Origin of the sequence: Streptomyces sp. NBC_01298, from assembly GCF_035978755.1 — a bacterium.
Lineage (GTDB): Bacteria > Actinomycetota > Actinomycetes > Streptomycetales > Streptomycetaceae > Streptomyces.
Genome location: NZ_CP108414.1, coordinates 966753 through 1079359 on the forward strand (window position 1 = coordinate 966753; position 112607 = coordinate 1079359).

General features: G+C 69.1%; 116 protein-coding genes and 4 pseudogenes (1 of these 120 only partly in view). 71 read left to right on the top strand and 49 right to left on the bottom strand.

The annotated features are described in order from the left end of the window. The first annotated feature begins 10 nt into the window (after positions 1-10). Both OG730_RS04340 and OG730_RS04345 read left to right on the top strand, forming a co-directional pair. Complete coding sequence (locus tag OG730_RS04340) at positions 11-496, top strand: hypothetical protein (protein ID WP_327302902.1); 486 nt, start codon at positions 11-13, stop codon at positions 494-496. Positions 497-596: 100 nt separating this feature from the next. Then, positions 597-1217, top strand: a complete 621-nt coding sequence (locus OG730_RS04345; RefSeq protein WP_327302903.1) for a hypothetical protein — start codon at positions 597-599, stop codon at positions 1215-1217. 52 nt (positions 1218-1269) lie between these two features. Here the strand turns inward: OG730_RS04345 and OG730_RS04350 are convergent, their stop codons facing one another. The 6 genes and pseudogenes from OG730_RS04350 to OG730_RS04375 all read right to left on the bottom strand — a co-directional run. Next, entirely contained in the window at positions 1270-1821 is a 552-nt protein-coding gene (locus tag OG730_RS04350; RefSeq protein ID WP_327302904.1) for a hypothetical protein, read from the bottom strand. A 68-nt stretch (positions 1822-1889) separates the two neighbouring features. After that, positions 1890-3023: an alpha/beta hydrolase gene (locus OG730_RS04355; RefSeq protein WP_327302905.1), complete on the bottom strand. Its 1134-nt coding sequence runs from the start codon at positions 3021-3023 to the stop codon at positions 1890-1892. Positions 3024-3140: 117 nt separating this feature from the next. Then, positions 3141-4604 (bottom strand): oxygenase MpaB family protein, encoded by a 1464-nt coding sequence (locus OG730_RS04360; protein ID WP_327302906.1) that lies wholly within the window; start codon positions 4602-4604, stop codon positions 3141-3143. Further along, complete coding sequence (gene uppS, locus OG730_RS04365) at positions 4601-5287, bottom strand: polyprenyl diphosphate synthase (RefSeq protein WP_442815171.1); 687 nt, start codon at positions 5285-5287, stop codon at positions 4601-4603. The genes OG730_RS04360 and uppS overlap by 4 nt, the downstream gene beginning before the upstream one ends. Before the next feature lie 161 nt (positions 5288-5448). Then, positions 5449-7392 (bottom strand): PAS domain S-box protein, encoded by a 1944-nt coding sequence (locus tag OG730_RS04370; protein WP_327302908.1) that lies wholly within the window; start codon positions 7390-7392, stop codon positions 5449-5451. A 129-nt stretch (positions 7393-7521) separates the two neighbouring features. Further along, positions 7522-7834, bottom strand: a pseudogene (locus OG730_RS04375) (HAD family hydrolase); the annotation flags it as partial. 67 nt (positions 7835-7901) lie between these two features. On the opposite strand from OG730_RS04375, the gene OG730_RS04380 reads away from it, so the two are divergent. From OG730_RS04380 to OG730_RS04390, 3 genes are all read left to right on the top strand, one after another. Continuing rightward, positions 7902-9179: an Nramp family divalent metal transporter gene (locus OG730_RS04380; RefSeq protein ID WP_327302909.1), complete on the top strand. Its 1278-nt coding sequence runs from the start codon at positions 7902-7904 to the stop codon at positions 9177-9179. A gap of 199 nt (positions 9180-9378) precedes the next feature. Further along, on the top strand, positions 9379-10221 hold the full coding sequence (locus OG730_RS04385; RefSeq protein ID WP_327302910.1) for an alpha/beta hydrolase family protein: 843 nt from the start codon (positions 9379-9381) through the stop codon (positions 10219-10221). Between the two features lie 122 nt (positions 10222-10343). Further along, the gene (locus OG730_RS04390) at positions 10344-11744 is read left to right on the top strand and encodes a carboxylesterase/lipase family protein (protein WP_327302911.1); all 1401 of its coding nucleotides are present in this window, start codon (positions 10344-10346) and stop codon (positions 11742-11744) included. Between the two features lie 13 nt (positions 11745-11757). Here OG730_RS04390 and OG730_RS04395 read toward each other — a convergent pair whose 3' ends face one another. Both OG730_RS04395 and OG730_RS04400 read right to left on the bottom strand, forming a co-directional pair. Continuing rightward, positions 11758-12906 carry a PucR family transcriptional regulator gene (locus OG730_RS04395; RefSeq protein ID WP_327302912.1) on the bottom strand — a complete coding sequence of 383 codons (1149 nt, stop codon included), beginning with the start codon at positions 12904-12906 and terminating at the stop codon, positions 11758-11760. A gap of 104 nt (positions 12907-13010) precedes the next feature. Beyond that, a pseudogene (locus OG730_RS04400) lies at positions 13011-14265 on the bottom strand (AMP-binding protein). A 152-nt stretch (positions 14266-14417) separates the two neighbouring features. On the opposite strand from OG730_RS04400, the gene OG730_RS04405 reads away from it, so the two are divergent. After that, a complete protein-coding gene (locus OG730_RS04405) occupies positions 14418-15599 on the top strand; it encodes a PucR family transcriptional regulator (RefSeq protein ID WP_327302913.1) in 1182 nt (393 codons plus the stop codon). Positions 15600-15648: 49 nt separating this feature from the next. On the opposite strand, the gene OG730_RS04410 is transcribed toward OG730_RS04405, so the two are convergent. Next, positions 15649-17079, bottom strand: a complete 1431-nt coding sequence (locus tag OG730_RS04410; protein ID WP_327309147.1) for a dihydrolipoyl dehydrogenase family protein — start codon at positions 17077-17079, stop codon at positions 15649-15651. Between the two features lie 185 nt (positions 17080-17264). On the opposite strand from OG730_RS04410, the gene OG730_RS04415 reads away from it, so the two are divergent. From OG730_RS04415 to OG730_RS04425, 3 genes are read left to right on the top strand one after another with little or no spacing between them, the layout of a single operon-like run. Then, positions 17265-17540 carry a hypothetical protein gene (locus tag OG730_RS04415; protein ID WP_327302914.1) on the top strand — a complete coding sequence of 92 codons (276 nt, stop codon included), beginning with the start codon at positions 17265-17267 and terminating at the stop codon, positions 17538-17540. Beyond that, a complete protein-coding gene (locus tag OG730_RS04420; protein WP_327302915.1) occupies positions 17537-17893 on the top strand; it encodes a DUF6907 domain-containing protein in 357 nt (118 codons plus the stop codon). The genes OG730_RS04415 and OG730_RS04420 overlap by 4 nt, the downstream gene beginning before the upstream one ends. Continuing rightward, positions 17890-18165, top strand: a complete 276-nt coding sequence (locus OG730_RS04425) for a hypothetical protein (RefSeq protein WP_327302916.1) — start codon at positions 17890-17892, stop codon at positions 18163-18165. Before OG730_RS04420 ends, OG730_RS04425 begins: the two co-directional genes overlap by 4 nt. Positions 18166-18910: 745 nt before the next feature. Here OG730_RS04425 and OG730_RS04430 read toward each other — a convergent pair. From OG730_RS04430 to OG730_RS04450, 5 genes are all read right to left on the bottom strand, one after another. Further along, positions 18911-19387 carry a hypothetical protein gene (locus OG730_RS04430; protein ID WP_327302917.1) on the bottom strand — a complete coding sequence of 159 codons (477 nt, stop codon included), beginning with the start codon at positions 19385-19387 and terminating at the stop codon, positions 18911-18913. Between the two features lie 331 nt (positions 19388-19718). Beyond that, the gene (locus OG730_RS04435; RefSeq protein WP_327309148.1) at positions 19719-20039 is read right to left on the bottom strand and encodes a hypothetical protein; all 321 of its coding nucleotides are present in this window, start codon (positions 20037-20039) and stop codon (positions 19719-19721) included. Beyond that, positions 20036-20500: a glycine-rich domain-containing protein gene (locus OG730_RS04440; protein ID WP_327302918.1), complete on the bottom strand. Its 465-nt coding sequence runs from the start codon at positions 20498-20500 to the stop codon at positions 20036-20038. The genes OG730_RS04435 and OG730_RS04440 overlap by 4 nt, the downstream gene beginning before the upstream one ends. A 110-nt stretch (positions 20501-20610) precedes the next feature. Further along, entirely contained in the window at positions 20611-20823 is a 213-nt protein-coding gene (locus OG730_RS04445; protein ID WP_327302919.1) for a hypothetical protein, read from the bottom strand. Beyond that, the gene (locus tag OG730_RS04450) at positions 20816-20986 is read right to left on the bottom strand and encodes a hypothetical protein (protein ID WP_327302920.1); all 171 of its coding nucleotides are present in this window, start codon (positions 20984-20986) and stop codon (positions 20816-20818) included. Before OG730_RS04450 ends, OG730_RS04445 begins: the two co-directional genes overlap by 8 nt. Positions 20987-21179: 193 nt before the next feature. Between OG730_RS04450 and OG730_RS04455 the strand changes: the two genes are divergently transcribed. The 3 genes from OG730_RS04455 to OG730_RS04465 are packed head-to-tail and all read left to right on the top strand — an operon-like array spanning position 21180 to position 22805. Further along, positions 21180-21431 carry a hypothetical protein gene (locus tag OG730_RS04455; protein WP_327302921.1) on the top strand — a complete coding sequence of 84 codons (252 nt, stop codon included), beginning with the start codon at positions 21180-21182 and terminating at the stop codon, positions 21429-21431. Next, positions 21412-21939 (top strand): DUF6879 family protein, encoded by a 528-nt coding sequence (locus OG730_RS04460; RefSeq protein WP_327302922.1) that lies wholly within the window; start codon positions 21412-21414, stop codon positions 21937-21939. Before OG730_RS04455 ends, OG730_RS04460 begins: the two co-directional genes overlap by 20 nt. Before the next feature lie 14 nt (positions 21940-21953). After that, a complete protein-coding gene (locus OG730_RS04465) occupies positions 21954-22805 on the top strand; it encodes a helix-turn-helix domain-containing protein (RefSeq protein ID WP_327302923.1) in 852 nt (283 codons plus the stop codon). A gap of 85 nt (positions 22806-22890) precedes the next feature. Here the strand turns inward: OG730_RS04465 and OG730_RS04470 are convergent, their stop codons facing one another. From OG730_RS04470 to OG730_RS04515, 10 genes are all read right to left on the bottom strand, one after another. Then, entirely contained in the window at positions 22891-23328 is a 438-nt protein-coding gene (locus OG730_RS04470; RefSeq protein WP_327302924.1) for a hypothetical protein, read from the bottom strand. Next, positions 23328-23576 carry a hypothetical protein gene (locus OG730_RS04475; protein WP_327302925.1) on the bottom strand — a complete coding sequence of 83 codons (249 nt, stop codon included), beginning with the start codon at positions 23574-23576 and terminating at the stop codon, positions 23328-23330. Before OG730_RS04475 ends, OG730_RS04470 begins: the two co-directional genes overlap by 1 nt. A 227-nt stretch (positions 23577-23803) precedes the next feature. Then, positions 23804-24148 (bottom strand): Arc family DNA-binding protein, encoded by a 345-nt coding sequence (locus tag OG730_RS04480; protein WP_327302926.1) that lies wholly within the window; start codon positions 24146-24148, stop codon positions 23804-23806. A 202-nt stretch (positions 24149-24350) separates the two neighbouring features. Then, positions 24351-24572 carry a hypothetical protein gene (locus tag OG730_RS04485; protein WP_327302927.1) on the bottom strand — a complete coding sequence of 74 codons (222 nt, stop codon included), beginning with the start codon at positions 24570-24572 and terminating at the stop codon, positions 24351-24353. A gap of 23 nt (positions 24573-24595) precedes the next feature. Further along, positions 24596-24835: a hypothetical protein gene (locus OG730_RS04490; RefSeq protein ID WP_327302928.1), complete on the bottom strand. Its 240-nt coding sequence runs from the start codon at positions 24833-24835 to the stop codon at positions 24596-24598. Continuing rightward, positions 24832-27156 (bottom strand): DUF3987 domain-containing protein, encoded by a 2325-nt coding sequence (locus tag OG730_RS04495; RefSeq protein ID WP_327302929.1) that lies wholly within the window; start codon positions 27154-27156, stop codon positions 24832-24834. The genes OG730_RS04490 and OG730_RS04495 overlap by 4 nt, the downstream gene beginning before the upstream one ends. 55 nt (positions 27157-27211) lie before the next feature. Further along, complete coding sequence (locus OG730_RS04500; protein WP_327302930.1) at positions 27212-27493, bottom strand: hypothetical protein; 282 nt, start codon at positions 27491-27493, stop codon at positions 27212-27214. Next, the gene (locus tag OG730_RS04505) at positions 27490-27930 is read right to left on the bottom strand and encodes a hypothetical protein (protein ID WP_327302931.1); all 441 of its coding nucleotides are present in this window, start codon (positions 27928-27930) and stop codon (positions 27490-27492) included. Before OG730_RS04505 ends, OG730_RS04500 begins: the two co-directional genes overlap by 4 nt. A 126-nt stretch (positions 27931-28056) precedes the next feature. After that, positions 28057-28269: a helix-turn-helix transcriptional regulator gene (locus tag OG730_RS04510; protein ID WP_327302932.1), complete on the bottom strand. Its 213-nt coding sequence runs from the start codon at positions 28267-28269 to the stop codon at positions 28057-28059. Further along, on the bottom strand, positions 28266-28469 hold the full coding sequence (locus tag OG730_RS04515) for a helix-turn-helix transcriptional regulator (protein WP_327302933.1): 204 nt from the start codon (positions 28467-28469) through the stop codon (positions 28266-28268). The genes OG730_RS04510 and OG730_RS04515 overlap by 4 nt, the downstream gene beginning before the upstream one ends. Positions 28470-28601: 132 nt before the next feature. Here OG730_RS04515 and OG730_RS04520 point away from each other — a divergent pair, with 132 nt between their 5' ends. After that, the gene (locus tag OG730_RS04520; RefSeq protein WP_327302934.1) at positions 28602-29156 is read left to right on the top strand and encodes a helix-turn-helix domain-containing protein; all 555 of its coding nucleotides are present in this window, start codon (positions 28602-28604) and stop codon (positions 29154-29156) included. After that, positions 29149-30345 carry a site-specific integrase gene (locus OG730_RS04525; protein ID WP_327302935.1) on the top strand — a complete coding sequence of 399 codons (1197 nt, stop codon included), beginning with the start codon at positions 29149-29151 and terminating at the stop codon, positions 30343-30345. The genes OG730_RS04520 and OG730_RS04525 overlap by 8 nt, the downstream gene beginning before the upstream one ends. A gap of 238 nt (positions 30346-30583) precedes the next feature. On the opposite strand, the gene OG730_RS04530 is transcribed toward OG730_RS04525, so the two are convergent. From OG730_RS04530 to OG730_RS04545, 4 genes are all read right to left on the bottom strand, one after another. After that, a complete protein-coding gene (locus OG730_RS04530; protein WP_327309149.1) occupies positions 30584-31141 on the bottom strand; it encodes a thioredoxin family protein in 558 nt (185 codons plus the stop codon). Positions 31142-31225: 84 nt separating this feature from the next. Further along, positions 31226-32665: an aldehyde dehydrogenase family protein gene (locus tag OG730_RS04535; RefSeq protein WP_327302936.1), complete on the bottom strand. Its 1440-nt coding sequence runs from the start codon at positions 32663-32665 to the stop codon at positions 31226-31228. 154 nt (positions 32666-32819) lie between these two features. Next, on the bottom strand, positions 32820-34019 hold the full coding sequence (locus OG730_RS04540) for a thiolase family protein (protein WP_327302937.1): 1200 nt from the start codon (positions 34017-34019) through the stop codon (positions 32820-32822). Between the two features lie 211 nt (positions 34020-34230). After that, positions 34231-35259, bottom strand: a complete 1029-nt coding sequence (locus OG730_RS04545) for a LacI family DNA-binding transcriptional regulator (RefSeq protein ID WP_327302938.1) — start codon at positions 35257-35259, stop codon at positions 34231-34233. A 349-nt stretch (positions 35260-35608) separates the two neighbouring features. On the opposite strand from OG730_RS04545, the gene OG730_RS04550 reads away from it, so the two are divergent. After that, positions 35609-36853: an MFS transporter gene (locus OG730_RS04550; RefSeq protein ID WP_327302939.1), complete on the top strand. Its 1245-nt coding sequence runs from the start codon at positions 35609-35611 to the stop codon at positions 36851-36853. Positions 36854-37011: 158 nt separating this feature from the next. Next, entirely contained in the window at positions 37012-37707 is a 696-nt protein-coding gene (locus OG730_RS04555) for an alpha/beta fold hydrolase (RefSeq protein ID WP_327309150.1), read from the top strand. A gap of 146 nt (positions 37708-37853) precedes the next feature. Here OG730_RS04555 and OG730_RS04560 read toward each other — a convergent pair whose 3' ends face one another. Then, positions 37854-38261, bottom strand: a complete 408-nt coding sequence (locus OG730_RS04560; RefSeq protein WP_327302940.1) for a RidA family protein — start codon at positions 38259-38261, stop codon at positions 37854-37856. A 74-nt stretch (positions 38262-38335) separates the two neighbouring features. On the opposite strand from OG730_RS04560, the gene OG730_RS04565 reads away from it, so the two are divergent. Continuing rightward, complete coding sequence (locus tag OG730_RS04565; RefSeq protein WP_327302941.1) at positions 38336-38968, top strand: TetR/AcrR family transcriptional regulator; 633 nt, start codon at positions 38336-38338, stop codon at positions 38966-38968. Between the two features lie 99 nt (positions 38969-39067). After that, positions 39068-39256: pseudogene (locus OG730_RS04570) on the top strand (type II toxin-antitoxin system PemK/MazF family toxin); the annotation flags it as partial. Between the two features lie 124 nt (positions 39257-39380). Here the strand turns inward: OG730_RS04570 and OG730_RS04575 are convergent. Further along, positions 39381-40964 carry a tyrosine-type recombinase/integrase gene (locus OG730_RS04575; protein ID WP_327302942.1) on the bottom strand — a complete coding sequence of 528 codons (1584 nt, stop codon included), beginning with the start codon at positions 40962-40964 and terminating at the stop codon, positions 39381-39383. Positions 40965-41089: 125 nt separating this feature from the next. On the opposite strand from OG730_RS04575, the gene OG730_RS04580 reads away from it, so the two are divergent. Beyond that, positions 41090-41344 (top strand): DNA-binding protein, encoded by a 255-nt coding sequence (locus OG730_RS04580; RefSeq protein WP_327302943.1) that lies wholly within the window; start codon positions 41090-41092, stop codon positions 41342-41344. 305 nt (positions 41345-41649) lie between these two features. Continuing rightward, the gene (locus tag OG730_RS04585; RefSeq protein WP_327302944.1) at positions 41650-42591 is read left to right on the top strand and encodes a recombinase family protein; all 942 of its coding nucleotides are present in this window, start codon (positions 41650-41652) and stop codon (positions 42589-42591) included. A gap of 65 nt (positions 42592-42656) precedes the next feature. On the opposite strand, the gene OG730_RS04590 is transcribed toward OG730_RS04585, so the two are convergent. The 4 genes from OG730_RS04590 to OG730_RS04605 all read right to left on the bottom strand — a co-directional run bounded on the left by OG730_RS04590 (position 42657) and on the right by OG730_RS04605 (position 45779). Beyond that, complete coding sequence (locus OG730_RS04590) at positions 42657-43253, bottom strand: hypothetical protein (RefSeq protein ID WP_327302945.1); 597 nt, start codon at positions 43251-43253, stop codon at positions 42657-42659. Beyond that, on the bottom strand, positions 43250-44407 hold the full coding sequence (locus OG730_RS04595; RefSeq protein ID WP_327309151.1) for an MAB_1171c family putative transporter: 1158 nt from the start codon (positions 44405-44407) through the stop codon (positions 43250-43252). Before OG730_RS04595 ends, OG730_RS04590 begins: the two co-directional genes overlap by 4 nt. 13 nt (positions 44408-44420) lie before the next feature. Then, a complete protein-coding gene (locus tag OG730_RS04600) occupies positions 44421-45101 on the bottom strand; it encodes a hypothetical protein (protein WP_327302946.1) in 681 nt (226 codons plus the stop codon). Between the two features lie 171 nt (positions 45102-45272). Beyond that, positions 45273-45779: a helix-turn-helix domain-containing protein gene (locus tag OG730_RS04605; RefSeq protein ID WP_327302947.1), complete on the bottom strand. Its 507-nt coding sequence runs from the start codon at positions 45777-45779 to the stop codon at positions 45273-45275. 563 nt (positions 45780-46342) lie between these two features. Here OG730_RS04605 and OG730_RS04610 point away from each other — a divergent pair. The 13 genes from OG730_RS04610 (at position 46343) to OG730_RS04670 (ending at position 53331) form a co-directional block, all read left to right on the top strand. Beyond that, a complete protein-coding gene (locus OG730_RS04610; RefSeq protein ID WP_327302948.1) occupies positions 46343-46666 on the top strand; it encodes a hypothetical protein in 324 nt (107 codons plus the stop codon). A gap of 191 nt (positions 46667-46857) precedes the next feature. Then, the gene (locus OG730_RS04615; protein ID WP_327302949.1) at positions 46858-47799 is read left to right on the top strand and encodes a ParB/RepB/Spo0J family partition protein; all 942 of its coding nucleotides are present in this window, start codon (positions 46858-46860) and stop codon (positions 47797-47799) included. Positions 47800-47882: 83 nt separating this feature from the next. Beyond that, complete coding sequence (locus OG730_RS04620) at positions 47883-48194, top strand: hypothetical protein (RefSeq protein ID WP_327302950.1); 312 nt, start codon at positions 47883-47885, stop codon at positions 48192-48194. A gap of 50 nt (positions 48195-48244) precedes the next feature. Beyond that, entirely contained in the window at positions 48245-48472 is a 228-nt protein-coding gene (locus OG730_RS04625; RefSeq protein ID WP_327302951.1) for a hypothetical protein, read from the top strand. 173 nt (positions 48473-48645) lie between these two features. After that, the gene (locus tag OG730_RS04630; protein WP_327302952.1) at positions 48646-48885 is read left to right on the top strand and encodes a hypothetical protein; all 240 of its coding nucleotides are present in this window, start codon (positions 48646-48648) and stop codon (positions 48883-48885) included. A gap of 42 nt (positions 48886-48927) precedes the next feature. Next, the gene (locus tag OG730_RS04635) at positions 48928-49194 is read left to right on the top strand and encodes a hypothetical protein (protein WP_327302953.1); all 267 of its coding nucleotides are present in this window, start codon (positions 48928-48930) and stop codon (positions 49192-49194) included. Between the two features lie 5 nt (positions 49195-49199). Further along, positions 49200-49388, top strand: a complete 189-nt coding sequence (locus OG730_RS04640) for a hypothetical protein (protein WP_327302954.1) — start codon at positions 49200-49202, stop codon at positions 49386-49388. 203 nt (positions 49389-49591) lie between these two features. After that, complete coding sequence (locus OG730_RS04645; protein ID WP_327302955.1) at positions 49592-49846, top strand: hypothetical protein; 255 nt, start codon at positions 49592-49594, stop codon at positions 49844-49846. Beyond that, positions 49843-50163: a VRR-NUC domain-containing protein gene (locus tag OG730_RS04650; protein WP_327302956.1), complete on the top strand. Its 321-nt coding sequence runs from the start codon at positions 49843-49845 to the stop codon at positions 50161-50163. The genes OG730_RS04645 and OG730_RS04650 overlap by 4 nt, the downstream gene beginning before the upstream one ends. Positions 50164-50284: 121 nt before the next feature. Continuing rightward, positions 50285-50506: a hypothetical protein gene (locus OG730_RS04655; protein WP_327302957.1), complete on the top strand. Its 222-nt coding sequence runs from the start codon at positions 50285-50287 to the stop codon at positions 50504-50506. Next, positions 50506-50757: a hypothetical protein gene (locus tag OG730_RS04660; protein ID WP_327302958.1), complete on the top strand. Its 252-nt coding sequence runs from the start codon at positions 50506-50508 to the stop codon at positions 50755-50757. The genes OG730_RS04655 and OG730_RS04660 overlap by 1 nt, the downstream gene beginning before the upstream one ends. Positions 50758-51001: 244 nt before the next feature. Then, positions 51002-52957: a WD40 repeat domain-containing serine/threonine protein kinase gene (locus tag OG730_RS04665; protein WP_327302959.1), complete on the top strand. Its 1956-nt coding sequence runs from the start codon at positions 51002-51004 to the stop codon at positions 52955-52957. 143 nt (positions 52958-53100) lie between these two features. Continuing rightward, a complete protein-coding gene (locus OG730_RS04670; RefSeq protein ID WP_327302960.1) occupies positions 53101-53331 on the top strand; it encodes a hypothetical protein in 231 nt (76 codons plus the stop codon). Between the two features lie 46 nt (positions 53332-53377). Here OG730_RS04670 and OG730_RS04675 read toward each other — a convergent pair whose 3' ends face one another. Beyond that, entirely contained in the window at positions 53378-53857 is a 480-nt protein-coding gene (locus OG730_RS04675; RefSeq protein ID WP_327302961.1) for an NUDIX hydrolase, read from the bottom strand. A 281-nt stretch (positions 53858-54138) separates the two neighbouring features. Between OG730_RS04675 and OG730_RS04680 the strand changes: the two genes are divergently transcribed. From OG730_RS04680 to OG730_RS04700, 5 genes are all read left to right on the top strand, one after another. Continuing rightward, positions 54139-54345, top strand: a complete 207-nt coding sequence (locus OG730_RS04680) for a hypothetical protein (RefSeq protein ID WP_327302962.1) — start codon at positions 54139-54141, stop codon at positions 54343-54345. 347 nt (positions 54346-54692) lie between these two features. Then, a complete protein-coding gene (locus OG730_RS04685) occupies positions 54693-55304 on the top strand; it encodes an NPCBM/NEW2 domain-containing protein (RefSeq protein ID WP_327302963.1) in 612 nt (203 codons plus the stop codon). Positions 55305-55394: 90 nt separating this feature from the next. Beyond that, positions 55395-56063, top strand: a complete 669-nt coding sequence (locus tag OG730_RS04690) for a ParB/RepB/Spo0J family partition protein (protein ID WP_327302964.1) — start codon at positions 55395-55397, stop codon at positions 56061-56063. After that, positions 56060-57487 carry a methyltransferase domain-containing protein gene (locus OG730_RS04695; RefSeq protein ID WP_327302965.1) on the top strand — a complete coding sequence of 476 codons (1428 nt, stop codon included), beginning with the start codon at positions 56060-56062 and terminating at the stop codon, positions 57485-57487. The genes OG730_RS04690 and OG730_RS04695 overlap by 4 nt, the downstream gene beginning before the upstream one ends. A 15-nt stretch (positions 57488-57502) precedes the next feature. Next, positions 57503-58033: a hypothetical protein gene (locus OG730_RS04700; protein ID WP_327302966.1), complete on the top strand. Its 531-nt coding sequence runs from the start codon at positions 57503-57505 to the stop codon at positions 58031-58033. An 81-nt stretch (positions 58034-58114) separates the two neighbouring features. Here the strand turns inward: OG730_RS04700 and OG730_RS04705 are convergent, their stop codons facing one another. Continuing rightward, complete coding sequence (locus OG730_RS04705) at positions 58115-58336, bottom strand: hypothetical protein (RefSeq protein ID WP_327302967.1); 222 nt, start codon at positions 58334-58336, stop codon at positions 58115-58117. Positions 58337-58419: 83 nt separating this feature from the next. Between OG730_RS04705 and OG730_RS04710 the strand changes: the two genes are divergently transcribed. The 3 genes from OG730_RS04710 to OG730_RS04720 all read left to right on the top strand — a co-directional run bounded on the left by OG730_RS04710 (position 58420) and on the right by OG730_RS04720 (position 61334). After that, the gene (locus OG730_RS04710; RefSeq protein ID WP_327302968.1) at positions 58420-59181 is read left to right on the top strand and encodes a hypothetical protein; all 762 of its coding nucleotides are present in this window, start codon (positions 58420-58422) and stop codon (positions 59179-59181) included. Between the two features lie 79 nt (positions 59182-59260). Further along, positions 59261-59809: a hypothetical protein gene (locus OG730_RS04715; protein ID WP_327302969.1), complete on the top strand. Its 549-nt coding sequence runs from the start codon at positions 59261-59263 to the stop codon at positions 59807-59809. Continuing rightward, complete coding sequence (locus tag OG730_RS04720; protein WP_327302970.1) at positions 59796-61334, top strand: terminase large subunit domain-containing protein; 1539 nt, start codon at positions 59796-59798, stop codon at positions 61332-61334. Before OG730_RS04715 ends, OG730_RS04720 begins: the two co-directional genes overlap by 14 nt. On the opposite strand, the gene OG730_RS04725 is transcribed toward OG730_RS04720, so the two are convergent. After that, a complete protein-coding gene (locus OG730_RS04725) occupies positions 61320-62186 on the bottom strand; it encodes an abortive infection family protein (RefSeq protein WP_327302971.1) in 867 nt (288 codons plus the stop codon). The two genes, OG730_RS04720 and OG730_RS04725, sit on opposite strands and share 15 nt — an antisense overlap. A gap of 141 nt (positions 62187-62327) precedes the next feature. Between OG730_RS04725 and OG730_RS04730 the strand changes: the two genes are divergently transcribed. Further along, entirely contained in the window at positions 62328-64103 is a 1776-nt protein-coding gene (locus OG730_RS04730; protein WP_327302972.1) for a hypothetical protein, read from the top strand. Here the strand turns inward: OG730_RS04730 and OG730_RS04735 are convergent. Next, a complete protein-coding gene (locus tag OG730_RS04735; protein WP_327302973.1) occupies positions 64081-64629 on the bottom strand; it encodes a hypothetical protein in 549 nt (182 codons plus the stop codon). The two genes, OG730_RS04730 and OG730_RS04735, sit on opposite strands and share 23 nt — an antisense overlap. Before the next feature lie 103 nt (positions 64630-64732). Between OG730_RS04735 and OG730_RS04740 the strand changes: the two genes are divergently transcribed. From OG730_RS04740 to OG730_RS04765, 6 genes are all read left to right on the top strand, one after another. After that, positions 64733-65404, top strand: coding sequence for a hypothetical protein (locus OG730_RS04740; protein ID WP_327302974.1), 672 nt, complete (start codon positions 64733-64735; stop codon positions 65402-65404). A 139-nt stretch (positions 65405-65543) separates the two neighbouring features. Then, complete coding sequence (locus OG730_RS04745; RefSeq protein WP_327302975.1) at positions 65544-65942, top strand: head decoration protein; 399 nt, start codon at positions 65544-65546, stop codon at positions 65940-65942. Then, entirely contained in the window at positions 65942-66991 is a 1050-nt protein-coding gene (locus OG730_RS04750) for a major capsid protein (RefSeq protein WP_327302976.1), read from the top strand. Before OG730_RS04745 ends, OG730_RS04750 begins: the two co-directional genes overlap by 1 nt. Next, a complete protein-coding gene (locus OG730_RS04755; RefSeq protein ID WP_327302977.1) occupies positions 66988-67179 on the top strand; it encodes a hypothetical protein in 192 nt (63 codons plus the stop codon). Before OG730_RS04750 ends, OG730_RS04755 begins: the two co-directional genes overlap by 4 nt. Before the next feature lie 57 nt (positions 67180-67236). Beyond that, the gene (locus OG730_RS04760; RefSeq protein ID WP_327302978.1) at positions 67237-67557 is read left to right on the top strand and encodes a hypothetical protein; all 321 of its coding nucleotides are present in this window, start codon (positions 67237-67239) and stop codon (positions 67555-67557) included. A 78-nt stretch (positions 67558-67635) separates the two neighbouring features. Then, the gene (locus OG730_RS04765; RefSeq protein ID WP_327302979.1) at positions 67636-68316 is read left to right on the top strand and encodes a class I SAM-dependent methyltransferase; all 681 of its coding nucleotides are present in this window, start codon (positions 67636-67638) and stop codon (positions 68314-68316) included. Here the strand turns inward: OG730_RS04765 and OG730_RS04770 are convergent. Together OG730_RS04770 and OG730_RS04775 are read right to left on the bottom strand one after the other, a co-directional pair. Beyond that, positions 68297-69457 (bottom strand): hypothetical protein, encoded by a 1161-nt coding sequence (locus OG730_RS04770; RefSeq protein ID WP_327302980.1) that lies wholly within the window; start codon positions 69455-69457, stop codon positions 68297-68299. The two genes, OG730_RS04765 and OG730_RS04770, sit on opposite strands and share 20 nt — an antisense overlap. A 735-nt stretch (positions 69458-70192) precedes the next feature. Then, positions 70193-70804 carry a hypothetical protein gene (locus OG730_RS04775; protein WP_327302981.1) on the bottom strand — a complete coding sequence of 204 codons (612 nt, stop codon included), beginning with the start codon at positions 70802-70804 and terminating at the stop codon, positions 70193-70195. Between the two features lie 14 nt (positions 70805-70818). Here OG730_RS04775 and OG730_RS04780 point away from each other — a divergent pair, with 14 nt between their 5' ends. The 4 genes from OG730_RS04780 to OG730_RS04795 all read left to right on the top strand — a co-directional run bounded on the left by OG730_RS04780 (position 70819) and on the right by OG730_RS04795 (position 72230). Next, positions 70819-71187 carry a hypothetical protein gene (locus tag OG730_RS04780; RefSeq protein ID WP_327302982.1) on the top strand — a complete coding sequence of 123 codons (369 nt, stop codon included), beginning with the start codon at positions 70819-70821 and terminating at the stop codon, positions 71185-71187. Beyond that, positions 71180-71590: a DUF6093 family protein gene (locus OG730_RS04785; RefSeq protein WP_327302983.1), complete on the top strand. Its 411-nt coding sequence runs from the start codon at positions 71180-71182 to the stop codon at positions 71588-71590. The genes OG730_RS04780 and OG730_RS04785 overlap by 8 nt, the downstream gene beginning before the upstream one ends. Before the next feature lie 116 nt (positions 71591-71706). Continuing rightward, the gene (locus OG730_RS44220; RefSeq protein ID WP_442815172.1) at positions 71707-71994 is read left to right on the top strand and encodes a hypothetical protein; all 288 of its coding nucleotides are present in this window, start codon (positions 71707-71709) and stop codon (positions 71992-71994) included. Further along, entirely contained in the window at positions 71991-72230 is a 240-nt protein-coding gene (locus OG730_RS04795; protein ID WP_254387884.1) for a hypothetical protein, read from the top strand. Before OG730_RS44220 ends, OG730_RS04795 begins: the two co-directional genes overlap by 4 nt. Before the next feature lie 1183 nt (positions 72231-73413). Here OG730_RS04795 and OG730_RS04800 read toward each other — a convergent pair. Continuing rightward, complete coding sequence (locus OG730_RS04800) at positions 73414-83280, bottom strand: LamG-like jellyroll fold domain-containing protein (RefSeq protein ID WP_327302985.1); 9867 nt, start codon at positions 83278-83280, stop codon at positions 73414-73416. 1193 nt (positions 83281-84473) lie between these two features. On the opposite strand from OG730_RS04800, the gene OG730_RS04805 reads away from it, so the two are divergent. Continuing rightward, complete coding sequence (locus tag OG730_RS04805; RefSeq protein WP_327302986.1) at positions 84474-84758, top strand: hypothetical protein; 285 nt, start codon at positions 84474-84476, stop codon at positions 84756-84758. 52 nt (positions 84759-84810) lie between these two features. Here the strand turns inward: OG730_RS04805 and OG730_RS04810 are convergent, their stop codons facing one another. Both OG730_RS04810 and OG730_RS04815 read right to left on the bottom strand, forming a co-directional pair. Next, a complete protein-coding gene (locus OG730_RS04810; protein WP_327302987.1) occupies positions 84811-85050 on the bottom strand; it encodes a hypothetical protein in 240 nt (79 codons plus the stop codon). A 46-nt stretch (positions 85051-85096) separates the two neighbouring features. Further along, positions 85097-85780 (bottom strand): hypothetical protein, encoded by a 684-nt coding sequence (locus OG730_RS04815; RefSeq protein ID WP_327302988.1) that lies wholly within the window; start codon positions 85778-85780, stop codon positions 85097-85099. Positions 85781-86013: 233 nt separating this feature from the next. On the opposite strand from OG730_RS04815, the gene OG730_RS04820 reads away from it, so the two are divergent. The 8 genes from OG730_RS04820 (at position 86014) to OG730_RS04855 (ending at position 99472) form a co-directional block, all read left to right on the top strand. Further along, positions 86014-86517 carry a phage tail tube protein gene (locus tag OG730_RS04820; RefSeq protein ID WP_327302989.1) on the top strand — a complete coding sequence of 168 codons (504 nt, stop codon included), beginning with the start codon at positions 86014-86016 and terminating at the stop codon, positions 86515-86517. Between the two features lie 107 nt (positions 86518-86624). Beyond that, positions 86625-87203: an efflux RND transporter periplasmic adaptor subunit gene (locus OG730_RS04825; RefSeq protein ID WP_327302990.1), complete on the top strand. Its 579-nt coding sequence runs from the start codon at positions 86625-86627 to the stop codon at positions 87201-87203. A 32-nt stretch (positions 87204-87235) separates the two neighbouring features. Continuing rightward, complete coding sequence (locus OG730_RS04830; RefSeq protein ID WP_327302991.1) at positions 87236-87580, top strand: hypothetical protein; 345 nt, start codon at positions 87236-87238, stop codon at positions 87578-87580. Positions 87581-87672: 92 nt separating this feature from the next. Continuing rightward, the gene (locus OG730_RS04835) at positions 87673-92625 is read left to right on the top strand and encodes a phage tail tape measure protein (RefSeq protein WP_327302992.1); all 4953 of its coding nucleotides are present in this window, start codon (positions 87673-87675) and stop codon (positions 92623-92625) included. After that, positions 92622-93515 carry a phage tail family protein gene (locus OG730_RS04840; protein WP_327302993.1) on the top strand — a complete coding sequence of 298 codons (894 nt, stop codon included), beginning with the start codon at positions 92622-92624 and terminating at the stop codon, positions 93513-93515. Before OG730_RS04835 ends, OG730_RS04840 begins: the two co-directional genes overlap by 4 nt. A 26-nt stretch (positions 93516-93541) precedes the next feature. Beyond that, complete coding sequence (locus OG730_RS04845) at positions 93542-94474, top strand: hypothetical protein (protein ID WP_327302994.1); 933 nt, start codon at positions 93542-93544, stop codon at positions 94472-94474. Between the two features lie 2 nt (positions 94475-94476). Further along, positions 94477-95565, top strand: coding sequence for a hypothetical protein (locus OG730_RS04850; RefSeq protein ID WP_327302995.1), 1089 nt, complete (start codon positions 94477-94479; stop codon positions 95563-95565). 1 nt (position 95566) lies between these two features. After that, positions 95567-99472 (top strand): hypothetical protein, encoded by a 3906-nt coding sequence (locus OG730_RS04855; RefSeq protein ID WP_327302996.1) that lies wholly within the window; start codon positions 95567-95569, stop codon positions 99470-99472. 305 nt (positions 99473-99777) lie between these two features. On the opposite strand, the gene OG730_RS04860 is transcribed toward OG730_RS04855, so the two are convergent. The 4 genes from OG730_RS04860 to OG730_RS04875 form a co-directional block, all read right to left on the bottom strand. Next, a complete protein-coding gene (locus OG730_RS04860) occupies positions 99778-100137 on the bottom strand; it encodes a VOC family protein (RefSeq protein ID WP_327302997.1) in 360 nt (119 codons plus the stop codon). Between the two features lie 12 nt (positions 100138-100149). Then, positions 100150-102018 carry a hypothetical protein gene (locus OG730_RS04865; RefSeq protein WP_327302998.1) on the bottom strand — a complete coding sequence of 623 codons (1869 nt, stop codon included), beginning with the start codon at positions 102016-102018 and terminating at the stop codon, positions 100150-100152. A gap of 765 nt (positions 102019-102783) precedes the next feature. Further along, a complete protein-coding gene (locus tag OG730_RS04870; protein ID WP_327302999.1) occupies positions 102784-104109 on the bottom strand; it encodes a hypothetical protein in 1326 nt (441 codons plus the stop codon). A 340-nt stretch (positions 104110-104449) separates the two neighbouring features. Beyond that, a complete protein-coding gene (locus OG730_RS04875) occupies positions 104450-104635 on the bottom strand; it encodes a hypothetical protein (RefSeq protein WP_327309626.1) in 186 nt (61 codons plus the stop codon). On the opposite strand from OG730_RS04875, the pseudogene OG730_RS04880 reads away from it, so the two are divergent. The 5 genes and pseudogenes from OG730_RS04880 to cutA all read left to right on the top strand — a co-directional run. Next, positions 104606-104716, top strand: a pseudogene (locus OG730_RS04880) (sensor histidine kinase); the annotation flags it as partial. The gene OG730_RS04875 and the pseudogene OG730_RS04880 overlap by 30 nt on opposite strands. A 279-nt stretch (positions 104717-104995) precedes the next feature. Then, entirely contained in the window at positions 104996-105355 is a 360-nt protein-coding gene (locus tag OG730_RS04885) for a hypothetical protein (protein WP_327303000.1), read from the top strand. Between the two features lie 56 nt (positions 105356-105411). Continuing rightward, positions 105412-106164: an N-acetylmuramoyl-L-alanine amidase gene (locus tag OG730_RS04890; RefSeq protein WP_327303001.1), complete on the top strand. Its 753-nt coding sequence runs from the start codon at positions 105412-105414 to the stop codon at positions 106162-106164. 47 nt (positions 106165-106211) lie between these two features. After that, complete coding sequence (locus OG730_RS04895) at positions 106212-106442, top strand: hypothetical protein (protein ID WP_442814825.1); 231 nt, start codon at positions 106212-106214, stop codon at positions 106440-106442. Positions 106443-106932: 490 nt separating this feature from the next. Next, positions 106933-107259 carry a divalent-cation tolerance protein CutA gene (cutA, locus tag OG730_RS04900; RefSeq protein ID WP_327303003.1) on the top strand — a complete coding sequence of 109 codons (327 nt, stop codon included), beginning with the start codon at positions 106933-106935 and terminating at the stop codon, positions 107257-107259. Positions 107260-107292: 33 nt separating this feature from the next. On the opposite strand, the gene OG730_RS04905 is transcribed toward cutA, so the two are convergent. Then, positions 107293-108537, bottom strand: a complete 1245-nt coding sequence (locus OG730_RS04905; RefSeq protein WP_327303004.1) for a helix-turn-helix domain-containing protein — start codon at positions 108535-108537, stop codon at positions 107293-107295. A 156-nt stretch (positions 108538-108693) separates the two neighbouring features. Here OG730_RS04905 and OG730_RS04910 point away from each other — a divergent pair, with 156 nt between their 5' ends. The 4 genes from OG730_RS04910 to OG730_RS04925 all read left to right on the top strand — a co-directional run bounded on the left by OG730_RS04910 (position 108694) and on the right by OG730_RS04925 (position 111279). After that, positions 108694-109182: an ATP-binding protein gene (locus OG730_RS04910; RefSeq protein WP_327303005.1), complete on the top strand. Its 489-nt coding sequence runs from the start codon at positions 108694-108696 to the stop codon at positions 109180-109182. Positions 109183-109538: 356 nt separating this feature from the next. Beyond that, positions 109539-109712 (top strand): hypothetical protein, encoded by a 174-nt coding sequence (locus OG730_RS04915; protein ID WP_327303006.1) that lies wholly within the window; start codon positions 109539-109541, stop codon positions 109710-109712. Positions 109713-109735: 23 nt separating this feature from the next. Continuing rightward, positions 109736-110329: a response regulator transcription factor gene (locus OG730_RS04920; RefSeq protein ID WP_327303007.1), complete on the top strand. Its 594-nt coding sequence runs from the start codon at positions 109736-109738 to the stop codon at positions 110327-110329. Between the two features lie 47 nt (positions 110330-110376). Then, entirely contained in the window at positions 110377-111279 is a 903-nt protein-coding gene (locus tag OG730_RS04925; RefSeq protein WP_327303008.1) for a TauD/TfdA family dioxygenase, read from the top strand. Positions 111280-111354: 75 nt separating this feature from the next. On the opposite strand, the gene OG730_RS04930 is transcribed toward OG730_RS04925, so the two are convergent. Beyond that, positions 111355-112128 (bottom strand): glycosyltransferase family 2 protein, encoded by a 774-nt coding sequence (locus OG730_RS04930; protein WP_327303009.1) that lies wholly within the window; start codon positions 112126-112128, stop codon positions 111355-111357. Positions 112129-112195: 67 nt separating this feature from the next. On the opposite strand from OG730_RS04930, the gene OG730_RS04935 reads away from it, so the two are divergent. Continuing rightward, positions 112196-112607 carry the 5' end (the start) of a nucleotide sugar dehydrogenase gene (locus OG730_RS04935; protein WP_327303010.1) on the top strand. Its footprint extends 845 nt past the window's final position, so only the first 412 of its 1257 coding nucleotides appear in the window; it begins with the start codon at positions 112196-112198; its stop codon lies off the right edge, out of view.

Consider the following 112607-nt stretch of genomic DNA (forward strand, 5'->3'; position numbering starts at 1 on the left):
CCATCACCACATGGACCCGTCATCGGAGTTTTCGACCTCGTGGCAGGTGGCCACCGCCATCGCCTCCGCCCTGATCGGCGCACACGACCGGATCCCCGGGCGACAGGACTGGCGCCTGAAGAGGTTCGGGGTCTGGAAGATCAACCCGGCGACCGGTGAAGCGGGAGGGCTCGCGCTGCTCGGCATGGCCCTGCACCTCACCGCCGTCGACGCGGGGGCCGCCGGCCCCCGGGAGGCCCGCCGTGCCGTCGAGTCCACGACCCTCACCGCCGTCGCCTCGCTGCTGGAGAACCGTCCCGCCCACGACCTCCTGGCCGGGCTTCCGGCCACCACCGGTACACCGGGCGCGCCGCTGATCAGGCTCCTGATCCACTCCGCCGAGAGCCCCGCCGTGCTCGCCCTCGACCGTCTCTCGCTCACCACCCGGCGCCTGCTCCTGACCCTCACCGACGGCCGGCCGGCCCGGGCGCAGACCATCGGCGAGGTGCTCGCGTAGCCGCGACGCGGCCAGGAGGCCGGCCTCCTGGCAAGCGCCCCCGGCTCCTGGTCCCTGGTCCCTGGTCCCTGGTCCCCGGTCCCCGGGATCCGGCGGCGGGGTGCGCGCCCTCGACATCCCCCTCGGCGAGGACCGCCTGGTCATCGAGGTGCGCGCCTCCTCCGGAACCCTTGACCACAAGCTGAAGGGGGTCCACGCCTACCGGGTGCCGAAGGGCGACTACACGCGCTCGGTACTCATCGACACCACCAAGGCGGACCACCACCCGGACGCGACCGACCCCGCTCCGGACGCGGACGCCCTCACGGCCGGCTCCGCACTCGTCGACCCGACCGCGAAGGTCGAGGTGAAGGTGCTCGCCACCGACCCGAAGAGCGGAACCGCCCGCGTCTCGGTCTCCCTCGACGGTGTCCCGGCCCCCAGCCAGGCCCCGACGGCCGCTCCCACGAGTGCTCCCACCGCCACCCCCACATCGACGACCACCGCCACCGCGCCGCCCTCCGTGAAGACACCCCGGCCGAGCGCGGACGTCCCCGGATCCCGGTCGCCCCACACCGGCACGGAGTCGGCCGGCACCGGATCGCTCGCCGTCACGGGCGCGGGCGCCACCCTCTGGCCCCTGGCAGCCGCCGGTACCGCACTCGCCGCCCTCGGAGCCGCCTTCCTCCTGCGCGCACGCCGCCGCGCGGCATCAGCGGGTGGCCGTCACGCGGGACGCTGAGGCCGGCCGCGCGCAGGAGCGCCTCGACCGGCGCGTTCAGCCGGTGGAGGCGTCACGATCGGTCGTACGGGCACCGGCCGTCCAGCAGTACGCACGTGAGGCAACGGCCCGTACGGACGCCGTGCTCGTCGGCGGGGAAAGGGCAACGGCGATCCGCCCTCCGCAGCGCCTCCAGGTAGTACGACGGCTTCGGCCCGGGCTCAGAACGGTAGGTGCCGCAAGGGCACGGGCCCACGCTGGGGTAGCCCCTGACGTCCCGGCACTGGAGGAGCATGTAGTGCTCCTCACGACGGTGGTCGCAGGTGGTGCACGGCGGCCAGGCCCGGGTGCGGTACTGATCGCAGTTGCAGTAGGTCTCGTCCCGGTAGCCGACCCAGTCACCGCCGCCGTCGTAGATGTCCCCCGAGGCCGAAACCCTCTCGGAGCAGCGGCCCCGGTGCTCCCCGTGGCCGCAAGTCACGCAGTCCGGCCCTCGCGGTGAGCTGTCACTGGTGCCTGTCAGCTCCGGGAAGGGTGAGCCCGTCCGCCAGATGGCGACCACGGCCACCAACCCGCCTGCCAGGATGACGATTCCGACCAGACCGATGATGCTCTGCGCTGCCATGAGTCCCCCCGCGTGACTGGTATGCCCAGGAAACACGAGCAACCCGGCGAACGTTCCCGATCACGGGATCAGGTAGCCCGCTTCCCCACCCGTACCCACGCGGCGAACTCCTCGATGCCGTCGATGAGCGCCTCGAAACGGAAGGAGTGGAAGAGGTCGAAGGCGTGGTGCCCGCCCGGGAGTTCGACGTACACGACCGGCGAGGTGGAGACGGAGCGCAGGGCCGTGACGAGGGCCTTGGGGTTCTCGATCTCCACCAGCTCGTCCAGGTCGCCGTGCGCGATGAGGAACGGTGGCGCGTCCGCCCGGGCGAGATTCACCGGCGAGGTCGCCGGATCCCCGTCGAAGTACGTTCCGAGATAGCCGTTGAGCGCGATGGCGGCGGTCACCGAGGTGTCCGCCTCTTCGAACCCGGGCTGATAGGCGGGTTCGTTGGGGGTGAGGGCGGCGAGCGCGGCCATGTGCCCGCCCGCGGAACTTCCCGACACGAACACGCCCGCCGCGGGGTCCGCGCCGTACGTCTTGGCGTGCTCGCGCGCCCAGGCGATGACCTTCTTCGAGTCGATCAGATGGTCCGGGTGGGAAAAGGCCGGCCGCAGACGGTAGTTGGCGCTGACGCAGACCCAGCCTTGGCTCGCGAGCCGGTAGAGCAGGGGCAGTGACTGGGTGTTCTTACGGCCTTGGTCGTAGTGGCCACCATGGAAGTGGATCAGTACGGGGCCGCCCTCGGGGCGCGAGCGGTGATGGTAGACGTCGAGGAGGTTGCGGCGGCCCGCGTCCCCGTAACCGAGGTTGCCCACCCGCTTGACGTCGCCGCGGCGGCGGAACACGGGCCTGAGCAGAATGCGTGCCAGGGGCGGCCTGCGGCGCGTGGCGGTTCCGGCGCCGAGGGCCTCGTCCAGGGCGCGCCTGACCACCGGCGCCGTCCGTATCCCGCGGCGGGCGACCACCACGAGCCCGGCGGCCGCGACAGCGGCCAGAGCGACGGCCGCCCAGTCGGCGACCGTGGCGATATCGCCCTCCACGAGGGCCAGCGCCGTCGAGGCCGCCAGCGCGTAGAGGACGACGTGGGGCATCTCGTTGAAGACCAGACCGAGCCGGTAGCTGAAGAAGAAGAGCGGCTTCGGCCCGCGGATGCGCACCAGGCAGAACACCGCGATCAGCGCGGCCAGCACCGCGGTGGACGCATAGCCGACAGCCATCGGAACCACTCCCCCCTTGACGGCTCTGCCGAAGTACCCCATGACTACCCCATAGGGTCCTCCAGCAGCCGCCGTCAAGGACAGACGTAGCCAATGGGCGGTGTGCAACCGTGCTCGTCAGGCGTCGGCGAGGATCGGGTCGTACGGCGTGCCCGTGCGGCGGCCGGCCATGAAGGAGAGGAAGTCGCCGACGAAGGCGCTTTTGCCGTACGCGCCGTCAGCGGTGGTGAGGTCGCGGTGGAAGGCGGTGCGGAAGAGGGTTCGGTACTCGTCCGCGTCGATGCTCCCGTTGCCGTCCTTGTCGGTGGCGTCGAAGAGGATCTCGGCAACGCGGATGAGCGCGGGTCCCGCGAGGGAGGGGACACCCGTGGCGTACTCTTCGGCGCTGACGCGGCCGTCGCCGTCCGTGTCGAGTGCGGCCTGGAGTTCGCGCCACCAGGCGGCGAAGGCATCGTAGAGCCGGGTCTCCTCGGGTTCGTCCAGGTCGAGGCGGGTGGAGAGTTCGCGTGCCATGGCGGCGAGGTCGGGCCAGTCGAGGTGGCCGTCGCCCGTCTGGTCCAGCACCCGGCGGAAGAACTCCTCCGCCGGGCGTCGGCTCTCGTCCGTTCCCCTCGACGGTGCCGGTTCGAAGTCGGCGTCGCCGGTGAGCGGGGTGAGGAGACGGAGCAGCGCCGATGCCCGCTTCATACGGGCGCGCAGGGCGGCTACGGTGCGGGCGCGGGGGTCGTCGCTGTCGGGCGAGAGCGAGAGGGCTTCGATGATGCTCTCGGCGTTGATCCAGCTCGCGGGCAGGAATCGGGTGAGCCCGGCGGCGAGGTAGGCGCCCTGCATGAGGGTCGCGGCCCCCGGCATCTCGGGCAGGCCGGCCCGGCGCCGGTAGGACTCGGGGAGCGAGGCGACGGTGATCGCGCCCAGCAGCGGACCGACCACGGCGCGGCCGGCCGCCCACAGCGTCGGCGCGCCGTCGAGCAGCGCGGGAGCGGGAAGGTGGTCGAAGAGCCGGTAGAGGATGACGCGGACCGCCTCGGTGCTCTCCAGCTCGTTCTCGACGACGCGGTCGAAGTACCGCCAGAAGTCGTTCAGGTCCTCGGGGAGTTCCGCGGCGTCGCCGTCGAGCGCGGCGAGGTACGCACGGTACTCGGCGTACATCCGCTCCATCGTGTCCTGGTCGAGCGGCTGGCCGCTCAGCCGGCACATGGTGACGGCGCTCTCGAAGAGGGTGGCGACCACCCAGGCGCGGGTCGCGCGGTCCATCGCGTCGTAGGCACGGCCACGGGAGTCGGATCCGCTCATGCGGGCGTGCAGCCGGTTGAGCCGGGCGGCCTCCCGTTCGCGTTCCGCCGGGTCGGGGGCGAACATGCGCCGCATGCTGAGGAAGGTGTTGCGCAGTCGGCGCCAGGGGTGGGTGACGAAGGTGGAGTTGTCGGCGAGGGCGGCACCGACCTGCGGGTGAGCGGCCTCCAGGACGGTGGCGCGGATGATGGCTAACGCCCAGCGCGGGTCGTCGAAGAAGGTGCTGAAATGCGAATCCGGCCCGAACAGCGGTGCCTTGCCGGCCGCTCCCGTGGTTTCGGTGGTCATGCTGGGTCTCCGTTCGTTCGGGCGGGCACACCGCCGAAGCGGCGGTCGCGGCGCCGATAGGTGTGCAGGCAGGCCAGGAAGTCGGGGGCCCGGAAATCCGGCCAGAGCGCCTCGGGGAAGATCCACTCGGCGTAGGCGACCTGCCAGAGCATGAAGTTGGAGATGCGCTGCTCACCGGAGGTGCGGATGACCAGATCCACATCAGGGGTGTCGGGGAAGGGCAAGTGGTCCGCGAAGAGCCGCTCGGTCACCTCCTCGGCGGGCGTCCCGCTGAGGATCAGCGACCTCGCGGCCTCGACGATGTCCCGGCGTCCGCCGTGGTCGAAGGCGACGGTCAGCGTCATCCCCCGGTTCTCGGCGGTCAGTACCGCCACGTCCTCGAAGTCCTGGGCCAGTTCACGGGGGATCCTCGGGTCGCCGACCCCGAGGAAGCGGCAGCGGATACCGCGCGCGAGCAACAGCGGCGCGTGCTTGCGCACGACCCGCCGCACCAGACGCATCAGGAACTCGACCTCGGCGCCGGGACGGTTCCAGTTCTCCGTGGAGAACGCGTAGAGGCTGAGCCACTCCACGCCGGCGGCCCGGGCCGCCTCGATGACGTCGATGACCGCGGCCTCCGCCGCCCGGTGACCCGCCGTACGGGGAAGCGAACGCCGCTGCGCCCAGCGCCCGTTGCCGTCCATCACGCAGGCCACGTGCCGCGGCCCCGCCCTATCCGGAGCGGCACGACCAGCCGTACCCTGCTCTTTCACGCCCACTCCGCCTTGCCCAAGTCCCCACCAGCGCGTTCCCTCCCCGGAGTCTGGCAGCGCGAGAGGGCCATGATCGGCCGAACGAGCGACCATCACCTCTGGCTCATGCGTCCGATTCCGTCCGAGTGGTGAAGCGTGGAGGGCTTCTCCCAGCCTCTCGCCGATGCGGGCAGGGGAAGGGAGAACCAGACGGCTTTGCCCTCGGCCGTGGGCAGGGTGCCCCAGGCCTCGGCGAGGGAGTCGACCAACAGCAGTCCCCGTCCGGATTCGGCGTCGTGCGAGGCGAACCGGGCCTGCGGGAGTACGGGGCTTCCGTCGCACACTTCGACGCTGAGTTCGCGCGCCGCCTGGCGGACTCGAAGCCTGACCGGGCCGCAGCTGTGGTTCACCGCGTTGGAGAGGAGTTCCGACGCGAGCAGGCACGCGGTCTCGCACAGCTGGTCGTCGCTCCTCCCCCAGGCCCCGAGGGTGGAACGCAGGAAGCGGCGGCCCGCGCCGACGCTGCTGGGCTGGGCGGGCAGCACCACGCTCTGCGAGGTCACGGGCGAATCGGGGAGGTGGACGAGGAGCAAGGTGACGTCGTCCGCGTAGTGGTCGGCGTCGGCGTCCGGAAGCATCTCGCCGAGGAGCCAGTCGGCCATCACTTCCAGACCTTCGACCTTGGCGCAGGTCTTGGCCAGTGCCAGGGACAGGCGGTCGACTTGTTCCTCGATGTCACTGCCCGGGGTTTCGACCAGTCCGTCGGTGTAGAGGGCGAGGACCGAGCCGGGTTCCACGGTGTGGCGGCTCTCGTGGTGTGGAACTTCGCCGACACCGAGCGGCACGCTGACATCGACATCGAGTCGGCTCACCTGGCCGTCGGGGGCAGCGAGGAGCAAGGGGAGGTGCCCGGCCGAGCAGACGGTCAGCTCTGCCGCGTCCGCGTCGACGACCAGGTAGCAGCAGGTGACGAACTGATCCGGGAGTTCGCTGACCACGGCGTCGAGGGCGCGCATCAGCTGCCAGGGCGGCATGCCGGTCTTGGCCAGCGCGTGTGAGGCCGAGCGGAGCTGACCCATGACGGCGGCGGCCTCCAGCCCGCGGCCCATGACGTCGCCGATCATGACACCGACCCGGCCACCGCCCAGGGGGATCAGGTCGAACCAGTCGCCGCCCACACCCGCCCCCTGGCGAGCCGGAAAGTACCGGCTCGCCGTCGGCATCCCCGGGACCGCCGCCGGTGATCCCATGAGACTGCGCTGCAAGGTGAGGGCGACGTGGCGCTGCTGTTCGTAGAGTTCGGCGAGCTTGTCCTCGGCGGCCTTGCGGTCGCTCACGTCTCGGATGGCCGCCGATACGAGCGTGCCGTCCGGGGTTTCCAGGGGGCTGAGGCTGATCTCGACGGGGAACTCTCGCCCGTCCCGGCACAGGCCGTGCAGTTCCAGTCCGGCGCCCATGGGTCTGACCTGGCGGTCGACGAAGTAGCCCTGCCGGAAGTGGGAGTGGTGACCGCGGAACCTCTCCGGGACGAGGATCTCGACGGGCCGGCCCAGGAGATCTGCCCGAGTGTGGCCGAAGAGCGCTTCTGTCTGGGCGTTGACGAGTTGGATGGTGCCGCGGTCGTCAACGATGACCATCGCGTCGGGGGCGGCTTCCAGGAGTGCCCGGAACAGCTCTTCAGCGGCCTTTCGTTCGCTCACATCGCGTACGGCCGCGGAGATGAGCAGGCCGTCGGCGGTCTGCAAGGGACTGAGGCTGATCTCGACGGGGAACTCGCGCCCGTCCCGGCACAGGCCGTACAGCTCCAGGCCCGCCCCCATGGGCCGGACCTGACGGCTGGCCGCGTACCCGAGCCGGTGGTGCGGGTGGAGCCCCCGGAAACGCTCGGGTACCAGGACGTCGATGGGCCGGCCGAGCAGCTCCTGCCTCGGGTAACCGAACAGCGCCTCCGTCTGGGCGTTCACCAGCCGGATCACACCCGCGTCGTCCACGATCACCATCGCGTCCGGTGCCGCTTCCAGCAGGGCTCGGAAGGGTTCCTCGGTCGTTGTCGTCATGTCGTGCCTCGCACTCGCCGAACACCACCGAAGCCGACATCCGATCACGCCCTCACACGTCACCACGCCCGTTGACTGGAACATGTGCGCAAATGACCGAGTGTGACAACGGGCGGGAGCCGGCCGCGGTCACTGATCCGCGAGGAGGCCGGGCAGTCTGCGCATGTCGTCGAAGACGACGGTGCCGGGGCCTTCGAGTCGGTCCGCGGGAACCATCCCCCCGGCGTAGGCGAACGCTCGCATGCCTGCGGCTCGGGCTGCTTGCAGACCGTACTGGCTGTCCTCGACCACGGCGCATGCCTCAGGCGCGATCCCCATCCGTCGCGCGGCGTGGAGGAACAGATCCGGGGACGGGGGTGAGCCCGGCGGCGAGCGCATCGCGGTAGAGGGGCTTGAACTCCTCTTCCCAGTCGGCCGGCAGGCCGTGCCCGAGGGCCTCTTGCGCGACCGCCGCCGAACCGTTTTGGTGGCTCCCGTCACTCGGGGGGCGAACGGGAAGGCGGCCACAGATGGCGGACACCACGCGGACGGACACCGTGGGGAGCGAAAACCACGCTCCGCGCAAGGCGAGTTGGCGATCCGTCGGCCCCGGAATCGTCGTGGCGGCGACCGGAGTCGGGGCCGGCGACCTCGTGGCCACGCTCCTCGCGGGCAGCAAGTTCGGCTACACACTGCTGTGGGCCGCGGTCATCGGCTGCCTCGTCAAGATCTCGCTCGCCGAGGCGGCCGGCCGCTGGCACCTCGCGACCGGCCGTACCCTCTTCGACGGCTGGCACAGCCTCGGCTCCTGGACCACCGTCTACTTCGCGGGGTACGTCGTCGTCTGGGGCTTCGTCTACGGCGCCGCCGCGATGTCCTCCAGTGCGCTCCCGTTGGCCGCGCTCTTCCCGGACGTCATGGACCTGAAGCTCTGGGCCGTGCTGTGCGGTCTGGCCGGGCTGGTCTTCGTCTGGTTCAACCGGTACGCCGTCTTCGAGAAGGTCATGACCGTCCTGGTCGGCGTGATGTTCCTGGTCACCGTGTATCTCGCGATCCGCGTCACGCCCCGCCTGGACGCGGCCTTCGCCGGCCTCGCGCCCGTGCTGCCGGACGGTTCGCTGGTCTACACGCTCGGGCTGATCGGCGGCGTGGGCGGCACGATCACCCTCGCCGCGTACGGCTACTGGGTGAACGCGAAGGGCTGGACGAACACGAGTTGGATGAAGGTGATGCGGCTCGACAACCGCGTCGCCTACCTCACCACCGGGATCTTCGTGGTGTCCATGCTCATCGTCGGGGCCGAGCTGCTGCACTCGTCCGGCGTGGCCCTGGCCAAGGGTGACAAGGGGCTGCTCGATCTGAGTGCCGTCCTGGAGGAGCACTACGGAAGGGCGACCGCCAAGCTCTTCCTGGTCGGGTTCTTCGCCACGTCCTTCACCTCCCTGATCGGCGTGTGGCACGGAGTGAGCCTGATGTTCGCCGACTTCGCCGCGAAGTTCCGGCCGCCGCTCGTCCCGGCCGGGATGAACCCGGCGAGGTCCCTGCCCTTCCGGGTCTACCTGCTCTGGCTCACCTTCCCGCCCATCAGCCTGCTCTTCCTGGACCAGCCCTTCGGGCTCATCGTGGTGTACGGAGTGATCGGCGCGCTCTTCATGCCCTTCCTCGCCCTGACGCTGCTGTGGCTGCTCAACTCCTCGCGCACACCGGCCCAGTGGCGCAACGGCCCGCTGAGCAACGCGATGCTGGGGGCCGCCGGCCTGTTGTTCGTGGTGCTGTGCGTCCAGCAACTGTGGGAGCTGGTCCGGTAGCGCTCACGAAGCGGCGGCGGAACCGAGCATGACACCCCCTGCACACCCTCGCCTCTCGGCAGGTTGCACGAACTCCGGCCCCGCGGCTTGCCGCGATTGCGCAGAGACGGGCTTCGAACCGTGCTCCAGGATGTGCGATCAAACAAGGTGTGAGCCGGATGTGACATCCGGTTCACCGTGACGACATGGGGAGTCGACCGTGCTCTGGAGAAAACTGCTCGTACCTCTGACCTCGCTCGTGCTCGTGCTGACTGCCTCCGCCGGCGCGGGTGCGGCAGCGGCGCCCACCGGTTCCGCTTCCGAAGCGGTCGTGGCCGACTACGGCGCTCCCGGCCCCTACGCCACCGCGGTGGAAGTCGGGGTCGTGACCACCCTCTACTACCCGCGCGACATCGCGACCAGCGACCGCCGCCACCCCGTCATCGTGTGGGGAAACGGCACCTTCGCCTTCCCCGTCGTCTACCGCGACCTGCTGCTGCACTGGGCCAGCCAGGGCTTCATCGTCGCCGCCGCCAACACCCCCCAGTCGAACCTCGGCCTCTCCATGCGCGCCGGAATCGATCTGCTCACGCACCGGAACGCCGACCCCGCCAGCGCCTTCCACGGCCACGTCGATCTGGAGCACATCGGCGCGTCCGGCCACTCGCAGGGCGGAGCCGCCGCCATCGTCGTCGGCGCGGACCCGCGCATCGACACCATCCTGCCCATCCAGCCCGGGCCCCTCGCCAACATCAACGAGGTGCACGGACCCGCACTCCTCCTGGCCGGGCAGGAGGACAGCATCGTCTTCCCCTTCCTGGTCAAGGCCTTCTACGACGCCGCCGACCACATCCCGGCCGTCTACGGGGAACTCCGCGGCGCCGACCACTTCACGGTCGTGGGCGACCCCGGCCCGTTCGCCGCGCCCACCACCGCCTGGTTCAAGGCGCACCTGATGGGAGATCAGGCCGCGCGTGCCCAGTTCTTCGGGGCCGGCTGCGGGATCTGTACCGACAGCGGCACCTGGTCCGACGTCCGTCGCAACGGCCTCGTCGCCCAGTGACCCGGCCCCGGAGACTTCTTCCGCCCTGACCGGTGACCGACCCGATCCGCACGTCGCCGCCCGCCCCGTCCCCGACGCCGTACGGCCGGGGCGGGCGGCCCTCCTCACACGAAAGGACTGCGATGGATCTCATCGCGACCACCGGGCAGGGCAAGGTCCGGGGCCGTTTCCACAACGGGATCGCCACCTTCCTCGGCATCCCGTACGCCGCTCCGCCCTTCGGTCCCCACCGCTTCCGCGCTCCCGCCCCGGTCGAGCCCTGGGAAGGGGTGCGAGACGCGCTGGAGTACGGGCCCACCGCCCCCAAGCGTCCCTACCGTCCGCCCCTCGACCGGCTGATACCCGACCCCTCCATCGCCGGGGACGACTGTCTCAACCTCAACGTCTGGACGCCGTCCGTCGGCGAGGGCCGGCTGCCGGTCATGGTCTGGATCCACGGTGGTTCCCTGCGCAACGGCTCGGCGAGCCTGCCGCTCTACGACGGGGCCGCCTTCGCCCGCGACGGAGTGGTCCTCGTCTCCGTCAACTACCGGCTCGGCGTCGAGGGGTTCGGGGTCTTCCCCGACGCCCCCGCCAACCGGGGCCTCCTCGACCAGGTCGCGGCCCTGGTCTGGGTCCGCGACAACATCGCCTCCTTCGGCGGGGACCCGGCGAACGTCACCGTGTGCGGGGAGTCCGCCGGGGCGATCAGCATCGCGGCCCTCATGACCAGCCCCGCCGCGTCCGGGCTGCTGCGCCGGGCGATCCTGCAGAGCGGCCCGCCGCACACGGTGTCGCGCCGCGAGGGCGCGAAGGCCGTGCGGGCGATGGCGAGGAGACTGCGGATCCCGGCCACCGCCGAGGCGTTCGCGGGCGTGGACCGTGACCTGCTGCTGGACGCGCAGGCAGCGGTGGTCGACCGGTCGGGCCCCATCGGCGGCGGTCCCGGGTTCCACATCGTGGCCGACGGCGAGCTCGTACCCACCGACCCGCCCCTTCCCCGGGCCGACCTTCTGCTGGGCGGCAACCGGGAGGAGTACCGGCTGTGGTTCGTACCCGGCGGCACCGTGGACCGCGTCAACAGGCTCACCCTGCGGCTCGCCCTGCTCAAGTTCCGTGTCCCGCAGCGGGTGGCACGGCTGTACGGAGCCACCCGGCCGCACGCCAAACCCGGCGAGCTCCTCGGGGAGATGGCCACCGACCTGCTCCTGCGGGGGCCCCTCAACCGCCTGGCCGACTCCCGGCCCGACCGCACCTTCGTCTACGAGTTCGCCTGGCGCTCGCCCGTGATGGGGCTCGGCGCGTGCCACGCGCTGGAACTCGGCTTCGTCTTCGACAACCTGCGCGCCGCGGAGGGCCTGACCGGGCCGGACGCCCCCCAGCCACTGGCGGACGCCATGCACCGCGCCTGGGTCGCCTTCGCCGCCACGGGAGACCCGGGCTGGCCGGGCTGGAACGCGGACCGGCCCGTCATGGTCTTCGACCACCCCGGCTCCGGCCCGGTCCTCGCGCCCCGGCACGAGGAACTCCGCGCCTGGCTGTGACCGCTGACGGGCGTCATCCGGCGATGCCACGATGATCCGCGGGCCCGGCCAGGTCCCTGGCGACGAGCGCTGCCTGGATCAGCCGGGCCTGTGCGGGAACCGCGAGGTCGAGGCCGGTCAGCGTGCTCACTCGCTGCAGCCGGTAGTCAAGGGTGTTGCGGTGCACGCACAGATCCGACGCCGTCCGGCGGCGGTTGAGCCCGTGCTCCACGAACACGCGCAGCGTCCGCAGCAGGAAGGGGTGCTCCTCCAAGGGGTCGAGCTTGGCCGCCAGCCGTACGAGGCCGTCCCCGGGGCGCGCGATCTGGTGCTCCAGCAGCACGTCGTCCAGGCGGTAGCACCCGGGCGGCCGTCCCAGGCGCAGTACGAGGTCCAGTACGCGGCCGGCCTCCTGGGCCGCCGCCGGAACCGCGGCCGGGACGGCGGAGCGGGCGGCGGCGGCGCGCACGCTCTGCCCCACGTCCTTCTCCAGCCGGGCCACCAGGCCGGGCACGTCGGCGCCGCCCGGCAGCAGGGCGGTCCAGGAGACGTGGTCCATCAGCACGGGGATCCCGGTGAAGGCGTCGAGCGAGGACTGCACCAGTCTCGTCGGCGGGTCTGACTCGAACGCGAAGGCGACCACCTCGTGGTCGCCCACCACCGACACCCGTGCCACGTCGGCCAGCTCCTCGTACGGCCGTCCCGCCAGCAGGGCGCCGAGCAGGGCCCGGCGTACCCGCTTGTCCTCGCTGTGGAGGTCCTCCTGGGCGTTCTGGTGGGCGAGGACCACCGCGGGCAGGGCGGCGTGCAGGCAGCCGAGGAGCCTGCCGCCCGCTCCGGCCAGCTCGCCTGGCTCCGCGACCTCGGTCAGCGTCTGCCACCACACCTCGGCGCCGATCAGGTACGCGGTGATCACCGCTTCGAGGGGGACGCGCTCCTCGGCCCGGCGCGCCGACCACTCGATGAGCCGGGTCAGGTCGCCCGGACCCATCGGCCCCCCGCCCCCGTCACGCAGTGCCCTGAGCAGCAGCGCGTGCACCGCCTCGATGGACCGCGCGACCTCGCCCTGGAGGGTGGCGCGGGGCAGCGCCCCGTAGAACGGCGCCTCCGCCGCGCAGCGCGCGACCACGACGGTGGTGAGGTCACCGACGCGTGCGGCCATCCGGGCGTGCAGGTCCGACATCGGCGCATCGTCACACCGCCCCGGCCGCGGCGTCAATCGCGGCTCCCGGTCCGGCGACGGGGGCCGTGCGCGCGGCGTGTCCCCGAACCGTTCGCGGCGCGCGTTCATGCGCGGGCTTCTCGCAGCTCGCGCTTGAGCACCTTGCCGCTGGGGCCCAGGGGCAGCTCGGGGAGGAAGCGTACGATCCGCGGGTACTTGTGCCGGCCCAGGCGTTCCCGGCTCCAGGCCACGAGCTCCTCCTCGGTGACTTCGTCGCGCAGCACCACCACGGCGCAGATCTCCTCGCCCCGGGCCGGATCGGCCAGTCCGATGACGGCGGCCTCGGCGACGGCGGGGTGGCGGGCGAGCACCTCCTCGACCTCGCGGGGGTAGACGTTGTAGCCGCCCCGGATGATGAGGTCCTTCTTGCGGTCGACGATGGTGAGGAAGCCGTCCTCGTCGCGCACGCCCAGGTCGCCGGTGCGGAACCAGCCGTCGATCAGGACCGCGGCGCTCGCCTCGGGGTCGTCGAGGTAGCCGGCGAAGACGTTGTGCCCGCGGATGACCACCTCGCCGACCTCACCGTCCGGCAGGAGCGCTATGTGCCGCTCCCGCTCGGGGTCGGCGATCGCGGCCTCGACGCCCCACACGGGGTGGCCGACGGTCCCGGGACGACGGCCGGTGGTCCGCTGGTTGAAGGTGGCGGCCGGGGAGTCCGTAGCTGTGGAACAGCGGCAGACAGCCCAGCACCGTGTCGTCGGGTGTCAGACCGAGCAGGTCGCCCGCGCAGACAGTGGCGTTCATGACCAGGTTGAGGTGGGTGAGCCGGGCCCCCTTGGGCCGGCCCGTGGTGCCGCTGGTGTAGAGGATGGCCGCGGTCTCCGTCTCCGTCTCTGTCTCTGTCTCTGTCTTCCTCTTCCTCTTCGTCGCCGTCGCCGTCGCCGTCGCCGTCGCCTTCCGCTCGGCCGTGTCGGGCAGCCGCTCCTCTCCGTCACCGACCTCGAGCACCTCGATGCCCGCCGCGACGGCGGCCGTCTGCGCCACCGGCCGAAGGGCCCCTCCGCTGACGAGCGCTCTGGCGCCGCTGTGCCGCAGTACGTACGCCACCTCGTCGGCCACCATCAGTGCGTGCACCGGCACCACGGTCGCACCGGCCGCGAGGACCGCGTAGTAGGCACGGGGGAAGTCCGCGGTGTTCGCCAGCAGCACCGCCACCCGGTCGCCGGGTCCGATCCCGCGGGCCCGCAGGACGGCGGCGAAGACCAGGACCTCGTCCCACAGTCGCGCGTAGGTGAGGCGCAGCTCCCCCTCGACGACGGCAATGCGGTCGGGGTGGCGGCGGGCCGAGTCGGCGAGCAGGGTGGCGACGCTGAGCTGCACGGTGGCTCCTTCACGCGGATGATGGCGGCATCGTCAGAATCGGGGACGCGTCCACCGCACGGCCATGTGCATCCGCACACCGTTCGTACCGTCCGTCTGGGCGTAGGCACCCGGGCTTCCGCGTGGACAGTGCATACGCCTAACCTGCTGCCATGAACGACGAGGAGCGGACGCTGCGTCGGCACCTTGCGACGGCTCTGCTCGCGGACATCGGCCGCCTCACCGATGCCCTGACCGCCGACATCCGCGCGCACAGCCCCTTCTACGCGTCCGGCCGGACCGTCTCCCCTGCGGATCTGCGGGTGACCTGCCGCCGTAACGTGGAACTGGCGCTCAACGACTTCGGCGAGCTGCCGTCCGGCGGCCGCCACATCGAGGCCGCTGCCACCGAGACCGGACGGCTGCGCGCCGAGCAGGGCGTCCCGCTGGCCACCGTGCTCCAGGCGTACCGGCGCGGCGGCCGGGTCATCTGGCAGGGGCTGGCGGACCGGATGCGCGACCGGCCACCGGCGCAGCAGCGGATGCTCGGCGACATCGCCGGCGCCCTCTGGGAGACCATCGACCGGTTCTCGTCGGCCATGGCCGACGCGTACGGGCTCACCACCGTGGAGCTGCAGCACCGGGAGGACTCCCGGCGCGGATCCCTCTTCGAAGCGTTGCTCGACGGGCGCGGCAGCGACCCGGCGGTGGCCGCCGCCGCGGCCACTGCCCTCGGGGTGCCGTCGCACGACCTGTACGCCGTGGTCGTCGTCGCCCAGAACCCGGCGTCTCCGGCCGAGCCGGGGCCCGCGCTGGAAGCCGCTGGGCTGTGGTCGTTCTGGCGGCCGCGTACGGAGGTCCTCGCCGGTCTGGTGCGGCTCGGCTCCACCGCGCCCGAGGAGTTGACGCGGATCCTCCGGGGGGCGGTGCGCTGCGCGGCGGGGATTTCGCCGCCGTTCGAGGAGCTGACCACGGCCGATCGGGGGCTGCGGCTGGCGGGGCGTGCGCTCGCGACCCTCCCGCCGGGCACCGGGCAGGTCGCGGCGCTCGACGACCGGCTGGTGCACGCCGTGCTCTGCGCCGACCCGGAGATCGCTCAGCGAACGGTGGGGCGCTATCTCGACGGTGTGCTGAGCAGCGGTTCCGAGCGGGCGGTGCTGCTGGAGACGCTGCGCGTCTGGCTCGACGAGGGCTGCTCGGCCTCCCGCACCGCCGAGCGGCTCTACTGCCACCGCAATACGGTGCGGGGCCGCATCGGACGCATCGCCGAACTGACCGGCTGGTCGGCGGAATCCGGCGAGGCCCGGCTGGGCTGGGCTCTCGCGCTGCGGGCGCTGGGCGGAGCAGCGGCCTGAGTACGAACTTTCGGGCAACCGAGTACGAGACCGAGCCCGGCGGATCGGTTCAACCGCGGTACCCCTCCAGCAGCCGCAGCCAGATCTCGCTGATCGTCGGGAAGGCCGGGACCGCGTGCCACAGGCGCTCGATGGGGACCTCGCCCGCGACCGCGATCGTCGCCGCGTGCAGGAGCTCGGCCGCGCCCGGGCCGACGAAGGTGACGCCGAGCAGGATCTCGCGGTCCAGGTCCACCACCATGCGGGCCCGGCCCCGGTAGCCGTCGGCGTACAGGCCCGCGCCGGAGACCTTGCCGAGGTCGTGGTCCACGGCCCGGACCCGGTGGCCGGCGCGCTCCGCCTCCGCGAGGGTCAGGCCCACCGATGCGGCCTCCGGGTCGGTGAACACGGCCTGCGGGAGGGCCTGCGTATCGGCGGTCGCCGCGTGTGCGCCCCAACGGCCGGTGTCCAGTGCGGCGTTGCCCGCGGCTCGCGCGGCGATGACGGCGCCCGCGGTCCGGGCCTGGTACTTGCCCTGATGGGTGAGCAGCGCCCGGTGATTGACGTCGCCGACCGCGTACAGCCAGTCGATCCCCGGGACCCGGCAGCTGTCGTCCACCGCGATCCACCCGCCCGGGGTGAGCCCGACGGTGTCCAGTCCGATGTCCTCGGTGCGCGGGGAGCGCCCCGTCGCCACCAGCAGTTCGTCGCCCTCCAGCGTCTCGCCGCCTTCGAGCACCACGGTGACGGGCCCGGTCGAGCCGTCCCTTACGACGGACTCGACGGCCACGCCCGTACGGACCACCGCGCCCGCCCCGCGCAGCGCCTCGGCGACCAGTTCCCCGGCGAAGGGCTCCATGCGCGGCAGCAGCCCGGAGCCCCGTACGAGCAGGGTCACCTGGGAGCCGAGCGCCTGCCAGGCCGTGGCCATCTCCGCGGCCACCACCGATCCGCCGACGATCAGCAGCCGGCCCGGCGCCGCCTGCGCCGACGTGGCCTCGCGGCTGGTCCACGGCCGGGCGTCCTCCATGCCCGGCAGTTCCGGGATCACGGCCCGGGTACCGGTCGCGACGACGACCGCGTGCCGCGCGGAGAGCACGTGGTGCTCCCCCTCCGGGCTGGTGACGGCGACCTTGCGGACTCCGTACAGCCGGCCGTGGCCCCGGTACACGTGGGCGCCGACCGACTCCAGCCAGTCGATCTGGCCGTCGTCCTTCCAGCTCCCGGTCCAGTAGTCGCGATGCGCGAAGACCGCTTCCGCGTCCAGCGGACCGGCCACGGCGCCCGCCAGACCGGGCACCCGCCGCGCGTCCGCCCGGGCCAGCGCCGGGCGGAGCAGCGCCTTGCTGGGGATGCAGGCCCAGTACGAGCACTCGCCGCCCACCAACTCGCTCTCGACCAGCGCCGTGCTCAGCCCGGCGGCGCGGGTCCGGTCGACCACGTTCTCGCCGGCCGGCCCCCCGCCGAGGACCACTACGTCGTATTCCACCGCTTCCGACATAGACACCTTCCAAGGGTTCCAGAGGGTCCACCAGGACCCGCAGGAATCCCGGCCAGGGGCTCATAGCCCGTCACTTTACGTGTGGTCTGTGAGACATACGTGAGATGCGGGCGGCCCCGGCGTGGTGCAGCAACACCCCGCCGGGGCCTTGATCCAGACCCTTCTGTATCAAGGAGCCCAGACCCATGCCAGAACGTACACGCCTGCCCGACGCGGACACCCGCGCCCTGCTCCAGCAGATCGCCGCCCGGTTGACCGCCGAGCGGCCGCAGCACCCCATGCGGCCGAGCATCCGCACCGCCCTGGCCCTCACCTTCGCTGCCCGGCGGCACGGCTACGGCACCGCGCGCGCCGAGCTGGCCGAGGAGCTCCTCCTCGCCTTCGCACCGGCCGTCGAGGTGGGCACCACCCGCAAGCAGTACGCCGCCGAGCTCCGCCAGGCCGCGGGCGGCGACCAGTGACCGCGCTCCGCACCGTCACGGTGCCCACCCTCGACGCCGGACCGGTCACCCTCCCCGAGCCGTCCTGGTGCGCCGGCCACCCGAACGACCCCACCGGCTACCGGGTAGACCTGCACCACTCCGCGCCGGTACCCGTGCCCGAGGGGCTCATCGGCCTGGACGCCGAGCTCGTCGAGTTCCCCTTCGGCCAGCGCCCCGTGCCGCTCAGCGTCTACGTCGAGCTCGTCGCGCCCGGCGCGACGCTGGACCCGGACGGCCTGCGGGACTTCGCCGCGGGCCTGGCCGCGCGGGCGGCGCTGCTCGTCGAGTTCGCCGACCGGCTGGCCACGCTCCGCGCCGGGGGTGCCTGGTGACTACTCCGCCGAAGGCCGGCAAGTCCCTGTCGGTCCGCGTGGACGACACCCTGTCCGACGACCTCGCCGTCGTCATGCGGACCGGTATGACGGCGTCGGACGCGGTCCGCTACGCCGTGGCGTTCCTCGCGCACGGGTACGCCTGGGTGTGGGACTCCGGGCTCTACCCGGACGGCGTCCCACCTCAGCGTATGGCGGTCCGAGTGCCCGCGTATGACGGCGATCCGACGGCCCCGGCCGCGCGTATGACGGACCCGCCCGGAGCGGCGTAGTCGTGCTCTTCGCTGCGGCGACGGCGGTCGGGGTTCGTGGGGCTCGCCCTCACGGCTTGAGGCCGCCGTGACCCCGAAGCCCACTGCGTCGGGCCTGTGGGCGGGTGTAGTCAATCGCCAATGCGATGGCTGCGCAGCCTCCCCAAGTCCCTTTTCCCACCTGTACTGTTCGGGCACCGTGAAGGGGGACCTGTGACGGCATACAGTTTCGGCAACCGATGGGTGGGCATTTCAGCGTTGAAGGAGCCGCCGGAAGCTCCTTCCATGCAGGATCTGGCCAAGCGGCAGGCCGCGAGAATCGAAGCCGGGACGCCTCGAAAGCCGACCAAGAAGAAGAGACGGCGGCAAGGGCAAGAGGCCCACCACCCTTCTATCGACCTGGGCAACGGGGTTCTGGTCAACGCTCCGCGTGTCCGGAGGGCGCTACGCGACATGGCGACCGCGATGAATCGCGCCGGTCGTGGGACTGATGCTTCGCAGCTCCTCGCCGTACACGACAGCCTGCTCGTGCCGAATCCAGTGATTCACTCTGAGGATCTAAAGCGAGCGCTACGAACCGGCTTTGCACCCGGCCGCTGACCGTCCAGGCTGACGGCAGTCTCACCTCTCTCCAGGGCCGCCGCACACTCCCGACTGTCAGAGCCCCGCCGTACCGTGGGGCACATCATCAGACCGGACTGCCGCGGGCTGCGGCGCTACTCGGTCCCGGCCCCGCCCGAAACAGCGCTCGGGCGGGGCCCCTCCGCTACGGCTGGGGCCACCCTTCGTCCTGCATGCACTGCTTGAACGCCTTCTCGCGCTGCGTCGCCGTGTATGCGCTGCCGAGCTGGTCGAGCATCTCGTCTCCGCTGGGCGTCCCATCCGGCCAAGCCTTCACCGACTGCTCGGTGCAGTAGGCGCGCGCCGACAGCTGGGTCATCCCCGAAGCCTGGCCCTGCCCAGTGCCGAGATCGGACGCCGCGGATTTGCCGTCCTGACCATCCCGGCCCGCCTTACCCACTGGGCCGACGGGCCCCTGCGGGCCAGCAGGCCCCTGGACGCCGGCGGGCCCTCGCGGGCCCGGCACGGCAGCCCGAGCACGCAGGTCCGAGATCTGCTGCTGCTGAACCACGAGGGCAGCGGTCTGCCCAGCGAGGACGACGCCCGCCACGATCCCGAGCGCGATCGGAAGGCGCCGGCGGGGCGCGGGCACGGGTATGGCGGGCTGATCGGCGTCGGTCATCGTCTTCCCTGGGCTCGGCGTGACGCGCCAGTGTACGAGCGGCCTCTCAGCCCCATTCACCCGGACCGGTGCCGCGCCATGCCACCAACGGATCCCGAGGTCGCGTCCTCGCCATGCACGCGCACCACGCTCAGTCGGCCACCCTACGGAGCGGGCAGGTGGACGGTGATCCGAGCCTTCCTGGCCTGCCTCTCCGCCGAATGCTGCGAGCCCTGCGGCTGGTGGTCCAAGCCCTACTGCGGGCACTGACCCGCCGTTCTGCAATTAGGTGCACAAGGGCCCCCAATGCGTGTGGATCGCATCGGGGGCCCAGTCATGGGGGCTGGCTGCCCTACACGGGCGGGCGGCCGGGGGTCGGGGTGGGCGGCGGCGACGGCAGGGGCGGACCCTGGTCCGGCGGCGTCTGCGGGCTTCCGGATCCGTGCTTACCCATCTCCAGGGTCATCTTCAGGGTCCTTCCGTTGAGCTTGTAGATGCCGTACGGGGGGAACAGATCGACGCGGGCCGGGTAGCCAGCCTCCGCGCACGGGATGCACAGCAGATCGCGACCGTGAGCGTGCGCGGCGGTACGGGCCGCTTGAACCGGCCCCCGCCAACAGGCCTCGCACGTGGTGACGTCCGTGGCGGACGTGTCGAACTCCACGGTGATCACGTCCACATCTCCGGGTCCTCACTGAAGCCGGCGCGGCGGATCGTGGCGACCGTCCGTTCAAGCCAGCCGGGCGCGATCGGTGCGGAGCTGGGGAGGGTCGGGTAGTGGTGCACGAACACGCCGAGACGGGCGCCCACGGCGTAGTGGATCTCCGTGTTCTCCAAGAGTGCGTGGAGTCCCTTGTCGACGATCGCGGAGGGCGAGAGACGCTCGTCGCTCTGAGCGGCCGCAGCAACGAACTTGAGCGTCTCGACGACGACCTGTTCGGCGTACACCCAACCGAAGGCCGGCTCGTTGCGGGCGAGCGTCGCGGTGACGGTCATGAACTCGTCCGCGTCGAGGAGAGCACGGGGGTTGCGTTCGCCGGGCGCGGCGGTGAGCACGCTGCCTGTAACCGCGGGCGTCGGGGTTTCACTCTTGCCGGCGCTGCACGGCGGCGGGGGCTTGGGGGGCGTAGACATGGCGTCTCCCTTGGTCGTTTCAGGAGTTGCAGGTCAGTTGATGCCAACGACGATCACGGCGAGGGCGCCGAGCAGGACGAAGACGAAGAGCAGCTGTCCTCGCCAGTCGTTCACCGAGCCGCCTCGACGTTGGCCGCGGCCGTGCTCAGCTCGCGGCCGGAGGCCATTTGGATGTAGGCGATCGGCGCGTACACGGCCTCGCCGTAGACACGGCGGACCACCTCCTGGACGACGGCCACGAGTTTGCCCTCCGTCCCGGAGGCGACATCGCGGACCGGCTGCCCGAGGAGCGGATGGTCGAGCTGCTCGACCGGGTCAGCCATCGGACTCGGCTCCGTCCGTGCCGGTGAACCGGGCCCAGCCGGCCTGCGCCCGGTCAAGGAGATCGGCGCTCGGCTCGACCACCTCAGCCATGCCCATGCGGGTGTCGTCCGGGGTGTCGAGGCTCCATACGCCGCGGGCACAGCTGTGGATCGGGCTGGTCACGGGGTCACTCCCTCCGTCGTCAGCGGGTGGTCCTCAGAGCCTGACGAGGGCCCGTACTCGCCCGCCACGAATGTGCACCGATGTTCACGTAGAGACCCGATTCGGACGACCTTCCGGACGTCCTCTTGACCGCTCAACCTGCGTCCATAACTGTGGTGTTCATCCGTGCACAACCCGAGCAACGGAGGACACCATGACGCTACGTTTCGTGGGCATCGACCCGAGCAGCAGCGACGGCGAGAGCCCTACCGTGTGGGTCGACGAGGAGCACCAGGAGCTCGTCTTCCAGGGCTGGCTTCCCAGCCCCGAGCTGGAGGCGGAGTGCGCGGCCCTGGAGCTGCCCGGCCACGGGGCCGGCATCCCGAAGGGAGAGGCCGTGGTGCGGATCCCCGCACGCATGGCGCACATGATCAGGGAGGCCTGCGATGCCCTTGAACGTCCCTAGCTGGCCCGACCTCCTCGGCGCCGCCGAGCACTCGGTCGTCCACCTGGAGACCCGCGATGCCTACGCGGTCGACTACGAGACCGGCCCGTTCGCGGACTGGCGCGCCGGACACCGCCACGACCCTGCCGACCAGGCAGCGTGGTGGCGGCCCTGGCTCGACCTCATCGGCTCCACCGTCGCCCGCGGGGTCACCGTGCGCCGGGCCCGCATCGTCTCCGAGCCGGTCAGCGAGTACACCCGCTTCCTGTACGACGGGACGTTCACGAACGTCACCGCCGGCGAGGACGTGCGGTGGCTTCCACGGCGCCAGGCGAGCGACATCGCGCTCCCGGGCAACGACTTCTGGCTCATCGATGGGCGCCTCGTCCGCTGGAATCACTTTTCCGGCGAAGGGGTGTCCGCTGGCGGCGAGATGAGCGAGGACCCGGCCGCGGCGAAGCTCTGCGCGGACGCCTTCGAGGCCGTATGGGCTAGGGCGATTCCGCACTCCAGCTTCGAGATCAGGTAGGCGGAGCCCAGCTCATGTCCGTGTCCCCGTCATCCGCGGCCCAGGCCGCACGCCGCAGCGTGGCCGATCGGCTGCGTGAGCTACGTGCGGAGGCGGGGCTCAGCGGCGGCGAGCTGGGCGACCGCTGCGGCTGGACGCACTCCAAGTCCTCGCGCATCGAGAACGCCCGTACGCCTCCCACCCCGGACGACATCCGCCGGTGGTGCGAGGCGTGCGGCGCGGTCGGCCAGGCACGCGACATCGTCGCGCAGTCGCAGAACGCCGAGTCCCTGTACACGGAGTGGCGGCGCCGGTCCCGGAGCGGCCTGAAGCAGCTGCAACACAGCTACGTCCCCCTGTTCCGCTCCACCCGCCTGTTCCGCGTGTACTCCGCCACGCTCCTGCCGCACTTCGTGCAGACCGAGGGCTACGCCGCCGGCCTACTCACGGCTATCAGCGAGTTCCGGGAGATCCCCAACGACGTCGCCGAGGCAGTCGCCGCCCGCATGCAGCGGAACCTGATCCTGCGCGAGCCCGGCCGCCGGTACGTCCTCCTCGTCGAGGAGAGCGCACTACGCCACCAACTGGCGGACGCCGACGCTATGGCCGCTCAGCTCGGCTACCTGATGACCGTGGGGGCGATGCCGTCCGTGAGCCTAGGCATCATCCCCATGGCCACCCGCGAGCGCTCCCAATGGCCGCTGGAGACGTTCCACATGTACGACGACACCCTCGTGTCGGTGGAGCTCCTCTCGGCCCGCGTCACGGTCACGCAGCCGAGCGAGATTGCCCTCTACGAGAAGGCGTTCGCGGCGCTCCAGCAGATGGCCGTGTACGGCGCTGATGCCCGCGCACTGATCATGGAAGCCATGGCCGCGCTGCGTTGACCGGCACGCACCTGATTTCTCAGGGCCGTGTAGCACGGAAGTGCCCGGGCCCCGGTGCGGTAGGGGCCGGGCACGGGCGCAGCCGTCAGGCGGCTGCTGGTCCGGGCGGGTTGTCGCGGCTCAACTGGGCCAGCCGTCGGGGATCCGCTGAACAGTCCTCCGCGTGGTGCATCGCGTAGCGCTCGGGGCCGATGCCCTCCATCGAGGCGCCGGACAGGCAGTGGCCATCGGGGGTCACCCCTTCCTGCTCGGGCGTCACGTACAGCAGCGCCACCGTCTTGCGCTGGCCGTTGAACTCCGGCCGCGCAGTGCGGCGCTCGAAGGCCTCGCCGCCCCTCCGCCGCCCGGCGACACGCGCCCCGTACAGCTCGCCGGGGATGAAGACGTTCCGGTCCCTCCGGTACGCCAGTGCCGCGGCGTTGGCCGCGGCCCGGCAGGCGGACGTCCGCGCGTCCTGCCACTCGGTGCACTCCTGCACGTGGGCCCGCCAGGCCTCCGCGGCGTCCACCTCGACGGGCGCCATCACGCGGCCCGCCGACGCAGGAGCTCCACTTGCCGCTGCCGCGCCGACGTCTCGGCCCGCCGGCGCAGCACCGCGGCCGCCTGCCTTCCGGTCAGCCGCTTCGCCCCCGGAGCTCCCTGCCGCTCGCGGTAGCGGCGCACCGCCACCTCCAGGTTTCCGGCCTCGGCCAGCGCCCGGACCTCGTCGAGGTCCATGCCCGCCCCTGCGGCCAGGGTCATGAAGGGGTGACTGCCCATCTCTACGCTCATCGTTCGCTCCTCTGTTGGTGTGCTCGGCGGCGGCTTCACCGGCGCCTCGCTCGGGGGTGCTGCACTGAGGGCCGCACGACGGTCCCTCCGGCACTGCTGGCACGTGCGCTCTCCGGCCGGCAGAGACTTCGTTGCGGTCCAGATCAAGCGCCCACAGGTACCCGCGCACGGGGTGTCCGGCTTCCTCGGCATGAGGCCTCCTTCAAAATCAACCGGCCCGGTGCCGTTCACTCGGGCACCGCCAAGTGCTTCATCCACTCCTCCTCGTCGCCGTCGAGCAGCACCTCCATCAGCTCCCGCAGCGCGCGAACCGCAGCCACACCAGCCGTGCCGCCGGCCTCCGCCGTGCGAGCCAGGTTGAGCGCCATCTCCCGCTCGACGTCCGCGTTGCCGATGTCCGCGTACGCCGCGCGCACCACCCCGACGAGGGGCCCGTCCGTGACCGGCCCGGCGCCGTCGAGGTGGGCGCGGATCGCTGCCACGGCGAGCGAGGACATCGAGGTCCGGTGCTCCGTCGCGACGCGCTCCAGCTGGTCGCGCAACTCCTGAGGGACCCGGAGAGAGATCGTCATCGTGGCCGCCATCACGGGGCCTCCAATCGGTCGGTGTGACATCTGGATTTGGTCCACATGAATTCGAAGAAGCTGGGCGCGGGGCTGGGACAAGATCACCCCCAATAAATCGGGGCCTTCCTCGCGCGCGGAGGGTGGGGAACCGAGTCACGGCCACGGGGCGAGGCCTTCCTTGTGCCTGCCATGTCGACGAGGCCGAGCATCAGGCGGCCTCCGGGGGCTCGGGCGGCGGCTCCTGCTGGGCCAGACACGCGGCCCGACGCTTCAGGCGCTGGAGCACCTTGTGTTCGTTCACCCGCTCCAGGACCCAGGCGGCCCGCTGGTTGCTCAGTGGGGTGCCGGGGGGCGTGCCCCACTCCTCGGGGAAGGACGAGTCACGGGCGGGCGGTTCGGTGCTGCCGTGGCGGTTGAGTTCGTAGAACACGGGATCTCCTCTGTCGGGTGCGGCTAGCTGGGCCGAGGGCGGAAGGTGTCGGGCACGGCGGCGCGGGCGAGGTCGGGGAGCGCGGGCAGGGTGCCGGTGAGGACGGGGCATCCGTCGTCGTGCTCGATGCCGGCGTGAAGGGTTTCGCCCTCGGTCATGAGGTAGGCGACCTCGCCGGTGCAGTGGCCGCACCGGTAGTTGCTGACCATGCGGGCGATGAGGTGCTTGTCGCCCGCGGCGAAGGTGGTGTGGCTGATGGTCATGACGTGGTCCGTCCTCGTGGTCCTTCGGCGATGAGCGGGTGAACGTCGAAGCGGGGGGAGGGCTTGCGGCCGCGCCTGCCGGTCTCCGGTGGCGGGATGAGAGCGAGCCATCCGTACTCCTCCAGCTTCAGCAGCACGTCGTTCATGACGTCCATCTCCGTGGCCCACTCCCGCCCCTTGAGGGCCTGCCAGGCGTCGCGTGCGGAGAAGGAGTCGCCGGGGCTGCTGCGCCCCTTGAGCCAGGCGACGACGTCCCTGAGGGGCTTGACCGCGCCTTCGCGGTTTTTACCCATGAGGTCGAACACTGCGCGAGCGTGGGCGATGAAATACGGGGCCATGGCCAGGACGTCCGTGATCCGCTGGTGGCTGATCTCCCGGGCGCCCGGGTCCTCGTAGAGGGTGAGGCAGGCCGCGATGCGGATGAGCTGGCCGCGGAGCTTGCCGGCCCAGTCGGCCAGGTCGTGCAGGTCGCCGCCGGGCTTCCGGCGCTTGGCGAATGCGTTGTAGAACTCGCCGAACGCCTGGCGGGCCGGGGCTGACAGCTCGATCGTGAGGACATCGGGGCTGGCCCACACCTGCTTGATGAGGTCGCGGATCCGGTGGTCGTAACCGCTGGCGATGTGGGCGGGGATGGGCGGGGAGTCGAAGGTGTCTTCCTCCGTCGGGGCTGGCTTGGCGTACAGGAACCGACCGAGGAGTCCGGACTGACGGAACTCCGGGTTCTGCTTCTCCAGCCCGGAGATGATCCCGGGCTGCACGATCAGGCCGAGGGCGAGGAACGTGTGCGACATCCGCGCGGACGCCCGGCCGGTCCGGTCGATGGTGTACGGGCCGCCCGTGTACGCCTCCAGCAGCAGGTCCGTGTTGGCCTTGCCGTTGTTGCCGTACAGGCCTGCGGCCACCTTGAACAGGCCGCCCTCGGAGGCGAGGGAGCCGATGCGCCCGCCCTGCTCGTACATGCGCTTGGCGAGTGCTTCGAGAGTGATGTCGCGGACCAGGAGCCGTGGCACCTCGGGGGCGTCGCCGAGCTCCAGCAGCTTCACTCGGGCGGCTTCGGCGTCAGCCTCGGCTTCCTGCCGCTTGTCCGCCGGCGCGTTGGCTGCGCCCTGTTCGGCCTTGGTCATGCGGGCCGTGGTGATGCGGATTTCCTGCGCAGTCGCCTCGACGTCGGGGCGTGCCGCTTCGATCAGCTCGTCCTCGACGTCGCGCAGCGGTGCTGCGGCGGCGTTGAGGGCGGGCGTTTTCTTCTCCGAGGAGTCGGCCAGAGCGGCCAGGTAGAGCGCGGTGGACTCCTGCCAGTCGGGCTTGACCCGAACGCGGCGCCGCCCGCCGGTCGCGGTGGAGATAGTGGCCAGCGCAGCGAACGTGACCAGGTCTACAGGCACCTGAAGCGAGCCTGCAGCAGCGGTGACGAACTCGCCGAGGCCACCGAGGAGGTCAACGGGGAACGGGGGCACGGCCGGTGCCGCAAGGGACACCGGGGCATCCCAACCGTCATCCGTGATCTGCGTCCCAGAAATCCCAGAACCCTGATCGGATCCCGGGGTCTGGGACGGGATCGCGATTGTGGGATTTCTGGGATGCGAATCAGGAGTGAGCAGATCGGCGTACCCGAGCCCGGCCGCCAGATGGTCGGACACGTCCTTGCCCCGGGCCGGCTCCAGCACGCGGACGGGAATGCCCGCCCGCCGCGCGGAGTCGGCAACCGTCGCGGCGTGCTTCGCTCCGGGCTCGTCGCGGTCCCGGATGACGATGACCTCCGCGACACCAACAAGGTGGCGGGTGTAATCGTCGCTCCACTTCCCCGCCCCACCCACGTTGCAGGTGACCGTCGCCCCGGTAGCCCGCAGATTGTCCGCGTCCTTCTCGCCCTCGACGACGAAAACCGGGACGCCGGCCCCGGCGGCGGCGATGACCTCGGGCAGCCGGTACAGGACCCGCCGGATGCCGGAGACTCCTGCGGTGCCGTCCGGCTTGAACTGCCGGAACGTCTTCCGTTCCCCGTCGTAGCCCGGCTCGATGCGCCGCACGATGTAGAGCACTTGGCCGTGCTCGTCTACGTACGGGTACTCCGCGACGACCTGGGGGCGCTCCCGCTTTTGCAGCGGCTCGTCGAACAGGTCGGCCATGGTGAGGCCGAGCGCGCTGACGACGTCCTCGCTCGCACATCCGGCGTGGCAGTTGATGACCACGCCCTTGGCGCCGTTGGTGACCGACAGGGACGGTGATCGGTCCTCGTGAGCGACGCACTGCCATGCCGTGCCGCGGCCCTTGCTGCCGTGCGCATTGAGCGCGTCGATGACGCGCGCGTATGCGCTCATGCGGCGACCGTCTTCCCGCGCCGAGGGCGCAGCTCGTACTGAGTGACGTGCGTGGTCAACGTGCTGTCTCCGTCTTGTCCGTCGTGACGTGCTCGGCGAGGGCGAGGACGTCGGCGACCCAGCGGCGGGCGGCGGCGCGGGTACTGGTCGCGCTCGGCTGCTCTTCGAGGCTGGCTCTGATCGATCCGAGGGTGAGCTCCCGGCGGGCACGCTCGCGGCGGGCCCGGATGAGGAGCTCGTCGGTGTACGGGCACTGCGGCCATTCGCCTCCGGGGATCCCGGAGGGCCCCGGCGCCATGGTGGCGCCGGGGGACCGGGTGGAGGTGCGGGAGGTCACCGCGCGCCCTCGGCGTGCGCCGCGCTGAGCAGTGCGGCGACCTCGGCGAGGATGACCTTGGAGTCACCGGCCCGCCAGATGAGGGCGGCGAGGCAGTCGAGGAACTTCACGAGGTTCGCGTCGGCGCCCTCGCCCTTGATCTTGGCGATGTCGACGAGGACGGCGCGGGCCCGCGGGGTGAGCGGGGGGAGGCCTTCCCGGCGGCATGCCTCGACGAGGGAGTCGTTCATCAGGTTGGCGATCTGGTCCCGGCTGATCTTGGCGGCGAGCGTGGGCACCTCGTCGGAGATGCGGTCGGCGATCCGTTCCGCGAGCGACCGTCCGGCCGGGGTGGTTGCGGCGATGCCGGCGACGGCCGCGCTTGTGGTGCGCCTGTCGGCGTTGTAGATGTCGAGATCCGTGCTCGCGAGGACCGGGAGATTGGCGTTACGCTGCATGGCAGAGCTCCTTTCACGGCCGCGCATATGGGACTGCAATCCCGCGCGGCCGTTCGGCTGTCCAAGGTCGGATGGTGCTTCGCGGCCCCCGGCGACAGGTGTTAGCGCACCTGCTGGGGGCCGTTTTCACGCGCTTTCCAGCAGGTGGACGAGGCTGTTCGTGATCACGACGTACCGGCGTCCGAGCGGCAGGATCCTGACCGGCGATTCACCGCGCTTGATCAGCTCGTACAGCTGCGACTTGCTGCACCCCAGGGCAAGGGCCGCTTGCGGAACGGAGACGGTTGCGGACCATCCGCGGACTTCGGCGAGCGTCGGGGGGAGCGTCGGCGTTCTCACGCTGCACTTCCAGCGGGAACGGTCTGAGCGTCAAGCCAGGCCTCAATGGCGGATCCGCGGTAGACGATCCGCCCCGACTTGCTCGACGACGTCTTGATGTAGGCAGGGCCGGTTCCCATCCAGCGCCAGTTGGCAAGCCGTTGCCGCGCCAGGCCGTACCGGGCTTCCACCTGTACGGGGCTTAGCAGCTCTTCAGCCACTCGCCCTCACCTCCACACTTAGACTCATGTGTTGCTAGTTAGCACCAACTGTTGTTAGATGGGGCCATGACCCAGATAGTAGCGGAATGCAGCGGACATACAAGGGCTTCCTTGTTGCTTACGCTGCTACCCATGACTGAACAGCAGCGCGGACGGCGCGCAATCGAGGTTGGTCCCACCGGTACGACCGTCGGGCTCAACCTGGGGCGGCTCCGGAAGCGCCACGGACTGACCACCCGGCAGTTGTCAGGCGCCCTTGAGCGTGCGGGGCGATACATCCCCGCCTCCGGCATCACGCGCATGGAGAAGGGCGAACGCTCCGTCACCGTGGACGACCTCGCCGCGCTGTGCCGAGTCCTCGGCGTGTCACCGTCCGCGCTACTCCTCCCACTGACCAGTCAGCCCACTGATTCCGTCGAGGTGACCGGGGCGGGGAGCGTGTCGGCAGTTGACGCGTGGCAGTGGGCGAACGGCGAGCGCCCCCTCTCTCTGACCTCCGGGAAGGAACGTGAGGAACTCGTCGAGCACCGTCTCTACGGACTGCCGCTGTGGCTCTGGCCGCAGTCCGGAAACGAGGACGCGTCGATGATGCGCGCGCGCCTTCTGGCCGCGGGTCTGCCAGTCGACGACCTGTACGGCGACATGGGCATGATCGAACGACCCCGAGCGGGCGGGGACGATGGCTGAGATCAAGAAGATCACGCTCGGCAACGGCAAGACGCGGTACCGGTTCGTCATCGACATCGGGCGCGACGAGGACGGCCGGCGCAAGCAGCTCACCGTCACGAAGGACACGGCGAAGGAGGCCAAGAACGAGTTGGCCCGGCTCCAGCACGAGCGGAGTACCGGCCAGCTCATCATGCCGAGCAAGGTCACCGTGTCCGAGCTGCTCGACCTGTACATGGCCAGCAAGGCCGACGACCTTGAAGAGACAACGCTCTTCGCCTACAGGAGCGCACTGGTCCACGTGCATGCCTACCTCGGGCACATCCGGCTACAGGAGCTGACCGAGGACCACGTCGAATCCATGGTGGCCTGGCTCCTCGTCAACGCCCGTCGGCGCGGAGGGAAGCCCGGAACAGGTCTGAGGACCACCACAGCGAGCGGCATCCTCGGACGCCTCCGCTCGGCGCTCAACCTCGGCATCCGGCGCCGGTTCGTGGCCCGGAACGTCGCGGAGCACATCACCATCCCGAGGAAGGCACGCAAGGTCGAGAAGCGGGACAGCCCCCGCGAAAAACCATGGAACGTCGTCGAGGTCAAGGAGTTCATCCTCGGCATGCGCGACGACCGCCTGTTCGCCCCGCTGCTCCTCAGCCTGATGGGCCTGCGGCCGGCGGAGGTGTCAGGCCTGCGGTGGACTGACCTCGATTTCGAGGCCGGGACGCTGAACATCGCCAACACCCGGACCCTGATCGGCAACAGGCGTGTGATCGAGAAGGACACGAAGAGCGAGGCCGGGGAGCGCACGCTCCCGCTGCCGGATCCCGTCCGGCTGGGCTTGTTGAACTTCAAGGTGTTGCAGGCGGCCGAGTCGGCTACGGCTGGCGAGGGCTACACGAACAGCGGCTACGTGTTCGTGGACTCGCTCGGCATGGCGATGAACGGGAGGCTCCTGCGGGAGCACGCGTACACGCTCATGACGACGCTCCGGCTCCGCAAGGTCCGCCTGTACGACGCGCGGCACTCGTGCCTGACGTTCCTGGCGGTGAACGGGGTGCCGGACACGATCCTCGCCGCGTGGGCCGGCCACACGAACGCCAACTTCACGAAGAGGGTGTACGTCCACCCGACGGCGGCCGACATGCACGAAGCGGTCGTCCACCTGAACGCACTGCTGGGGGTCGGAAGCAACGACTCCGACCCCCCTGTGTGAGATTTTGTGAGATTTCCGCTCTCCAGCGGATCAACAAACAGCCCCTGATCTGGGAAGCAGTCGGAAGCGGTAGAACACCGCTTCGCTCATCGGACCAGTCTCACCGCACGGCGGGAGCCCGTCACGTACTCGGCCGTCCGGCGTGCCGGGATCGGATGCCCGGCGCGCGCGGACCGGGCGCCGGCACGCGCGGACCAGCCATCCGACGCGCGCGGACCAGGCGTCCGACTCCCGGGGATCAGGCGTCCGGCGTGCCGGGCTCCTCGGCCGTGGCTCCGGCCGCGCCCGCCTGCTCGGCGGCGATCTTCGTCCGCACCTCGTCCATGTCCAGGGCCCGGGCCTGGGTGATGAGGTCCGTCAGCGCCGCCTCGGGCAGCGCGCCGGGCTGCGAGAAGATCGCGACCTGGTCCCGGACGATCATCAGGGTCGGGATGGAGCTGATCTGGAAGGCGGCGGCGAGCTCCTGCTGCGCCTCGGTGTCCACCTTGGCGAAGAGCAGGTCGGGATTGGCCTCGGCGGCCTTCTCGTAGACCGGGGCGAACTGCAGGCAGGGGCGGCACCAGCCCGCCCAGAAGTCGATCAGGACGAACGAGTTCTCGCTCACCGTCCGGTCGAAGTTCTCCTTGGTGAGTTCGACAGTAGCCACGGTATTCCAGACCTCCAGAGTGCTGTGCTGCTTGTTTTCCCTGAACGAACGACCGGCTCGAAGCATTCCTGACCGCGGACAAGCCCGGATAACCTCGGATGACCACTGATAACGCCGATACGCACGGACAACCGCACACAATGGCCCCATGACGCACACCGTGCGATTCCTCCGCCGGCTGCACCCCGGCGACGCCCTCTCCGAGGACACGGGCGGGGCCTCCGGGGAGACGCCCTAGAACGGATGCCCGCCCGGGGTGGCGCGGAGCGTGGTCCAGCGCAGCTCGGTGAAGGCGTCGAGGTTCGCCTCGCCGCCGAAGCGCGCGCCGGTCCCGGACGCGCCGACCCCGCCGAAGGGGGCCACGGCCTCGTCGTTCACCGTCTGGTCGTTGACGTGCGCGATCCCGACCGGGATCCGCCCCGCCAGGTCCAGCCCGCGCGCCGCGTCGCCGGTCACGATCCCGAGGGAGAGCCCGTAGGGGCCGGCCGAGGCCAGCTCCACGGCCTCGTCCTCCGTCGCGAAGGAGCGTACGGGCGCCACCGGCCCGAAGACCTCCTCCGCGTAGGCGGGGCTGTCGTCTCCGGCGCCCGCCAGCACCGTCGGCCGGTAGAAGAGGTCCTGGTAGGCGCCGCCGGTGACGAGTTTGGCGCCCTGTGCGGCGCTGGCTTCCACCAGGCCGTGGACCCGGTCCAGCTGGGAGCGGTCGATGAGCGGCCCCAGGTGCACCTGCTCCCGGTACGGGTCCCCGACCGCGAGCTCCTCCGCGCGCGCGGCGAGCCGCTCGACGTACTCGTCGTAGAGCGAGGCGTGCACGAGGTGCCTCCCGGCCGTCATGCAGATCTGGCCCTGGTGGAAGAAGGAGCCCCAGGAGGCCTGCGCGACGGCCGCCGCCACGTCGGCGTCACGGAGTACGACGAGCGCCGAGTTCCCGCCCAACTCCAGGTGGGCGCGCTTGAGGTGACGTCCCGCCATCTCTCCGACGATCCGGCCGCTCGCGGTGGAGCCGGTGAACGACACCACCCTGACCAGCGGATCGCTGACCACGGCCGCGCCCGTTTCCGCGCCGCCGGGGAGCACATGCAGCAGTCCGCCCGGCAGGCCGGCCGCCGCGAAGACGGCGGCGAGGGCGAGCCCGCCGCTGACCGCGGTACGGCGGTCCGGCTTGAGGAGCACCGCGTTGCCGAGGGCGAGCGCGGGGGCGACCGAGCGGATCGAGAGGATCAGCGGTGCGTTGAAGGGAGCCACCACCCCTACGACACCGACCGGTTCGCGTCGGGTGAAGGACAGCCGCGGCGCCTCGCTGGGCAGCACCTGACCGGCGGGACGCGAGGCCAGGGCCGCGGCCTCGTAGCACTCCTGCGCGGCGACGTGCAGCTCGAAGGCGGCCTTGCCGGGGATGGACCCGGACTCCCGGACCAGCCACTCCCGCAGCTCGTCGGCGTGGGCGGTGAACAGGTCCCCGGCCCGGCGCAGCACGGCGGCCCGCTCCAGGTGGGTGGCCCGCGCCCAGTCCCGCTGGGCCGCGTGGGCCCGTACGGCGACCTCCGCCACATCGGCCGGCGCGGCCAGGTCGAGGGTCGCGAGGGTCTGGCCGGTGGCGGGTTCGAGGACCGGGGCGGTACCCCCGGTGAGGGTGGGACCGTCCTGCCAGAGCGTCGGATCGAGGAGCGGCATGGCGCGGGGCCTCCGGATGCGGGGGAGCGTGGCGCGGGGGGCGGCAGCACGCGCCATCGTGCCACTCCACCGCACCGGAGGCATCAATTCGCTTCGGTTACCGGGCAGTTGACACCCGACTATGACCGGAAACGATCGACCGACCGGAGTCGCGTCAGCGCTCCAGGACGAGCGCGATGCCCTGCCCCACGCCAATGCAGAGGGCCGCGATCCCGGTACCGGATCCGGCCGCCGCGAGCTGGTGCGCCACCGAACCGGCCAGCCGGGCGCCCGAAGCGCCGAGCGGATGCCCGATCGCGATGGCCCCGCCGCGCGGGTTGACCACGGCCGGATCCAGCTCGGGCCAGGCCGCCAGGCATCCCAACGCCTGCGCGGCGAAAGCCTCGTTGAGCTCGAAAGCGGCGAGATCCGCCAGCCCGCGGCCCGCCTTGGCGAGTGCGCGCTCCACGGCGTCCACCGGACCGAGTCCGAAGAGCTGGGGCTCGATCCCGGTGACGGCCGACGCGCTGATCCGGGCCAACGGCTCCCGCCCGGTGGCGGCGAGCCCCTCCTCGTCCGTCAACAGCAGTGCGGCGGCGCCGTCGTTGAGCGGCGAGGCGTTGCCCGCCGTGACCGTGCCGGTGCCGTCGCTCCGGAAGGCGGGCTTCAGCCGGGCGAGCGCCTCCGGGCCGGAACCCTCGCGGATGCACTCGTCGCGCAGCAGGTCCACACCCGCGTACGGAACCACTTCGGCGTCGTACTGCCCGGCCGCCCAGGCGGCGGCCGCCTTGCGGTGGCTCTCCAGCGCGAAGGCGTCCTGCGCCTCGCGGGTGATGCCGTGCTTGTCGGCGACGAGCTCGGCGCCCTCACCGAGGGAACCGGCCCACTCCGCGGGCATCCGGGGGTTGGTCATCCGCCAGCCGAGCGTGGTGGACCACATCTGCTGGTGCCCCACGGGGAAGGCGCGCTCCGGCTTCTGCACCACCCAGGGGGCCCGGCTCATGGACTCGACACCGCCGGCGATGGCGACGGAGGCGTCCCCGAGCGCGATGGCGCGGGCCGCCTGGACGACGGCTTCGAGCCCGGAGCCGCAGAGCCGGTTGACGGTCACCCCGGGCACCGTCACGGGGAGTCCGGCGAGCAGCACCGCCATGCGGGCCACGTCGCGGTTGTCCTCGCCCGCGCCGTTGGCGTCCCCGAAGACGACGTCGTCGATGCGGGACGGGTCCAGTGCGGGCGTACGGTCCACGAGCGCGCGCACCACGTGGGCGGCCAGGTCGTCGGGGCGGATCCCGGCCAGGGCGCCGCCGAACTTCCCGATCGGGGTGCGGACGGCGTCGACGACGTAGACGTCGCGGACGGTACGGATGCTCATGGAGTCCCTCCGGAGCGAACGGGAGGCGGCGCGGCACACCGACGCCACTGTCCGGCCCGGCGCACGCTCCGCCCGCGCCCGGTGGGGCGCGCCCGAAGTCTCCGTCCCACCGGCCCCGCTGTCAACGGTCCCCAGGCCCCGACGGGGCTCCGACCTGCGCCTGCCGCGGAGCGTCCGGCTCAGGTCGAGTCCCGCGGCACCGCCGCCGCCATCAGGTCGAGTCCCGCGGCACCGCTGCCGCCGCCATCAGATCGTGCCTGAGCACGACCGCCGCGGGGTCCCGTACCGCCTCGTCCACCAGCGCCGCCAGCCGCTCCCCCGTCGGCATCTCCATCTGCACCGTGCTGAGCCTCGGCCGCAGCAACCGCCCGATCAGCAGATCGTCGGCGCCCATGACGGCCACGTCCTGCGGCACCCTCAGCCCCGCGTCCTGGAACGCCCGCATCAGCAGCATCGCGTACTCGTCGTTGTACGCGAACGCCGCCTGCAGACCGAGCGACTCCCACCGCTCCGCGAGCTCCGCGGCCGATTCCTCCGAGTAGGCCATCCGCAGGGCGACGACCTCCGCCCCCGCCACGGACCGCGCGCCCTGGAGCCGGGGCGTGGAGAACAGCCCGAGCCCTTCCTCCTTCGGAACGACCACGCCGATCCGTCGCCGGCCCCGCTCCACCAGGTGCTCGGCCGCCCGGACGCCGACCTCCGCCTGGTCCATGACCAGCGCGTGCGCCCCGGAAACGGCTTCGGGCCCCATCGTCAGCACCGCGCGCGCCCCGGCCCGCTTGAGCGTGGCCACGTTGTGCGCGGACAGGGTGATCTCGCCGAGGGAGAGCACCGCGACCGGCCTGAGTTCGGCCCAGGCCCGTGCGGCCTCGTCACCGGTGAGGCCGAGGCTGCCGTACTGGACCACCGTGTAGTCCAGGGCGCGCAGCGCCCACTGCAACTCGTTGAGGAACGTGCTGTACAGCGGGCCGATCGGCACGTGGGAGGTGGGCAGCAGCACGATGCGGGTGTGCCCGGCGCGCAGGCTGCGGGCGGCCGCGTGGGGGACGTAGCCGAGCTCTTCGGCGGCCTCGCGCACCTTTCGGCGGGTCGGCTCGCTGATGCGCACGGCCTCCGCGTTGTTCAGGACGTACGAGACCGTCGCGCGCGACACGCCGGCGAGACGGGCGACGTCGGCGCTGGTCGGCACGGCCGGCTGAGGCTGCGACGGCGCTGTGGGGGGCTTCGGTGACTGAGACATTGCCGTGGCATCTTTCCAGACCGTTTGTGCCCAGGGGCTAGCGGATGGCCGGAAACCAATGCTACACAGTGGTTACACGATTCACTGACACGTGTAACCAGGGCGTCACCCGAGCTTCATCAAAGGGTGTATCCAGGTGTTTCCCCACGTGCCGGTGCCGTGCCCAGCCGTGCCGCCGCCCTGCCGTGTTCCGTCGCACCCCCGCCGTCGCGACAGGGCGGCGCGCACTCCTTCCCACGCTGGTCCCCGCTGCTCCCCCGCTCGTCCCCGCACCCCTCAGCGCCCCTTCGTACCCCTCAGTAGCCCCTCCATACCCCTCATCCCTTCCCAAACTGCCCAGGAGGGCACCGTGGCCCTTTCCTCCCCCGGCACCGGCACCGCCGCCGCCACCACCGACGCCCCCGCCACCCGGCGCGGCCTGCTCCCCTTGCTGCTCGTCGGCAACGGAGCCATGTACGCCCTCTACATCGGCGTCGCCGGCGTACTCCTCGCCCTCCAGGTCGAAGACATCGACGCGGCGAACAAGGTCTCCAACTTCGGCCTGATCGCGGGGGTCTCGGCGATCTTCGCGACGGTCTTCAACCCGGTCGCGGGCGCCCTGTCCGACCGCAGCGGACGGCGCAACCCCTGGATCCTGGGCGGTGGGCTCGCCGCGATACCGGCGATGTTCCTGCTCGGCCTCGCGGACACGATCCTGCTCATCACCATCGCCTGGTGCCTCGGCCAGGCCGTGATGAACATCTACCAAGCCGCCATCACCTCCGTGGTTCCCGACCGGGTGCCGATGAGCGCCCGCGGCAAGGCCTCCGCCGCCGTCGGCCTCGGCCTGCCGCTGGGTTCGACCGTCGGCGCCCTGATCGGCGCTGCGTTCTCGGACGACTACCGCACCGGGTACCTGATCTTCGGCGCGCTCGTCGCCGGCGCCGCCGTCCTGTTCACCGTCTGCACCCGCGAGGAGCGGCGCCCGGCCAAGCCCTCCATGCCGGTCAAGGAGCAGCTCGCCGCCTTCGCGAGCGCCCTCAAGGACCACGACTTCCGCTGGGCGTTCATCGGGCGGGCCCTGCTGGTCCTCGGCTACTTCGCGGTGAGCGGCTACCAGCTGTACATCCTCCAGGACCACACCGTGCTGCCCGAGGGCATGAAGCCGGAGGCTGCGGTCGCCATCATGATGCCGCTGACCAGCGTGGCGATGGTCGTCTCCACCGTCCTCGGCGGATGGCTCTCGGACAAGTACGACCGCCGCAAGCTCTTCGTCGGCGCCTCCGCCCTGCTGTCCGCCATCGCCCTGGTGATCCCGGCCCTGTCGACCAGCTGGACGGCCATGCTGGCCTTCGCCGTGATCAACGGCCTCGCCTTCGGCTCCTACATGGCCGTGGACACCGCCCTGGTGACGATGGTGCTCCCCAAGGCCGAGGACGCCGCCCGCGACATGGGCGTACTCAACATCGCCAACGCGGGCCCGCAGATCATCGCCCCCTTCATCGCCTCGGTCATCGTGTCCGTGAGCGGCGGCTACACGGCCCTGTTCATCGCGGCCGCCGCCCTGGCGGTGGCCGGCGCCCTGGCGGTCAAGCCGATCCGCAGCGTCCGCTGAGGGGGGCGGGCCCTCGGCCTGGCGGCCTGGCGGCATGCCGGGCCGGCGGGCTGCCGAGCTGCCGGACTGCCGGGCTGAGGGCCCACCCCCGCCCCGTTCCACTCATCGATTCATCGATGCCCTACGACGCATCACCCCTGACGACGAAAGGCACCACCGTGCAGCTCCACACCCACACCTGGGGCGAAGGCGACCGCGTCGCCCTCCTGATCCACGGGATCATGGCCGACCACCGGACCTGGCGCCGGGTCGGCCCCGCCCTCGCCGAACGCGGCTACCGCGTCATCGCCGTGGACCTGCGCGGCCACGGCGCCAGCGGCCGGGGCGAGTACAGCCCGGAGGCCTTCGCCGACGACGTGGCCGAAACCCTGCCGGTCGGCGCGGAACTCGCCATCGGCCACTCCCTCGGCGGCCTGACCCTCTCGAAGGCCGTCGACCGCCTGAAGCCCAGGCGTGCCGTGTTCTCGGACCCCGCCTGGCACCTGGCGGAGCTCGGCGAGGGCTTCGGGCCCGAGATGTTCGCCCAGTTCAAGTCCGCGCCCAAGGAGCAGATCCAGGCGATGAACCCGCGCTGGGAGGAGGCCGACGTGGACGTCGAACTGGCCACCCTCGCCCTCTGGGACGAGGCGACCGCCCTCAGCCTGGCTCCGCTGATGGGCACGGACCTGCTGCCGGCCGCACCGGTGGTCCCGTCGCTCGTGCAGCTGGCGGACCCGAGCTTCCTGATCTCGCCGGAGCGCGCGACGCTCCTCAAGGAGCGCGGCTTCGAGCTCCGCTCGGTGACCGGCGCCGGCCACACCATCCACCGCGACGACTTCGACGGCTTCATGGCCTCGCTGGAGGGCTGGATCTAGGGACCGGCCCCCACCACCTGGGAGGCTCCATCCACCGCCCCGCCCTCCCGGCAGAACTCCCCGTTCAGCCGAGCCGAGAGAGCGGGGTGCGCGGGGTGGCGCGCATCCCGGTTCGACCCGCCACGAGCCGGAAGGCCGTCACCGCGTCAGTCGAGCACGGCCGTGGCTTCGACCTCGACGAGAAGATCGGGTTCCCCCAGCGCCGCGACGCCCAGCAGCGTGATCGGCTTGACGGGGTCGACACCCAGTTTGGCCGCCGCCCGGGCCACGCCCTCCCCCAGCAGCGGCATCTTCTCTGGGCTCCAGTCGACGACGTAGACGGTCAACTTGGCCACGTCGTCGAAGGATCCGCCGATCTCGCCCAGGGCGGTGCCGATGTTGAGATAGCACTGCTCTACCTGAGCGGCGAAGTCCCCCTCACCGACAGGACGCCCCTCGGCATCGCGCGCCACCTGGCCCGCGAGGAACACCAGTTTCGACCCGGTGGCGATCGAGAGCTGACGGTAGACGTCCGGTTTCGGCAACCCGTTGGGATTGACGAGCTTCACGGTCATAACAGCTCCTTGTCGTCGGGGCGCGCGTTCCGGCGCCTTCCGCAAACCATAGCGCTGCTATGTATTGTTGGGGCATGGCGCGAACCAAAGACCCGGCGATCCGTTCCCTCCTGATCGAACGGGCCGCCATGATGCTGCGCACCCGGGAACCGGTCACGCTCCGTTCCGTCGTGGCCGGAACCGGCGTATCGACGATGGCCGTCTACACCTACTTCGGAGGCATGGACGGCCTGTGGACGGCCATGCGCCAGGAAGGCTTCAAAGGCCTGGCCGCCCGGCTCGACACGGTGGAGCCGTCCGCAGATCCGGTACGGGACCTGGCCGCACTCGGAGCCGCCTACGTGAGCCACGCCCTCGCCGCCCCCGATCTCTACCGGATCATGTTCGACGCCGGCTTCGCACTCGAAGACGCCAAGGCCGCGGACGAGACCCTGCACCGCCTGGTCAGCGCCGTCGAACGGGCCAAGTCGGACGGCCGCTTTCACGACGACACCGACCCCCTGACCCTGGCGACGCAAAGCTGGGTGATCGGCCACGGACTCGCGTCCCTGGTCGCGACGGGCCCACTGCCGCGTCACGTCCTCGCCCAGGGCGTGCCCATGCTGACCGCGCTGTTCACGAACTCCGGCGATACCGCCGACGGGTGCCGCCGGTCCGTGGAGCGGGGCTGGCGGATGGCACCCGCCCCCACCCCGGACGGCCCGTAACCGCCGGGCCGGGTGGAACCACGCGGCGACCCGAAGCGCCCACCGACCCACCGGCGCACGCGCCCTCCGCGCACCCCGCCACCCGGTAACCTCGCCCGAATGACGGCACTTTCACACCACGGCAATGGTCACGTCGAGCAGCCCGGCCGCGACGGGGTCACCGCGACCGCCGAGGCCGATCCGCATGCCATCGGGCCGGTGCGGACCTCGTACGCCCCCGATCGCGACGGGGATCCCGATCCCGGCGAGATCGTGTGGACCTGGGTTCCGTTCGAGGAGAACGACGGTCCACCGATCCCCCACCTCTCCACCAGACCGGCGCTGACCAGCCAAGACATGCAGAAACGGCCCCCCGAAAGCTTTCTCGGGGGGCCGTTTCTGCATGTGCGGGGGACATTCGGGGGACACCCGGCTAGGCGGCGGTCTTCCTGCCGCTCGCGCTCGACTCTCCCGAGATGAGCGTCATCTGAGGCCTGTCCTCCTGCGCTGGTACTGCCGAGCGGTGGTGGGCTCGGGGAACGAGGGCGACGGGGGCCTCCGCGGCCTCCTTCTCGAACTGCGGCAGCAGGCTGGTGTAGGTGTCCGCGGTGAGCGTGAAGGTGGCATGTCCCAGCAGTGTCTGGATGGCCTTCATGGAGAGGCCGGCGGCGAGGCTGAGGGAGGCCGCGCAGTGGCGCAGGTCGTGGAGCCTGATCGGAGGCATGTCGAGCCGCCTGACTAGCCGGTCGAAGACCTTGGACACGTTGTCCGGGTGCCAGGGCGTCCCGTTGTCCTGGGTGAAGACATACCCGCTGTCGACGTAGGGGCCGTACTTCTCAGGGTTCTGCTTGTGCTTCGCTTCCCACTCGACTCGCTTGGCCCGTTGGACGTCGCGCCAGGTGGTCAGGAGTGCGTGCGTAGCGGAGTCGAGGGCGATGGTTCGTCGGCCGCTGCGGCTCTTGGGGGTTTCTTCGAAGAGCTTGTGTGAGGTGTCTGAGACCAGCTGCTGAACGATGTTCGCGGTTCCTCGGGTCATGTCGACTTCCGCCCAGGTGAGCCCTGCGGCTTCACCTCGACGAGGACCGCGGAACACCTGCAAGTGCCACATCACGTACATGCGGTGACCTGCGGCGGCGTCGAGGAATTGTCCGGTGAGCTCGGGGGTCCAGACCATGACGGAGCTCGGCTTCTCTCCGGTCTCGCGCCAGCGTGCGACGCGCTCCTCGGTCCAGACCAGGGGGCGCGGCTTCTCGTACTTCGGGATGACGACTTCGTCGGCCCAGTTCTCGGTGATGAGTTTTTCCATCGCGGCAGCCTTGAGAGCGGCGGAGAGCGCGTCGAGGATGCGCTTCTGTGTTCCGGGGCCGGTGTCCTGGCGGGGCTTGGTTCGGGCCACCTTGAGGGCCGCCTTGGCGTCATCCCAGTGCGTGCGGAGCTCCGGCGGGCGTGGCCGGGGGGCCTGTCGCCACGCTTGGCGTGCGGCCTCACATGCCGCCAGGGCTTGCTCCGCCTGGATGCGGTTCTCTTCCTTGACCTTGTTGTAGGTCCAGATGTCCTCGAACATCGCCTGGATGTGCCGGGTTCGGAGTTCTCGCATGGTCAGCTGGCCGAGGGCGGGGATGTAGAGGCGCTCGATGAAGTCGGCGTAGTCGCATCGGGTCTTCCTCTTGAGGTCGACACGGTTGTTCAGCCAGCGTCGAAGGAACTGTTCGACGGTCTCTCGGGACTCGACCTTGATTCCGTGGTTGGCTTCGCTCCACAGCTCTTGCGCGGCGTGCTGGGCTGCCGTGCGGGTTAGGAAGCCTCCCTTGCGGGGGCGGCGGCGTTCTCCGCGGGGTCCGTCGGGAAGGTTGACGTAGTAGTACCAGCTTCCGTGGTCACGCTTCTTCAGTTCAGGGCAGTTGGTTCCGAGCTCGCGAGTCTTCGGATTGCCGGCCGCGTCGAGGACAGACTGTCCCGACTCGTCGAGTTTCGGTTCCGTGCACTTGCACCGCTTGTAGATGCTGCCGCTGAACATGCGGGTCCCCCAGAGTGATCTTGGCTGTCCTTACGTGTCCTCATCTTTCTGTAGCGGGCGGGACGCCTCCTTGAGCACCGTAGGCTTTTGGTCAGGTGGCGCGGGGAAGAAGGATGTGACCATCTATGTCCTCATCTGTTTCCGTCATGCAGGCTCGCCCGGGGGGCCGGGAGCGGCGCGGGTCGATGACCATGGCGGCGCTGCTGGAGCTGCCGCCGACGGTGAATGTGACCACTGCGGCCCGCGCCCTGTCGATCGGCAAGGACACGGCGTACAAGCTGATCAAGTCCGGCCAGTTCCCCGTTCAGGTCATCGCGCTGGGGTCGACGTCAAAGGTCTCGACCGCTTCACTGTGGGAGCTGCTGGGCGTTCGCCACTGACACCTGTGCGTTGACCTATTTCCCCGAAGCCCGCCCCTCACGCCGAGGTGGCGGGCTTCGCGGTGTACCCACCCTGACCCGTGTGTTCGAATAATTTGCCTGCTGCATGTTCACGCTGGTGAAACATTGTGAGGTGCGCCACAATGGGGCAACCTTACGACCCCCCTACCTGTGGCTTTCATGTACCGCCCATGAACAGGCCCGGCGGCGGACTGTTCGAACGTTGCGCAACACGTACATTGACCTATTAGACAGGTGAGGGGCTACTCATCTGCACGCGATCATCACGCGAGGGATTGAGACATATGGGACGGCTGTCCGGCTACGCCAGCGGCGGGGGGCTCAACTCCGACGAAGCGGCGTACCTGCGGCAGGCGGCCTCCCGGTTCTTCCCGACCGACCCACAGATGTCGCAGAACTCGATCGCCACCTGGGTCAACGACCAGGGGGGACGCACCGCCACCGGCGGGCTGTGGCGCGGCGAGACCCTCGTCCGCACGCTGTCCAACCCGAAGATGGCAGGGCTGGATGCGGACGGTAACCCCATCGAAGGCTTCGGGGAAACCGTCTTGGCCCCGGGCGAGTACCACCGCCTCATGGCGCGCTTCAAGGAGCGGCAGGCCCAGCCGGCACCGCGCCGGGACTCCTACGAGTACCTGCTCACCCAGGGGCTCTCGGACTGCGGTGAGTGCGGCTACGACATCTCCGGGGCCCGGGTGAGCGCCGACGCAGGACCGGGCTACCGCTGCCTGCCGCCCACCGAGACCCGTCACTCCTGCGGCAAGGTCCGCATGAACGCGGACCGCCTCGAGCCCGCCGTGGCTGAGCAGGTCCTCGCGGACCTCCTGCGGCCAGAAGTCCACGCGAAGCTCCTGCGTCTCCAGGAAGATGCCCGCGAGGAACTGGCCCGCCTCCGCGAGCACATCGACGGAGCCGAGGATCGTTTTGCGGCTCTCAAGTCCATGCGGAAGTCCATGGTCCCCCAGGCGTACAAGGCCGCGGAGCAGGCTACGAAGGACGACCTCAAGGCCAGCCTCGTTCGCGTTCGGTTCCTGGGGCAGCTCACCAAGGTTCCGCTCTCCGACGTGAACGACATCGTGTCCTGGTGGAATTCGGCGCCGCGCGCTTCGCAGCGCGGTCTGGTGATGCTGTCGGTGACGAAGGTGCACGTGCTGGCTTCCGGCGGCGGTCGCAACCACGACCCGCACAGCCGCATCCGGATCGACTGGCGGACGTCCACCAGCTGACTGCGGCCACTACGCGCAGAGGGGCCCCGACCTGGGTTGGTCGGGGCCCCTCTGCACGCGCTGCGTCAGCTCATAGCCGCGAAGACCGGCCCGGCGACAGCGGCGCCCAGGGCCGCGCCGGCGAGCACTTGGGCGAGGGTGTGGTCGCGGAGGCGGACGCGCGACCAGCCGACGAGGACCACCAGGGCGAACGCGGACAGCGTCCACAGACCGTAGGCCAGTGCCAGCATGACGACGGCCCCGCTGGATACGGCCGTGTGCACGCTGATCTTCCACACGATCGTGATGGCGAGGATGGCCACGAGCGTGGCGAGCATCGCGAAGATGAGGGCGGTCATCTCTTCCGGGGCGTCCAGGACGAGCATCCCGGAGATGCAGACGATCACCGAGACGATGATTCCGGGGATGACGACGAGGCGGTCCTGCCGGCGCCGGACATGCCGGTCGCCCCAGTGGCCGCGCCGCTCACCCCACTTGATCCACAGGATGGGGACAACTCCGCAGAAGAAGCCCGCGACCAGGCCCCAGCCGATTCCAGCGAGCCGGTCGGCGTACCAGCCCATCAGGAGGGTGACGGCCAGAATCCAGGTGCGCGGTTCCAGGACGTCGGTGACCTGCTTCGCGAATGATGCCTCCGCGCCGGGTGCGGTGGTGGTGGTCATGCAGGGATCTCCTGGTGGTTGCGGGCGAACTCCGCAGCTGCGGGGCTGCGGTACGCGGCGGCCATGACGAGCATCGAGCGGACCTCCGCGTCGAAGTCGGTGTCTTCGTCGTCCATGTGGTTCACCTTGGGGACCGACTCGCAGACGGGGCTGGCTCCGCGGAGCTTCGCCGCCCACGCTGCTCGCACCCACAGGCCATCGGCGTAGGCATCCCGCTTCGGGGCGGGGACGCCGGCCGTCGCCGTCTGTGCGGCGTCGAGGGTCTGTGCTGGCACGTAGGCACGCAGGACCAGGACCACGTCCCAGATTTCGATGAGTCGGCGGTGAAGGCGCAGGCGAGGGCTTCGGCCGACGGGGTCGTTGAGGACGACGTCGGGGACGACCTCGGTCAGGGCTGTCCACAGCGGTTCGACCTGACGTAGTGCCCGGCGGTAGGTGACGGACCTCCACAGGACTCCGGCAGCGGGGACGGAGTTGCCGAGGACGATCAGCAGGATCGCGAGGTACTCGACGAGGTCCGCGATCGTTTGGGTGGTGTCGTCGTCGGTGACGAACTCGGCGCCGGCCAGCCGGGTGGCCATGTGCGCGATGCGCCACAGCGTGTAGAGGGCTCCGAAGGCGGTACCGGCGCCCAGGAGGCGCAGGCCCGTGCGCAGGGGTGCGCCGGCTGCGTGGCGGCTGTAGGACCAGAAGAGCCAGCTGGAGATGGACATCGCGACGGCCAGATAGCCGAGGAAGACCATGCAGTAGGCGGTTCCGGTGGGGTGTCCGAGGTTGGCCTCGAAGAAGTTGTGGACCTCTTCCGGCCTCGGGGTGAGGGCGAAGAGGGTGGCGAGCAGCACGATGCTCGCAGCGGCGATCCCGTACAGGGGCCACCGGCCTCGGGCCAGAGCGGCTGGTCTGGCCATCGCGATGACGAAGATGAGGACGAACGTCGACCCGGCTATGCCGACTGCGTGTTGCAGCAGCGTGGCCAGGTTGGTGATCCCGAGGGGTTCGATGACGATCCGCTTCACCGCGGGGCGGGCGATGGTGCAGGCGACGGCGACGGAGGTGAACGCGGCCCACAGGGGCCGCTGTCGCTGGACTCGGATGGCGGCGGGCAGGCGCCAGGCGGCAACAAGCCAAAGGGCTAGGACAACTGCGGTTTTGATGGGTCAGACTTTCTTACTGGGTGGGGTGTCCGAAGGCGTCGCTGAGCCGTTCGAGAACGTCTGCGCCCTCGGTCGTCCGTGACCGCGCCTCGGTGCGGCTGGCCTTCTCGTGAATGAGAGTGGCCAAGGTCTCCGCATCTGATTCCTGCGGCCCGGAGTATTTCGTTCGGCCGAGGAGGGCGGCCATTGCGCTGGGGGAAATCCCCAATTCCTCGTCCTCTGCGGTCGTCTTGGCGAGCTGGGCGCGTACGCGGGCAGCGTGGGCGCGCATGAACTCGGAGACTGGCAGGTCGGGTTCGCTGCGTCCGAACTTCTCGGTGTGCGCGGCGAACGGGTTCGCAGGGAATCCTGCGGGCAGCTCGCCGTCACCCTCGGGGCCGCTCAGGGTGTCGAAGTGCGGGCCGACGTGGCCGAGCAGCATGTGCGAAATCTCGTGGAGGACGATCTGCCGACGAAGGATGGCGCTGGCCGCAGGCTGGTAGAAGACCAGGTCGAAGGCGTCGAGGCTCATCCACAGGCCGCACGGCAGGTCGGGGTTCGAGTCGTCGAGCTGCTGGAGGAACAGGGGCCGACCGCGGTCTTCGGCGACGGCCTCGCAGAACGCTTCCAGGTCGAAGGGGGTGGGGATACTCAGGCGGGCGACGAGCCTCTTGAGCGGGTCACCCGTCGTGCTCTCCAGCCGCTTCCACCACATGGTTCGCGCCCCCGCTTTCCGGCCTGCACTGGCCGGACCTCCCCGGGCGCCTGCTGACAGAGCCGGGAATTTCCTCGGCGTCGTGCGCAAGGATATCGCCATTGGACTGGACCACTGAACGTATTTCACTGGGTGAAATAGACGGTGAGACGGCGAGCCCTTCAGGCAAGATCACTTCTTGCGCCTGCGACCAGGCTTCTCATCGACAGCAGGGAGCCCTTCAAGATCGCGGGCACCCTCGACCATCCCCTGAATCCCCTTGAGGGTCTTGGCCGATAGGCCTCGCAGGCGGAATGCGATGGCCCTGACGTGGCTGTCTTCCAGGACCTCGGCGAGGTCGTCGCTGGCCTTCGCGAGCTCGACGCCTTCCTTGATCTCGCGCATCCGGCGGTCGGTGGCCTCCGCCACTTCTTCGTCCACGAAGTAGCTGGTCGAGACACCGAAGAACTTCGCGAGCGCCCGCATCGAGTCGAGGCTGGGGTTGGTGACCTTGCCGGTGCGGATGTTCGCGATGGTGGCGTGCGTCACCGTCGGATCGCCCGGCCCGGCCGACTTCTTGATGAGGTCCTCGATCTCCCGGGGCGTATACGGGCCGCGCCCGGCTGGGTGCAGCTCCGCGATCAGGTGAGCGAGCCTCCGGGCCATGAAGCCTTCGCCAATGTGAGCGCGGTCGCCCATGGCTTGTATCACTACTCCTCGCCCCTCGGGGCTGTCGCTTACCGGAAACCGAGATCCTATCTCGTCCGCTTTACGCAGCCGACCAGCCAACCCCCAGTCCATGTCTCGTTGATTTGACACGCCTGGGAGTGGACTGCGTATGTTCTGACGACCTCGCCCAGGGGCTTCCGCTTCGTACGCTCCACCGTGCGCCGCTCCACTGACCAGGGGTGACACCGCACTCGTCCGGGCCTCAGGCCTGGACTCGACCCCGGAGAGAACGTGCAGGAACCAACGCCCGACGCCGCCTTACGGGACTGAGGCCAAAGGCAGCATCCGCGGCCCCGTGCCTCCGGGGCCTCGCGACGCAACTTCTTCTTCGACTCCCGCCCACACCTGTGCACCACGGCCGCCACAAGCAGCCCGCACAGGCGGGCCGGAACGCGCATTCGCCTGCTGGCCGGCGGCAGATCCCGCCGGGCTGCGGACAGCACACGATCAACGGCACGCCGGGGACACGGCGCGCTGGGGCACGGGGCGGCCGAGGCGAAACCTCGCGCGCCTCGAACGACTTTGGGGGACTCGTGATCGACGTACAGCGCATCATCGCGCTGTCGCAGCAGCCGCGACCGGGCGGGGCCGACGGCCCACTGGGCAACGCCTCGGACGCGCTGCGCCTGCTGGGCCATCTCGACTACGAGGACGACCTCCTGGCGATGCCGATCGCCTGGAGTGAAGCTGCCTGCCGTGACGCGGGGCGCAGGGCGGGAGCCGGCCGGGCCGCGAAGGCCCTGTGCTCCGCCTGCCCGCTGCACGTTCAGTGCGCCTCCGCCCTGATGGCGGGTGCGCCGCCTGAGGTGCGGCAGTGGCGTGAGCGCGTGGACGGGGGTCGCGCGCTCGCGGCATGAGGAGGGGGACCGAGGGGCGCCGGAGAGATCCGGCGCCCCTCGGCGTTTTCCCAGCTCACGAGCCCCCTCCGATGTGGCCTAGGTCACTCCATCCTGACCTTCGGGGGCTGGACACCCCCCTCAAACATAGTAGAATTCAGGTATAAGCAAGGGCAGGGAAGCCCAAAGCCAAACACCTCTTGGAGCCTGAAATGACCTACCGCACCGTGAAGATGACCCAGGTCCGCCCGAACCCGAACCAGCCCCGCGAGTACTTCAACGAGGAGGCCATCCGCGAGCTCGCCACCTCCATCGAGGCCTACGGCCAGATCTCCCCGATCGAGGTCGCCCCCGACGACGAGAAGGGTGGCTACCAGATCGTCTCGGGCGAGCGCCGCTTCCGCGCCCTGACCTCGCTCGGCAAGTCCACCGTCAAGGTCAGCATCATCTCTGAGAAGAACGAGCTGCGCCGCTTCAAGCGGTCCATGTCGGAGAACGTCAACCGCGAGGACATGACCCCCTTCGAGGAGGCCAACGGCTACCAGCGAATCCTGGACGAAGAGGAGGGCGCCACCATCGCCACGGTGGCCGCCGACTTCGGCAAGACCACCGCCTACGTCAAGCTCCGCCTCGCGCTGCTGGACCTGCGCATCGAGTTCCAGAAGCTCGTACAGGACGGCGCGATCGGCACGGCGGCCGCCGTACAGATCGCCGCGCTCAGCCTCGCCAACCAGGGGGCACTCCTCGGCAAGTTCACTCGCGGGGAGTTCAAGGCGGACAACGAGATCGTGCACTTCGCCTTCGCCATGAAGCAGCAGCAGGACCAGGCCGTCCTGATGATCACGGAGGACCTGACCGACGAGCAGCGCGAGCAGCGCGTCGCTACCCAGAAGAAGACCAAGGGCACGCTCGACAAGATCGAGCAGGTCCGCGCAATGCTCGACGACATCGCCAAGACCGACCCGATCAAGCTGGCGCAGGCCCTCGAAAGCCAGGTCGGAGCACGCCTGGACCAGCTCGACCGGGTGGCGGAGTCCCTGACGAAGGCCCGCTGGCAGCTCAAGCAGGCCAAGGCGCACGCCGAGGCTGCCGAGCTGATCGCACTCAACCCCGAGGCCACGGAGACCAGCGAGCCGGAGACGGCCGCCGCCTGATGGCGAGCAGGGGCGGGGCCTGCGGGCCCCGCCCCGCCTCCCCCTGCAGATCCGCACCTGTACCTCGAACCTGCATCGACCCCTTGGGAGACAAGACGATGGTCCCGCCTCACCCGCAGCCGGCCGGAGTCGCCGCCATGCTGGAGCACCTGACCCGGCAGGGCTGGAGCCAGCAGCTGACCAGCCGCCTCGCGCAGGTCGACACGGACGCCTGCCTCCGGCCTCCGGTCATGTCGTCGCGAGCCGCATCCGGGATGAGCCTCAGCCTCGCCGCAGAGGGCTGGTCGCCCGCACCGATCGCCGCCCTGTTCCACCGGCGCGAGGAGTACGTGTGCGCCGTGCTCACCGTCGCTTCGGGCCTCCAGCCTTTCATCCACAGCCCGAAGACCTCGTAGCACCCTGGCCGCCTCAGCCGCAGGCGCCGAGGAACCGAAGGAGACCGACCTTGACCACGCAGCCAGCCGCAGGCCAGGACTGGACCGCCATGAACCATGGCGACTTCGACGCCGGGGCCCCGATCACGTTGCCGGTGGGCGCCGGGCCCGGACGGATCTACGCGACGCCGGACCGCCACGGCACGCAGGCCCTGTTCGGCGAGCAGCCTCCGGCGAGGGCTGTGGGGGGAGCCCGGACGAACCCCCGGGAGGCCGAAGGGCAGGAGGAACTGTCCTGACACCGACCGCGCCCTTGCCCGTGCGGCCTGCGGGCGGCTAGGGCTCGGCGCCGCCGAAATCCCTTTGGGAGTAAGCCACTTGATGGTGGCGTGAGCTGGACACCCCCTAAATGGATAGTAGAATTTAGATAGAAGGAAGAGGCACCGAGCCTCACCAGAGGAGGGAATTACCCGTGCCCACGTACACCCCGATCAGCTGCGCCGACGTCTACGACAGGGACGCACCCGAGTGCGACAGCTGCGAAGGGACCGGCACGGAGGCCTACCTGCACGGACCCTACGAGGTCGACCGCGAGTGCGCCGAGTGCCACGGCATCGGACGCCGCCTCGACTGCCCCGCATGCGACGACGGCGTGAACCCCGCCACCGGCGACACGTGCGACCTCTGCGACGGCTTCGGCGCCCTCTACTGACCAAAATATAGGCCACTACTCATCTCGGAGATTTCCGTGAACTTGGGCGACACCCTCACGCATGAAGCCCTCACCACCGGCAGCCGATTCGGTGTCACGCCGACCGGATCCGGCGGCCTGCGCCTGGCCATCACGCTCGGCTCGGGCGACATTCAGCACTTCGAACGACCCGGCGCCGGCGGCCCCGGCGACTGGACCGCCACCGACCTCGAAGGACAGGGAGGTGGCTTCTCTTTCCAGGAGCCCGTCAGCGCCGAATGGGGCCGCGGCCTGGGTCTCATCGCTAACAGCCGTGGACCGAAGGGCTGAACCGCGTGGAGTACGAAGTCGGCACCGTCGTCACACCGGCCCGCACCGGACCCACCGGCCTCAGTCACCTGCTCGGCGAGGTCTCCGGTCACGCCACGGATCCCTTCACCGGCGAGCGCCTGGTGGCCGTCACCTGGAGCGGCCTGAGCAAGCCGCATTTCTACGACCTGGACGACGTGATCGAAGTGGACTGACACGCAAGAAATAGGCCACTACACAAAAACGTGTTACGGTCCTGCACATCAGGCCACAGGCACGGCCCGATACCCACCCACCTCCGGACGGGCAGCGACACCCCGCGCCCAGCCCGCCCGGACCGGCTCGTCAGATACGAGCCACCCCCTCCGGCCGGGACCCGCCCCCACTGCGGGTCCCGGCCACACCCACGGAGAAGCAGATGCCTACGACCACGACCTACGGCGACCTCGAAGAGGCACAGGCCATGGAGCAGTACGGGCACCCCCTCGCAGAACTCGTCAGCGAGCGGTACACCGTCGAAGACGTCCTCAAGGACCGGCACCGCCGGTCGAGGCCCCGGCCGCCGGCACCCGTCTACACGCCACGGCCGGACCCGAAGGCCGCCGAGCACTACGCCGTCCTCCAGGCAGCGATATCGAACTGGACCTTCCGGCCCGCCCCGAGCGCGCTGTGACCGAAGAGCAGTTCCGCCGCCACGTGAGGCAACTGGCTCAGCTCCGCGGCTGGACCCTCGCCTACCACACGCACAACTCGCAGCGAAGCGACGCCGGTTGGCCCGACGAGGTGTACGGGCACCCATTGACCCGCCGCACCCTGTTCGTCGAGCTGAAGACCGACACCGGCAAGGTCCGCCCCGCTCAACGCGAGTGGCTGACCCACCTGACGGCCTGCGGCTTCGAAACCGCCCTGTGGCGACCCCGCGACCTCGCGCTCATCGTCACCACCCTGGCGCCCAACGGCCCGCGCGCCACCCTCCCCGACACGTTCTGACAAGGAAGAGCACCATGGACCACGACCCCGATTCCGCCCCGGCCCCCGGCTCGATCTGGTGCAACTCCTGCGACAGCTGGTTCAACGTCATCACCAACACCTGCCGCTGCAACAACCGCTGATGGACAACCTGACGCCCAACACCACTGCGGCCCCCCGAGGCTCCAGCCGCACCCGGCCGGCCCCCGCCCTTGCCGCCGCCGCCGCCGTCGAGCAGGCTCTCTCGGAGATCGCCGCACTCGCCAACCGGCTCTGCGAGGACCTCTCCGACAGCCAGTGGGCTACGGCCGCCCGCATTCGCCACCTCGCCGAGGCGCCCCACGTGAACGGAGTCACCCGCTGATGCACGCCCGCTTCGAGCCCCTGCCCTCCCGGAACTCGGACGCCGACACCGCCGCGAAGTCGCTGCGGGACCGCCACGGAGAGTGGGCACACGTGGACGCACGCGACTCGACCAGCCGGGCGGCGAACCTCGCCTACCGCATCCGCGCCGGCCTGCATTCCTCGTTCCGCCCGGCGGGCGCCTACGAAGCACGGTCCCAGGGCACGGACGTCTGGGCGCGATACGTCGGCCCCCGCGCCGAGGCAACCTAGACCCCTGTCACACACGCCCGCCTGACCCAACCGGCAGAGGTGCGCGGTACCGTCCCAGCCAGGGATATCAGCCGCAGAGTTCCGGATTCGATTCACCATCTCGCAGTCCCTCTTCACGACCGGCAGCCGTCTGCGGGCCCGCTGGACCGCCCCCCTGAGTCCGCATCGCACTCTGGCGTCCTCGCAAAGCTCGGCAACGAGTAATCTGCTCTGGCTGCTGTTGTCGACACGATCAGGGGGGACCGTGCGGCAGGGAGAACGGATCGCAGGAAGGTACCGGCTCGATGAGCGGCTCGGACGCGGCGGGATGGGCGAGGTGTGGCGGGGATACGACCTCCAACTCGGACGCCCGATCGCACTGAAGCTGCTCGTGGAGCTCGATGCCGCGGCTGAACTGCTGGAGCGGTTTCGGCGCGAGGCGTCGATCGGCGCACAGTTCCAACATCCAGGAATCACGGTCGTGCACGACATCGGCCAGCACGAGAACCGACTGTTCATCGTCATGGAACTGCTTGAGGGAGAAGACCTCGCGCGGGCTCTGGCCCGCTCGCCCGCAGGCCTCCCCATAGCAGAGGCCGTCGATCTCGCGGCGCAGGCCGCGGTGGCACTTGCAGCCACACATGCCAGAGACGTGGTGCACCGCGACCTCAAGCCCGCCAACCTCTTCCGACTCACCGACGGACGGTTGAAGATCTGCGACTTCGGGATCGCACGCGGCGTACAGGTCACGCAGCAGCTCACGCGCACCGGCTGGATGCTGGGCACGCCTCCCTACATGGCACCCGAGCAGTGGCGCGGCAAAGACATCGACACCCGCTCCGACCTGTACGCGCTCGGCTGCGTGCTCCATGAACTGCTCGTCGGCGCCCCACCCTTTCCTGCCGAGGGCCACCCCCTCGCGCTGATGCACCGGCACTTCGATGAGAAACCCGCCGCCCTGCGCTCAATCCGGAGCGAAGTTCCGGTCGATCTCGAAGCGTTGATTGCCGAGCTGCTGGCCAAAAACCCCGATGCGCGCCCGGACGCGTCAGCCACAGCCGCACGCCTCCACGCGATCCAGCATTCCGCTGTGTCCCAGATCGCACCACTCGACCGCAGCTCGGCTCCCATCGGCCTGGGCTCGGACAGCGCCACCGAAACCGCCGCACCCACTCCTTCCAGGCGTGGTGACACTGCCACGCCCGCCGGGTTACGCCGGCCTCGCCGCCGCAGCATCATCCTCGGCGGCGCAGCAGCCCTGGTCACAGCCTCAGGTGCCACCCTGATAGGGCTGAGACTCGCCGACGACACCAGCCCAGCACCGCACCTGTGGTTCACCCTGACCGGCCACACCGGTGTGGTGAGCTCAGTGGCATTCAGCCCTGACAGCAAGACCCTCGTAAGCGGCAGTTTCGACGGCAACTTCCGGCTCTGGGACCTCGCCACCCGCACCAGCACCGCCACCCCGGTCGGCCACAACGACGCCCCAATATCGATGGTACTCAGCCTTGACGGTAAGACCCTCGCCAGCGCCGATACCTCCAACGTGGTCCGACTCTGGGACTTCGCCACCCGCACCAGCACCGCCGCGCTGAAAGCCGTCGGTCCTATGAACGAGGTCGCTTTCAGCCCCGACGGCAAGACTCTCGCCAGCGGTGGTGGCGAGGGGTCTTGGGCTGGCGGCGACGACAAAAGCGTCGTCCAACTCTGGGACCTCGCTACCCGAACCAGCACCGCCACCCTGACCGACAAGTCTCAGAACGTGGGCTCGCTAGCGTTCAGCCCCAACGGCAAGACCCTCGCCGCCTACACCGGAGCCGTCCAACTCTGGGACCTCGCGACCCGCACCAGCACCGCCACCCTGACCGACAAGTCTCAATCCGTGCGCTCGCTAGCGTTCAGCCCCAACGGCAAGACCCTCGCCACCGGCAACGACGACAAAACCGTACAGCTCTGGGACCTCGCGACCCGCACCAGCACCGCCGCCCTGACCGGCCACACCGATTCCGTGAGCTCGGTAGCTTTCTCTCCCGACGGCAAGACCCTCGCCAGCGGCAGCGACGACAGGACCATACGGCTCTGGGACCTCGCGACCCGCACCAGCACCAGCACCCTGACCGGCCACACCGATTCCGTACGGTCGGTGGCGTTCAGCCCTGACGGCAAGACCCTCGCCAGCAGCAGTGTCGACAAGACCGTACGACTGTGGAAGCTCAGCTGAGCCCCTCCACACGAGAGCCAGGTTGCGCACTCGTCCAGCACCGCCTGCCTCGTCCCAGGTCGCCGTCTACCGCATCGGCGTTCACCACCCTCGGCACCCCGGACGAGGGTGTCGAGATCGCGCGAGGCCTGAACATCGACCTCATGCCGACCCCCGAACGCCGCGCCCGCGCCTGGACGGACATGGCCCGCATGTGGCACGCGCTCGGCAACGGCGATGAGGCGTTCGCCGCTCTGCGTCGCGTCGAGCAAGAGGCGGCTCAAGAGGTCCGGCGGCCTGCGCTGCGGGCGCTGACGTCGAGCCTTCTCTACAGCCCGGCGCACCTGCAGGGCCTTCGAGAGTTCGCCCTGCGCACCGGGGCCGTGTCCGCCTGAGCTGGCTGACCCCGTCCAGGCGCCGGGACACGGGTTCGGTGCGCGATCACGGCGCAGCGAACCAGGCTTGCGGCTCGGCCTTCTCGACGAGCGCGATGATCTCCCGCATCCGCTCGCTCATCGACGGCAGGGCATCCAGCGCGAACCACCCGACCTCTACCGACTCGTCATCGCACACCCGAGGCGACTGACCCGGGTCTGCCGGACGGCAGGCAAAGACGATCTCCAGGTACTGCGCCCGGTCACCGTTGCCGTGCCGCACCGGCGGGGATGCCGTCACCGCCGCCAGGCGCTCCACCACCACCCGTACTCCAGTCTCTTCGGCCACCTCCCGCACGATCCCGGCGGCCGGCGCCTCGCCGGGCTCCAGGATCCCGCTCAACGGCGTCCACAACCCCGCAGCAGAACGACGTTGCAGGAGCACCCGATCGTGCTCATCGAGGACAACGCCGACCACCCCTGGCAGCCACAGCAGGCAATCAGGACCGACCACAGTCCGTAGATCTGACACAAAATCAGGAATCATGCCTCCAGACTAGGGCGAGAAGAGGGCCATTGGCGGGCATTCAGAATGCCCTCCCGCCCGCCACCTACTGGCCAGTCGGGGCCGACGAGGACGACGCCGGGGGGACTTCGGTCAGGTGACGGCCCCGCTAGGGTCACGGCCGCACCGGGGATACGGGTGAGGTGGGTGCGGAGCAGGTGGCAGAGAATAGGCCGCCGCACGTGCGTTCTGCCTAGCCGAGGCCCCGCTCCCCCGTCTACGACGATCCGACCTCGGCACTCGACCCATGCGCCGAAGAAGCGATGCACGAGCGGATCCGCGCCCTCAACGCCGGGCGCACCGTCACCCACCGCCGCGACGCCTCCCGCAACGCAGACCGCATCCTCGTCCGCGACACTGGTCGGGTCCTCGAAGAGGGGACACACGAATCCCTCTTGGCCCAGGACGGGTCCGAGTACGCGGCAAGGCGGGAGGAGCCGGCCACGACTTACAACGACCAGCCCGTCTAAGGATTGCCTTGAAACCGCCGATCACGAGCGCGGGATCTCAAGGCCGGTGGCGAACTCCAGCCACCGACTGGCTCGGCCAAGACTCGCGCCCAGCCATTTTCCGCAGAAGCGCGATACAGCAGAGCTACCGCCTCCGCTCTACACCCCCGTTGAGTCCCAAAGATCCATGGCGCACATGCAATGGCGCAGCTATCGTCTCGATATCCGTTGCATGCAGGGGGAGTTGAGGCATGACAGGCACCACAGGGACACCCGATCCCGGGGGGATTCCTCCGCTTCCGGCGGATCCTCCGAGTGTCGGCCCGTCGACCAGCCACTCCGGCCATCCGCCGCAGTGGGCTTGGTGGGTGATCGGCATTGTCGTACCGGTACTGGGCATAGCAGCCACTCTTCTGGCGACATCAAATAAGAGCGGTAGCACCGCAGCTCCTACGCCTCCGGCGACGACAGCTCCTCACGACTCCCCCACACCGGGACCACCCTCCTCATCTGCATCCACCCCGGAGGGGTCACCTGCCGCTCCTCCGCCAGCGTCCAGTCCCACACCAACACCAACAGGCTCCAAGCAGGTATCACTCACCACACTGGATCCGGTCGCCTACACGTCCTTCGGAGCGTCCACCGCAACCCTCGATGGCAAGGCCTACGACGACTCCCTTGTCTCAAGCGCCCCCTGCCCGTTCCGCGGAGACATCGAGTTCAACCTCGGCAAGCAATGGAAGAAGATCAATCTCGCGGCCGGCATGGATGACAACTCGGTGCCAGGGTCGGTGGTGCTTACCATCTCCGCCGACGACGAGGTCCTCTTCCGTGGATCCCTCTCACTCGGGAGCGTCCGGGAACTACACCTCGACATCACCGACAAGCTCCACATGAACTTTCACTACGACGGTGGAGGTAGTGGCTGCGACGGCAGCAAAAGATGGATTGTCCTAGGAAACCCCAGCCTGTCGAACTGAACAGCTACCCCTCTCACATCAGCTACGGGCAGCCATAGCGCGACGCGTTCGATCACCTAGGCTCGAAGGTGGGCGCGGGGCTGGAGCCCCGTGTCCACTGACGCACCCCGTATTCCTGCTTCGCTGGCCGACCTGGCCATACCGCTCGCGGACCTGGCCCCCTACTACCGCAACCCGCGCTCCGGCGATCTGGACGCGATCGGGGAGTCCCTGTCCACACACGGCCAGTACAAGCCGATCGTGGTCAACCGCGGTACGCACACCGGGCGTCCGAACGAGATCCTCGCGGGCAACCACACGGCGAAGGCAGCCCGGAAGCTCGGCTGGGATGACATCGCGGTCACCTGGCTGGACGTCGACGAGGCCACGGCTGCGAAGATCGTCATCGTCGACAACCGGACCAGCGATCTGGCCGGGTACGACACCGCCCTCCTCGCGGACATCCTCACCGACCTCCCGGACCTGGAGGGGACCGGCTACGACCAGGAGCAGCTGGACGACCTCTTGGACGACACCTCGCTGCCCGCGCCGATTGAGCTGCCGAGCGACGGCGCCGGCACGGGGGCCGCCGCGACCGTCGACTACCTCCAGTGGGGGTACCTCCAGTGGTCATCCACCCGTGTGCGGATCACGCAGGACGAGGTGGAGTTCCTCAACGCGATCTACAAGCGGTACGTGGACGAGCAGGACTCCGACCTCGGGTTCGGCTGGCACGTCCTCAACGAGGAGCACCACGCCAGCGAGGAGAACGCCGCGTGAATCCCCTCGACGTACGGTTCGATCCCGCCTACCCGCTGGATAAGCTCCGCCCGGCCGACTACAATCCGCGTCGCCTCTCGGAGAGTTCGTTCGTCCGACTCCAGGGGTCGCTGCGCCGCCACGGCGTGGTCAAGCCGGTCATCCTCAACGCCGACGGGACACTGGTCGCCGGCCACCAGAGAACCAAGGGACTGAAGGCGATCGGGCAGAGCACCGTGCCTGCGGTGATCCTTCCGCAGAAGGTCCGTCTCCAGGACGAGATCAAGTTCAACCTCCTGCACAACCGCGTCGAGACCGAGAGCAGCGTCGTCTACGCGGAGGCCGGACCGATCGGCCAGTGGTGCTGGATTCCGTGGCAGAGCATCGAGGTCATCGCCTCCCGCAACCTCCCGTTCCAGCAGGCCATCGGCTTCATGACCGCAGCTCACGGCCCGTGGGGGTCTGTCGTCATCGATGACCAGGGTCGTGTCGTGCTGAACGCGGAGTATGCGGCGGTCGCGAAGGCGCAGCGGTTCGACATCCTCGCGTGGACCGTGGCCTCCTTCGATGCCGGCCAGCTGGTCGAGGACCTGACGGGCGAGTACGGCGTCTACGACTGGACGGGGCTGGAGGAGCAAGCCCCGGTCTGGAATCAGCACATCGTTCAGCCGAACCGGCTCCGCGAGCACTCCTCGAAGGCGAAGGCGGACAAGGTCCGCTACAAGTCGGAGGTGTGGGAGCGGCTGGTCCTGCCGTGGCTCACGACCTCGCACCGGGTCGTGGACTTCGGGGCCGGGCACGGCGACTACGCGAAGCACCTGCGCGCGCAGGGCTACCGGGTCCAGGACTACGAGCCGTACCGGACGCTCAAGGGCAAGTACAGCCTGGACGTCCGCGGGATCGTGTCCATGATCCGCGGTATCGAACGGGAGCTTCGTGAGGGCGGGTTGTACGAGGTCGTCGTTCTGGACTCGGTGATCAACGCGACCACCAGCCTCGAATACCAGCACTGGGTGCTGCTCACCGTGAACGCGCTCTGCGCGGCCGACGGGCAGGTGTGCATCGGCACCCGGAACCTGGAGCGCGAGAAGGCGTACGAGAACTCCGAGCACTCCATCAGCCGCGATTCGACACGTCTCGCGTTCCTGGACGAGCACAGCGTTGACATGCGGTTCGTGCGCGGGAAGTGGCAGCGGATCCGGTACCACACCCCAGAGTCGCTGCGCGGCCTCCTGTCCCGCTATTTCGAGGAGGTGGAGCTGAGCGACACCACGCGGGCCACGGTCAAGGCCGTCTGCCGCAAGCCGCGCCCCTTCCCCATCGAGGAATACGAGGAGGCCTTTCGGAATGAATTCAATATGCCCTACCCCAACGACTTCCGACATGACAAACATAAGGGAATCATGGAAATTCTGATAGAATTGATCAAGGGCAGGAATAGTTAAATGGAGGGGTAGTAAATGGAATCGGGGGCGGACCTTAAGAGGGTTCGCATAGAAATAGAATCACGCGACAAGTACGGCATTATGTGGCTGGCGGGTATACGTCAGCTCGACCTGACGCAGCACTGTCTGAAGACGTTCGCCGAGTGCGACAGGCCGAAGGTGGACCGCCGGCTGAAGCGGCAGACTCTGCTGCTGCCGGCAGATTCGCCGCCCGTCGCCTGGTACTTGTGCGCACTGCCCATCCCGTGGGACTGGAGCCGCAACGCTCACCTCGCCTTCGAGTACGCGCCCGGCGCGTCATGGGATGGGGACGCACTAGTGCCTGGACTCGGCGTGCGGCTGGCGAACGCCCAGCCCATCACCGGCTGGGGTGAGCACTCCATCCCTTCCGATGCACCGCTCCGACATGCACACCTCTACCGGACCTGCCGCAACTGGCAGTTCGGCTGGTGGCTGCGACAGCACCGGATCGTGCCAGATTCACCCTCGCAGGCCGCAAGAGTCGGCACGGAAGGTAGCCCCTCGGGGCAACTCACCTTCGACTAGAGAACCTGGCGCCACCTCGGCGGTTGACGAGGTGACGAGCCGGGCTCGCCGGGCCGGACACCACGTCCGGCCCGGCATCCCTCACGATCCCAGCAGCGTCTGCACGAGGCTGATCAGCTTGTCCACCCCAACCAGCCGCACGAGGGTCAGTGCCGTCCAGACCCAACCCGACGCGTCGAACGACCAGCTGCTCTTCCCGCGGTGCTTCCCCATGACTTCCATCCCCTTCGAACGAGTCCCGGCCTTGTGGCCTTCGATTCCGAAGTGGCGGGGTTCGACTTGGGGTTCGGCGATCGGCTTCAACACCGAACCCCGCGAAGGCGCAGGCCGGAGCCGTGTAGAAAGGGTTCGGACGAGGTTCGGTCCGAACCCTTGGGAGGGGACGAGTGGGACTCGGAAGCGATCTTGAGGACTTGCGGCGGGCATCCTGGCTGTCGCTTGATGTCATCGTCGACAGCGCCAAGCTCGCAGGGGTGGGACTGAAGAAGACGTCGCTCAGCGAGTGGTTCAACGGCAAGACCATCCCGAGCGATCCCAAGAAGTTCGCCTACCTCGTCGACCTACTTGAGGGGCAGGCGTCACAACGCCCCGGGCACAAGCGTCGAACAGTTCAGGAATGGGAGGCGCGCCGGAAGAGCGCCTCACGCGCCAGGCAATCCTCTCGGCGGAGCACGTCCCCGGCCGCCTCCGAGGCCCCTGCGCTGGACACTCCCCCCGGCCTGAGCCCCGGGGAGGGGGATCGGCTGCCACGGGCTGCGGACGTGGCCAAGGCTCAACGCCTCCTTGAAGCTATGCCACCCGAATCTAGGTGGGTCACACAACTCCGAACTCAGCCAGTATTCACCCGACTGAGAGATGAGTTCCAAGACCCACTTTATGCCGCTCAGGTGGTCATCCATTCGGAGATTCGACGCTTCAAGGACTCGGATCTGCAAGCCGCATACGACTCCTTCCGTGAATCCCTCGACGCTTTCGTTGCCGCTCTTGGAGAACTTGAGTACGACGAAGAGAAGGGACTTTCCTATCTCCCCCTCGTCTACGATCGAGATGCTTCACTGGAATTGATGTCATCCACCAGGAAGGTCTTCTTCGCACGGTTCGAGTCGTTGCTCGAGCTCTTGGCAGACGGGAACCTGGACTCCGTGTAGCGCCCAGCCCAGCGTTCGCCGAGCCTCCCCTCTGCTACGGGATCATGGAGGGGTGGCGCGGGGCCCTGGAGTTGTGTTCATGGGCCGCCCCACCCGGGCCGTGCGTGCTGCAATCACCCAACGCCGCGCGGACGCCATTGATTTGAAACTGGCCGGCGTCGACTGGCTGACCATCGGGCGGAAGCTCGCCGCAGATCCGTCGATCAACTCCGATGGTGTCGCCTACCCGCAGGGGTACGGCATCGACACCTACAAGCGGGGCGACGAGCCCCCCACCGACTCCCGGCTGATCGAGCTCGCCTGCAAGGACGTGTCCAAGGCACTGGCCGAACGCAGCACCGCGCTGGACGACAGCGCGGACGAGCTGCGCAAGCTGATGGTGGAGCGCCTGGAGCGGCTGTTCTTCGGCGTCTACCGGTCCGCGATCCGTAACGGCGACCTCCAGGCCGTCGACCGCGCCGTGCGCATCATCGAGCGCAGCAGCCACCTCCTGGGCCTCAACCGGCCAGTGCGCACGGAGGTGTCGGGCCCGGACGGCGGTGCAGTCCAGGTGGAGACCGCGGGGCTGGAAGAGCTTCAGCGGCTGATTGCTCTGGCAGGCGACCCGGGCGAGGGTGGCCAGGGCTGATGAGGCTGCGGTCCTCCAGCTGTACCGGTCGCTTCCCGCGCCGCGCCGCCGTGAGATAGCCGCCGCCTCCACACCCCAGCTCCGTGCCCAGCTCGCCCGCATCGAGCGGGACATGGCGATGGACCGCTCCCCGGGGGCGATGGCTTCCGTCCTCACCGAGGGGCGGGAGATGCAGGCCCCGCACCTGGGGCTGATCGACGCTGCCTTCGAACGGGTCGCGGCCGGTGTCCCGACGAAGCTGCTGCTCACCATGCCTCCCCGGCACGGCAAGAGCCGAAGGGCCGCCCGGTGGGCCCCGCTGTGGTACCTGCGGCGGCGCCCGGAGCACCGGGTGATGATCGCCTCCTACTCCTCCGACCTGGCCGATGACCACGGCCGGTGGATCCGCGACGCGATCCTCACCTACGGGCCGCAGATCGGCATCTCGCTGCGGCCGGGCTCCTCGGCGGCGAACCGCTTCGACCTGCTGGGGACCGAGGGCGGCGCCGTCATGGCCGGCGTGGGCGGTGGCCTGACCGGTAAGGGCGCCCACCTGGCGGTGGTCGACGACCCGATCAAGGACGCTGCGGAGGCGTCGAGCCCGACGATGCGCCGCCGATTGTGGGAGTGGTGGCAGGCCGTCCTCCTGACCCGTATCGAGCCGGGCGGCTCGGTCATCCTCATCCAGACCCGCTGGGACGAGGACGACCTCGCCGGACGAGTCCTCGCCGACGAAGGCAGCCGCTGGACCGTCATCGACCTGCCCGCGCTCGCCCTGTCCGACGACGACGCACTCGGGCGTCAGATCGGCGGCCCACTCTGGCCGGAGCGGTACGACGAAGCCGCGCTCGCCGAGATCCGGCGTTCCGTCGGTGAACGCGTCTGGTGGAGCCTCTACCAGCAGCAGCCCCGCCCGCAGGACGGCGGAGTCTGGGACTGGGCGTGGATCACCGGCAACCGGATCAGCGCCGCGCAGCTGCGCGGCATCGACCTCAGCAGGATCGTGGTCGCAGTCGACCCTGCCGGGGGCGAGTCCGCCGTGGGCGACGAGACCGGCATCGTCGCGGCGGCCCGCGACGCCGAGGGCCACATGTACCTCTTGGACGACCGGTCCGGGAACCGTGGAGCCGACGCCTGGGGCCGAGAGGCGTGCCTGCTCGCGATTGAACTGCGAGCGGACGCGATCGTGGTGGAGGCCAACTACGGCGGTGACATGTCGAAACAGATCCTCCACCAGGCGTGGCAAGAACTTCAGCGCGAGCAGCGCACGGAGAACATGCTGATGCCCGCCGTGCTCCCGGTCACCGCGAAGCACGGCAAACGGCTGCGGGCCGAGCCCATCGCCCAGCTGTACGAGCAGGGACGCGTCCACCACGTCGGGCAGTGGCCGCAACTGGAGCAGCAGATGGTGACCTGGGTCGCCGGCATGGACTCCCCCGACCGGATGGACGCCGCCGTCCACGCCATGACCGAGCTCGCTGACCCGCAGCGCAGCGGCGCCACATCATCCAGTTACCAGGACGGGAGGCTCTCAGGTCGGCGGTGAGGGTGCCGGCCGCGCCTTCCGGTCAGCGGCATGTGCCTCGATGTAGAAGGTCGCCGCAGCCACCGCAGCCGACACTGCCAAGCGCGCGGTCGCAACATCCAGGGACGGGCCACGACTCAGGCCGTGGCCCGTCCCATAGCCCGCGTTTCGCAGCTCGGCGGTATTGAAGACCAGCTGAGCGAGAGATCCGAGCACCTTCTTGCGTTGCTCAGCTCCCGGCTCGTCTGCACGGACTCCTCCCGCGTCCAAACCAAGGCTCGCACTCGCCTGCTTGGTCAGGGCGGGGATCTCCTTCTTCGTCTCCGGCCCGTTACCGTGCAGCCCCAGTACCGCCTTCAGCACAGTCTCCAAAAGCTCCTTCGAGGAGCCGATCGCCTGGGCTGGGTCGTCTCTCAGTCCTTTGCGGATACGGGCTGCATGAGCATCAACATCTGGCAGCCCCAGACGTTCGGCCGCCGCCTGGAGCTCATCCACGCCAGCGTCGAACTCGCCCCCCTCGTAGATTTCGTCATAGAGGGGCCGGTCATTTTCGGCCAGCCATTTCGGGAGGTTCAGCATCCGTTCCGCCACCTTGAAAGGCTCCGGACTGATGCCGGTTACCACCAGTCCGTAGGAGCCGTGTCGGACCGTCCTACCCTGCGGCCGGAGGATCTCCTCCATGATGTCGAGGACGCAGGCGTAGTAGTCGTCGTCCCCCCAGTCGAGGCTGCGAAGGAGCCGTGGATGGCTTCGCACTTCGTCCGCGAAACCGGTCTCGTAGCCGAACTCCAACCACTGGCCACGGTTGAAGGATGCCTCCGCCGCCTTGGCGACGGCGAGAATGATCTTGCTCGGCTTGACGTCAGTCCGCACAGCGCCTCTCCCACTTTGGTCAACGATTCACGTTATCGGCGGAGTTGGTCCCGCCGCGCCCCGATTAGCGCAGCTGAGCGCCGACACCCGCTCGCTCACCTACGCTGAAGGCGGCGTGGGGCTGTCGAGGGTGATCTTCTCGTGGGCCTGCGCACTTTCGTGTCCGACGCCTGGTCGTGGCTGAACTACAAGCCGATGATGACGGCCGCCAGCGGCGGCCACCCTCATCGGTCCCTCGCACCTCAGGTGCAGTCGACATGGGTTCCCCGTGATGCTCTGCGCCGGCTGGCCGCGTACAAGATCCTCGCGGCATACGACGCGAATCAGGCTGGGGAGCTGGCCGTCCTCACCGGCAACGAGGCCGGCGCCGAGCGGCGCGAGTTCGGTGACGCCGCCGTCTTCGTCGACACCGCGCTCGCGCACCTCCTCGGCAAGTCCCAGCAGATCGTGGTGGCGGGCGCCGAGCACGCCGGGGCCGACGAGCCCGACCCGCAGGCCCAGGCGGCGGCCGCCGTGCAGCTGCTGCTGCGTGGCTGGGCAGAGAAGGAACTGTTGCCCCTGCGGATGCAGGCCGCCGAGCGCAAGGCGGTGCTGCTTGGGGATGCGGTGTACCTGCTGGCCTGGGATCCGGACAAGGGGAGGGCGCGGCTGCGGACCTTCGACCCCGGGTTCTACTTCCCCGTGTTGGATGAGGATGCGGATCCGGGCGACTACCCGCGGCGCGTCCATCTGGCCTGGGAAATACCCGAGGACGCCGAGCACGGAGTGAAGGCGCGGATCCGGCGCATCACCTACGAGCTGGGGCCGATCACGGCGGCGACGCGCAGCACGACACCGGACGCCGGGCGTACCGGCCGGGACTTGGTGGCCGATGGGGCGGGCGGGTGGCTGCTGGAGACCGGTGACGTGTTCCGTGCGGACAGCGGGACCATCGAGCGGACCTACCCGTGGGCGGACCGGCCCTCCAGCACCACCTGCTTCCTCACCGACGCGGAGTGGAACCTCGATGACCTGCGCCACGGGCAGAGCCTCGATGACCTGCCGTTGGACAAGGCCCGGTTCCGGACCCGCTCGGACGGAGAGGTCCTGCACCGTCTCGATCTGCGCTTGGACTTCCTGCCAATCATCCACATCAGCAACACCGTGGCCGACGGCGAGCACTTCGGGCAGTCGTCGCTGGCGCCCGTCATGCAGGTGCTGGACGAACTCGCGGAGACCGACACCGACTCGGCGCGCGCTTCGGCGACGACCGGCGCCCCGATCATCGGTCTGGCCGGCGCGCGCGCCGAGGTGGACCGGGTCACCGGTAGGCCCCGTCCGCTGTCGGTGGAGCCGGGCACCATCTTCCAGTTGGCCGACGGCGGGCGCATGGACGTCCTGGACACCTCCGGGCAGCTAGCGGAGCTCCGGGCCCGCGTGGAGGAAATCCGGGATAGGGCGGCCGTCAACGCACGTCTCCCCGCCGTCAGCCTGGGCACCGTCGATCCTTCCGACGTCCCCAGCGGGTACGCCCTCCAGCTGTCCCTGGGCCCGCTGGACTCCTTGGTCGATGCGATGCGCCTGGCCCGCGCGCACAAGTACGGGCTGCTGTTCAAGATGGTGCAGAGGCTCCACCAGGCCGGGCAGGCGGACGGCTGGCCCGCCGGTGAAAACCTGCCGGTGCGCCTGGCCTTCGGGCCGCACACGCCTACGGACCGCAGTGCCGTCCTGGACGAGGTGGTGCGCGGTGTCGGGGCCGGTGTGCTGAGCCTGGAGACCGGCGTACGAATGTTGCAGGACGCCGGCTACCCGATCGAGGATGCCCGCGAGGAGGTGGATCGGATCACCGTGCGGCGGGAGAAGCTGGCACCGGCCGCAGCCCGCTCGGCCCAGCCGGGCGACGAGGAGGAGGACTCTAGTTCTCCGGAGGGGTCTTGAAGTCCGACTTCCGCTTCGTCTTGAACCGCTCCGTCTGGGCCTGCGCCGACTCGCGCATGTCCTCTTCGGAGACCTTCTGCTTGGTGCCTCCACCCCACTGCGTCACGTAGGTCCCCTTCCCGCCAGGGACGTTGTCGATGCGGGAGATGAACAGGCAGTCGCCTGCGAACTCACCGAACTCCGGCCCCAGCACTTGGCCTTCCCTGGGGTCCCGCCCGGCGGCGAGCTGCTTGCCGTCTTCGTCGAAGATGACGCGTTCTTCCTCCGATGCAGCCGTCCGTACGCAGGAATCCGTCGAGGACCCGGGGACGGTGTACTCGGCCTCTTGCAGAGCGGCCGTATACGCGGTGAACGGTGTGCGGTCCACCCACGGCTGCCACAGCCACAGGCCTCCGCCCACCACCAGGACCACTACGGCCCCGGCAGCCAACCACGCCTTCTTCGGTCGCCTCCCGGCCGCTGCCGTCTTCTCGAGCGATACGCCGTCGATCTCTTCCACGATGCCCCCTCCCACCTGGATAGTCATGTTGATCATTCCAGGTGAGGGGTATCGAGGAAGCCGCAGGGCGTCACGCTGGCGTACGTAGACTCGCTGATGGCGCGGGGACGTCGAGGAGCTGCACGTCCTGATGTCCCGCACCATGCCCAATCCCGGTGCCGTCCTCGGCTACCGCCGCGACGGCCGCCCGATCTTCCCGATCCTGGGCGCCTCCTCCGAAGACCCGTCCAACGCTGCGGCGAAGGTCTCCTTCGACCAGCATCAGCTTCAGCAGCTGATGGCCCGCGAGAAGGATCAGGGGCAGCGGTCCGGCGCCCGTGCGCTCGTCGAGAAGCTGGGCTTCACCTCGGCCAGCGAGCTGGAGCAGTTCATCACCCAGCAGCGCGAAGCCGAAAAGGCACAGCTCACCCAAGCCCAGCGCCGCGAGCAGGACCTGGATGCCCGCGAGGCAGCCGCCATCCAGCGCGAGGCAGCAGCGAGCACCCGCGAGCGGGACGCCGCACGCCGCGCCACCCTGGCCGGACTCGGTGCGACGGGCGAAGACCTCAACGACGCCGTGGCCCTGCTGCGCGTCCCGGATGACGCGGACGATACCGCTGTGGCCGAGGCCGCGAGCGAGCTCCGCAACCGGCGCCCCGAGCTGTTCACCACCGCTCCCAAGACCCCCGACGCGATCCCGCCAGCACCGGGCGGATCTCCCGCGTCGGTGCCGCCGCCCCGCCCGGGTGGCCAGACCAGCAAGCCCGGCTCTGCCGGTCTCGCGATGGCACGGCGCCGAGGCATGCTCCCCCCGGCTTCGTAGCCCGCGCGCAGCGACAGCTGCCCGCCGCGGGGACCACGCCCCGCTCTCTCCTCGTGGACCGTGCCACCAACTCCGGTGTGTGCGTGTCACCTCCAGCACTACAGGAGACAGCGGCTTGATACAGCCGTACACGACCTCTGTGACCGTGACCGCTGACCGGGACTGGCTTGCCTCCCGTCACGGCACCGACTCCACCGAGACGATCACCCTCGACCTGGCCAAGCTCACCAAGAGCACCCACTACTCCGAGCCCACCGCCACGGCCCCGCATGGCTTCGTGCGGTCCGGTGTGCCTGTCGGCCGGATCACCGCATCTGGCCTGTACGGCGCCTACGATCCTGCGGCCACCGACGGCCGCCAGGTCCTCGCCGGCCTCGTCTATGCGGAGGCCGTGTTCACCCCGGGCACCGTGAAGGTCCCGGCGGCCCTGCTCTGGCACGGCACGGTGAAGACGGCGAAGATCCCCGGCGGCATTGATCCGTCGAAGATCGCCGCGAACCCGGCGGGCGCTCAGATCCGCTTCCTGGCGGTGAGCTGATGAGCATCAGCGACCTCCTCAAGGGCGTGTCCGTCGCGGACCTCACCGTGTACGCGCGCTCGATCCCCAACCCGGGCGACTTCCTCCTGACGCAGACCGTGTTCGCGGAGACGCAGGTCCAGGACGTGAAGTGGCGGATCCGGAACTCCAAGCGCCGCGTCAACACCGCCTCCTACCGGGCGTACGACACGAGCGTCCCGTTCGCGAAGCGCCAGGCGGAAGCCACGCAGACCGAGGGCACCCTGCCCGCGCTCGGCCAGAAGCTCCTGGTGGGCGAGATGGAACAGCTCCTCCTGGATGCCGCGCGCGGCGCCGACGAAGACCGGCTTGTCGAGCTGCTCTACGACGATGTCGAACGACACGTCGAAGCAATCCGCTCGCGCCTGGAGCTGGCCGCCGGTGATGTGCTCCTCGACGGCAAGTTTTCCCTCGCCGGCGAGAACGGTCTGACCGTCGAAGTCGACTACGGCGTACCGGCGGCGAACATGCCGACCGCACCCAAGCCGTGGTCCGATCCGACGTCCGACCCGCTCGCGGATGAGCTTCGCTGGATCGACTACCTCGACTCGATCGGCGCCCCGGCCCCGGAGATGGTCCTCACTTCCCGAAGGGCGTGGTCGCACCTCGCGGGGAACGGCTCCTACCGGGCCGCGTACCACGGCACCCCGTCCGGCGCGCAGACCCCGACGTCGGTCCTGACCCCCGAGCAGGTCAACAGCGTGCGCGGTACGTACGGGCTGCCGCCGATCACCCTCTACAAGGCTCAGGTCTGGCAGGACGACGTGTCCAAGCGCGTGCTGCCCGAGGACAAGTGGATTCTGCTTCCGCCGGATCGGGCCAAGTGGGGACAGACCCAGTACGGCACGACCGCCGAGTCCCTGGCCCTGTCCCGCGGCACCGGCTCGCAGATCGAACGGGAGGAGGCCCCGGGCATCATCATCACCCGCGGTGCGCAGGACGACCCTGTGCAGATCTGGACCAAGGGCGCCGCGGTCGCCATGCCGGTCCTCGCGGCTCCGGACTGCCACATCACGGCGACGGTCCTGTGAGCGCCGCTGTGAAGGCCATGGGCGTCCTCGCTGCCACGGTCCACGTCCTCGACCCCGTCGAGCGCGTGCCGATCGTCCTGACTCCGGGCACGGAGGTCACGGACCCCGCCGTCGCCGAACAGATCACCAACCCTGCGTGCTGGGAGACCGAACCGGCGCCACCGAAGACCACCCGCAAGACGGTGTAGCACCCGGCCGGGGAGGAGCAGTCCGCTCCTCTCCGGCCCCGTATGTGGAAGGACCGCATGGACACCGAGGTACTGCGCTGGCTCCTGGCCCAGCTCGGGCCCGACACCGACCCGAGCGACCTCGCGCAGCGATACGAACGCTGGCACTCGGCTCGTGCCGTCGCGCAGGAGGTTCTGACCGAGCGGATCAGCTCCCTGCTGGCCGACCCCCTTCGCGTCAGCGTCAACGGCATCGCCACGATCGACCAGTCCGGCAACGTGGCTGCCCTCGAACGGCGGCTCGCCCAACTCACCGGACAAGCCGCACCGGACGACGTGGTTGAGAGCATGCTCGAGGTCGTCACCGGCATACCGTTGGTTCCCCGCCAACGACGGTGAACGATCCGCGTTTCGCCCCCTCGCCGGGTGCTGGCGCCGTATCGTCACGGCGACCGCATGGGAGTGAGGGGCTCTTGGATGGCCACTAACGATGTGAACCACGCTGCCTGGCAGGAGTACGGCCGCCATCACCTTGAGCGGCAGACCGCACTGCCCGAGGTCGATCGGATCGACTGGGCGGGCTGGGGCACCGGGCCCGGGTCCGAGTTGCTGGGTCCTGTCACCGGGGTCCGCATCTTGGACCTCGGGAGCGGTGTAGGCAGGCACGCGGCGCATCTTGTGCGGGACCACAGCGCCGTGGTGGACGCGATCGACGCTTCGGCCACTCAGTACCAGCGGGCCCGCCATCGCTACCCGGACATGGCCGGGCTGAACCTGCTGCACGGCGACGCGGTGGAGCATCTGGCCCGTGCCGAGCCCTACGACTTGATCTATGCGGTCAGCGTCTTCCCGTTTGCGGAACCAGCTCGGATCGTTCCTGCCGTTGTCCAAGGTCTTCGTCGCCGGGGGCGGTTGGTGTTCTCGGCTCTGCACACCAGCGTCACCGGCCAAGGGCCGGCGAGTGAGGTTGTTGCTCGGCGGGAGCTGATTCGGCTTGCGGGCGGCGTGGAAATCCCGACGGACATGTACGTGCTGGACTCCCCGGTGTGGGTTGGGCTCCTCACGGATGCCGGGCTGGTCGTCGACGAGGTCCTGACCCTGGACTACGAGGGCGAGGCTCCCGTGTCGTTCCGCGTGTTCAGTGGCCACCGGCCGTAGAGGGGTTGTCGAAGCGATGGTCCACCGCAAACTGGTGTGCCTCGGCCAGGATCCCGACAAGGGCAACCACCTGGCCGCCAGCGAGACGGTGCATGCGCTCAAGCACTTTGGAATCGTCCAGGGAAGCGATCCAGGCGTGCAGCGCATCTCGCCCCGGGCTGTCCGGTAGCGGCGCGAGAAGGTCAACAAGGCTCGCGCGCGAGACTGCGGCGCTGATTCTGACGGTCGCGCGGTCGGCTGCTGGGATGGTTCCTGCGCCGAGCAGGGCCTGGCGGGCGTCGTCGTGGCCCGTTGTGATGTCCAGCTGCGGAGGCAAATTCGGCACGTCAGCCGCCCCGGTGACCAAGATCGGGATGGCCGCGGTGCGCACCCACTTCTCCAAAGCCCCCAGCTCGGCGGCGGCTACGACCCAGGCATCGGTGTGCGGGCGCTGCAGCGCAACCGTGGGGAACACGTTCAGGAAGATCCGCTCCCCTCGAGGAACGGTGGCCAGGACGCTGCCTTGTGTCAAGGCGATACTGCGGCCCGCACCCGGATCCGGAGCAATCGCCACTTCGACGCTTTGGTCCGGCGTGTCCGGGTACACGGCTCCGACACGCGTGGCGGCGAGGGCTGGCATACGGTGCTTGGCCAAGTTGGTGTGCATAGCCAGGACCCTGAGCGGGTGATCATCGACGTCCGTCTGCTGGAATGGCTGCAATAGGCGGAGACGTTCAACCAACGGCTGTCCGGCCACCAGCGGGGGGATGTCTGCCCGCCGCCGCCCTCTCAGCCACTGATCGAAATCGCGCTCAGTCGCAGTGGCAGGGACCTCGATCCGCGGCGCCTCCTCCCTGGTCAACGGCCTGCCGAGAAGGAACTCGACTTCGGCGTACAGGGTGTGCTCCAACGCGGCACGAAGCTGTGTTAGAGCGTCGGCCACCAGACGAGGGATAGCGGCAGGCAGAGGTGCGATCGCCTTGACCACCATGTGAGACCGATCGCCCTCCGCGACTTCTCCCAAGGTGAGCGGGCCTTGCTCAGAGTACGTGTGTATGAGGCGGATGGTCTGGTCGATGGTGTGGTCCACGTGGGCCAGGGTGTGGGTGACGTGAAGTTGGTGATCAGGAAGCCAGGCGTAGGCGAGATCAGGGTGGCTCATGGGCAGAGCGTAGCCAGCGTCTCGACCGCAGGCTCCGGGATATTCGCCGCTCGCTGCTTCGCTAACGGGCAGAAGAGAAAACGGTCAGGCCGCCCTGCGTGTGCAGGATCGGCAAATCCAGCCCGAGCGTCGCACCGCAGATGGCCGGCGCGTGGATTCGTGGCCCGCGATGCAGCGGATGCGGTGCGGGGCATGGACACCCCGCCACCCCGACTCCAGAAGGGTGGCGCCGGCCGCAGCGAGCCTTTCCCGGAAGGCTGCCTCTGCGACCTCTGCGCATCGTCGGGCACAGACCCGGCAGATCCCTTGCCCTTGCTGAAGGTTGGCAGGGCGAGGGGTCACGAGATGACCGGCGGCGCAACGCACGGCGTGAGGGGTCGAGTTTCCCAGCCAGGCGGCTTCCAGGAGCTGCGCGCCAGAATCTGCCAGCAGGGCCTTGAACGCCTTCTCCGCGCGTAACGAGTACGCGGGGCGAGGGTGGTGCACGTGCTCTCCCGGGTCGTAGAACGCCTCTCCGTACGCGCGGAACCGCGTACCTAGAACTTCTACCCCAGGTGGCCCGAAACGGGCAGAAGAGAATCCGGACAACGCCAGGACGCGACGGGGATACGACTGTGCCCCGTTCTCCCTGGAGAGGACGGGGCACTCGGGTCCGATAAGCACAGCAGCCAGCTTTGGTTAATGGACGCGCTTCACGCTACGGCACCGAACGAGACGGTCCCGGAGAGCGGTGTCTCAACGCCGACGCAGCCACTTCACGCGTGACTTCCACCAGGCCCCTCGGTACAGCTGCCACCACTGCGGCAGGTACCAGAGGTCTGCCCGGCACACGTCGGTGAAGTCGCGCTGCATGGCCATGGCCTCAGCGATTGCCGCCTGAAATTCCTCGTCGCTTGAGCTGACCTTGTCCAGCACCGCGGATGTCTTGTCCATGACGTCGTCGGCGGCGGCGACAGGCTCGGCGTTACCCACCAACCGCATCTCCAGGTATGCCTGAAGCAGTTCGGTCTGCCGTTCGTGCACCATCATGGCGAGCTCTCGCCTGGTCCTCTGCGCCATGAGCTGGGGGCCGAATTGGCGCTCAATCCGCAGGTACTGAGCAAACGAGACGCCCTCTGCGAGTGCGTGTTGGAATCGGCCGTACACGGTCCGCCGCTCATCTCGTCCTCCCAGTCGTGGAGCTGTGCGCGTCAGCAGCTTGCGGGAGACGGAACTGACGGCCGTGCGGGCGGCAGCCGCAGCCGCAGCGGAAACAGGATCGACCATGCCGGTATCCAACCCGATGACATCAGGTCCATGCCATAGGCAGGTCGAATGAGCGGGCCGCAGGGCGTGCTGTTCGCGCACCTACTGTCCAGAGCATGAGCAAGTTTGATCAGCCCCGTCGCATTCGGATCGCCGCGCCCCACGATGAGCCTCCGGTGATCGAGCTCGACGGCCAGGACGTTTCCGCCGCCGTCGAGGTCTACAGGGTCATGCAGGCCCCGGGCGAAGCCCCGGAGGTCACCCTGTACGTCAACACGGAGTGGCAGGGGTTCGGCTTCGACGGGCTCGCAGAGGTGATGGCCGAGCCGTCCGACCTGAGGCACGTCGTGATCGGATTCCTCGACGCCGTGGACTCCCAGAAGCTCGACGAGGCCGTGCTGAACCGCGATGACCTTGACGGCCGGCCGGGTGAGCTGACCCGCGGGCTGCTGGCGCAGCTCAGGGAGTGGGCCCTCAGTGCTTGACCAGGCTGGGGTTGCTCGCTTCGCGGAGCGGCACTTGATGCCGGACACGGTGAAGGTGACGCGTGATGTTGGTGAGCAGGTCCTAGATCCGGAGACCGGGCAGCTGATCGACGGGCCGCCGCTGGTGGTCTACGACGGGGACGCCGGGCTGTATCCGCAGCAGGAGAAGATCCGTAGCCGGGGCCGGGACGGGGCGTGGGTGGAGGAGATCCGGGCCGGGTACAAGCTGCTGCTGCCGCTGTCGGCGCCGGAGCTGGAGGACCACGATGTGGTGCTGGTGGTCGAGGCTCGTGACCGGCAGGCCGAGGGCCGTACGTACGAGGTGACCACGCTGGGCGAGGTGTCGTCGTTCCCGGTGCTGCGGACCGTGTGGCTGGAGCAGCGCAACCGGAGCGCCCAGTGAGTCGGGGGAAGGGTTCGTTCAACCATCCGGCGGCGCTCGCGACCCTCTTCGATCAGAAGGGGCTGGCTCTGCGGTCGGAGTCGGAGACCGCGGCCCGGGTCAGTGCGGCGCTGCTGGTGGCGTCGATCCGGCAGCGCGCGTCCGGCCGTCCGGGCCCGAGGGTGATCACCGGCCGGTACAGGGCTTCGTGGCAGTCCGAGGTGACTGCGGCCGGCACAGTGTTCGTCGCGCAGATCGGCTCGAATGCCCCGCAGGCCCGGAGGCTGGAGTACGGGTTCGTCGGGACGGACAGCCTCGGCCGCCGGTACGCACAGCCCCCGTTCCCCCACGTCGGACCTGCTGTCGAAGCATCCGGGCCGGTCGTCGCCCGAATCCTGGGTGCTGCGGTGGAGCGTGCCCTGTGACCGATCTGGCCACCGACGTGGAGACGGTACTGACCGAGGTCCTGGGCGGACACGAGCGGGGCATCCTGTCCCGCGCCATCGTCGTTGCCGAGGTCCTGGACGTGGACGGCGAACGCTCCCTGTCGGTCATCACCACCCCGGGCCTCAGCGAGTGGGACGCGCTCGGGCTGTGCCGGTACGGAGTCCTCAGCATCGAGGGACCGGCCGCCGCCTACTTCACCCGGGACACCGAGTGATCGACCGCGCCCCGCTGACGACCGCCGTCCGCACGATGCTGGCCGCGGCAACCGGTCGGCCCTGCGGAGTCGGGGGGCTTCCGCTAGTGGGCGGCAAACCGGCGCCACTCCCGTACAGCATCCTCTACCCCCTAAGCGGATACGTCGATGGGGCGCCATTCTCCGACGCTTCCGAAGACGCACACCTCACTTACCAGGTAACAATCGTCGCAGCGCGCTTCGACCAGGCCGAGTGGTTGGCCGACCGGATACGCGGCGTCCTCCTTCGGCGCACGGCGGCAGGAGACTGGGAGCACCAGGTTACCGTCGATGGGGTGGACGTCTGGGCGCGTGCCCTCATCGCGGACGAGAGCGGCGAGCCAGCCCCAGGTGATGTTGTGACATACATGCAGCGATACACGCTTAGCACAACGACCCTGAGCGGCTCCAAACAAACCGGAGCACTTTACTGAGGGATCAATCAAGACAGGCTGGACCAAGGAGGACACACCGAAAGCGCGCATCCCAGATAGCCTTCACGACTGGACCCGCGATGCCGCGCGCCCAATTATCCAGTCGCTCCCTGCGGGTGAGCCGTCCACTGCAGTCAAGGTAAAGCCAACCGGACCCATGCCCCGCCTAGCCGACAGACGGGGCATCGCGAAGAGATCGAAGCTAGGCAGACCTTCGAGGTTATCCGCCGAGAGTCTCAAAGGTATGCCGCTGCGGCCACTGTGGAAGCCAGTCCGTTTCAATCTCCCCACTGAAGGAACTCGCAAGCCACTCCTCCAAGGGTGAGTCGGTTTCATGCCAGTCACCCCAATTCCGACGAAAGGCCGACACCGTCCATGGAGCACCCTCACCTCGAGGCACCAAAAATAGGCGGTCCCCGTCAACCGTGTGGCCCCACATGAGCATGCCCCCAGAATCAGGAAGGACAGGGTTAGTAATCAGTCGAGACTCGCCCCGTCTCACATAGTCACGCATCCACTCCCCCTTCTCCTGAACCACTTGCGGGCCGTAAATGAACAGATAGCCGTCGATCATGGCGTCACCGTAGGCCGCGCTAACCCTGTGAAATTCGGCAGGTAGAGACACCTGCCAGGCTTCCTCAACTAGCGCCAAACCACCTCCCCCTCGCCTCAATGGGGGACCCAAGATCTCCAAGAGTCGATCAAATTCACCACTCACGCAATAGCCTTTCTCACCAGCACTCATAGGTCGCCGCAACGTTATTGTCGAACTCGCATCGAACATCAACCGTACCGCTCGATTCAAACCTCACCCTAGTTGGAATCGGCGACTTAGGGTCACCATAAACAGGTTCCACATGCACGAACTGATGCCCTCCACTTTTGATGGACTGAACAACCGGATCTTCCGCGTGGTCATACATTGCCTGATTGGCCGTTTGATACAGCGGGACAAAATTTCGTCGATCCTTATTCGACCCACCCATTGCAAATCCTATGAGATGCCCGCGCGAGCGGTTGTCTAGCGGCAAATCATTAAGTCCAGCCAGGGGAAACCCCAGCCCAGGCCGCGGCGGGGGAGTGTAATCCTTCTGCGTAAGATCCGCGTAAGCGCCTGACGCTACACACACGCCAGCATGTCGCTTGAGCGGAAGATAGACCTTAGTTCCGTCCCAGCCCGGTCCAGTGTTACACCAATCCCTTCCTGTCTGACCTCCGGCACCCCCCATGCCGGGCACAGGGCTGTAACCATCAAGTGGCTCAGCAGCCTGATCGGGGGCAAAACCGGAAGCGGTCATAGCCAGAATGTCGTCAGCGTCGTACCTTGCCTCCCAGCCGTCTTCAAGGGTCCACCGTGCAATGCGGATCGCGGCATCGTCGACTGAGGCAGTATGTTTCGGCGCTGGGACGGGGTGCTCTCCGTTGTTGGGGTTCTGGTCGATCGGCGGTGCGGGCGGGCGGCATCCGCTGTAGCAGCCTCCACCGCCAGCTCCTCGACCTGGGCCTCCCCAACGGCCGCCTGGAGACCCGCTCGGCGTTGTTCCGATCTGCGACGGCGTCGAGGTGCCGGCCGGTGCTGAGCCATTGCCGCACAGCCAGTGGTTGCAGTGGCCGCCGAGTCGGGGGAAATTGTCGGGGTTGAGGTAGGCGCAGCCCAGCGGCGAATTTTCACAGGAGGTGGTGTACGTGGGCGTGGGATTGCCAACAATCCCAATGACGGCACCAATTACGCCGCCCACCCTGCCAGCCACCCGGAAGCCAAATCCTCCCCAGCTGAATCCTGAGCCCGTCGGCGTCGAAGGCCTAGGAGGAGCGAGGCTGGGGGCGACACGTGGTGGCGTTGCCCAACGACTTATGCCGGGGTCGAGGAAGTGTCCGGTGGGGTCAGTCCCATTGAGCGGGCTTGCGTTCGCGTAGGCGTAGCGGTTGGCCTGGACGGAGGGGTTCGGGTCGAGTTGCCAGGTGTCGCGGCTGGTGAAGCTGCCGATGCTGGGCTGATACCAGCGGGCGGCCATATTGACTTCGCCGCTGGTGGGGTCGGTCCAGCCGGACTGGTAGCCGACGGTGGGGTTGGTGCCGCTGGTGGCGGTGGTTGTGCCGAAGGGGTCGTAGCTACGGGAGCCGGCGAGGGTGGTGCCGTCTGGGTTGAGGCTGGCGACGAGGTCGCTGTGCTGGTCGGTGACGGCGAGGCGTGCGGTGCCGGTCTGGCTGGTCGTCGCGGTGGAGAGGACTGAGCCGCCAGGCATACGGCTGTAGGTGGTGGTGGCGTCGGTGACCAGGCTGTTGGACCCGCCGTCGTAGGTGAACGCGCTGGTGTTGTGGGTGAGGACGCGGTCGAGGCTGTCGTAGGTGAAGGTGCTGGTGCCGTTGGTGATGGTGCGTTCGAAGGCGTCGGACTTGATTTGCCGTGTGGCGTTGGCGTCTGTGGAGTCGGTGATGGTCTGCTCTGTGCCGCGGGCGCTGTAGTCGTAGCTTTCGGTGCCCCAGGTTTCCAGGCGGTTGCGTGAGTCGTATGTGCCTGTGAGGGTGCCGCGCTTGGTGAGGTTGCCGGCCTTGTCCCACTCGTAGGGCGTGTTGGTGGTGCCGTCGTTCCAGGACGTCATGCGGTCGGCGAGGTCGTAGGTGTAGGTGTTGGTGGCCGCGCCTGCGGTGCCGGTGGTCGTCTTCTTCACGAGCTGGTCGGCGAGGTCGTAGTCGTAGGCCTGGCCCTGGACTGCGGTGCCTGTGGTGCGGGTTACGGCGTCCTTGGTGAGGCGGCCGAGACTGTCGTAGATGAAGGTGCGGTTTGCGCTGGTCGTGTACGTGCCGTCCGTGCCGGGGCGGGCGTACTGGTCCTGTGTGGGCCGGCCGGCCGCGTCGTAGGCGCTCCGTACCTGGGTGCCGGTGAGGGGATCGGTGGCGGTTTGGAGGCGGCCGCCCAGGTCGTAGGTGAACGCTGTTGTTCCTGCGGCGTCGGTGCGGGCTGTCATGTTGCCGTCCGCGTCGTAGACGTAGGCGGATTTACCTGAGGGGCCGTCGGCTTTCAGGAGCTGGCCGCGGTCGTTGTAGGTGTAGGTGTTGCCGGACAGGACACCGTCGCCGCCGGAGCCGGTCATGCGGTCGGCCAGGTCGTAGGTGAGTGTTCGAGGGCGGGTGGCCGCAGCCGTGCCGCTGCCGGTCTCGGCTGTGAGGCGGCCGAGGGCGTCGTAGGTGCGCTGACGCTTGACTCCTCCGGGGAGGAGTTCAGCGACCGGCTGGCCGGCGGCATCGTAGGTGGTGGTCCAGGTGCGGGACGAAGCGGTCGAGTGCTCGGCGGTGGCCGGTTCGATGGTGGACTCGGGCAGGCCCCACGGAGTGAAGGTGTAGTACGTCGCCTTGCCGCGGCCGTCGGTCAGGCGGGTGCGGTTGCCCGCCGCGTCGTAGCCGAAGGTCGTCGTGATGGCGTCGGTGGCCGTGACCGGTTCGATCTGCTTGGTCATCCGGCCGAGTGCGTCGTACGTGTACGTGCGGCGTGAGCCGGTGGCCGAGGTGGATGCCGTCACGTTGCCGTCGGCGTCGTACTCGGAGGAGACCGTACGGAGTGCGGTGGTGCCCGTGCCGAAGTCGGTGACGGTGGTGGGGTTGCCCAGCGCGTCGTAGGTGGTGGTCGTCTTGCGGCCGGTGGCGTCGGTGGTGTCGGTCGTGCGGCCGAGGCCGTCGTAGTCCAGCGTGGTGATGCCGCCGAGCGGGTCGGTGGTGGTCAGGATCTCGCCGGCCGCGTTGTGGGTGGCCCGGCTGAGGCCTTGGCCGGGGGTTCTGATCAGTCTCAGGTTGCTGGCGTCGTCCCATGCGTAGCGGGACACCAGGTTCTTGAGGGTGGGCTTGCGTTCGATGGTGGTCGCGGTCAGCTTGCGGCCGAGTTCGTCGTAGGTGGCCTGGGTGCGGGCGCCGGTCTGGTCGGTGGCTGACAGGGGAAGGCCGGTCGGTGTCCAGGTGTAGGTGCTGACGCCACCGCCGGACAGGGTTGTGGCAGCGCCGTTGAAGGTGGTGGTGCCCGGGGCCTTCAGGGTCGTTCCCTCAGCTCCGAGGGCTGGGTCGGTCTTGCTGGCCAGGTTGCCGAGCTGGTCGTAGGTGAAGTACGTCGCGCGGCCCAGTGGGTCGGTTTGCGACGTGGGGCGGCCGAGCTGGTCGTAGGCCGTGCGTGCGGTGGCGGTGATCGTGGTGCCGCCGGGCGGGGTGTAGTCGGGCAGGGTGACGGCTGTGGGGCGGCCCAGGTTGTCGGTCTCCGTGCGGGTCACCTGGCCGCGGGCGTCCCGTGCGTCGGTGGCCTCGGCGAAGGTGTTGTAGCCGGTGAGCGTCTTGGGCGTGGTGGCGGTTGCCGCGGCCCCGTTCTCCTCGGTCTGTACCTGAGGGGCGGTCTGCTCGACCAGGCGGCCGAGGGCGTCGTAGCGGCTGGTGGTGGTGTTCCCCCGCGGGCTGACCTCGGTGAGGGGCAGGCCCCGCGGGTCGAAGGTGGCGGAGCTGGTGCGGGTCGTGGTGCCGTCGGTGACGGTCGCCTTCTTGGGGTTGCCCGCCGTGTCGTACTCGGTGGTGGTGGTCAGCTTCTTGCCGGTGGCGTCGATGGTCTGCGTCGACTTGGTGACCCGGTCGTCGTCGTCGTAGGACAGGGTCGTGACCCGGTTGAGGCCGTTGGGGTCGAATGCGGTGCGTGTGGTGCGTCCGGTGGCGTCCACGGTGCTCGTTACCGTCGCGCGGCCGTTGCCGGTCGTCTGGCTTGTGAGGTTGCCCGCGCCGTCGTACTCGTTGGATTCGAGGACGATGTCGTGCGTGGTGGCATCGGACATGGTGACGCTCTTCGCCGTGGTCGTGGCTCTCAGCCCGTCGTCGAAGTACGTGAAGGCGGTGGTGGCGCCCATCGCGTCGGTCGTCGAGGCGAGGCGGCCTGCCGGGTCGTAGGCGTGGGAGACCAGGACGAGGTCGTGGGTCTGGCCGGACGGGTCGCCGGTCCAGTTCTTCAGGACCGACTCGGCGAGGTTGCCGCGCTTGGTGAAGGCGTGGGTGACGACGTTGCCCGCCGCGTCCGTTTCCTGGGTGACTCGGCCCATGGAGTCGTGGGTGAAGGCAGTCTCGTTGCCGGCCGCGTCGGTCACGCTCTCGTTGAGGCCTTGGGCGTTGTACCGGTAGGTGGTCGTTCGCGTGGGGTCGCCGCCCGTCGTGTCCTGGGTGGACTCGGTCAGCAGCAGACCGTCTTCGTCGTAGGTCCGGTTGACCTTGGCGGTGTGGGTGGTTCCGGTGATCTCGTTCTTGACACCGGGACCGGTCTCGGATGCGACTCGGGACATGGCGTTGTAGGTGTAGGTCGTCGTCACCCCGGTCGGAGTCGCGGTGGAGGTCTGGGCCTCGGTCAGTTTCCGGCCGAGACCGTCGTAGGTGTAGGTGGTGGCGAGGCCGGAGGGGGCCGTCGACTTGGCCAGGTCACCGTTGGCGAAGTACGCGTAGGAGACGGTCATGTCGCCGGTGCTCTTCTTGGTGGCGACCAGGCCGGCGGGGGTGGTGCCGCCACCGACTGCGGGCTCGCTGCCCGTGGTGTAGGTCGTAGTGGAGGTTCGGCCGTCGGCGAGGGTCACGGTGTCCGGCAGGCCGAGCGGCGTGTAGGTGGTGGTGGTCCGATAGCGGTTGTCGGCCGCGCTGGTGGAGCGTGCGTCGCGGGCGGCGGTCTGCTTGCCGTTACGGGGATCCAGCGGGTCGGCGGCGTTGTAGTAGTAGTCGGCGAACGCAGTCCAGCAGGAGTCCTCGTCCCGGCAGGTGGTGCTGGATACCGTGTTGCCGCGCTCGTCGTGGCCTGTGACGGTGGCGTGGCCGTTGGGATCAGTGACGGTGTGCAGGTAGCCGCCGGTGTCGTATGTGTAGGTCGTCACGTCGCCGTCGGCGTTCGTTGAGGCGGTGCGGCGCTGGCCGCGCACGGCGTCGTAGGTGCTGCTGGTGTTGGCCCCCGCGGGGTCGGTGACGGTCACGGTCGCCGTGAGGGAGGACCCTGAGGCGTTGGTGCGGGCGTTGTAGTGCTTGGCGACCTGCTCGCCGGTGAGGGGGGTCGGGTAGACGGCGACTTCGTCGATCTGACCGGTGAAGTAGTTCAGGCTGGGTCCGGGCGAGGCCGGCCAGTAGTTGGTGAAGCCGGCTCCTATGTAGGTGCGCGTGTTGGCCTGGTGCTGGGCCGGAACGTTGGTGGCCTGGGCAACCTGGGTTCCGTCGAGGTACAGGGTTTGGGTGGATCCCTTGGCTGTGATCGCGGCGTGGTGCCACTGGTTGTCGGTCACCGTGGCCAGTGAGGCGTTGGTGGCTGCGACCCCGGCGGTGAAGTACTGGCCGTGGAGCTTGTTGTCGGAGCCGACGTACAGCACGGGCGTGTAGGTGGCCGGTGCGTCGGGTAGCGCATGGCTCTGGTCGCTGAGCAGGGGGCCGGGCTTGGTGGTCTTGAACCAGAGCTCGGCCGAAAGGTCGGTTTCAGGAATGCGGGCGGCGGGGAGCTCGGCGTATCCGTCGCCTGCGAACTGGGCCGCCGGGCGGTCGCTCACGCCGAACGCGCCCGTGGTGTTCAGTGTCGCCTTGGTGTAAGCACCGTTGGCGCCGGTTGCGGTGACCTTGTTGGTGACGGTGGTGCCGTCGGCCTCGTCGAGCTGCCAGTAGCTGGACGGGGCGTCGGCCATGACCGCGCCCTGGTACTGATCGCCGTTGCCGGCAACCAGGCGTGTCCGCGCCTTGTAGTGGTTGGCGACGGCGGCGGCGGTCAAGCTCTTGTCGTAGATCGCCACCTCGTCGAGCTGACCAGAAAAGTAGCGCGTAGCACCCGGCTGTCCGTCCCAGTCCAGGCCGGAGTATCCGGCACCGAGGTAAGCCTGCGCCAGGGTCTCGGGCGCGACCGCCCCGCTCATGTAGCCGATCTTGGTGCCGTCGAGGTACAGCGTCTGGCCGATGGAACCGCCGGAGAGGGCCACATGGTGCCAGGCGTTGTCCGTCACAGCGGTGCTACTGATGATCGAGCCGCTCATCGTGCCGCGCCACAGCCGGCCACGGAGTTTCCCGTCCGCGTCAATGAGCAGACTGGGGTTCCACTTCGTGGGAGTGGTGCCCAGCTCGGTGTCTTGCAGCGAGAGGAGAACGCCGTTCGGCTTGTCAGTCCGGAACCACATCTCGATGGCAAGAGAGCTCGAGCCGCCGATGGACTCCGCGGGCACATCGATCGCGCCTGCGACTCCGTCCAGGGCGACCGAGCCGTCGTCGCCGTCCATGAAGGCACCGACCTGGCCGAGGGTGACCCCGTCGTGGTAGGAACCGTTGCCGCCGCTGGATATCTCGTCGGCCGCTGCCGCGCCGCTGCTGTCGCCCAGGCGCCAGTAGTTGACGGGGCCGGTCGTCTGCACGGCGTTGGTGTAGGCCTGAGAGCCCGCGGAGTACTGGGGTGCGGAGATTTTCCAGGTGCCGCCGGATTGGTCGGTGACCTGGGTGGCGCGCTCGGTGTTGCTGTCGTAGATGACCTTGGCGCCGATCCGGCCCGAGGGCAGGGTGGACTTGGTCAGTTTGGAGGTCCCGGTACGTGCGTCGTAGTGGGCGCGCACCGTGCCGGCGTCCAGGGCCCGGTGGTAGACGGCGGCCTCGTCCATGCTTCCGCTGAAGTAGCGAACCGCCCGGTCGGGGTTGTTGTCCCACTCGACACTGGAGTAGCCGGCGCCGAGGTACGCGAAGTTCTTATTGCTGTGGTCGACGGTCCCGGTGCGGGAGCCGACGCTCTGCCCGTCAAGGTAGAGGGTCTCGCTCGTCCCGCTGCTGGTGAGGGCTGCGTGATGCCAGGCCCCGTCACTGACCGCCGCGGACGAGGAGAGCGGCGCCTTCCATTCGCCAGCCAGCTCGAAGCCACCGCGGAGCTTGCCTGCCGCGTCGATGAGCAGGGCAGGGCTGAACCGGGTGGGTACACCGTCACCGAGCCGCGCGTTCTGGAACCCGACCAGGACACCGGGCTTGGTGGTCTTGAACCAGAGCTCCGCGGTCAGGACCTTCGAGGAGGCCAGCGTGGTCTCCGGGATCTCAATGTGAGAGCTGGTCCCGTCGAAGGTGGCAGCCTTGTTGCCCGTGCCGGTCAGAACACCCGGACTGGAGAGGCCGACGTCGCGGTAGCGGCCGGCGTTGAGGCCCGTACGCGAGACGGCTTCGCTCTCCGCGTCTTCGCCCTCGCTTTCGTTCAGCCGCCAGTAGGAGACCGGATTGGCGTCCAGGACCGTGCTTCGGTACTGCGAGCTGGTCGTGTACTCGTACACGGTGCACGCGGTGGTCGAGGTCGGCGGGCACACCTTTGTCAGCCTGCCGTTGCTGTAGGTGTACGTCCATGTCAGGGCCGGAGCACCCGGCCCGGTGGCGTCGGTGCTGACCGTGCTGACACGCCCGACACTCCAGGTGAAGGTCAAGGCACGCTTGGAGAGTGCGTCGGTGACCTTCGTGAGAAGGCCACCCGTATAGGTGAGGAGCTGCTGGCGTCCGTTGCCGTCCGCGACCTTCTTCAGCAGGCCCGCGGCATCGAAGGTGTACAGGGCGCCGCCGGCGTCGCGCAGTGTCCACCCACCACCGCTGACGGAGGTCAGGGCGCCCATGGAGCCCGAGGGAGCGGTGTAGGTGCCGTCGTTGTTCCGGCCGAATCGGACCTGGCTGCCACTCGCGAGAGTGATCATGACGTTGCCGTCGGTCTCGGCCTTGGCCCGCATGTCCCAGCGCGTCGCCCAGCCGGCGCCGAAGGCACTGCTCTGGCGGGGGTCCTGGGAGTTGTACGTCCGGGTGACCGCGAGTTCCGGGCCCACGACCGGGATCGCGGCGTCGGTGGCGGCGGTCGCGTAGTTGCCGGCACGCTCGCCGAATTCGCGTCCGTTGTCAGTGCCGCCGAGATGCGAGGTGATCACAGGCTGCGGGACCTGAGTGGTCAACATCGACGGCTGAGTCTGAGCCGACTTGGCCTGCCCGTCATTCGCATACCCGTACCACGCGTACGTCTTCGACCAGCTCAGCCAGCCAGCGGTCACCACCCAGCTCTGCGACGGGGTGGCCGGAGACTGACGGCAGTTCTTCCGCGCGTCCTTGCCCTCGACCTCGCACACCTCGAACTGGTATGTCAATGCACTGGGAAAGCGGTCCTTGTCGGCCGCGGCGATCCAAAGGGGCGGAGTGAGCGTGTCACTGAGGGAGCCGCTCGGCGGGGCCGCGCCGGTGAGGTAGGGCGGGATGTTCACCGCTTCAACCTTGATGGCCACAGCTGGAACGCCTTGAGAGGCGAAGGAGTTGACCCCGACCTCATCCATCGTCCACGCGATCGTGTAAGTCCCGGGGGTCAGCGCCGCAATATTCGCGTCAACCGTCGCTGAGCCGCCTGGGGGAACATCGTTGGGCATGTTCGTCCAGCGGATCTTGCTCCAGTAGTCACCGCCCACAAGCTTCCCTGCCCCGTCGTACAGGTCGTAGCGCAGCTTGAAGTTGCCGGCCTTGGGCCAGGTCTGCTGGCCCTGGTTGGTGACGGTGACCTTGAACGTGCCCTCGGACGTCGCCGTCATCGGCTGGACGAAACCGCCCATCTGATACGCGGCTCCGTACTTTGTCCACGTCACATCCAGGCTCGGGGCCCCGCTGGGGTAGTCGTCCGAGCCGAACTGCTTCCAGCTCTTCGAGTCGGTGGTCGAGGCCTTGACCGCGAGGCCGTAGTTCGGCTTGCGGCCATGCGTCCAGTCATCCACCAGCTGACGGCCTGCAGAACCGAGAGGGATGCCGTCCCAGGCCGGCGCACAAGCCCAGGTAGTCGTTCCCTCCGGACGCCAGGCGTGCGCAAAGCTCTTCGAACCGAGTGCGGGACCGGTCGCCGGGCCAGGCCAGGTCGAGGTGCTGGACTCGGACCAGTTCGAAGTGATCTGGTGCACCGTCACGGGGCGGGCCGTGCACGACTGCGACCACGTGTTGTACAGCGAGAGGGTCGCGCCGATCACGTACCCGTTCTTGAGTGCGCCGCTGCCCAGCCCGTCGAACTTCAGGAAGCTGGCCGCCTTGTGACCGCCTCCGTCGTACGTGCCGACCTTGATGTTGGTGTTGCTGGCGAAGTTCGTGTCGTACGGGTACTCGACGAACGTGCCCGAGGTGGCCGACACGCCCGCCACGGTCGGGTCCACCTTCACGGGAAAGACCCGCTCCGGGGCGGACAGCCATTCCGCGTCCAGCGAGACGACAAGGATCGGGCGGCCGCCCGATTCCTCCAGCGAGTAGGTGACGCCGGAGGAGATGACACCCTCATTGGAGTTCTCCGCGCGGTTGGAGTCCTCCATCCAGCCCGCGGGCATCCAGCCCTGCTGCTTGCCTGCGGCATCCGTGAAGGCCACACCGCCGAAGCCGTCGAGCTTCGCAGTCAGGCCGTTCAGGGTAAGGGGGAATCGCCACTGAGTGGGAGCGGTCTTGTCCTTGAGAATCAGCGTCTCCTTGATGGAGTCGCTGCCCGCTATCAGCTCCACATCGGAGGACGCGCGGACCTCGGGATAGGTGATGACGCTTCCCTCGACCTTGCCCGTCGAGTGAGCAGCTCCCTCGATCCCGTAGCCGATGGACTCGGCGTCGCTCACACCGATACGTGCCAGGGTCGCCGAGTCCGCAAACTCGGCGAAGTACACCGAATCCTGTGTCGATCGGGGCTGCCAACCCGACTCGGAGAGACTCATCGTTCGCGCGCCACTGGCTACAGGCTTGATCAGCTGCGTGTCGATAGGATTCCATTTCCCTTCACGGGAAAGGAAGTTGACCGGCTCGTTGTAGTAGCGAGTCGTGTACGTGCCGTCCTTGTTGAGGAACGTCCGCGCACGCTCTGCGCGCTCCCCAGCCACTTCGGTACTCGCCTTGGAGTCGAAACCCTTCGGTGCGGGAACCGAAGGAGCAGCGACCACAATCGACGGAAGCGAAGCCGGCGACTTGGGTTCAACGCCCAGCTCTATCTGAGACGAACCACCACCCTGCGGCAACTCGCCTGGCGCTTTCTGCGCGCCACTGCGCCCACCGCCGACAGAAGCACCGGTCGCACTCCCGGCAGCATCGTGGCTGCGACCGCGCGCCGAACCCCAAGCCTGCCCTGGGCGCTCCCCCGCACCAGAACCCTTCGCGGCGGTGACCCACTGGTTCACGGCCAGGGCGGCCTGCTCCGTCCCGGCCAACACGGCCATGACGAAGGCAATGACAACGACGAACGGACGCGCGATGCGCACGAAGAGCCCCCACAAGAACGATCAAGAGGGGGCTATTCCTATCTGGAATCACAGCCACCGCACAACAGGTAACTGAACTTCAATTAAACCCAGTTACCTGAATTCAGTAGCGGGCAGATAGATCCATTTACTGCCGGATCGTGCCCAATTCCCGGGACAAGCGACGCTCCGAGTGGTGAATGTCACGTGCGAGCGCCCCCGGTCGCAGCCGCGGCGGTATCGCCATATGGGTGAATCGCCCCGAACTCCTCACTGCCTGGAGTCTGAACCTCGTTCGACTTCCGCTGCTGGCTGTCGTACCTGGGTTGATTTTGAAGCCAGCGCCAGGGAGATCAGGCCGCAGGGTCGTTGCGTGAGGGTGCTTCGCCAGGGTGGCCGGGACCAGCCGCCGCCTACTTCACCCGGGACACTGAGTGATCGACCGCGCCCCCTGACGCCCGCCGTGCGCACCATGCTGGCCGCGGCGACCGGTCGGCCTTGCGGAGTCAGAGGGCTTCCGCTGGTGGACGGCAAACCGGCGCCGCTCCCGTACAGCGTCCTCTACCCGGCTGGGCGGCCCCGTGGACGGCGCACCGTTCTCCGACGCCTCCGAGGACGCTCACCTCACCTATCAGGTGACGATCGTCGCCGCCCGGATCGACCAGGCGGAGTGGCTGGCCGACCGAGTCCGCCTGGGGTTCCTCGACCGAACCTCGGCCGGCGGGTGGGAGCAGCCACTCAGCGTGGCGGGCGGCACGGTGTGGGCTCGCGAGCTCATCGCGGACGACGGCGCAGGCTCCACCACAGCAGGGGATCTCGTGGCGTACGTTCAGCGGTACAAGGCGAGCGTCACAACTTCGGGATGAACGCCGCGAGGGCGGGAGCCCTCGAAAGGTGATCTCCCGCCCCGTGGCCTCGTTAGACGCGCTCGGAGAGGTGGACGACCTCTTCGACCTGATCTTGATCGGGCTCGGCGGGCGCTACGCGGTCCGCGATTACACGGCGCAGCCGCGTCACTTTGGGCCCCCAGAACTCCCTCGTGAGGCTCACAAGCCGCTTCGTCACGGGCGGGCCGATGACCGCCGCGCACACCGCGATGAGGGTGGTTTCCGTCCCATTCTCCACGATCGCCGAGATGGTGATGTTGATGAACTGCACTGGAACTCCATGTCGATGAACAGGCGCCGCTCGCCCGTTCTGGAGATCAGGCAGCGAGCGCCCAGGAATGTACTGGGGCATCGAGGTGGAGTCCGAGCTGAGGTCCGCGTGGGATCTCAGGTGAAGCCATTCTGAGCAGGCCGCATGGCGATGTGTCGTGGGGCGGTACGTGGGAGACGAACTCGTAGCTGCCGATACCCAGCAGTCGGTCCAGGGCTCGTTGGATCTGTCGCCTCAGGCGGGCGAGCTTGCGGCCGAGCTGGGCGAGTTCGGCGTTCGACATGCGTTGCAGGGTGCGCACCAGCTGTCCTTGGGGCGCGTCAAATAGGTGCGGCTGTACCGGATCACGCAGTGCCTGGCTGCTCGGTGGGAACTGGCTGTCCAGCGCGAGGGGGGTCGGCGGTGTGGTGTCCGCCGGGCGGTGCGGGCCGGCAACGGTCCAGCCCTCCTTGCGAAGGTCTCGGACGCGGCGGTCCGCTAGCTCCGATGCAACACCATTTCCGATGACCTCTGTTGCAGCCAGGAGCCGCAGAGCGGTAGCGCGCTTACCTGCACCAGGGGCACCCGCGACCACGACGACCTGTTGGGTGGAAATCCCGTGCGCCACCCTGCCCATGGTCAGGAGTTGGGGATCCCTCCATTCCGGATCCAGCTCTCGGAGGGGAGAAGCACAGCCCTTGGCGGCCCTGGGGGGCGCCATCTCATCCATGTGCGGGCCGTGATCGGTCACGTGGTGATTTTAGCCTCTCAGCGGACGAGTTGAAGGTGATCTGACCGTCGTTTGGACGGCGGTAGGCTGATCAGGTAGAGCCAGCCGGTCGCCACCGGTAGGTCACTCCCTCACCGCGGAGGCCCCGCGCGGACGCCTAACCCGATCAACGGGTGGGCCGGTTCCCCGACATCGTCGAGGGACGGGGGCCTCCCTGACGTGCGGCTGCCGTCCCGGAATCGGACAGCAGACCCTTGCAGATCCAGAAATACTCGCGGCGCGGCATCACGCGCATCCTGTGGCTTAAGGCCGTCAAAGACACTGGCCACCTTCCTACTCGGGCGGAGCTGACCGCCGGTACCGACCTGACGAACGCCATCGCGGCGATCGACGGCTGGTCGCTGTCGAACCAGGCGATCGAGACCCCGGACCTGGGTTCGACGTTCGAGTCGAAGATCCCCGGCACTGATCAGGCGGACGACTCGTCCCTCGGCTTCTACGAGGACAAGGTCGCCGACGAGGTCGAGCAGCTCCTGACGAAGGACTCCACCGGCTGGGTGGTGATCCTCCGCAAGGGCGACGTCCCCGGTAGCCGGTCCATGGACGTCTTCCCGGTGCGGATCGGCTCCCGGTCGCCGCAGTACTCCGTCGACAACGAGGCCGCCAAGTTCACGGTCGCGTTCTCGATCACGGAGAAGCCGCTCCAGGACGCCGTGGTGCCGCCCGCCGGCCCGAAGACGCTGCCTGCAGCCACGTGACCTCCCGGCCGGGCCTGCCGCGTTCCTGCGCCCCATCCGTTGTTGGCGTGCGCTCGACGCAGGCCCGGTCGGGCCCCACCCCTCTTTCACCCTTGGAGACACCTCTGATGTCCGGCCCCACCACGTCCACCCCGCCCGAGCCTGCTGTTGCCCGTGACGCCCACTGGGCCAGCAAGCTCGCCCGTCTCCGCGCCCGGCAGCTCCCGGAGCAGGTACTCCAGCTGTGCGACGACGCGGCCGCTCAGAAGCGCCTCGACCAGGCGAAGCTGAACCTGGCCCGTCTGCGTATGGCTGATGCGGAGACGGAAGGTGAGCAGACCGAACTTGAGGCGGCGCAGGGCGAGCTGGTCGCGGCGCAGGCCGCGTACGACGCGGTGTCGGATCGGCTCGTGTTCAGGGCGCTGCCGCGTCCGGTCCTCGACGGACTGATCCGGCAGAACCCTCCGACGGAGGACCAGGCGGAGACCGGTGACGCCTGGAACCCCGAGAGCTTCCCGCCGGCGCTGGTAGCCGCCGCGCACATTGAGCGGGACGAGGACGGTCAGGTGGTGGAGGGGCTGACCGTGGAGGACGCCCAGGACCTCCTGGACAGCTGGCCGATCGCGGAGTCCAACGCCCTGTTCGCAGCGGCCTGGCAGGCGCAGCAGATCAACCGGTCGACGGTCACGGAGCTGGGAAAAGGCTGATCGCTGACGGTCAGCTCCGGGCCGAGCTGGAGGTGTGCGACCGGTACCGGATCTCGCACTCCTTCTTCCTCGGCGCCGGAGACGGCCGCTGGTCGGAGAGCGACCGGGCGAAGGCGCTCGCCTACGAGGCGTACCGGCGCAGCGTGTGCGAGCAGTGCGGCACGCGGGGCGCCGAGTGGAACGAGGAGGCGGGCGGTGACCGGCACGCGTACGTGAGCACGACGGTCCGGTGCGTGGGCTGTGAGCTGATCGCCACGGAGCAGCAGCAGGTACCGGACGGCCCTGACGGGTACGGCGTACGGATCGGGCTGATCCCCCGCGCTGCTGCCGAGGCACAGGCCGGGGACCGTGCGGCCGGGAGCACTACGGTGGACTGAGTTGGAGTGCGGGCCGTTAGCGGCCCGCACGCACCGCTTGGGGGCGGTGGGGCGCACAAGGTAGGCGCGCGGGGAGTAAGGGCACCGGTCAGGTGTCGAGCTACACGCTCAGCGTGCAGATGCGCGCCGACGCGGCGCAACTGGTGTCCAGCATCCGTGGCGCCTCCGGCGCGCTGCGGTCCCTCGGCCGTGATGTCGATTCCCTCCACCGCACCCTTGGCCGTGTCGGCTCCGGTTCCGCCGGGCTGCGCGGGATCTCCACCGACGCCGATGGTGCGCGGCGTGCTCTTCGGCAGGCCGGTTCGGATGGTGACGCGTCGATGCGCCAGCTGCGGCGCGGGCTCATCGGGGCCCGCCAGGAAGCGCACCACCTGCGGAGCCTGGTGGCCGGTGGCGGCATCGTCGCCGGTCTCGCGGAGATCGCCCGGGAGGGCAACGAGTACCAGCGCGCCATCCAGAAGTGGGGCGCGGTCACGAACGCCTCCGGCCAGGAGATGGTCATGGCCGCGGCCAAGGCCCGTGAGCTCGGCTCCGACCTCAAGATCCCCGGCACATCGGCCTCGAAGGCGGCGGACGCGATGCTGGAGCTCGCGAAGGCGGGCCAGACATCCACGTCGTCCATCGCGAACGCTCGGGCGGCGATGCAGCTCGCCGCAGCCGACAACCTGTCCGCTGCCGACGCCGCCCGGTATCTCGGTGACGTCATGGACCAATTCGGTCTCAGCTCGAACAATGCGGGCCGAGCCGCTGACGTGCTTGCGGCCGGCGCGAACGCGGCCTCCGGTGGGCTCCAGGACATCTACTACGCGATGTCGTACACGGGCCCGGTCGCCGCCCAGTTGGGGATTTCACTGGAGGACACGGCGGCGTCCGTGGCGATGCTGGCCCGCTCCGGCATCCTCGGCTCGAAGGCAGGCACGTCCCTGCGAGGGATCTTCACGAACTTGGCCGCTCCGACGAAGCGGATGAAGGAAGGCCTCGCCGAGCTTGGCATCGAGGCGTGGGACACGCAGGGCAACTTCAAGGGCCTGCGTACCGTCGTCGAAGGGTTCGAGAAGGCCCAGCACAGCCTGAGCCAGAAGGACTTCACCGCGGCCTTGTCGAAGGTCGTCGGTAAGCCCGCCCTCGCCGGTGCGATGGCCCTCGCTCATCAGGGTGTCGAGAGCTTCGACCAGATGCGGACGGCGATCGGCCGTACCGGTGCGGCCGGTGAGATCGCCGCCTCCCAGACCAAGGGTCTCGCCGGTGCCCTCAACCAGTTGAAGAGCCAGGCGAAGAACAGCGGCCAGGTCCTCTACACGGCGGCCGCGCCCGCGCTGGAGAAGCTGACCCGGCTGACGACGAAGGTTCTCGGCTCGGGCACTCCGGCCGTCGCCAGTGCCCTGGACTACCTCCACGACCTCTACACCCTGGCGAGGCCGTCCGCGTCGAAGGCGGCTGCGAGCGGGCTGGCCGAGGTCCGTAATGTCCTCGGCAGCCTCGGTGCCCCGGTGAAGAACCTGGCGTTCGATGCGCTCGCTTCGGCGATCAACGTGGTGGTCAATGCCGGCCGGGCCGCTCTCGACATCTTCAGGAACCTGGGCCAGGGCCTCGAACCGGTCGCGGACGCGCTGTCCCAAGTGGCGAGCGAGAGCGGGGCCGGGGCGAGCGCCCTGGACATCATCGTCACCGCCCTGAACCTGACGAGCAGCGCGGCCTCGTACGTGTCCGGTGCCCTCAAGCCGATCGGTGAGGTGGTGGCCTGGCTGCTGCGGGGGTTCTCCGCACTGCCGGGCCCGGTACAGACCGCGATCATCGCGATGTTGATGGCGAGCCGGGTCGCTCCGACGATGACCCGGCTCGCCGGAACGGTGTCGGGGCCGGTGGTCGGCGCGTACCGGTCGTGGGGCGAGCAGATGCGCGTGCAGTCCACGCTCGCCGCCGCACAGGGCCAGTCCGTGGGCCGTATCGGTTCGGCTCTCGCCGTGCTGCAGACCCGCATCCCGATCGTCGGGCAGATGAGCGCCGCGTTTCGGGCCGCCGAGGGTCCGGCGTCCGGTCTGGCCAGGTCGATCGGGGTCGGGCTGGGTGGCGCTGCCCGCGGGCTGATGGGTGCGCTCGGCGGCCCGTGGGGTGTCGCCATCGCCGCGGCCGGTATCGGGCTGTCCATGCTGGCCTCCTCCCAGCAGAAGGCCGCGCAGGCTGCCGCCGATCACCAGCAGCGGATCAGCGGCCTGTCCCAGGCGCTGCGGGAGTCCAATGGTGCGATCACCGACAGCGTCCGCGGGGCTGCCGCGCAGGCCGTCATGGACGCGAAGGTCTTCGACGGCAAGGCCCGCTTGGTCGACGTGATGGAGAAGGCCGGGGTCAATGCCCGGCAGCTCACCAACGCCTACCTCGGGCAGGACGGCGGCCTCAACGCCCTCCAGAAGAGCTTGCAGAGCACCGCCGACGCCAACCGCGAGCTGATCGTCACCTCTGGTGGCGGCTCGTACACCTACACGCAGCAGGGTGTCGCCTACGCGAAGGCCGCCGAGGCCTTGGGGTCGGTCAAGGGCGAGATGTCTCAGGCCGTGAAGGACGCCAAGAACCTCGCGGACGCGACCGGCTCGGGCGCCAAGTCCGCTGCCGACAGCGTGGGCCCGTTCGGGAAGTTCTCCGACGCGATGCGGCGCCTCTCGGACAGCACCGCCGACGCCGACACCCGGGCCCGTGCCCTGCACGATGCGCTGAACATCCTGGCCGGCGGGTCGGTGAACCTGTCGGCGGCCGAAGCCCGGCTGAACCGCAGCGTCCTGGATGCGTCCGATGCACTGAAGGGCGGCGTCGACCACGCCGAGGGGTACGGCAAGGTCCTGCTGAACATGGACGGTTCGCTGTCCACGGTCACCCGCAACGGGCAGAGGCTGTTCGATGTCCTGCAAGGGCTGTCGACGAACTCGGCGGACGCGGCCCTGGCGGCGTACCAGTTCGCGGAGGCCAATGGGAAGAGCGTCCCGGAAGCCCTCCAGGCGGCGCAGAAGCAGATGCAGTCCGCGCGTGACTCCGCGATCTCGACGGCCAAGGGCTTCGGGCTGTCCGCCGAGCAGGCGGGAAAGCTGGCCGACGCGGCGGGCCTGGTGCCCGAGCAGGTGTCGATCCTCCTCCAGACCGCCGGCATGGATGCGTCGATGGCGGAGCTCATCGCCGTGCAGCAGGCTCTGAAGGCGACACCCGACAACAAAACGGTGACCATCGCGACCCTCTCGAACGAGGCCCGCGAGGACCTGAAGCGGCTTGGCTTCTCGATCACCGACCTGAAGGACCGGCGGGTTCAGGTGACCGCCCCAACCGACCTGGCGCGCACCGACCTGGACGCGCTCATCTCCAAGATCAGCCAGACACCCGGGGCGAAGCACGTCGCGGTGTCGTCGTCGACGGCGGAGACGATCGCGAGCCTGGAGAACCTCAAGACGGCCATCGCGGGTGTCCCCGGCGGCAAGTCCGTCATCGTGAGCGCGCCGACCGACGTCGCACGCCAGGAGCTGCTGAACCTCGACTTCTCCATCGAGGCGGTACCGGGCAGCAAGAACGTGTCGGTGACCGTGCCGACAGGGTCGGCGACGAGCGGGGCCGCGACCATTCAGGGCGCCATCAACGGAATCTACGGGCGCACCGTGACCGTCACCACCGTCCACAACGACATCTGGAGGACCTCTCGGCAGCCGGGCCCGTACGCGGACGGCTATCAGTTCGCGAGCGGCGGCATCCTCACGTACGCCTCCGGCGGCGTCCGGGAGAACCACGTCGCGCAGATAGCTCGCGGCGGCGAGTGGCGGGTGTGGGCGGAGGACGAAACCCAGGGCGAGGCGTACATCCCGTTCGCGTCCGGCAAGCGGGCCCGCTCGAAGGCAATCCTCGACCAGGTGGCGCGCCGGTTCGGCGGTGAGGTCACCTACAACGCGTCCGGCGGTCTGTCCGACTGGTCCTACCAGCCGCTCGGCGGGGGCGGCGGGTTCTCCATCAGCGATGTCGTGTCCAAGTCGCAGAAGAAGAAAGGCGACAAGGAAGTCTTCGACCTCGGCATGTTCGAGAAGAACCTGCGCAGCTCGGTGTCAACGGCGCAGTCGTGGCGCTCCAACCTGACCACCGTTGCCCAGCGGGCCGGCACGGATGTGGCCAACGCGTTGGAGGACATGGGGGCCGATGGCGTTGAGCTGACCCGGAAGATGGCCACCGGCTCGACCGCCTACGTGCAGGACATGGCTGAGCAGCTCAAGCAGCTGTCGGCGACGGCCCGCGGGAGCCTGGCCGACTACACGGCGCAGCTCAAGAACGCGGTGAAGGACAACGCGTCCTTCCAGAGCGCCCTAGCCCAGCTGGCGTCGAACGGCTTCGGTGCGCTCGCGGAACGGTTGGCGCAGCAGAACGACGCGAGCGCGGAGGCCCTCGCGCAGGAGGCGGTACGCGACCACGGCAAAGCGGAGAAGGCGAACGCGGCGGCGAAGGCGGCGGGCAAGTCACTGGACGGGGAGCAGCTGACCGACCTGGTGAAGCTGATCGGTGCGCTCGGCGCCGGCCGTGGCATTCACGATGTCGCGGACGTGACCGGGCTCGGTGAGGACCGGCTCATCGAGGTCGCGAACCTGGCGTCGACCCAGCTGCGGAGCACGGGGGCTCGAGGTGAGCGGTTCCTCTCGGACCTGGTGAAGGCGAACCGTGGTCTGGCCTACGCGAACGGCGGTATCTGGGAGCCGGGTGTCTACGGCGGCGCCGGGGCATCCAGGGGGCTGATCAAGTTCGCGGAGCCCGAGACCGGTGGCGAGTCGTACATCCCGCATGCTGCGGCAAAGCGGGGCAGAGCCACAGCCGTACTCGGAGCGACCGCAGGGAAGTTCGGCTACGGGCTGGTACCGCGCAAGCTCGTGGATGCCGGGAGCGGCCGCCCGCAGATCGTCGTGGTGCAGCAGTCACCCGCGATCGGCACGCAGACCATCCACGTGGCGAACAGCCCGGCCTCCGCGAACGACATCGCTGCGTCCATGGCCTACCAGCTGCGGCGGGCACAGCGTGGGGGGCTGCGATGACCGCCGTGCTGAAGGACTTCCAGGCGGAACTGGGCGGCGTCGTCATCGGGTACGGAACGCGCGTGCCCATGGCGGAGATCGAGGGACTGGGCCGGGCCCCGGTGCGCGGTGATGTCGTGCCCCGGCCCGGCGCGGACGGGGCGTGGGCGGGCACCGACTGGTACGAGGCCCGGACGATCCGCATCGACTGCGGCATCAAGACGCCCGGGGACCCGGCGGCCGGCGTGGAGATCCTCTCCGACCTGCAAGAGCTCGCGGATGCCGCCAACGCCCGTACGGCCCCAGGTGCGGTGATGCCGCTGCGGATCAAGTGGCCTGGCCGTGAGACCCGCGTCCTGTTCGGCCGGCTGCGGCGGGTGGATCCGTCGTGGGAGAACGCAGCGGTCGGCTGGATCCCCCTGGATATCGAGTTCGTGGCCGTCGACCCCCGTTTCTACGCGGATACGACTTCCGCGCTGAGGTTGTCGCTGTCCCGGCAGGACCTCGGCGGGCTGAAGGCGCCGCTGGTTGCTCCGCTGAACACGGGTATCTCCCTTCCGGACGAGCGGCGCGGCTGGGTCCGTAACGACGGCACCCTCCCGGCGTGGCCGACCCTGCGGATCACCGGCCCGTGCATCGACCCCCGCATCTACATACCGAAGACGAGCCAGCTTCTTCAGTTGTCCGTGTCGCTGACCACCGGCGAGTACATCGACATCGAGACCCGGCCCGGGACGCGGTGGGCGCTGCGCAACGGCACGGAGAACGTCGCCGTGGGCATGTCGACGGACTCCCGGCTGGACCGCTTCCAGATCCCGGTGGGCTCCACCGAGCTGTGGTGGACCGCCCGGGGCTACTCCTCGGCCTCCCGCCTGTCGGTGACCTGGCGGGCCGCCTTCAAATCCCTGTAACCCCCCTCATGAAGGACTCCCTGCTCATGACGCTGATCAACCCTCCTCTCCTCGTCCACGGCGGCACTCACGCGGCCCGTGCCTTCCGCATGATGGTGAGGGACCTGAGCCACGGCGCTCAGGGCATCACGGAGACGGACGACCTGCGAGTCACCCAGCTCGCGACGCCGGGTATCGGTGTCCGCGTCGGCGACGGCTCGGCAGTCATCCGTGGCGCCATGGCGTGGGGGCAGGGCAGCTACACGCAGTACAACGTGGGCTTCCAGAGCGTGCCGATCGCGCCGACCGGGGTCTCGGGCCGCTCGGACCTGCTCGTGCTGCGCGTCGAGGACCCCGAGTACGAGGGTGTGCGGAACCCGGAGAAGGACGACATCGGGTACTTCCACGTGATCTCCAACGTGGCGGCGAACACGGTGAAGCCGCCCGCCGGGATGACGGCCGTCGCGCTCGCCAGGATCGACCTCCCGGCGAACGCCAAGGTCGTCACCGACTCGATGATCAAGGATGTGCGGACCATCGCGAACCCGAGGCGGGAGCGTCAGCTGCACACCGCTTCGCCGGGCGCGGATCAGAACTGGCAGGGGAACTCGGGCACCTGGGCCGACTGGCCGCCGGCCTCTCGCTTCGACATACGCGTCCCCACGTGGGCCCGGCGTGCCCGCATCGTCATGACGATCTCCGGCCTCCAGGTCATGGGGAGCATCTGGGGCTCCACCGCGTTCCGGCTCGGCGGTATCCAGGGCCAGTCGATCATGATCGACGACGGCAGTACCCGCGGGGACGGATCCGTCCGCATCAACGCCATCGCGGCGGACACCATCGACATCCCCAACGACATGCGGGGCACCACCCAGCGGCTCCAGGGCCTGGTCTTCCTCACGAAGGACAACGCAGGCTCCCTACAGGCCGACGTCGTCACCACGGTCATCGCTGACCTGGAGTTCGAGGAAGGCATCTGACCATGCCCACCTACCGCTACCGAGTCCACGATGCCCTGAGCGGCGCTGTGCTCGTCCATGATCTTCCGCTGTCCGGTGTCGAGTTCGGGCCCGGCCTGTCGGAGCCCGGTGACCTGTCGGGCGAGGTCCCCGTTCCGTTCCAGAACCTGGTGGGCTCCACCATCAGCCCCGCGAACACCGTGCTGACGGTGGAGCGCGACGACACCGTCCTGTGGGGCGGGCTGATCTGGAGGGCCGAGCCGGAGGGCGACAAGTTCCCCATCGAGGCGGGCGGCTGGGGCTCGTACCTTCACCGCCGGCATGACGTGCACGGGCAGCTCGACGGGCGCGGCCCCTACGTCCACGCGGATGCCTGCCAGGTCATCCGCGATGTGTGGGCCTACGCGCAGAGCCAGCCGGACGGCGATCTCAACGTGCTGGTTGACCCGTCGACGAGCCGCACGAAGGTGGGCACGCCCGCGGAGCCGTACAGGGTCGATTGGTGGGAGGCCCCTGTGCTGGGCGATGTCGTGGAGGACATGACGAAGATCGAGGGCGGCCCGGAGTGGACGGAGGACACCGTCTACTCGGAGAGCCGTCCGGCCGGGCAGATCCGTCTTGGGTGGCCGCGCCTGGGCACCCGGCGTACCGACATCATGTTCGCGACCGGGGCGAACATCTCTGCGGTCGCGCCGGTGACGTACGACGGGGACGAGTACGCGCAGGTCATCATCGCGCTCGGTGCCGGCGAGGGCCGGGGGCGGCGTCGGGCCATCGACGCCGTGCGTAACGGGCGCCTGCGCATGGAACGCATCCTCGAGATACCTGCGGAGAAGGGCAACGACCGTCTCGCTGCTCGGGCACGCCGGGAGCGCATCGCCAGGCAGGCTCTCGGCGAGGTCCACGAGATCCAGGTCATCGACCATCCGTCGGCGCCCGTCGGGTCGTGGCAGGTCGGCGACGACGTCCGGGTCCGGATCCACGACCAGTGGGTGAACTGGGTCGGCTGGTGCCGGATCACCGGCTGGCGGATCCGGCCTCCTCAGGGGGACGACGGAGAGCGGGTCACGCTGTCGCTGGCCCGCGCTGACCGATTCGTCTACGGGGGCTGATGTGGCGAACCATCTGGCGCAGATCGCGGCCCGGCTCGCGGATGTTGAGCGCAGGCTCGCCGGGCAGGCCCGCACGTCGAGCCTGGCGTACTCCTCGGTGGAGGCGGGCGCGATCAAGGTGTACGACGAGGAAGGTGTCCTGACGGGGACGGTCGGCGTGCAGTTCGACGGTACGACCGGCGTCGCAACGTTCAACGGTCCTCCTCCGCCGACTCCCACCGTCCCGCAGGTCGTGCCCGTGCTGGGTGGCCTGCGGATCGGCTGGGATGGCGGGTTCACCGATGCGACGGCCCCGCCGCTGAACTTGGGCCGGGTGCAGGTGCACCTCCTGCTCTCGGCCGACGAGCAGGTCGACGTCCGGAACCCGGCGGCGACGATCGAAGGCGCGTCAGGGGCGACGGTGACGGTCGCGGTCAGCGACTACGTCCCCCGCCATGTCCGGCTCGTGGCGCTCACGACCGCCGGCATTCCCGGCCCGGTCTCCGCTGCGCTGATCGCGGCGGCACGCCAGGCCGTGGGGAAGGACCTCCTCGACGGGATCGTGTCGGAGGTCAAGCTCGCCGAGAAGGCCGTGACCGACACGAAGATCGCGGTCGGTGCCGTGAAGACGGCCGCGCTCGCGGACGGTGCTGTGCTGGCGGCGAAGCTCGCTAAGGCGTCGGTGATCGCCGACAAGATCGGCTCGGGCGCCGTCACCCTGAACTCGCTCGGCGGCACCTTGGCGGACGGCGTAACGCAGCATTACGTGGACGCGCTCGGTGACCCTGCAGCCTGGGTTCCGGTGACGGTAGGGGCCGGGGCCAAATGGGAGCACCTGAGGGGGATCGCGGACGCGCCGACCGGACATACCGTGGGCCAGGCCACCGGATACGCCGTGGTCCGCGGAGCCACCCCGATCCCCTACGACCCCGATACCCTCTACCGGATTTCGGCCCGGGTGCGCACAACCAGCCCGTCCTTGACCGGCCGGGACAGCGTGTACGTGGGCGTGATGGGGTTCGCTGCGGACGGCACCACGATGGTGAACCGAACTGGAGAGAACACGACGGGCGCGCACTTCTACTGCGCGGCGTCCCGGTCGCCGCTGCCAGCCGACTCTGGCTGGCAGGTGTTCACGGGCTACCTGCGGGGCCGTGCGCCGGCGGGGGTGTCCGGAACGCCGGGTGCATGCCCTGACCCGCGCGTCCCGGGCAAGCTCCATGACCAGGTGCGTTTCGTGGTGCCGTACCTCCTCCTCAACTACGAGTCCACGTCAACGGGTGCGAACGGCGCCACCGGGATCATGCAGGTGGACGCGGTTACGGTCGAGATCCTCAAGACGGGCATCGTCGACAGCAGCAACCTCGTCTCGGGGTCGGTGACGACGGGCGCTCTCGCGACGGATTCTGTGACGGCGGGCAAGGTCGCGGCGGACACGATCAGCGGCCGGGAGCTCCAGGCCGCATCGGTGTCTGCCGGGCACGTCGTCGCTGGCGCGGTCACCACGGACAAGCTGACCGTGGTCGGTACCGCGAACATCTTGGCGGATCCCTCCTTCGAGGGCGCCCCGACGGTGGCTCTGACGGCGGCCATCCCCTATGCGGCCCAGGACAAGACCCGCGGGAACGGCTCGCCCTCGTCGTTGCGTATCGACGCAGTGTCCGCGACGGCGGTGTACCGCGCGGTGGACCTCACTCTGCTCCCGGCCACTCCGGGAGATCAGCTCTACCTGGCCAGCGACTACTTCGCCTCCGAGGACTGGGCGGGCGCGGAGGTCAGCTTCCACATGCGGTGGGAGGCTGCGGACGGGAAGATCCTCAGCTACAGCAAGGCCCGCACGGCAAGCCCGGTGCGCGGGCAGTGGGCCCGGGTGTCAGCGACCGTCACGGCGCCGGACGGGGCGGTCCGTGCCCGTGCGCGGGTCGAGTCCGGTGCCAGCACGGCGGGAACGCTGTGGTGGGACAACGCCTGCGTCCGGCCGATCGTGGCCGGGGTGCAGATCGCGGACGGGGCGATCACCTCCCCGAAGGTGTTCGCGGGTTCGATCACCACGGACAAGCTCGCGGCGTTGACGGTGACGGCGGAGAAGATCGCCGCCTCCTCCATCACTGCGGACAAGGTGGCCGTGCTGGCCATTACGGCGGAGAAGCTGGCCGTGAACTCGGTGACGGCGTCGGCGATTGCAGCGGGCGCCGTTGAGGCCATCCACATCAAGGCGGGCACGATCACCGCCGACAAGATCGCACTCGGGGTCGACGGCAACATGGTGGCCGACGGCAGCTTCGAGAGCGACGTCTCGTTGAAGCGGGCTGCGGTGAGCGGCGGGTGGAGCATCGTCACCCCGGGCCGCGACACCCCGAAGGCGATGCGTGCCGACTGCACGGCGGCCACGGCTACGGACCGCACGCTCACGCTCGGGCTGTTCTCCGCGACGCCCGGCATGCGGATCTGGGCGGCCGCCGACTACCAGATCAGCGCGGACTGGGTGGGCAGGAACGCAGTGGTGTACGTCCGCTGGGAGGATGCGGCCGGCGCGACGCTGGGCTACAGCACGGTGGGCAGCGCCAGCGGTGCGGCGGGCAAAGGCTGGCTGTTCATGTCCGGCAACGCCAACTTGGTTGCCCCGCCTCAGACCGTCACGGGCCGCATGCGGGTCGCGGTCAACGATGCGACGGCTGGCACGGTCACGTTCGACAACGTGGTGATCCGGCTGGTGCTGTCGTCCACGAGCTCCGGTGCCCGTGCCGAGATCAGCCCCGAAGGGCTGCGGCTGTACGACCAGGACGGTGAGGAATCGATCTCGCTGGTCACTGGGAGGCCTCAGTACCTGACGATCGCCAACGACGGTGTCCCCGTGGCCACGATCAACCAGGACGGGCACGGTGCGTTCAACGACTTGTCCGTTGCCGGTGTGCTCTCCGTCAACGGCGAGAAGCTGGAGACGCAGCTCTCCGACTTGGCGCGCGGCATCATCGCCGTGCACACAACGACCGCCGGGGTGCAGGCTGCCATGGATACGGAGACCGGCTACATCGAGCTGCCCGTCCGCCTCCAAGCGGACCGGATGTACCGCATCGTCGTCGACGCCTACGCGGATCCTTCCGCTGGCGGAGGCGAACTGTTGCTGCTCCTCCGCGATGGCGGGGCGGCGGCCCCGACCGTCACCTCCAAACAACTCCAGAGCAACGTGGTCCCGGCAGGTGGCGGATGGCAGCGGCTACGCCTTGAGCTGATCACCCCCGGTGCCGCCCTGGGTGCCGGTGTTCACCGTCTCCTCAGCACCTTCATGTGGCGGTGGGGAGCAGTGGGCGGGACCGTCGCCCTCTTCGGGGGCGGCGGGTTCCCGGCGACGATGTACGTCGAGGACGTCGGCCGGGCCATCGCGAACACCGGCGAACTCAACCGCGGTGGTGCCGGTGGCGGAACGGAGCCGACGAAGCCCGCGACCCAGCGGTACGAGAAGACATACAGCGCGGCATGGTCGGGTACTTACACCAACCGGGGCGGGTACAGCAGCTACCACGGCAGCCAGATGCTCCAGGGCTACTACTCGAGCACCAACGGTCTGACCGCCTCGCTCGTCGGCTTCCCGGCCTCTCTGAGCTCCGACCTGAGCGGCGCCAAGATCGAGAAGGTCCAGCTGTACGTGTACTTCGAGCACTGGTACTACGCGGCCGGCGGCACGGCAGTCATCAAGGCACACAGCCACGGCTCCCGGCCAGGGAGCTTCAGCAGCGACGGCCAGTCGATGAACGTGTCGTTTCGCCGCAACGAAGGACGGTGGATCGACATCACCGCAATCTTCGACGAGACGAAGTGGCGAGGCATAGCTCTGGACCCGAACAACACGGACAGCACGTACTACGGACGCGCTCACGGTGTCGGCCAGCAGTACCCACCGCAGCTGAAGGTCACGTACGTGAAGTAGCAGCGGGGCGGGCCATAAGTGACAGCCCCGAGGTGGCCTTCTCCGGTACATGTTTTCGGGGCTTGTCTCTATGCGAGGTGCTGTCAGACAGATGAGATACATGCGGAGAGCGGCGGGCACATCTTCGGGATCTGGTGCTCGATCTGGAACGACGCCGGAGACACGGCCCGCCTCGCCGACGCCGCCAAGAATCTCGTCCCGGAGTGGACCTACCAGGGTGAGTAGCCGCCTGGAGGCCGGTACGGCGACGGCCCGCCCGGACAGGGAAGTCCGGGCGGGCCGTGCGTGAAGGCAGCTGGTGTGGGTCAGAGCGATTGGGGCTGGTCGAACAGGCCGATCTGGTTGCCGTCGGGGTCGGTGAGGAGCGTGTACGGGGTGCCGCCGTCGGTCTTTTCGCCGAGGTTCTTGGCGCCCAGGGCCACCAGGCGGGTGACCTCGGCGCCGCGGCCTATGACGTTGAGGTCGAAGCGTGCCCGGGGGGTGCCGGTGGGGGCCGGGGTGGCTTTCTGGATGAGGAAGCCGTTGATGCCGTCGGGGCCCTCGACCGAGTAGAGGTCGGTGCCCGCCGGGCGGGAGGCCGTGTCGAAGGTCTTGGACCAGAACGTGGCCAGGGCCGCCGGGTTGGCGGAGAGCAGGGTGATCTTCTGGAACGAGTGGATCGTCATGTGGGGCTCCTGTCAGCAGCTGGTCTTGGTGTCGCCGGTGTCGGCAGTGCAGGTGTCATTGCCGAGGCCGCCGTTGGCGGTGTCGCCGCCGGCGCCGTCGTGGACGTCGATGGTGTCGTTGCCGTTGGCGCCCTTCATCGTGTCGGTGCCTTCGGTGTCGATCAGGGTGTCGTTGCCGTTCTGGCCGTCGAGGTCGTCGTTGCCCGGGCCGCCGTAGATGTGGTCGTCACCGTTGTCGAAGAGGTAGAGGAGCGAACCGAGGAGGGTTTCACCGTAGTTGGTGTCGTTGCCCGCGCCGGCGTACAGGTAGTCGGCGCCGTTGCCGCCGCCCATGATGTCGTCGCCGTCCCCGCCGTAGAGGATGTCGTCCCCGTTGCCACCGTCGACCACGTCGTTGCCGGCGCCCGCGTAGATGGTGTCGTTGTTGTTGCCGCCGTCGAGGTCGTCGTTGCCTTCGCCGCCGTAGAGGGTGTCCGTGCCGTTGCCGCCCTTGATGGTGTCGTTGCCACCGAGGCCGCAGATGACGTCGTTGCCGTTGCCACCGGTCAGGGTGTCATTGCCAGGCGTGCCGATGATCGTGCAGCCAAGAGCGTTGTTGACGGTGGTGGACTCGGTGTCGGCGTTGTTGCCGGGGACCGGGTCGGCCGTGCTGGAGGCGGCGGTGGCCGTCACCGAAGCGGTTCCCGTCGCGGCCGGTTCGGCGGTGACGGAGACCGTTGCCGTGGTGCCGCTGGCGAGGTTGCCGAGGGTGCAGGTCAGGGTGGTGGTGCCGGTGCAGGAGCCCTGGGACGGAGTCGCGGTCAGCGCGCCCGTGCCGGTTGCGGCGATGGTGACGGTGGCCGCCGTGGCGGTGGTCGGGCCGTTGTTGGTGACGGTGACCGTGTCGGTCAGGGGGGAGCCGATCGACACGGGGTCCGCGGTGTCGGCCACGTTCACGGCGAGGTCCGCACCTTCGGCGGGGGCGGTACCGACGGCCCAGTCGTGGGTCTGGGCGAGGTCGGCGCCGGCCGGGCGGATGACGGTGACCCCGGTGCCGTTCGCGTTGGCGGTGTAGAGGGTGTTGTCGGTCTCGTCCGAGTAGGCGATCTTACTGCCGTCGGGGGAGAACTGCGGCAGTGCGTAGCTCTTGCCCGCGGTGGCCGGGATGATCGTGGTGATGTTGGTGCCGTCGGCGTTGATCGTACGTATGGAGCTCTGCCCGGCCTGGCGGAGCGTGAACAGGATGCGTGTCCCGTCGGGTGCCCACTCGGGGTGGAACGCCTGGTCGGCTACGCCGCTGTCGACGATCTTGACCGGGTTGCTGCCGTCGGTGCCGGCGGTCCAGAGGTCGGTTTCGTCGTTGTCGTAGTCATAGGTGGTGTAGGCGAGGGTGGTTCCGTCCGGAGAGACGGTGGGGGTCTCCCCAGTGAGTCCAGTACTCGTCAGGCCGGTGCCGTCGGCGTTGACCCGGACGATTGCGCCGGCGTTGGTGGTGAAGTACACCTGGCCGGTGGGTGACCAGGACAGCGCGAAGCCTCCGCCGACTCCGGCGGTACTGAGCTGGACGGCGCCGGTGCCGTCGGCGTTCATGGTCCACGCCTGGAAGGTAGAGCCAGTGCGGTTGCTCAGGAAGGCGAGCTTCCCGCCGTCGGGCGAGGCCACGGGCGCGGTGTCGTAATCCTGGTTGGTGGTGATCCGCATGATATGGGTGCCGTCGGGGTCCATGGAGTAGATCTCCGGGTTCTCCCTGCCGGCCGCGGAGGAGAAGTAGACCTTGCCGTTCGGGCCGGGGAACGCGGCCTGCGCGGCCGGCGCCCCGACGAGGGCGAGGGAGCCCGCCAGCGACAGGGCCGCGGCGGCAGCCGCCGCGGCGCGGGTGGGACGGCGAAGGAGATGACGCACGGAAAGGACCTCCAGGGTCGGGACAGGGTCATGGAGAAGGGACGGTGAGGAGGGTGGCTTCGCTTGTCGCGGTCAGCCCGGCCCGACGGCCGAAACCCAGCGGCCCGCCTACGGCAGCGCAGTGCACCGCCTCGACCGAGTTCATGCGGGCGCAGGCCTCGAACGGTGGCACCGGGCGAGCCCCACGGACCGGTGGACGCAGTGGTGCGGGCAGGGCATCGGCGGTCTCCGAGCAAGGCAAGAGCAGGGGAAAGAGCGAGGGAGCGGGCCCGCTCCCAGATCTCAGCGGGCATGCGTCCGCCACTCTGGCAGCAAGAGCCGCCCAGCGAGCCCGAACCTTTACGCATATGCGCCCGACAGCAGAATCTGTCCGGCGAACATCCTTTCACCTGGCCTGAATTGGACCTCCAGGCGCTGCGAGCGGGGACGTTCCCGGATGCTGAGACAGGACTGCCGTGGTGGCCCGTACCGGTGTGGCAGCTGACCGGATACGTCATTGCCGGGTAGGGGACGGGGTCAGGTGGTTGCCGCAGGTGATCACGGACCTTCGACGCGTGATGGCCCCAGGTACAGGGCGCTTCCGCAGCGGAGTTCTCCGCCGGACGGTGAGGCATCCGTCCGAACCGCTGAGGGGGGCTGCGGCATGAGCGATGCGACCGTAACCGGCATCAAGACCAACACCGGTCACGGTGAAGCCCTTACGGCCGGGAAGCCGTTCCCGGCCGTAAGGGCTTCATGGCAGCTACCCGCTTGCTGGGGTGGGTGTCAGCAGAGGATGAGGAGACTGGTGACGACGCTGCAGCCGGCGCTCGCGGTGTTGTTCGCGGGCTGCGGGTCGGCGGGTGCGTTCGCGGTGATGGCGGCGGTCGCGTTGAGCGGGATGCCGATGGTGAGGACGCCCTGGACGGCGTTGAAGGCGCGGGTCGCGGTGGTCCCGTTGGCCTGGGCGCCGATGACGCAGGTGACCTTCTTGACGCCGGCGTTGTAGGTGCAGCCGGCCGGGAGACCGGAGACGGACGCGGTCGTGGCCGGCACGTTCACCACCACGGTGGTGCCGGTGGTCGCGGCGGGGCCGTTGTTGGTGACCTTGGCGGTGTACGTGATGGAACTGCTGAGGGCCTGAGTCGAGGCGGCGGTCAGAGTGAGGGCGGTGTCAGCCTGCGCGGGGGCGGTGCCCACAGCCCAGTCAGTGGCGTACCAAATGCCGCCGGCGGGGGTCACCACGGTGGTTCCGGTGCCGTCGGGTGCGGCGGAGTAGAGGGTGCCGGTCTGGAAGTCGGTGTAGATGATGCGGGAACCGTCGGGCGACCACTGGGGCAGGACGAACCGGGCGCCCGAGGTGTAATCGATGACGTTGCCGATACCGGTGCCGTCGGGGTTCATCGTAAAGACGCTCGACCCGTGGTCGGGTTCAAGGAAGGTGGCGACGATGCGGCTGCCGTCGGGGGACCAGTCGGTGTGCATGGCGCTTGCGCCCGGGCTGGTGTCGAAGATCTTCACCGCGTCGGTGCCGTCGGCGTCGGCGATCCACACATCGGCCTGGGGATCGAGGAAACCACTGTCCACGGTGTAGACGATTTTGCTGCCGTCCGGGGAGACGGTGGGGTCCTCGCCGGTCAGCCCCGTGCTGGTCTGGCCGGTGCCGTCCGCGTTGACGTACGTGATCTGGTCGGCGTTGGAGGTGAAGAACACCCGGCCGTCCGGAGACCAGGACAGTCCGGCGGTGACAAGCCCGAAGTAGGTCCCGACGGTGCCGACCTGTACCTGGTCGGTGCCGTCGGCGTCCATCACCCACACCTGGTCACTGCCGGAACGGTTGCTGATGAACGCCAGCTTGGTGCCGTCGGCGTTGGCGACCGCTTCGCCGCTGCGGCCGGTACTGGTGAGCTGGGTGATGCCGGTGCCGTCGGCATTCATCGAGAAGACCTGCCGGTTGCTGCCGACGTAGGCGGTGTAGAAGACCTTGCCGTCGGCACCCGGGAAGGCGGCCTGCGCGGCGGGGGCACCGGCTATGGACAGCGCGGCGGCGACGGACAGCACGGCGGTGGCGCCGGCGACCTTACGGGTCAGACGGCGTAGCGGATTGCGCACGGAAAACAGCCTCCGGAATGAGGGTGGACAGCGAACCTGCGGCGCCACCGGCAGAGGCGGCGTGAAACCGGCCTGTCCGGCACGCCCAGGCGGCGCACGCACACCGCTCCGCCCGTTCGCCGCACACCCGCACCACGCCCACCCAACGGCGGCCACCCAAGAATCCGGCCCCCGACCACTACCAACAAGATCGAATCGCCAACATGGCCGAAACCAGAAGCGGTCGGTCCCGGATCCTGAGATGTGGCCGTAGGGCTGGCCTGTACCCGCACGGCGGCTGACCGGATCCGTCGTTGCCGGGGCGGGGTCAGGTGCTCCGTTGGTCTCCGGGTGGCTGTGGTCAGTTGCAGTGGATGATCAGGGGGGTAGTGGCGGTGCAGGTCTTCGTGGCGCTGTCGTTGGCGGTGTTGGCGTCGGTGGGGGTGGAGGTGGTGCGGGTGGAGGTGGCCGTGTAGGAGGTACCGAGGCTGAGGAGGGCGACGGGGAGGCTGAACTTCTTGGTGGCCGTGGTCTCTGGCTCGCGCACCAGCTGTGCGACCTCGTCGAGATCCGCTCCACTCGCGACCAGGGCACCGCCGTCCGCCTCCACATGGACACAGCGCGGTAGCGATGCCCCACAGGGGCCTCACCGCCGACGGTGAAGGTGAGTACGCGGTCGCGTGGGCGACCTCGCCCATGCCGGTGCTGTTCTCGCCGTCGGAGGACTCCCCCGCCCCCAGCACGGGCCGGGCCGGGCCGCCGAAATGTCCGGAATCCCCCAGGGCTTCCTCGCGGCATCAGATCACTCCTCCACAATCCTTGTGAGGCAGGAGATAGGCGCCAGGGGCGTCCGGCCCGCACACGTACGATCGACTTCAGGCGCGCGGGGCTGTCTGGAGTGATGTCCGTGTCCGTGCCGCCGAGCGCAGAACCGACGCTGTGGGAGCTGCACCGCGCGGTCTCGCAGCTCCGCGAGGACCTGCGAGGAGACCTTGTCCATCTGGCGGCCCGGCTCGACCAGGTGGTTACCCAGGATGTGTACCGGGCTGACCAGCGGGCGACAGAGCAGCGCATGGGTGCCGTCGAGGCGGCTCTTGCTGGGCTCCGCGGCGAGCACGACCAGGTTGCCGAGCGTGCGGAGCAGCAGCGCCGCGAGGACCAGGCGCAGGCTGCGGCAACTCGCCGCCTGGTGCTTTCGTCGTTCGTGGCGCCGCTGCTACTGATGGTGCTCCAGCTGTGGCTGGTCACGCAGGGCACGGCTCGCTGACGCGGGCTTCGCCTACCTTTTTGATCTTGGGCGCGGGGAGAATCCGAGATTCGAACATGGCTACACCGCTGAGTGCTGATGCACTCGTGGCGGCGCTGCGCGCTGAGGGCGTGCGCGTCGTCGAGCGCCCCGGTTGGCGCACCCGCAACCGGAACCACAAGGGGCCTTGGGGCCCGGTCCGCGGCGTGATGATCCACCACACGGTGACGTCCGGCACCGCGAACACGGTCAGCATCTGCGAGAACGGCTACTCGGGCCTCCCGGGTCCGCTCTGTCACGGTGTCATCGCCAAGGACGGGACCGTCTACCTGGTCGGCAACGGCAGGGCGAATCATGCCGGGGCCGGCGACTCTGACGTTTTGGCCGCGGTGATCGCGGAGCGGGCACTGCCTCCGGCGAACGAAGCTGATGCCGATGGCAACACCTCCTTCTACGGCTTCGAGTGCGAGAACCTCGGCGACGGCTCGGATCCCTGGCCGGGGGCGCAGCTGGAGGCAATTGAGAAGGTCTCCGCCGCGATCTGCCTTGCTCACAAGTGGGGGGCTGCCAGCGTGATCGGGCATCGGGAGTGGCAGCCCGGCAAGGTCGACCCGAAGGGCTTCGCCATGTCCGGCCTGCGTCAGCGCATCGCCGGACGCCTCGCGGGGTCACCCGGCGGGGGTTCCAACCTCTACACCGTCCGCAGCGGTGACACCCTGTCCGGCATCGGGCAGCAGCTCGGGGTGAACTGGCTCGCCCTGGCGCGCGAGAACAACATCTTCTCCCCCTACGTGATCCACCCCGGCCAGAAGCTGAAGGTACCGAAGTGACCAAGTCGCGCACCGCTTCCGATGCGAACCAGAGAACGATCCGTACGGTGTTCCAGACCCTTCTGGGTCTGGCGGCGGGCTTCCCGCTGATCGTGGACGCATCGGGCATCCCGCAGACCGCTGCGGGCGTCGCCGTCGCCCTCGCGGTGGCCGGTGCCGTCACCCGGGTGATGGCGCTGCCTGTCGTGCACAACCTGCTGCCGAACTGGCTGTACCGCAGCGATCCGCCGCCGAGGTCGCACGACGGTGCCGGACAGCTGAGCATCGTGGACGACTGATCACAGCGGGCCCCTGGGAAACCGGGGGCCCGCTCCTCTTCTCACGCAACGGCCGGCACCGAGACGTAGCGTCCGGCGCTGTAGGAGAGTGCAGCAGCAGGGAGCTGGGATTCTCGGCCGCTGAGCGGCACGGCCAAGGGGCTGTGCCCCTTAGCTATCTCGGCGGGGCAGCTGGTGAGACGGCGCATGACCTGTGTCGCAACCAGGTCAGCGGAGCCTGGTAGCACGGGGGATCAGGGACGGACCAGATAGTGCCGGCTGCATCTGCCCGGCGACGAGTTCGCTCCAGATCTGGCCGCTCGTGGCGCTCTCCGTCTCGGTCCGCGTACGGGTCTGCCACCTCCACATCTGCGCCGTGACCGGGCGAACACGTTCCGTGCGCAGCATCTGCAAGTGGCATGCGGGATCAGCACACGTACCCCTGCCGAGCCGCAGCCTGTGATGTCGTAGGCACCGTCACCACAACGCACAGACGACACAGGAGGACATCGTGGCAACCGAGATCGTGATCGCACAGACCACCATCGATGACGAGGAGGGGGCGAGGGCTCTGGCACAGAGCGCGGTAGAGGCCCGACTCGCCGCGTGTGCGCACATCGATGCTCCCCTCACCGCGGTCTTCCGCTGGAAGGAGAACATCGAGACGGCCACAGAGTGGCGCGTGTCCTTCAAGACCACGCAGGAGCGTCTCGCGGCCCTGGCGGAGTGGGTCGGGCAGAAGCACCCCTACGACGTACCCGAGTGGATCGTGCTCCCCGTGATCGCTGCTTCCGATGGATACAGTGCGTGGGTCGTGGAGGAGACCACCGCCAAGTAGGCATCCGCAGGCACGGCTGTGGCAGGCATCGGGTTACGCGGCAAGCTCCCTCAACTGTGCCGCGAGCTCGTGTTCGCGATCGGGTAGGTGGCCAGCGATAGCGAGCGCACGAACCCGGCCCATCGTGTTCGGACGTGCGGCTGCTGCTGTGGCGAACTTCCGAGCGACGTGGACACCCTGTTCGTTGTCGCTGCCTCGGAGAAGAGCGGTAGCGAGGTCACCGAGGATGACGACACCGGCGTCGGACAGTTCACCTCCTAGCCGTCGAGTGGCGGCGGCGGCGACTTCTTCCAGTTCCGGGTGCGCCAGCTGCCCCAGGACGGAGAGCGCGAGCGCGTCCATGCGCGCTGGAGACATGAACTGAACCCAGGCCTGTTCAACCATCGGGTCGGCGTATTCGTAGGCGACGCGAGCGCGGTCGAGCGCGCGTAGGGCGGAGGTCGTTTCTCCGACGGCAGCCATCTCTTCGGCGTGACGTCCGTGGATCCAGGCAGCGGCGGCGGCGTTGCCTGGGCCGCGTACATAGGTGGCGGCCTCGGCGAGCAGTTCGATCCTGCGCGCGGGGGCGCTGGCTCCGTAACTCGCGTACGTCAGGGCGAGGGCCCGAAGCTGGGGATGTCCTGCGGCACGGGCGCAGTCGAGCGTGACCTGGTAATAGGAGTGGGCGGCCTGGTGGTTGCCGAGATCCCACGCGATCCAGCCGGCGAGGGCTGCGGTTTCCCCGGCCGCAATGCTCAGCTCCGACTGGTGAGTGTGGGAGCACGCGAGCGCATCGGTGATGGTGTCGAGATGCGTCACAACGTTCCGCTGTAACTGCTGTGCGGTCAGATGGTTCTCGCTGACGTGGAGCGCGCCCGCGCGCTCGGTCAGGGCAGCCACTGAGTGGGAGTCGAGCCGACTCTCTTTGGTGAGGGCGTGGGCGAGCCGTGCCCACGGTTCGCTCGCAGCCGCAGCTCCAATTGCTGGTCCCGCGAGGATGGTGCGCCGCCTCATGTCGATGAGCTCCTGTTCCTCCCGCGCCGAGGACTTCCTACGGTCCGCACGTGCGGCAGCGGCTTCTTGCTTGAGTTGGTCCGGGGGCAGGCCACAGGCGATCGCGATGTGCGTGATCGTGTGGTTGGTCGGGATGTTCTGGCCGGTCTCGTACCGGCTGATCTCCCGGCGCGTCATGGTGCCGCGCCCGGAGACGGTGTTGATCGCGTCTGCCTGTTGTTCCTGAGTGCGTCCGGCCTGGACTCGAAGTTGGAGCAGCCGCTGGCCGAATGCGTTGCCTGACACGAGTGTGGCCCCTGTTCGTCGCTGGGCCTCCATGGTGGCGTCAATTTCCCCCTCCACGTTCCCCCTTGACAGTTTTTTCCCCCTCTGGATTCCCCTGGGAAGCGCGTCTCAATGCCGGTGTCATGTCTTCATGACCACGGGCAGAAAGGGTGTGACATGACGCAGACGATCACCCCGTTCCGGGCCGCGCGGGAGCAGACGGCAGGCCGGCCTCGCCGAAGGAACGACGTGATGGAGTGCGAGTTCGTCGTCGAGGGCGCCGTGGGTACGACGGTGTCCGATGTGGACGCCCGCCGTGTCCGGCACATGCGGACGATCGTGGGCGATCAGCTGCGGGGCCCGGGTCTTTCGGGGCTTCGGGAAACCGCGGAGGTGGTCGTGAGCGAGCTGGTCACCAACGCGATCGTCTACGGAGGCGGGACGGTCAAGCTGTCCCTCCTCGTCACCCGCGCGGAGGTCCGCTTGCTGGTGCGGGACTCCGGCATCGGTTCGCCTCTCCAGGGTGAACCCGCCCTGGACGCAGAGAGCGGGCGTGGCCTCCTGATCGTGGAACTGCTTGCCGCCGAGCTCGGCGGGGGGTGGGGGTTCACCCCGGAGAGCAGAACCTCGTGGTGCGCGCTACCCATCCGCCAGGCCGGCTCGTAGGCCGGTCGGTCGATCGGCCCTTCTCCCCTTGACTATTTGGCTTGTTCTGGAGGACACACGCATGCCCGAATCCGATCACGTGGGCTTACCCGAGCCTTCCCCTGCTCCCCTCCCGTCCCGTCCGGCCGGTGAGGCCTGGCAGCGCGCGAAGGACGGGCTGCCTCTCCCCGAGGCGGTCGCCGATCTTGCTGCGCCCGTTCCTCGGCGTACGCCTGAAGATGTCCGCGCTCGGTGGTCCTGCCTCAGCGGACCCCGCCACGCATCGGCCCACCGCGCCGAGGGCTCCTGATGTGGGTCGGCCTGGGCCTGGTCGCCGCCATGGGCGTCTTGGTGATCCTCGGCGACCGGCGCAAGCGATGACCTCCGGCACCTGCAGTCGGCGGCTGCCGCGCTTGCGGTACGCGCTACGCCACCCCGCGGACGTGCTGGACCGCAGTGGCGTCTCTCTCTGGCTCGCCGCCCTGGTCCTGACGTTCACCGCGTCGGTCCTCGGGGGGCTGGTCCTCCTCTACTTCACCCGACTGTCCTGACCCAACCGCACCAGGAGCTGCGCGTGAAACCGTTGCAGGCCCCGGCCGTCTCCCTGCGGGTCGGCCGCCAATCCCAGCACCCGCCCGTCGTCATGGAACCCATGCTGCACCCGCCCCAGCAGCCCGCACCCCGCACGGGGCCTGCCGAGACCTTCGGCGCGGCTGTCGTCGGTAGCGTCTCGTTCACGGAGAGGGAGATCCAGGTGGCCGACCTGCTGGCCGACGGTCTCACGACCCCGAAGGTCGGCCAGCGCCTGAATCTGGCACCCGCCACCGTGGTCACCTACACCAGGCACGCCAGGGCGAAGCTCGGGGTCCGGACCACTCCCGCGCTGATCGTCGGCCTCTACGAGCGCCAACTCCTGCCAGAGCCGCCCGTTTCCCTCCACACCCTGGATCTGGACGCCGACGTACTCGCGGTCATTCCCTTACTTCTGCACGGGGTCCCGGGTACCGACATCGCCAAACGACTCAAGCGGCCGGTCCGCCAAGTGCACGCCGACATTCAGAACCTGTTCGGCGACGTGCTGGCCCTCAACGCGGCGCACACAGTTCGCCGCCTCCGTAGCCACGGCCTGCACTACCCGCTGATCACCGGGATGGGGGGCGCCGCATGAGTGCCGCCGGTCCCTCCGCAGAACTCCAAGAGAGAAGGAATTTCCCCGTGCACATCGACCTCCCGAGCGAACTCGAAGCCGCTCTGATTGACCGTTCGCTCCGGCCTTGGGGACTGGACGGTCCGTTCCTTGCGAAGTCCACGATGGTGGAGTATCGGGCCGAGCTGACGGCCGCCCCGCGGTTCGAGGAGACCACCTCAGTGCTGCGCCGCGCGCTGACCTGGGAGGGTGGCGGATACGCCGTGCTGCGCCTGGGGAACCTCGCCAAGGCCCTGGGGGCCGAAGACGGCCGGTTCCTGCGGCTGGCGACGGCCTTCGCGGCCGAGGTGGCCGTCCCCTTCTCACCCTTCCCGAGGTGGCCCCTGTGGAAGGACATCGGGGTCAAGGTCGACAAGGACCCCGGTAAGTCCAGCGGCATCGGGTACAACGCCTTCCACATGGACCTGGTCAACGGAAGCCTGCCCCCGGACTACACCACGCTTCTGTGCGTCCGCCCGGACCCGCTGGGCGGCGGCCCCAGCATCCTCTCCGACGCGCACGCGGCGGTGGCGCGGTTGCCGGAGAACATCCGTGCCTTGCTGACCGAGTCGGCCTACCACTACGGGACGTTCTTCGATCTGAACGGCGTCGGGGAGGAGTACAAGCCGTTCCCAATCCTGGATCGTTCCGAGCCCGGTGAGGGGTTCGTGAGGTTCACCGCCAAGATGCTGGAAAGGTCCCAGCTCAGCCTCGCGCACGCCGATGCCGCTCGGGAGCTCGCCGAGGAGCTCGTCCGGGGGCAGGTCTCCTTCATGCTCCAGCCCGGGGACTACCTCATCGTGAACCAGCGCCGCTTCCTGCACGGCCGGGAGGCGCTCCACAGCGGCCAGGAGGCTGTCCCGGTCGCCGACCGGCGGATGCTCCTCCAACTGTTCCTGCGCGCAAGGGCTGGAACCGGCCCGGCTGCGTAGCCGAGACGGTGGCACGGCCGGGCTGGCACCACAAGAATCGCTTGCGCACCGGGGTGTCTGGGTACGTGCGCGAATCTAGATCCGCGAGTTGCGCAGCGACTGCCAGACGGCGCCGGCCAGGGCCCGCGTCGACCGCGGGACCGACAGATGCTCGTGCTCGCGGTACAAGGCCCAGTTGTATTGCACGAGGGAGAGCTTGTTGGAGGACAGCGATCCCGCCTGGTGGGCCCTGTAAATCGCAAGCGGCTCAGCCAGGCCCCGGGCGTCAGCGCCGTCCCGCATGATCGACAGCCAGAGGGCGTAGTCCTGGCGTTTGCGCATCTCCGGCATCAGCCTCGTGCCCAGCACCGTCCGGGAGTACATGGCGGTGAGAGCACCGATGTGGTCTTGGAGCAACATCGCACGGTAGTCCACGTGCTCGCGCGCACGGACCACCCGCCCGTTGGGCAACCAGTCGGTGCTCTCGCCGTCGTAGTCGGCGTCCATCTTGAAGTAGCTCGTGAACGTCAGCGGCGCATCGCCCTCGGCGGCGAAGGCGAGCTGCTTCTCGGTCTTCTCCGGAAGCCACATGTCGTCGCTGTCGAGGAAGGCGATGTACTCCCCGCGGGCTCGCTCGATCGCGAGGTTGCGGGCCCGGCCTGCACCGCCCCGCTCGGGGGCCGCCTGCGGCAGGACGCGCTCGTCCTGCCTGGCGAGCTCCCGGAGCAGGTCCATGGAGCCATCGGAGGACTGATCGTCGGTGACCAGTAGCTCCAGGTCGCTGTGGGTCTGTGTGAGGACCGATCGGACGGCTGCGCCGAGGGTGACTGCCGAGTTGTACACGGGCATCACGACGGACACCAAAGGCACAGCGGTTCTCCTTGCCAGACCAGGAACGAATGCCCCATTCAAGCACCGCAACCGAGCAGGAGCTGACATGCAGATCATTGTCGCTGGTCAGGGCTATGTGGGGCTTCCCCTGGCCGTACGTGCCGCCGAGGTGGGTCACCGTGTCGTCGGCTACGACGTGGACCCGCACCGCGTCCAGCAGCTCGCCGCCGGCCACTCCTACGTGGAGGACGTGACCTCCTCGCGGCTCCGCACGGTACTGGACACTGGGGCCTACTCCGCGACCGCCGACGCTACCGCGCTGGCCGGCTTCGACATCGCGGTGATCACCGTGCCGACCCCGCTGCGGGCCGGCGTGCCCGACCTGACCTTCATCAAGTCCTGCGCCCGGACGCTGGGCGAGCACCTTCACCCTGGCGCGACGGTGGTCCTGGAGTCCACGACCTATCCCGGCACCACCGAAGAACTGCTGGTTCCGATCCTGGAGACGGTCTCGGGCC

Excerpts from the sequence above, each read along its gene's own strand:
- OG730_RS04750 (WP_327302976.1), top strand. The coding sequence starts at position 65,942 with ATGAGCATCAGCGACCTCCTCAAGGGCGTGTCCGTCGCGGACCTCACC.
- OG730_RS04465 (WP_327302923.1), top strand. The coding sequence starts at position 21,954 with ATGTCCGTGTCCCCGTCATCCGCGGCCCAGGCCGCACGCCGCAGCGTG.
- OG730_RS04910 (WP_327303005.1), top strand. The coding sequence starts at position 108,694 with ATGACGCAGACGATCACCCCGTTCCGGGCCGCGCGGGAGCAGACGGCA.
- OG730_RS04845 (WP_327302994.1), top strand. The coding sequence starts at position 93,542 with ATGACGCTGATCAACCCTCCTCTCCTCGTCCACGGCGGCACTCACGCG.
- OG730_RS04395 (WP_327302912.1), bottom strand. The coding sequence starts at position 12,906 with ATGTCGGACCTGCACGCCCGGATGGCCGCACGCGTCGGTGACCTCACC.
- OG730_RS04475 (WP_327302925.1), bottom strand. The coding sequence starts at position 23,576 with ATGAGCGTAGAGATGGGCAGTCACCCCTTCATGACCCTGGCCGCAGGG.
- uppS (WP_442815171.1), bottom strand. The coding sequence starts at position 5,287 with ATGGACGGCAACGGGCGCTGGGCGCAGCGGCGTTCGCTTCCCCGTACG.
- OG730_RS04840 (WP_327302993.1), top strand. The coding sequence starts at position 92,622 with ATGACCGCCGTGCTGAAGGACTTCCAGGCGGAACTGGGCGGCGTCGTC.
- OG730_RS04780 (WP_327302982.1), top strand. The coding sequence starts at position 70,819 with ATGAGCAAGTTTGATCAGCCCCGTCGCATTCGGATCGCCGCGCCCCAC.
- OG730_RS04770 (WP_327302980.1), bottom strand. The coding sequence starts at position 69,457 with ATGAGCCACCCTGATCTCGCCTACGCCTGGCTTCCTGATCACCAACTT.
- OG730_RS04380 (WP_327302909.1), top strand. The coding sequence starts at position 7,902 with ATGGCGGACACCACGCGGACGGACACCGTGGGGAGCGAAAACCACGCT.
- OG730_RS04585 (WP_327302944.1), top strand. The coding sequence starts at position 41,650 with ATGGGACGGCTGTCCGGCTACGCCAGCGGCGGGGGGCTCAACTCCGAC.
- OG730_RS04460 (WP_327302922.1), top strand. The coding sequence starts at position 21,412 with ATGCCCTTGAACGTCCCTAGCTGGCCCGACCTCCTCGGCGCCGCCGAG.
- OG730_RS04575 (WP_327302942.1), bottom strand. The coding sequence starts at position 40,964 with ATGTTCAGCGGCAGCATCTACAAGCGGTGCAAGTGCACGGAACCGAAA.
- OG730_RS04540 (WP_327302937.1), bottom strand. The coding sequence starts at position 34,019 with ATGAGCATCCGTACCGTCCGCGACGTCTACGTCGTCGACGCCGTCCGC.
- OG730_RS04565 (WP_327302941.1), top strand. The coding sequence starts at position 38,336 with ATGGCGCGAACCAAAGACCCGGCGATCCGTTCCCTCCTGATCGAACGG.
- OG730_RS04490 (WP_327302928.1), bottom strand. The coding sequence starts at position 24,835 with ATGACCATCAGCCACACCACCTTCGCCGCGGGCGACAAGCACCTCATC.
- OG730_RS04915 (WP_327303006.1), top strand. The coding sequence starts at position 109,539 with ATGACCTCCGGCACCTGCAGTCGGCGGCTGCCGCGCTTGCGGTACGCG.
- OG730_RS04765 (WP_327302979.1), top strand. The coding sequence starts at position 67,636 with ATGGCCACTAACGATGTGAACCACGCTGCCTGGCAGGAGTACGGCCGC.
- OG730_RS04675 (WP_327302961.1), bottom strand. The coding sequence starts at position 53,857 with ATGATTCCTGATTTTGTGTCAGATCTACGGACTGTGGTCGGTCCTGAT.
- OG730_RS04355 (WP_327302905.1), bottom strand. The coding sequence starts at position 3,023 with ATGGCTGTCGGCTATGCGTCCACCGCGGTGCTGGCCGCGCTGATCGCG.
- OG730_RS04850 (WP_327302995.1), top strand. The coding sequence starts at position 94,477 with ATGCCCACCTACCGCTACCGAGTCCACGATGCCCTGAGCGGCGCTGTG.
- OG730_RS04615 (WP_327302949.1), top strand. The coding sequence starts at position 46,858 with ATGACCTACCGCACCGTGAAGATGACCCAGGTCCGCCCGAACCCGAAC.
- OG730_RS04655 (WP_327302957.1), top strand. The coding sequence starts at position 50,285 with ATGGACAACCTGACGCCCAACACCACTGCGGCCCCCCGAGGCTCCAGC.
- OG730_RS04525 (WP_327302935.1), top strand. The coding sequence starts at position 29,149 with ATGGCTGAGATCAAGAAGATCACGCTCGGCAACGGCAAGACGCGGTAC.
- OG730_RS04560 (WP_327302940.1), bottom strand. The coding sequence starts at position 38,261 with ATGACCGTGAAGCTCGTCAATCCCAACGGGTTGCCGAAACCGGACGTC.
- OG730_RS04530 (WP_327309149.1), bottom strand. The coding sequence starts at position 31,141 with ATGGGGCCATTGTGTGCGGTTGTCCGTGCGTATCGGCGTTATCAGTGG.
- OG730_RS04430 (WP_327302917.1), bottom strand. The coding sequence starts at position 19,387 with ATGACCGACGCCGATCAGCCCGCCATACCCGTGCCCGCGCCCCGCCGG.
- OG730_RS04680 (WP_327302962.1), top strand. The coding sequence starts at position 54,139 with ATGCACGAGCGGATCCGCGCCCTCAACGCCGGGCGCACCGTCACCCAC.
- OG730_RS04660 (WP_327302958.1), top strand. The coding sequence starts at position 50,506 with ATGCACGCCCGCTTCGAGCCCCTGCCCTCCCGGAACTCGGACGCCGAC.
- OG730_RS04480 (WP_327302926.1), bottom strand. The coding sequence starts at position 24,148 with ATGACGATCTCTCTCCGGGTCCCTCAGGAGTTGCGCGACCAGCTGGAG.
- OG730_RS04360 (WP_327302906.1), bottom strand. The coding sequence starts at position 4,604 with ATGACCACCGAAACCACGGGAGCGGCCGGCAAGGCACCGCTGTTCGGG.
- OG730_RS04535 (WP_327302936.1), bottom strand. The coding sequence starts at position 32,665 with ATGCCGCTCCTCGATCCGACGCTCTGGCAGGACGGTCCCACCCTCACC.
- OG730_RS04405 (WP_327302913.1), top strand. The coding sequence starts at position 14,418 with ATGAACGACGAGGAGCGGACGCTGCGTCGGCACCTTGCGACGGCTCTG.
- OG730_RS04470 (WP_327302924.1), bottom strand. The coding sequence starts at position 23,328 with ATGGCGCCCGTCGAGGTGGACGCCGCGGAGGCCTGGCGGGCCCACGTG.
- OG730_RS04760 (WP_327302978.1), top strand. The coding sequence starts at position 67,237 with ATGGACACCGAGGTACTGCGCTGGCTCCTGGCCCAGCTCGGGCCCGAC.
- OG730_RS04740 (WP_327302974.1), top strand. The coding sequence starts at position 64,733 with ATGTCCCGCACCATGCCCAATCCCGGTGCCGTCCTCGGCTACCGCCGC.
- OG730_RS04590 (WP_327302945.1), bottom strand. The coding sequence starts at position 43,253 with ATGACCACCACCACCGCACCCGGCGCGGAGGCATCATTCGCGAAGCAG.
- OG730_RS04415 (WP_327302914.1), top strand. The coding sequence starts at position 17,265 with ATGCCAGAACGTACACGCCTGCCCGACGCGGACACCCGCGCCCTGCTC.
- OG730_RS04410 (WP_327309147.1), bottom strand. The coding sequence starts at position 17,079 with ATGTCGGAAGCGGTGGAATACGACGTAGTGGTCCTCGGCGGGGGGCCG.
- OG730_RS04860 (WP_327302997.1), bottom strand. The coding sequence starts at position 100,137 with ATGACGATCCACTCGTTCCAGAAGATCACCCTGCTCTCCGCCAACCCG.
- OG730_RS04825 (WP_327302990.1), top strand. The coding sequence starts at position 86,625 with ATGTCCGGCCCCACCACGTCCACCCCGCCCGAGCCTGCTGTTGCCCGT.
- OG730_RS04340 (WP_327302902.1), top strand. The coding sequence starts at position 11 with ATGGACCCGTCATCGGAGTTTTCGACCTCGTGGCAGGTGGCCACCGCC.
- OG730_RS04715 (WP_327302969.1), top strand. The coding sequence starts at position 59,261 with ATGGGCCGCCCCACCCGGGCCGTGCGTGCTGCAATCACCCAACGCCGC.
- OG730_RS04700 (WP_327302966.1), top strand. The coding sequence starts at position 57,503 with ATGGAATCGGGGGCGGACCTTAAGAGGGTTCGCATAGAAATAGAATCA.
- OG730_RS04735 (WP_327302973.1), bottom strand. The coding sequence starts at position 64,629 with ATGACTATCCAGGTGGGAGGGGGCATCGTGGAAGAGATCGACGGCGTA.
- OG730_RS04645 (WP_327302955.1), top strand. The coding sequence starts at position 49,592 with ATGCCTACGACCACGACCTACGGCGACCTCGAAGAGGCACAGGCCATG.
- OG730_RS04390 (WP_327302911.1), top strand. The coding sequence starts at position 10,344 with ATGGATCTCATCGCGACCACCGGGCAGGGCAAGGTCCGGGGCCGTTTC.
- OG730_RS04580 (WP_327302943.1), top strand. The coding sequence starts at position 41,090 with ATGTCCTCATCTGTTTCCGTCATGCAGGCTCGCCCGGGGGGCCGGGAG.
- OG730_RS04505 (WP_327302931.1), bottom strand. The coding sequence starts at position 27,930 with ATGCAGCGTAACGCCAATCTCCCGGTCCTCGCGAGCACGGATCTCGAC.
- OG730_RS04455 (WP_327302921.1), top strand. The coding sequence starts at position 21,180 with ATGACGCTACGTTTCGTGGGCATCGACCCGAGCAGCAGCGACGGCGAG.
- OG730_RS04445 (WP_327302919.1), bottom strand. The coding sequence starts at position 20,823 with ATGGCTGACCCGGTCGAGCAGCTCGACCATCCGCTCCTCGGGCAGCCG.
- OG730_RS04350 (WP_327302904.1), bottom strand. The coding sequence starts at position 1,821 with ATGGCAGCGCAGAGCATCATCGGTCTGGTCGGAATCGTCATCCTGGCA.
- OG730_RS04670 (WP_327302960.1), top strand. The coding sequence starts at position 53,101 with ATGCCGACCCCCGAACGCCGCGCCCGCGCCTGGACGGACATGGCCCGC.
- OG730_RS04495 (WP_327302929.1), bottom strand. The coding sequence starts at position 27,156 with ATGAGCGCATACGCGCGCGTCATCGACGCGCTCAATGCGCACGGCAGC.
- OG730_RS04370 (WP_327302908.1), bottom strand. The coding sequence starts at position 7,392 with ATGACGACAACGACCGAGGAACCCTTCCGAGCCCTGCTGGAAGCGGCA.
- OG730_RS04890 (WP_327303001.1), top strand. The coding sequence starts at position 105,412 with ATGGCTACACCGCTGAGTGCTGATGCACTCGTGGCGGCGCTGCGCGCT.
- OG730_RS04600 (WP_327302946.1), bottom strand. The coding sequence starts at position 45,101 with ATGTGGTGGAAGCGGCTGGAGAGCACGACGGGTGACCCGCTCAAGAGG.
- OG730_RS04440 (WP_327302918.1), bottom strand. The coding sequence starts at position 20,500 with ATGTCTACGCCCCCCAAGCCCCCGCCGCCGTGCAGCGCCGGCAAGAGT.
- OG730_RS04545 (WP_327302938.1), bottom strand. The coding sequence starts at position 35,259 with ATGTCTCAGTCACCGAAGCCCCCCACAGCGCCGTCGCAGCCTCAGCCG.
- OG730_RS04605 (WP_327302947.1), bottom strand. The coding sequence starts at position 45,779 with ATGGGCGACCGCGCTCACATTGGCGAAGGCTTCATGGCCCGGAGGCTC.
- OG730_RS04520 (WP_327302934.1), top strand. The coding sequence starts at position 28,602 with ATGACTGAACAGCAGCGCGGACGGCGCGCAATCGAGGTTGGTCCCACC.